81 protein-coding genes, 1 pseudogene and 1 riboswitch are annotated in these 97,530 nt (G+C 72.1%); of the genes and pseudogenes, 32 read left to right on the top strand and 50 right to left on the bottom strand.

What is annotated here, in order from left to right; all coding sequences use genetic code 11:
* The first annotated feature begins 317 nt into the window (after nucleotides 1–317).
* Both AQI88_RS13395 and ptsP read left to right on the top strand, forming a co-directional pair.
* A complete protein-coding gene (locus tag AQI88_RS13395) occupies nucleotides 318–767 on the top strand; it encodes a PTS sugar transporter subunit IIA (RefSeq protein WP_066997124.1) in 450 nt (149 codons plus the stop codon).
* A gap of 78 nt (nucleotides 768–845) precedes the next feature.
* Nucleotides 846–2,516 (top strand): phosphoenolpyruvate--protein phosphotransferase, encoded by a 1,671-nt coding sequence (gene ptsP, locus AQI88_RS13390; protein WP_066997122.1) that lies wholly within the window; start codon nucleotides 846–848, stop codon nucleotides 2,514–2,516.
* A gap of 67 nt (nucleotides 2,517–2,583) precedes the next feature.
* Here ptsP and AQI88_RS13385 read toward each other — a convergent pair whose 3' ends face one another.
* The gene (locus AQI88_RS13385) at nucleotides 2,584–3,477 is read right to left on the bottom strand and encodes a hypothetical protein (RefSeq protein WP_066997119.1); all 894 of its coding nucleotides are present in this window, start codon (nucleotides 3,475–3,477) and stop codon (nucleotides 2,584–2,586) included.
* A gap of 23 nt (nucleotides 3,478–3,500) precedes the next feature.
* Nucleotides 3,501–4,709 carry an MFS transporter gene (locus tag AQI88_RS13380; RefSeq protein WP_066997116.1) on the bottom strand — a complete coding sequence of 403 codons (1,209 nt, stop codon included), beginning with the start codon at nucleotides 4,707–4,709 and terminating at the stop codon, nucleotides 3,501–3,503.
* A 122-nt stretch (nucleotides 4,710–4,831) separates the two neighbouring features.
* Here AQI88_RS13380 and AQI88_RS13375 point away from each other — a divergent pair, with 122 nt between their 5' ends.
* On the top strand, nucleotides 4,832–6,151 hold the full coding sequence (locus AQI88_RS13375; RefSeq protein ID WP_066997112.1) for an aminotransferase class I/II-fold pyridoxal phosphate-dependent enzyme: 1,320 nt from the start codon (nucleotides 4,832–4,834) through the stop codon (nucleotides 6,149–6,151).
* A gap of 12 nt (nucleotides 6,152–6,163) precedes the next feature.
* Here the strand turns inward: AQI88_RS13375 and AQI88_RS13370 are convergent, their stop codons facing one another.
* Nucleotides 6,164–8,131, bottom strand: coding sequence for an acetoacetate--CoA ligase (locus AQI88_RS13370; RefSeq protein ID WP_066997109.1), 1,968 nt, complete (start codon nucleotides 8,129–8,131; stop codon nucleotides 6,164–6,166).
* Between the two features lie 214 nt (nucleotides 8,132–8,345).
* Between AQI88_RS13370 and AQI88_RS13365 the strand changes: the two genes are divergently transcribed.
* Complete coding sequence (locus AQI88_RS13365) at nucleotides 8,346–10,706, top strand: glycoside hydrolase family 31 protein (RefSeq protein WP_079057543.1); 2,361 nt, start codon at nucleotides 8,346–8,348, stop codon at nucleotides 10,704–10,706.
* Nucleotides 10,707–10,716: 10 nt separating this feature from the next.
* Here AQI88_RS13365 and AQI88_RS13360 read toward each other — a convergent pair whose 3' ends face one another.
* Nucleotides 10,717–11,253, bottom strand: a complete 537-nt coding sequence (locus AQI88_RS13360; RefSeq protein WP_066997103.1) for an NUDIX domain-containing protein — start codon at nucleotides 11,251–11,253, stop codon at nucleotides 10,717–10,719.
* Between the two features lie 227 nt (nucleotides 11,254–11,480).
* On the opposite strand from AQI88_RS13360, the gene AQI88_RS13355 reads away from it, so the two are divergent.
* The 5 genes from AQI88_RS13355 (at nucleotide 11,481) to glpK (ending at nucleotide 17,564) form a co-directional block, all read left to right on the top strand.
* Nucleotides 11,481–11,927, top strand: a complete 447-nt coding sequence (locus tag AQI88_RS13355) for a Zn-ribbon domain-containing OB-fold protein (RefSeq protein ID WP_066997100.1) — start codon at nucleotides 11,481–11,483, stop codon at nucleotides 11,925–11,927.
* Nucleotides 11,924–13,114 (top strand): lipid-transfer protein, encoded by a 1,191-nt coding sequence (locus AQI88_RS13350; RefSeq protein ID WP_066997098.1) that lies wholly within the window; start codon nucleotides 11,924–11,926, stop codon nucleotides 13,112–13,114. The genes AQI88_RS13355 and AQI88_RS13350 overlap by 4 nt, the downstream gene beginning before the upstream one ends.
* 134 nt (nucleotides 13,115–13,248) lie before the next feature.
* A complete protein-coding gene (locus AQI88_RS13345) occupies nucleotides 13,249–14,898 on the top strand; it encodes a GGDEF domain-containing protein (protein ID WP_066997096.1) in 1,650 nt (549 codons plus the stop codon).
* Between the two features lie 361 nt (nucleotides 14,899–15,259).
* The gene (locus AQI88_RS13340) at nucleotides 15,260–16,009 is read left to right on the top strand and encodes an MIP/aquaporin family protein (RefSeq protein ID WP_066997093.1); all 750 of its coding nucleotides are present in this window, start codon (nucleotides 15,260–15,262) and stop codon (nucleotides 16,007–16,009) included.
* A 34-nt stretch (nucleotides 16,010–16,043) separates the two neighbouring features.
* A complete protein-coding gene (glpK, locus tag AQI88_RS13335) occupies nucleotides 16,044–17,564 on the top strand; it encodes a glycerol kinase GlpK (RefSeq protein WP_066997090.1) in 1,521 nt (506 codons plus the stop codon).
* Between the two features lie 113 nt (nucleotides 17,565–17,677).
* Here the strand turns inward: glpK and AQI88_RS13330 are convergent, their stop codons facing one another.
* The 5 genes from AQI88_RS13330 to AQI88_RS13310 are packed head-to-tail and all read right to left on the bottom strand — an operon-like array spanning nucleotide 17,678 to nucleotide 25,612.
* Nucleotides 17,678–18,283: a GTP-binding protein gene (locus tag AQI88_RS13330; RefSeq protein WP_066997087.1), complete on the bottom strand. Its 606-nt coding sequence runs from the start codon at nucleotides 18,281–18,283 to the stop codon at nucleotides 17,678–17,680.
* Nucleotides 18,264–21,902, bottom strand: a complete 3,639-nt coding sequence (locus AQI88_RS13325; RefSeq protein WP_066997085.1) for a hydantoinase B/oxoprolinase family protein — start codon at nucleotides 21,900–21,902, stop codon at nucleotides 18,264–18,266. Before AQI88_RS13325 ends, AQI88_RS13330 begins: the two co-directional genes overlap by 20 nt.
* Before the next feature lie 24 nt (nucleotides 21,903–21,926).
* A complete protein-coding gene (locus AQI88_RS13320; protein WP_066997082.1) occupies nucleotides 21,927–22,322 on the bottom strand; it encodes a DUF742 domain-containing protein in 396 nt (131 codons plus the stop codon).
* A gap of 9 nt (nucleotides 22,323–22,331) precedes the next feature.
* Complete coding sequence (locus tag AQI88_RS13315) at nucleotides 22,332–22,766, bottom strand: roadblock/LC7 domain-containing protein (protein ID WP_066997079.1); 435 nt, start codon at nucleotides 22,764–22,766, stop codon at nucleotides 22,332–22,334.
* The gene (locus AQI88_RS13310; RefSeq protein ID WP_066997223.1) at nucleotides 22,763–25,612 is read right to left on the bottom strand and encodes a sensor histidine kinase; all 2,850 of its coding nucleotides are present in this window, start codon (nucleotides 25,610–25,612) and stop codon (nucleotides 22,763–22,765) included. Before AQI88_RS13310 ends, AQI88_RS13315 begins: the two co-directional genes overlap by 4 nt.
* Before the next feature lie 419 nt (nucleotides 25,613–26,031).
* Between AQI88_RS13310 and AQI88_RS13305 the strand changes: the two genes are divergently transcribed.
* Nucleotides 26,032–26,565, top strand: a complete 534-nt coding sequence (locus tag AQI88_RS13305) for a hypothetical protein (RefSeq protein WP_066997220.1) — start codon at nucleotides 26,032–26,034, stop codon at nucleotides 26,563–26,565.
* A 287-nt stretch (nucleotides 26,566–26,852) separates the two neighbouring features.
* Here the strand turns inward: AQI88_RS13305 and AQI88_RS13300 are convergent, their stop codons facing one another.
* The 4 genes from AQI88_RS13300 to AQI88_RS13285 all read right to left on the bottom strand — a co-directional run bounded on the left by AQI88_RS13300 (nucleotide 26,853) and on the right by AQI88_RS13285 (nucleotide 35,030).
* Nucleotides 26,853–31,565 (bottom strand): hypothetical protein, encoded by a 4,713-nt coding sequence (locus tag AQI88_RS13300; RefSeq protein ID WP_066997076.1) that lies wholly within the window; start codon nucleotides 31,563–31,565, stop codon nucleotides 26,853–26,855.
* Nucleotides 31,566–31,605: 40 nt separating this feature from the next.
* Nucleotides 31,606–32,496, bottom strand: coding sequence for a hypothetical protein (locus AQI88_RS13295; protein ID WP_066997217.1), 891 nt, complete (start codon nucleotides 32,494–32,496; stop codon nucleotides 31,606–31,608).
* Nucleotides 32,497–32,629: 133 nt separating this feature from the next.
* Complete coding sequence (locus AQI88_RS13290) at nucleotides 32,630–34,156, bottom strand: hypothetical protein (RefSeq protein ID WP_066997073.1); 1,527 nt, start codon at nucleotides 34,154–34,156, stop codon at nucleotides 32,630–32,632.
* 172 nt (nucleotides 34,157–34,328) lie between these two features.
* Complete coding sequence (locus AQI88_RS13285) at nucleotides 34,329–35,030, bottom strand: GntR family transcriptional regulator (RefSeq protein WP_066997071.1); 702 nt, start codon at nucleotides 35,028–35,030, stop codon at nucleotides 34,329–34,331.
* 148 nt (nucleotides 35,031–35,178) lie between these two features.
* Between AQI88_RS13285 and AQI88_RS13280 the strand changes: the two genes are divergently transcribed.
* From AQI88_RS13280 to AQI88_RS42975, 5 genes are all read left to right on the top strand, one after another.
* The gene (locus tag AQI88_RS13280) at nucleotides 35,179–36,498 is read left to right on the top strand and encodes an MFS transporter (RefSeq protein ID WP_066997068.1); all 1,320 of its coding nucleotides are present in this window, start codon (nucleotides 35,179–35,181) and stop codon (nucleotides 36,496–36,498) included.
* A complete protein-coding gene (locus tag AQI88_RS13275; RefSeq protein ID WP_107118541.1) occupies nucleotides 36,498–37,334 on the top strand; it encodes a putative hydro-lyase in 837 nt (278 codons plus the stop codon). Before AQI88_RS13280 ends, AQI88_RS13275 begins: the two co-directional genes overlap by 1 nt.
* A 48-nt stretch (nucleotides 37,335–37,382) precedes the next feature.
* Nucleotides 37,383–38,141 (top strand): LamB/YcsF family protein, encoded by a 759-nt coding sequence (locus AQI88_RS13270; protein WP_066997065.1) that lies wholly within the window; start codon nucleotides 37,383–37,385, stop codon nucleotides 38,139–38,141.
* The gene (gene pxpB / locus AQI88_RS13265) at nucleotides 38,138–38,755 is read left to right on the top strand and encodes a 5-oxoprolinase subunit PxpB (protein WP_066997062.1); all 618 of its coding nucleotides are present in this window, start codon (nucleotides 38,138–38,140) and stop codon (nucleotides 38,753–38,755) included. The genes AQI88_RS13270 and pxpB overlap by 4 nt, the downstream gene beginning before the upstream one ends.
* 130 nt (nucleotides 38,756–38,885) lie before the next feature.
* Nucleotides 38,886–39,755, top strand: a complete 870-nt coding sequence (locus tag AQI88_RS42975; RefSeq protein ID WP_079057541.1) for a 5-oxoprolinase subunit C family protein — start codon at nucleotides 38,886–38,888, stop codon at nucleotides 39,753–39,755.
* Here the strand turns inward: AQI88_RS42975 and AQI88_RS13260 are convergent.
* The 5 genes from AQI88_RS13260 to AQI88_RS13240 form a co-directional block, all read right to left on the bottom strand.
* A complete protein-coding gene (locus AQI88_RS13260; protein ID WP_079057540.1) occupies nucleotides 39,656–40,603 on the bottom strand; it encodes an SGNH/GDSL hydrolase family protein in 948 nt (315 codons plus the stop codon). The genes AQI88_RS42975 and AQI88_RS13260 overlap by 100 nt on opposite strands.
* Nucleotides 40,600–41,781 (bottom strand): glycosyltransferase, encoded by a 1,182-nt coding sequence (locus AQI88_RS13255; RefSeq protein ID WP_066997060.1) that lies wholly within the window; start codon nucleotides 41,779–41,781, stop codon nucleotides 40,600–40,602. Before AQI88_RS13255 ends, AQI88_RS13260 begins: the two co-directional genes overlap by 4 nt.
* Nucleotides 41,778–42,908, bottom strand: coding sequence for a glycosyltransferase family 4 protein (locus AQI88_RS13250; protein WP_066997057.1), 1,131 nt, complete (start codon nucleotides 42,906–42,908; stop codon nucleotides 41,778–41,780). The genes AQI88_RS13255 and AQI88_RS13250 overlap by 4 nt, the downstream gene beginning before the upstream one ends.
* Nucleotides 42,909–43,104: 196 nt before the next feature.
* Entirely contained in the window at nucleotides 43,105–44,523 is a 1,419-nt protein-coding gene (locus AQI88_RS13245; RefSeq protein ID WP_066997054.1) for a hypothetical protein, read from the bottom strand.
* Nucleotides 44,524–44,822: 299 nt separating this feature from the next.
* On the bottom strand, nucleotides 44,823–45,215 hold the full coding sequence (locus AQI88_RS13240) for an ankyrin repeat domain-containing protein (protein WP_066997051.1): 393 nt from the start codon (nucleotides 45,213–45,215) through the stop codon (nucleotides 44,823–44,825).
* 263 nt (nucleotides 45,216–45,478) lie between these two features.
* Here AQI88_RS13240 and AQI88_RS13235 point away from each other — a divergent pair, with 263 nt between their 5' ends.
* On the top strand, nucleotides 45,479–45,673 hold the full coding sequence (locus AQI88_RS13235; protein WP_066997048.1) for a hypothetical protein: 195 nt from the start codon (nucleotides 45,479–45,481) through the stop codon (nucleotides 45,671–45,673).
* A gap of 40 nt (nucleotides 45,674–45,713) precedes the next feature.
* Nucleotides 45,714–47,306, top strand: coding sequence for a hypothetical protein (locus AQI88_RS13230; RefSeq protein ID WP_066997045.1), 1,593 nt, complete (start codon nucleotides 45,714–45,716; stop codon nucleotides 47,304–47,306).
* A 156-nt stretch (nucleotides 47,307–47,462) separates the two neighbouring features.
* Here the strand turns inward: AQI88_RS13230 and AQI88_RS13225 are convergent, their stop codons facing one another.
* Complete coding sequence (locus AQI88_RS13225; protein WP_066997041.1) at nucleotides 47,463–48,971, bottom strand: SCO1417 family PLP biosynthesis transcription factor; 1,509 nt, start codon at nucleotides 48,969–48,971, stop codon at nucleotides 47,463–47,465.
* Nucleotides 48,972–49,072: 101 nt separating this feature from the next.
* Here AQI88_RS13225 and yczE point away from each other — a divergent pair, with 101 nt between their 5' ends.
* The 4 genes from yczE to AQI88_RS13205 all read left to right on the top strand — a co-directional run bounded on the left by yczE (nucleotide 49,073) and on the right by AQI88_RS13205 (nucleotide 52,539).
* Nucleotides 49,073–49,726, top strand: a complete 654-nt coding sequence (gene yczE / locus AQI88_RS13220) for a membrane protein YczE (RefSeq protein WP_066997038.1) — start codon at nucleotides 49,073–49,075, stop codon at nucleotides 49,724–49,726.
* Nucleotides 49,723–50,490: a glycerophosphodiester phosphodiesterase family protein gene (locus AQI88_RS13215; RefSeq protein WP_066997034.1), complete on the top strand. Its 768-nt coding sequence runs from the start codon at nucleotides 49,723–49,725 to the stop codon at nucleotides 50,488–50,490. The genes yczE and AQI88_RS13215 overlap by 4 nt, the downstream gene beginning before the upstream one ends.
* Nucleotides 50,491–50,550: 60 nt before the next feature.
* Nucleotides 50,551–51,897: an MFS transporter gene (locus AQI88_RS13210; RefSeq protein WP_066997031.1), complete on the top strand. Its 1,347-nt coding sequence runs from the start codon at nucleotides 50,551–50,553 to the stop codon at nucleotides 51,895–51,897.
* Nucleotides 51,898–52,164: 267 nt separating this feature from the next.
* The gene (locus AQI88_RS13205) at nucleotides 52,165–52,539 is read left to right on the top strand and encodes an RNA polymerase-binding protein RbpA (protein ID WP_009187548.1); all 375 of its coding nucleotides are present in this window, start codon (nucleotides 52,165–52,167) and stop codon (nucleotides 52,537–52,539) included.
* Between the two features lie 209 nt (nucleotides 52,540–52,748).
* Here the strand turns inward: AQI88_RS13205 and fxsA are convergent, their stop codons facing one another.
* The 4 genes from fxsA to AQI88_RS13185 form a co-directional block, all read right to left on the bottom strand.
* Entirely contained in the window at nucleotides 52,749–53,306 is a 558-nt protein-coding gene (gene fxsA, locus AQI88_RS13200; RefSeq protein WP_066997028.1) for an FxsA family membrane protein, read from the bottom strand.
* A gap of 81 nt (nucleotides 53,307–53,387) precedes the next feature.
* A complete protein-coding gene (locus tag AQI88_RS13195; RefSeq protein WP_066997025.1) occupies nucleotides 53,388–54,182 on the bottom strand; it encodes a polyprenol monophosphomannose synthase in 795 nt (264 codons plus the stop codon).
* Between the two features lie 534 nt (nucleotides 54,183–54,716).
* Nucleotides 54,717–56,318, bottom strand: a complete 1,602-nt coding sequence (locus AQI88_RS13190; RefSeq protein ID WP_066997212.1) for an amidohydrolase — start codon at nucleotides 56,316–56,318, stop codon at nucleotides 54,717–54,719.
* A 52-nt stretch (nucleotides 56,319–56,370) separates the two neighbouring features.
* A complete protein-coding gene (locus AQI88_RS13185; RefSeq protein ID WP_066997022.1) occupies nucleotides 56,371–56,811 on the bottom strand; it encodes an Lrp/AsnC family transcriptional regulator in 441 nt (146 codons plus the stop codon).
* 292 nt (nucleotides 56,812–57,103) lie between these two features.
* On the opposite strand from AQI88_RS13185, the gene AQI88_RS13180 reads away from it, so the two are divergent.
* Nucleotides 57,104–57,538 carry a hypothetical protein gene (locus AQI88_RS13180; protein ID WP_066997019.1) on the top strand — a complete coding sequence of 145 codons (435 nt, stop codon included), beginning with the start codon at nucleotides 57,104–57,106 and terminating at the stop codon, nucleotides 57,536–57,538.
* 21 nt (nucleotides 57,539–57,559) lie between these two features.
* Here AQI88_RS13180 and AQI88_RS13175 read toward each other — a convergent pair whose 3' ends face one another.
* The 3 genes from AQI88_RS13175 to AQI88_RS13165 form a co-directional block, all read right to left on the bottom strand.
* Nucleotides 57,560–58,654, bottom strand: a complete 1,095-nt coding sequence (locus tag AQI88_RS13175; protein WP_066997017.1) for a phosphotransferase family protein — start codon at nucleotides 58,652–58,654, stop codon at nucleotides 57,560–57,562.
* 11 nt (nucleotides 58,655–58,665) lie between these two features.
* Nucleotides 58,666–59,763 (bottom strand): Rv3169 family protein, encoded by a 1,098-nt coding sequence (locus AQI88_RS13170; protein WP_066997209.1) that lies wholly within the window; start codon nucleotides 59,761–59,763, stop codon nucleotides 58,666–58,668.
* Nucleotides 59,764–60,105: 342 nt separating this feature from the next.
* On the bottom strand, nucleotides 60,106–61,278 hold the full coding sequence (locus tag AQI88_RS13165; RefSeq protein WP_066997014.1) for an acyl-CoA dehydrogenase family protein: 1,173 nt from the start codon (nucleotides 61,276–61,278) through the stop codon (nucleotides 60,106–60,108).
* A gap of 331 nt (nucleotides 61,279–61,609) precedes the next feature.
* Between AQI88_RS13165 and AQI88_RS13160 the strand changes: the two genes are divergently transcribed.
* Nucleotides 61,610–62,845, top strand: coding sequence for a glycoside hydrolase family 18 protein (locus AQI88_RS13160; protein WP_066997011.1), 1,236 nt, complete (start codon nucleotides 61,610–61,612; stop codon nucleotides 62,843–62,845).
* Between the two features lie 54 nt (nucleotides 62,846–62,899).
* Here AQI88_RS13160 and AQI88_RS13155 read toward each other — a convergent pair whose 3' ends face one another.
* The 5 genes from AQI88_RS13155 to AQI88_RS13140 all read right to left on the bottom strand — a co-directional run bounded on the left by AQI88_RS13155 (nucleotide 62,900) and on the right by AQI88_RS13140 (nucleotide 68,137).
* Nucleotides 62,900–63,553 carry a TetR/AcrR family transcriptional regulator gene (locus AQI88_RS13155; protein WP_066997009.1) on the bottom strand — a complete coding sequence of 218 codons (654 nt, stop codon included), beginning with the start codon at nucleotides 63,551–63,553 and terminating at the stop codon, nucleotides 62,900–62,902.
* A 108-nt stretch (nucleotides 63,554–63,661) separates the two neighbouring features.
* The gene (locus AQI88_RS44975; RefSeq protein ID WP_107118539.1) at nucleotides 63,662–63,802 is read right to left on the bottom strand and encodes an SCO1431 family membrane protein; all 141 of its coding nucleotides are present in this window, start codon (nucleotides 63,800–63,802) and stop codon (nucleotides 63,662–63,664) included.
* Between the two features lie 107 nt (nucleotides 63,803–63,909).
* Entirely contained in the window at nucleotides 63,910–65,277 is a 1,368-nt protein-coding gene (locus AQI88_RS13150; protein ID WP_066997006.1) for a peptidase C39 family protein, read from the bottom strand.
* A gap of 314 nt (nucleotides 65,278–65,591) precedes the next feature.
* A complete protein-coding gene (locus tag AQI88_RS13145; protein ID WP_066997003.1) occupies nucleotides 65,592–67,133 on the bottom strand; it encodes an amino acid permease in 1,542 nt (513 codons plus the stop codon).
* Between the two features lie 47 nt (nucleotides 67,134–67,180).
* Nucleotides 67,181–68,137 (bottom strand): hypothetical protein, encoded by a 957-nt coding sequence (locus AQI88_RS13140; protein ID WP_066997000.1) that lies wholly within the window; start codon nucleotides 68,135–68,137, stop codon nucleotides 67,181–67,183.
* 252 nt (nucleotides 68,138–68,389) lie between these two features.
* Between AQI88_RS13140 and AQI88_RS13135 the strand changes: the two genes are divergently transcribed.
* Together AQI88_RS13135 and AQI88_RS13130 are read left to right on the top strand one after the other, a co-directional pair.
* Nucleotides 68,390–69,010, top strand: coding sequence for a uridine kinase family protein (locus AQI88_RS13135; RefSeq protein ID WP_079057538.1), 621 nt, complete (start codon nucleotides 68,390–68,392; stop codon nucleotides 69,008–69,010).
* Between the two features lie 431 nt (nucleotides 69,011–69,441).
* Nucleotides 69,442–71,310: an AAA family ATPase gene (locus AQI88_RS13130; protein ID WP_066996994.1), complete on the top strand. Its 1,869-nt coding sequence runs from the start codon at nucleotides 69,442–69,444 to the stop codon at nucleotides 71,308–71,310.
* Nucleotides 71,311–71,428: 118 nt separating this feature from the next.
* Here AQI88_RS13130 and AQI88_RS13125 read toward each other — a convergent pair whose 3' ends face one another.
* The 9 genes from AQI88_RS13125 to AQI88_RS13085 all read right to left on the bottom strand — a co-directional run bounded on the left by AQI88_RS13125 (nucleotide 71,429) and on the right by AQI88_RS13085 (nucleotide 78,732).
* Complete coding sequence (locus AQI88_RS13125) at nucleotides 71,429–72,514, bottom strand: hemolysin family protein (RefSeq protein WP_066996991.1); 1,086 nt, start codon at nucleotides 72,512–72,514, stop codon at nucleotides 71,429–71,431.
* Nucleotides 72,511–73,845, bottom strand: a complete 1,335-nt coding sequence (locus AQI88_RS13120) for a hemolysin family protein (protein WP_066996988.1) — start codon at nucleotides 73,843–73,845, stop codon at nucleotides 72,511–72,513. The genes AQI88_RS13125 and AQI88_RS13120 overlap by 4 nt, the downstream gene beginning before the upstream one ends.
* A 174-nt stretch (nucleotides 73,846–74,019) precedes the next feature.
* On the bottom strand, nucleotides 74,020–74,472 hold the full coding sequence (locus tag AQI88_RS13115; protein ID WP_066996985.1) for a PH domain-containing protein: 453 nt from the start codon (nucleotides 74,470–74,472) through the stop codon (nucleotides 74,020–74,022).
* A gap of 14 nt (nucleotides 74,473–74,486) precedes the next feature.
* Nucleotides 74,487–75,335 (bottom strand): ATP phosphoribosyltransferase, encoded by an 849-nt coding sequence (hisG, locus tag AQI88_RS13110; protein WP_066996982.1) that lies wholly within the window; start codon nucleotides 75,333–75,335, stop codon nucleotides 74,487–74,489.
* A gap of 51 nt (nucleotides 75,336–75,386) precedes the next feature.
* Nucleotides 75,387–75,659, bottom strand: a complete 273-nt coding sequence (locus AQI88_RS13105) for a phosphoribosyl-ATP diphosphatase (protein ID WP_059248197.1) — start codon at nucleotides 75,657–75,659, stop codon at nucleotides 75,387–75,389.
* A gap of 34 nt (nucleotides 75,660–75,693) precedes the next feature.
* A complete protein-coding gene (ribH, locus tag AQI88_RS13100; RefSeq protein ID WP_066996979.1) occupies nucleotides 75,694–76,179 on the bottom strand; it encodes a 6,7-dimethyl-8-ribityllumazine synthase in 486 nt (161 codons plus the stop codon).
* Nucleotides 76,180–76,202: 23 nt separating this feature from the next.
* The gene (locus tag AQI88_RS13095; RefSeq protein ID WP_066996976.1) at nucleotides 76,203–77,492 is read right to left on the bottom strand and encodes a bifunctional 3,4-dihydroxy-2-butanone-4-phosphate synthase/GTP cyclohydrolase II; all 1,290 of its coding nucleotides are present in this window, start codon (nucleotides 77,490–77,492) and stop codon (nucleotides 76,203–76,205) included.
* Complete coding sequence (locus AQI88_RS13090) at nucleotides 77,489–78,130, bottom strand: nicotinamide mononucleotide transporter family protein (RefSeq protein WP_066996973.1); 642 nt, start codon at nucleotides 78,128–78,130, stop codon at nucleotides 77,489–77,491. Before AQI88_RS13090 ends, AQI88_RS13095 begins: the two co-directional genes overlap by 4 nt.
* Complete coding sequence (locus tag AQI88_RS13085; protein ID WP_066996968.1) at nucleotides 78,127–78,732, bottom strand: riboflavin synthase; 606 nt, start codon at nucleotides 78,730–78,732, stop codon at nucleotides 78,127–78,129. Before AQI88_RS13085 ends, AQI88_RS13090 begins: the two co-directional genes overlap by 4 nt.
* Before the next feature lie 156 nt (nucleotides 78,733–78,888).
* A riboswitch (FMN riboswitch) is annotated at nucleotides 78,889–79,019 on the bottom strand.
* Nucleotides 79,020–79,290: 271 nt separating this feature from the next.
* Between AQI88_RS13085 and AQI88_RS13080 the strand changes: the two genes are divergently transcribed.
* Together AQI88_RS13080 and AQI88_RS13075 are read left to right on the top strand one after the other, a co-directional pair.
* Nucleotides 79,291–80,181 carry an RNA polymerase sigma-70 factor gene (locus tag AQI88_RS13080; protein ID WP_107118538.1) on the top strand — a complete coding sequence of 297 codons (891 nt, stop codon included), beginning with the start codon at nucleotides 79,291–79,293 and terminating at the stop codon, nucleotides 80,179–80,181.
* Nucleotides 80,182–80,285: 104 nt separating this feature from the next.
* A complete protein-coding gene (locus AQI88_RS13075) occupies nucleotides 80,286–81,032 on the top strand; it encodes an SDR family oxidoreductase (RefSeq protein ID WP_066996965.1) in 747 nt (248 codons plus the stop codon).
* 340 nt (nucleotides 81,033–81,372) lie between these two features.
* On the opposite strand, the gene AQI88_RS13070 is transcribed toward AQI88_RS13075, so the two are convergent.
* Nucleotides 81,373–82,596, bottom strand: a complete 1,224-nt coding sequence (locus AQI88_RS13070; RefSeq protein ID WP_066996962.1) for an ROK family transcriptional regulator — start codon at nucleotides 82,594–82,596, stop codon at nucleotides 81,373–81,375.
* A gap of 121 nt (nucleotides 82,597–82,717) precedes the next feature.
* Here AQI88_RS13070 and AQI88_RS13065 point away from each other — a divergent pair, with 121 nt between their 5' ends.
* The gene (locus AQI88_RS13065; RefSeq protein WP_066996960.1) at nucleotides 82,718–83,932 is read left to right on the top strand and encodes an MFS transporter; all 1,215 of its coding nucleotides are present in this window, start codon (nucleotides 82,718–82,720) and stop codon (nucleotides 83,930–83,932) included.
* Here AQI88_RS13065 and AQI88_RS13060 read toward each other — a convergent pair.
* From AQI88_RS13060 to AQI88_RS13040, 4 genes are all read right to left on the bottom strand, one after another.
* Nucleotides 83,892–84,350: an acyl-CoA thioesterase gene (locus tag AQI88_RS13060; RefSeq protein WP_066996957.1), complete on the bottom strand. Its 459-nt coding sequence runs from the start codon at nucleotides 84,348–84,350 to the stop codon at nucleotides 83,892–83,894. The two genes, AQI88_RS13065 and AQI88_RS13060, sit on opposite strands and share 41 nt — an antisense overlap.
* 90 nt (nucleotides 84,351–84,440) lie before the next feature.
* Nucleotides 84,441–88,367 carry a WD40 repeat domain-containing protein gene (locus AQI88_RS13055; RefSeq protein WP_066996954.1) on the bottom strand — a complete coding sequence of 1,309 codons (3,927 nt, stop codon included), beginning with the start codon at nucleotides 88,365–88,367 and terminating at the stop codon, nucleotides 84,441–84,443.
* Between the two features lie 3 nt (nucleotides 88,368–88,370).
* Nucleotides 88,371–88,781, bottom strand: coding sequence for a hypothetical protein (locus AQI88_RS13050; protein WP_317935891.1), 411 nt, complete (start codon nucleotides 88,779–88,781; stop codon nucleotides 88,371–88,373).
* Nucleotides 88,782–89,126: 345 nt separating this feature from the next.
* Nucleotides 89,127–90,236 (bottom strand): glycoside hydrolase family 6 protein, encoded by a 1,110-nt coding sequence (locus AQI88_RS13040; protein ID WP_066996943.1) that lies wholly within the window; start codon nucleotides 90,234–90,236, stop codon nucleotides 89,127–89,129.
* Nucleotides 90,237–90,430: 194 nt separating this feature from the next.
* Here AQI88_RS13040 and AQI88_RS13035 point away from each other — a divergent pair, with 194 nt between their 5' ends.
* Nucleotides 90,431–91,117 (top strand): DUF5995 family protein, encoded by a 687-nt coding sequence (locus AQI88_RS13035; RefSeq protein WP_066996940.1) that lies wholly within the window; start codon nucleotides 90,431–90,433, stop codon nucleotides 91,115–91,117.
* Nucleotides 91,118–91,213: 96 nt separating this feature from the next.
* Nucleotides 91,214–92,143, top strand: coding sequence for an LLM class F420-dependent oxidoreductase (locus AQI88_RS13030; RefSeq protein WP_066996937.1), 930 nt, complete (start codon nucleotides 91,214–91,216; stop codon nucleotides 92,141–92,143).
* 42 nt (nucleotides 92,144–92,185) lie between these two features.
* Here AQI88_RS13030 and AQI88_RS13025 read toward each other — a convergent pair whose 3' ends face one another.
* Together AQI88_RS13025 and AQI88_RS13020 are read right to left on the bottom strand one after the other, a co-directional pair.
* A complete protein-coding gene (locus AQI88_RS13025) occupies nucleotides 92,186–93,883 on the bottom strand; it encodes a flavin monoamine oxidase family protein (RefSeq protein ID WP_066996934.1) in 1,698 nt (565 codons plus the stop codon).
* Between the two features lie 53 nt (nucleotides 93,884–93,936).
* Nucleotides 93,937–94,725, bottom strand: coding sequence for a carbon-nitrogen hydrolase family protein (locus tag AQI88_RS13020; RefSeq protein WP_066996931.1), 789 nt, complete (start codon nucleotides 94,723–94,725; stop codon nucleotides 93,937–93,939).
* 306 nt (nucleotides 94,726–95,031) lie between these two features.
* Here AQI88_RS13020 and AQI88_RS13015 point away from each other — a divergent pair, with 306 nt between their 5' ends.
* Nucleotides 95,032–95,589 carry a Repetin gene (locus AQI88_RS13015; protein WP_066996928.1) on the top strand — a complete coding sequence of 186 codons (558 nt, stop codon included), beginning with the start codon at nucleotides 95,032–95,034 and terminating at the stop codon, nucleotides 95,587–95,589.
* Nucleotides 95,590–95,592: 3 nt separating this feature from the next.
* Here AQI88_RS13015 and AQI88_RS47630 read toward each other — a convergent pair whose 3' ends face one another.
* Nucleotides 95,593–95,964, bottom strand: coding sequence for a zinc-binding dehydrogenase (locus AQI88_RS47630; protein ID WP_066996924.1), 372 nt, complete (start codon nucleotides 95,962–95,964; stop codon nucleotides 95,593–95,595).
* Between AQI88_RS47630 and AQI88_RS47625 the strand changes: the two are divergent.
* Nucleotides 95,900–96,565, top strand: a pseudogene (locus AQI88_RS47625) (MmyB family transcriptional regulator); the annotation flags it as partial. The gene AQI88_RS47630 and the pseudogene AQI88_RS47625 overlap by 65 nt on opposite strands.
* A 53-nt stretch (nucleotides 96,566–96,618) precedes the next feature.
* Here AQI88_RS47625 and AQI88_RS13005 read toward each other — a convergent pair.
* Together AQI88_RS13005 and AQI88_RS13000 are read right to left on the bottom strand one after the other, a co-directional pair.
* Nucleotides 96,619–96,963: a DUF742 domain-containing protein gene (locus tag AQI88_RS13005; protein WP_066997203.1), complete on the bottom strand. Its 345-nt coding sequence runs from the start codon at nucleotides 96,961–96,963 to the stop codon at nucleotides 96,619–96,621.
* Nucleotides 96,964–97,009: 46 nt separating this feature from the next.
* Nucleotides 97,010–97,447 carry a roadblock/LC7 domain-containing protein gene (locus tag AQI88_RS13000; protein ID WP_066996921.1) on the bottom strand — a complete coding sequence of 146 codons (438 nt, stop codon included), beginning with the start codon at nucleotides 97,445–97,447 and terminating at the stop codon, nucleotides 97,010–97,012.
* Nucleotides 97,448–97,530 lie beyond the last annotated feature (83 nt).

Here is a 97,530-nt window from a genome sequence, read left to right as displayed (position 1 = left end):
CGTTCCAAACTCTATCAGGGTTTTTCCGTCCCCCTGACCACTCCCCTGCAGGCATGCAGAAGATGATCCCGGGATAGGATCTGACGAATTTGGTTTCTGCTTAGCGATGCACGCTTTCGCGTTGCTCCGCCTCAAGCAGGAGTACGACTGTACACGGGGCGCTGAAGCGCGTGCAAATCGACCGAGCTGGTGGTCTAGACCACTACCTGGTAGCTTCTATCCGGAACCGCCACTTCACATGACATACGCTGCTGCTCAGTGCCGTCCGGGACAGGCAGTGACGGCCCGCATGCAGCTCCACTCCTGGGAGGCTTCCCATGACCACCGTGACGTCCCCTCTCGCTGGACGTGCCATCGGACTGGCCGCCGTGCCGGATCCGGTCTTCTCCGGGGCCATGGTCGGCCCGGGCACTGCGATCGACCCCGTGCGTGAGCCCTCCGAGGCCGTATCGCCCGTGGACGGCGTCATCGTTTCCCTGCACCCGCACGCCTTCGTCGTGGTCGACGAGAGCGGGCACGGCGTGCTCACCCACCTCGGCATCGACACGGTTCAGCTCAACGGCGAAGGCTTCGAGCTGCTCGTCAACAAGGGCGACACCGTGACGCGCGGGCAGACCATCGTGCGCTGGAACCCCGTCGCCGTCGAGGCCGCCGGCAAGTCGCCGGTGTGCCCCGTCGTGGCACTCGAGGCCACCGCGGAGTCCCTCTCTGACCTGCGTGACAGCGGTGACGTGAAGGCCGGCGACAGCCTCTTCTCCTGGAACTGATGGCAGTGCCGTCGTAGGACGGCGTACAGGACAACCACCGCGGCGGCGGGCCCCGCCGCACTATCGGAGACGGGTGAGATGGAGACAACGCTGCGAGGCGTCGGCGTGAGCCACGGTGTGGCGATCGGCGAGGTTCGGCACATGGGAACGGCGGTGCTCGAGCCGCCGGCCAGGCAGATCCCGGCGGAGGAGGCGGAGCGCGAGCAGGGGCGGGCGCGCCAGGCTGTGGACGCCGTGGCGGCCGATCTGATGGCGCGCGGCAATCTGGCGGGGGGCGAGGCCCAGGCCGTGCTCGAGGCACAGGCCATGATGGCCCAGGATCCCGAGCTGATGGCGGACGTCGAGCGGCGCATCGCCGTCGGCAGCACGGCGGAACGTGCGGTGTACGACGCGTTCGCGGCGTACCGCGAGCTGCTGGCCGCCGCCGGGGAGTACCTCGCCGGGCGCGTGGCCGACCTTGATGACGTGCGGAATCGTATCGTCGCCCGACTGCTCGGGGTGCCCATGCCGGGTGTCCCGGACAGTGACGAGCCCTATGTGCTGGTGGCGCGTGACCTGGCTCCGGCCGACACGGCGCTGCTGGATCCGGCTCTGGTGCTCGGGTTCGTGACCGAGGAGGGCGGGCCGACCAGTCACAGCGCGATCCTGGCGCGGGCGCTGGGCGTTCCGGCCGTCGTGGCGCTGCCGGGCGCCGGTGAGCTGGCCGAGGGTACGATGATCGCCGTCGACGGCAGCACCGGTGACATCTTCGTGAACCCGAGCGACGAGAAGAAGGCGGAGCTGCGGGTCGCTGCCGCCGAGCGCAAGGCCGCGCTGGCCGCCTCGACCGGGCCGGGTGTGACGGCCGACGGTCACAAGGTGCCGCTGCTGGCCAATGTCGGCGGTCCGTCGGACGTGCCGGCCGCGGTGGAGGCCGGGGCCGAGGGCGTCGGTCTGTTCCGTACCGAGTTCCTGTTCCTGGACGACAGCAAGAACGCGCCGTCCGAGCAGAAGCAGGTGGAGGCCTACCGGCAGGTGCTGGAGGCGTTCCCCGAGGGCCGTGTGGTCGTGCGGGTCCTGGACGCGGGTGCGGACAAGCCGCTGGAGTTCCTGACTCCGGCGGACGAGCCGAACCCTGCGCTCGGCGTGCGTGGTCTGCGGACGCTGCTCAACCACCCCGAGATCCTGCGTACGCAGCTGACCGCGCTGGCGACGGCCGCGGAGGGGCTGCCGGTCTACCTCGAGGTCATGGCGCCGATGGTGGCGGACCGTGCGGATGCGAAGGCGTTCGCGGACGCCTGCCGTGAGGCGGGGCTGCGGGCCAAGTTCGGTGCGATGGTGGAGATCCCGTCGGCCGCGCTGCGGGCCCGTTCGATCCTGCAGGAGGTCGAGTTCCTGTCGCTGGGGACCAACGACCTCGCGCAGTACACGTTCGCCGCGGACCGGCAGGTGGGTGCGGTGTCGCGGCTTCAGGACCCGTGGCAGCCCGCGCTGCTCGACCTGGTCGCGCTGTCCGCCGAGGCGGCCAAGGCCGAGGGCAAGAGCTGCGGTGTGTGCGGTGAGGCCGCGTCCGACCCGCTGCTGGCCTGTGTGCTGACGGGTCTGGGTGTCACCTCCCTGTCCATGGGTGCGGCGTCGATTCCTTATGTCCGGGCGACGCTGGCGAAGTACACGCTGGCGCAGTGCGAGCGGGCAGCCGCTGCCGCGCGTGCGTCGGACAGCGCCGAGGAGGCGCGCAGTGCGGCTCGGGCGGTGCTGTCCGGCGAGTAGTCGTGCCGGCGATTTGCTTCCGGTGTTCAGGGGCGCCCCGCCTTCGGGTGGGGCGCCCCTGGCGCGTTCAGTGGCGGTGTCCCGGTGCCGTGCCGTCCTCTCCGAGGTCGGGCGGTACGCAGTAGTCGACGCCTGACTCGGGGGCGATGAGGTCGCCGGATTCGACGTCGGTGCAGTAGGCGTCGAAGACTTCTGCGGCGGTCAGTGGTTCCAGACCGCCTCCGCGCAGCCGCCAGCCGTGGACGCGGTCGGCCGCATCGGGGGCGCTGATGCGCATGACGAGTCCGCCGGGGCTGTTGGTGGCGAGGCCGAGGGCCAGGACGCTGGTGAATTCGAGGGCTTCGGCCTCGTCGAGTTCGATGGCCCCTTCGGTGCCGTCGTCGGCGTGCAGGACGGAGACGAGGGTTTCCGGTGGTCCGGAGACGCTGCAGACGAGGTGCCGGTCGCCGGGTGGAGCGGTGTCGAGGATGCGGACGACGAGGTCGGAGGCGCGGGCGAAGGCCGCGCGGCCGATGTCCTCGCCGCAGGTGGGGCAGGGGCCGAGGCGGGTCAGAAGGGTGGTGGCGTACTCCCAGGTGGCCTGCCGTACGGCCTCGTCGACGAGGGTGGGCAGGAGCACGGCGAGGGGGCGGCCGTCGTAGGGGATGGTGGGGCCGATGGCGGCCAGTTCTGCGGTGAACCGGGTGCGGCTGGCCGGGGCTTCCGGGTCGAGGCCGGTGTCCGCGCAGAATGCGGCGTAGTCCTCGGGGTCGAAGAGGGCCAGTGTGGTGTGGCTGCCCTGGGCCTCGCGGCTCTTGAGGAGGGCTTCCACCTGCTGGAGGTAGGTGGTGTGGTCGTCGAAGGCGAAGCTGCGGTAGCGCCGCATGGCGCGGAAGTCGTGCTCGTCGGTGAGCAGGCCGATGGTGCCGGCGATTTCGCGGCGCAGGACGCGTCGCATGGTCTGGTGGTCGGTGTGCGCCATGTTTCCCCCACATGCACAGTCGATCAATGCTCACTCACAGTAACCGGCGGCACTGACAACGGGCTTCGCTGGAGGCGGTCGCGTACCAGACGATGCTGAATTGCGCAGGTCAGGGCGATGGTGGTGCCGAAGAGGGTCCAGCCGAGGGGGCCGGTGGCGATGGCTGCGGTGACGGCGAGCGGGCCGATGCTGCGCTGGGCGGACTGGGCGAGGCCGTGGACGCCGAGGTAGGCGCCGAGGGCGTTGTCCGGGGCGAGGGCCACGGAGAGTTCCCAGGAGACGGTGGCGTGGAGCATCTCGGCCAGGGTGAAGGTGGCGGCCGAGGCGGTGAGCAGGCAGACGGCCCGCAGGGTGCCGCCGGTGGCGGAGAAGGCCATGGTGATGCCGCCGAGGGCGAAGGCGACGGACAGCGGAAGGAGGAGGTTCCGGGCGGCCGCGGTGGAGGTGCCGTAGCGGGCGAGTGGCACTTGGAGGGCCACCACCATCAGGTTGTTGAGGACGAGCAGCAGGGGTGCGAGGCCGTGGGGCACGCCCTGGCTGTGCGCGATCCACAGAGGCAGGCCGATCTTGAACACGGTGTCGTCGAGGAAGAGGACGGTCTCGGTCGCGACGTAGGCGAGGTAGGTGCGGTCGCGCCAGGGGTTGGCCGGCCTGCCGTTGCGGGGTGCGTCGTCGGCGGTGGCGGCGATGCGGGTGATCGACGGGGGCTCCGCGCAGGGCAGGGTGAGGAGCGCGACCATGACGAAGGAGAGGCCGTCGCCGGCGAGGAGCCAGCAGTAGGCCGTGGTGGTGCCGAGGGTGAGTGCGGCCGCCGCGGCGAGGCCGCCCAGGGCCCAGCCGGCGTTGGAGACGGTGCGGTTGACCGCCTGGTAGCGGACCCGGTCGGCTCCGGCGACGCGGGTGGCGTAGAGCTTGGTGAGGACGCTGGAGGCGCGGTCGCCGAGACTCCCGACCGCGGAGTACGCGAGCAGCAGGGGGTAGTGGTCGGTGGTGAGCAGGGCGAAGGAGGCGAGGGCGCGCAGGACTTGGAGGGCGATCAGGACGCGGGTGAGGGGAAACCGGTCGGCGATACGGCCGCCGAGAGGGGCGCCCGCGATGCCGATGGCGCCGGAGACCGCGGCGAGCGTGCCGACCTGCGCGATGGAGAGGCCTGACACGTAGGTGAAGTAGAGGACGGAGACGGATGCCCACAGGCCGCTGCCGATGCGGTCGAGGAAGGTGATGAGGAGCATCCGGCGTCCGTCGTGGCCTCCGGGTATGCGCGGCGTCCGGCCTGCCGCGCGTGGTTTCGCGTCCACTGTTCCCCCTTGTGCGGAGCTTGTGTTGAGTTATGTATTGGTACATAATTTCCAACGTGGCAACACAATATGAGATCAGTGGTACGACGGCCAAGGGAATTGCCGGCTCCGTCGAACGCGGCGTGACCGAAGGAGCGCTGCCGCCAGGAGCCGCGCTGCCGCCGGTACGACGGCTCGCGGACGAGCTGGGGGTGAGTCCGGGCACGGTCGCGACGGCCTACAAGGAGTTGCGGCGGCGGGGCATCGTCGTCACGCGCGGGCGGGGCGGCACGGTGGTCGCGCCGGCTCCGGCAGTCGCTTCGCGGCGGCCGCCCAAGGTGCCGGAAGGGCTGCGGGACCTGGCCGGCGGGCATCCCGATCCGGCGCTGTTGCCCGCTCTGGTGCCGCCTTCACGGCTCTCTCCCGGCACCCGAGCCCATCGCTCCACTCCCCGGCTCGCGCGGCTCGAGGACGCCGTACGCGACTGGCTCGGGGCGGACGGCATCCCCGTGGAGCACGTGACGTTCGCGCACGGGGCGCTGGACCTGATCGGCCGGGTGCTGTCGGTGGAGTTGCGGCCCGGCGACGGGGTGGCCATGGAGGATCCGGGCTATCACCATCTGCTGGATCTGGTGACGGCGTTGGGGCTGCGGATGGTCCCGGTCGCCGTGGATGACGAGGGGATGCGTCCGGACGCCCTGCGCATGGCGCTGCGGGCCGGTGTGCGGGCGGTGGTGTTCAGTCCGCGGGCGCAGAATCCGTACGGCGGCTGTTTCTCCGCGGCGCGGCGGGACGCGCTGGCCGACTCGCTGCGGGGCGAGTCCGATGTGCTCGTGGTGGAGAACGATCACGCCTCCGAGGTGGCCGACGCCCCCCTGCACACGGTCACCGGTGCGGGACTGGCCCGCTGGGTGCACGTGCGGACCGTGAGCAAGTTCCTGGGGACCGATCTGCGGTGGGCGGCCGCGGCCTGTGACCCGGTCACGCTCGCCCGGCACGACGGACGGCTGCTGCTGACCTCGGGCTGGGTCAGTCACCTGCTGCAGGAAACCGTGCACGGGCTGATGACGGACGAGGGCACGCGTGGGTTGGTCGCACGCGCGCGTGAGACGTACGCACTCCGCCGTACCGCCCTGGCCGGGGAACTGGCCGCACAGGGCATCGCGTCGCACGCCGCGAGCGGGATGAACCTGTGGGTGCCCGTGCGCGACGAGTCGGCGGCGGTGAACGGGCTGCGCTCGTACGGGTGGTGGGTCGCGGCCGGTGCGCGCTTCCGTCTGGCCTCCGCGCCGGGGGTCCGGATCACGGCCGCGGATCTGGAACCGGCCGAGGCCAAGCGGCTGGCCTCGGACTTCGCCACCGTGCTCGGCGAGTCCGAGGCCACCTATGGAGGGTGACGTGGCGGTGGGTCAGGCGCGCTTGCGGGCCAGTTCCTCGTAGAAGCCGATCAGGGCGAGGTTGTCGACGGACCCGGGGTTGACGGCCTTCTCCAGGGGCGTGCCCTGGAGAAGGCGCTTGACCGGGACCTCGATGCGCTTGCCGGTGAGGGTGTGCGGGATGCCGGGGACCTCGATGATCTCGTCGGGCACGTGGCGCGGGGAGAGCTGTTCGCGGATGGTCTGCTTGATGCGGTCCAGCAGCGCTTCGTCCAGGACGGCGCCCGGCGCCAGGTGCACGAACAGTGGCATCCAGTAGCCCCCGTCGGGCAACTCGATGCCGATGACGAGGGACTCCTTGATCTCGGGCAGGCGCTCGACGACCTCGTAGATGTCGGCCGAGCCCATGCGCACGCCCTGCCGGTTGAGCGTGGAGTCGGAGCGGCCGTGGATGATCACGGACCCGCGCGAGGTGACGGTGATCCAGTCGCCGTGGCGCCAGACGCCGGGGTAGGTGTCGAAGTAGCTGTCGTGGTAGCGGCTGCCGTCGGGGTCGTTCCAGAAGCGGATCGGCATCGAGGGCATGGGGTTGGTGACGACCAGCTCGCCCACCTCGTCGACAAGGGGCTTGCCGCTCGGGTCCCAGGACTGCAGGTCGGTGCCGAGGCCCGGCGCCTGGAGTTCCCCGGTGTACACCGGCAGGGTCGGTACGGCTCCGGCGAAGCAGGAGCAGACGTCCGTGCCGCCGCTGACGGAGGCGATCCACAGGTCGTCGCGGACCTCGTCGTGCAGCCAGCGGAAACCGTCGGGGGGCAGGGGCGAGCCGGTGGTGGCGACACACTGCAGCCGGGAGAGGTCGAAGTCACGGGAGGGGTGTACGCCCGCCTTGCGACAGGCCATGACATAGGCGGCCGAGGTGCCGTAGAGGGTCGCGCCGGTGCGTTCGGCGATCCGCCACTGGGCGCCCGTGTCCGGGTAGCCGGGGCTGCCGTCGTACAGGACGATCGTGGTGCCCGTGAGCAGGCCGGAGACGAGGAAGTTCCACATCATCCAGCCGGTCGAGGTGTACCAGAAGAAACGATCCTCGGGGCCGAGATCGCAGTGCAGGCCGAGCTGTTTGAGGTGCTCGACGAGGATGCCGCCCTGGGACTGCACGATCGCCTTGGGCAGGCCGGTCGTACCGGAGGAGTACAGCACCCACAGGGGGTGAGCGAAGGGGACCTGCTCGAACAAGGGCTCGACGTCGGCCGCGGTCAGGGCAGACCACTGGAGCGCGCCCTCGGGTGCTTGCGTGCCGAGGAGCGGAATGTGGACGACGGCACGCAGGGTGGGCAGCTCGCGGCGCAGTTCGGCGACGATCTCGCGGCGGTCGTGCTCCTTGCCGCCGTAGCGGTAGCCGTCGACGGTGAACAGCACGACGGGCTCGACCTGCTGGAAGCGGTCGAGGACGCTGCGGGCGCCGAAGTCGGGTGCGCAGGAGGTCCACACGGCGCCCACGGCGGCCGTGGCGAGGAGGGCGACCACGGCCTCGGGGATGTTCGGGAGGTAGCCGCTGACGCGGTCGCCGGGACGTACACCGAGGGCGCGGAGTTCGGCGGCGAGGGAGCCCACCTGGCGGCGCAGCTCGGACCAGCTGACCGGGAGCGGTTCATGGGTCTCGTCGACGTACAGGAGGGCGGGCTCGGCCGGGCGGTCGGCCGCGGCGCGCAGGGCGTGCTCGGCGTAGTTGAGGGTGGCTCCGGGGAACCACTGGGCGCCCGGCATCGAGCGGTCGCCGAGCACGCGCGCGTAGGGGGTCGAGAACCGTACGTCGAACCACTCGGTGACGGCTTTCCAGAAGGCGTCCAGCTGGTCGACGGACCACCGGTGCAGTGCCGGGTAGCCTCCCTCGGCCGGGGCACCGTGGCGCTCGGCGGCCCAGGCCTGGAACTTGGTGATGCGGGCCTGGGCGATCCGCTCGGGATCGGGCTGCCAGAGCGGCTGGGGGTTCGCGGTCGACATGGGGCGGCTCCCGGACTGTGCGCGTCGTGTGCGTCGGTCCGCGCACGTGCTGGGGTGTGCGCGTGACGCGGCTGACAGGGACGATGCCATGTGATCGACTTCTACACCAGGGTGCGCCCCACATGGTCCGTGTCGTGAAGATGTGGTCCCGGCACGGGTGAACGGAAGTTGAACGACACGCGCGCGTGAGGCGGTCAGTGGCAGGGTGAGCAGCATGGACGGTCGTGACCTGGTGCGTTCGGTGAGTGTGGTCGGTTCGGGGAGGGCGGCTCAGGGGTTGCGTACCGTGCGGGCCGCTTGGCGCAGGCGGCGTATCGACGCCTCCGGGCTACCACCGCGGGGGGCCGAGCGCGCACGGGTCCCGGGGCAGGTGCAGGGCGTCGAGCCGGGCCCGGGGGGCGGTCTGATCCGTTTCGGCCGGTCCGAGCTGCGGATCACCGTCGCGGTCAACGGGGCGGTCTTCTGGGGCTGGGACGGGGCGGGTCCGGAACCGTCGTACGCGCTTGCCGGGGGCTGTCCCGAGCCGGATCCGCGGGCGGTGCTGGAGCCGGACAAGGACGGTGGCTGGCGGGTCGTGGCCGAGCGGGTCACGATCGTCGTCTCCCGGCACGGCGCGGTGCAGGTGTGCACGCCCGGCGGTGTGCTGCTGCGGCGGGATCTGCCGCCGCGGTGGTGGGAGCCGGTCGGCGGGGGCACGGCGCGGTGGATGCAGCGGTCGGAGGTGGCGGCGGACGCCCGGTTCTTCGGCCTGGGCGGGCGCGCCGCGGGGCCTCGGCTGCGGGACGGCACGTACCGGCTGTGGAACACCGATCCGGGCCGGGCGTTCGGGCCTGGCGACGATCCGCTGTACCTGACCATGCCGGTGCAGCTGGTGGTGGCGGACGCCGCGGCCCATCTGGTGTTCCACGACACCACGTGGGACGGCAGGGTGACCCTGCGGGAGGGTGAGGAGGGCGCCGGGTCCGGGCACGACCATGCCGGGCGCTGTGAGGTACGCATGGAAGGCGGTCCGCTGCGCTGCTGGGTGATGGTGGGCACCCCCGCGCGCGTGCTGCACACCTGGGCGTCGCTGACCGGGGCACCCGCGCTGCCGCCCGCCTGGGCGCTCGGCCACCATCACGCGCGGTGGGGATTCGGCAGCGAGCAGGAGGTGCGCCGGATCGTCGCGGGCTATCAGGAGCGCGGTCTGCCGCTGGACGCCGTCCACCTGGACATCGACCACTACGAGGACCACCAGGTGTTCACCGTCGCCCCGGAGCGCTTCCCGAAGCTGCCGGCGCTCGCCGAGGAGCTGCGCCGGGACGGGATCCGGCTGGTGTCGATCGTCGACCCGGCGGTGAAGGCCGTCCCGGGCAACGCCGTGTACGACACAGGGTCGGCCGTGGACGCGTTCGTACGGGACGCCTCGGGGCGCTCGGTGCGGGGCGAGGTGTGGGCCGGCGAGTCGGTGTTCCCGGACTTCACGCACGCGCGCGTGCGCAAGTGGTGGGGCGGGCTCTACGAGGAACGGCTGGAGCAGGGCTTCGCGGGGTTCTGGCACGACATGAACGAGCCGACGTCGTTCAACGCCTTCGGTGAGCCGACGCTGCCGCGTTCGGCCCGGCACGCCCTGGAGGGGCGTGGCGGCGACCACCGGGAGGCGCACAACGTGTACGCGCTCTGCATGGCCAGGGCGGCCTACGAGGGGCTGCGCGAGCTGACGCCCCAGGAGCGGCCGTTCCTGTTCTCGCGGTCCGGCTGGGCGGGCATGCAGCGCTACGGCGGCACGTGGTCGGGGGACGTGGCGACGGGCTGGCCGGGCTTGCGGGCGTCCCTGTCGCTGGTGCTGGGCCTCGGGCTGTGCGGGGTGCCCTACTCGGGGCCGGACGTGGGCGGCTTCGACGGGAGTCCGTCGCCGGAGCTGTATCTGCGATGGTTCCAGCTCGGCGCGTACCTGCCGCTGTTCCGTACGCACGCGAGTCTGCGGGCAGGACGCCGGGAGCCGTGGGAGTTCGGTCCCGAGGTGCTGGAGCACGCGCGCGTGGCGCTGGTCGAACGCCGGCGTCTGCTGCCGTACTTCATGACGCTGGCGCACCTGGCGCGGCGCACCGGCGCGCCCTATGTGCGGCCGCTGTGGTGGGGGGCGCCGGAGGACCGCGCGCTGCGCGACTGCGAGGACGCGTTCCTGCTCGGCGACTGTCTTCTGGTGGCGCCGGTCCTGGACCCGGGGGCCGACCGGCGTGCGGTGCAGCTGCCGCGGGGCCGTTGGTACGACACGGTGACGGAGCAGGCGTACGAGGGTCCGGCGCAGGTTCTCGTGGATGCGCCGCTGTCGCGGATTCCGGTGCTCGCGCGCGCGGGTGCGGTCGTCCCCGTACGTGGCGAGGACGGCGGCCTCGAGCTGGAGGTGTGGGCGCCCGCCCGTGGACGGACCGGGGGCGGGCTGGTCGTGCGGGACGCGGTCGAGGGCCGGGACGAACCGGCGATCGAGCGCTACACCGCACGCCTGCAGGGCCGGCGGGTGATGGTCACCCAGGAGCGGGAGGACGGCGCGGGTGAGCCGCCCTGCCCGGTGCGCATACGGGGTCTCGGCTGAGCGGCCGACCTCAGAGGTAGCGGCCCTCGAACCATCCCCGCACGGCCAGGGTGTGCAGCGGGAAGGCGAGCTCCTCGGGCCTGCGCAGCAGGTGCCAGCCTTCGGTCTCGTCCGTGGCCTCGGAGCGCGGGAGCCCTTCGGCCGGGCGTTCCGGAAGGAGTCCGAACAGCAGCAGATGCCCGTCGGGGGAACTCATGGCGTCCACGAGCCGCACGTCGCGGGCGGACGCGTCGATGCCCGTCTCCTCCTTGAGTTCGCGGACGACGGCCTGCTTCCAGTCCTCCCGGTCGTCGATGTAGCCGCCGGGCAGTGCCGTGCCTCCGCGCGCGGGGGCGACGGTTCGGGTGATGACCACCAGGGCCGTGCCCTTGGTGTCGTACACGGGCTGGAGCGCGATCGCGACCGGCAGCGGGTTGCGGTAGGCGACGGTCCCGCAGGACGGGCACGTGCGCGGCCAGCCGGAGATGCCCTCCCCGTAGGGCGCTCCGCAGCCAGAACAGTGGGAGCCCGGCACGGAGTTGGCAGTTGAGTGCTGATTTTCGGACACGCGCGGACTGTATCCGATCAGGTGAAGGACATGTTCCAGCAACGGCGCACAGAAGAACGGCACGGATGAGGAGGGGTGGCCGGGACCACCCCCGTCGGCCCCGGCCACCCCGCCCTGTTACCACGACGCCGAAACAGGCCGTCCGGTTCGCCGGTACACCCTGCCCATTTCCGGTTGCCCATGGCACACTTCTGACGCTTCGTCAGATCACCTCGCCGGGAGGAACGTTGTCGCGCACACGCACACCCGCGGTCTCCGGCTGGTTCGGCGGCGAGGGGGACCGATTCCGGCTCCTGGGCACCCGCTGCTCGTCCTGCGCCTGCGTCTTCTTCCCGCGCGAGGACAGCCATTGCCGCAACCCGCACTGCGCGGGTGGCACCCTGGAGGAGGTCCCACTGTCACGAAAGGGCCGGATCTGGTCGTACACGGACAGCCGATACCGCCCTCCGTCACCCTATGTGAGCAATCCGGAACTTCCATGGGAGCCGTACGCGTTGATCGCGGTGGAGCTGGAGTCCGAGCGGATCGTGGTGCTGGGACAGGCGGTTCCCGGGGTCACCGTCGCCGATCTGACGGTGGGCATGGAGGTGGAGGTCGTCCCCGGAGTGCTCGACGAGGACGCGGAGACGACCTGGACGACCTGGCACTGGCGGCCGACGGGGGTGACGGCATGACGGCGGAGGTGGCGGTGCTCGGTGTGGGCATGCACCCGTGGGGCAAGTGGGGGCGCAGCTTCACCGAGTACGGGACGGCAGCGGCCCTCGCGGCCCTCATGGACGCCGGCCTCGACTGGCCGGACGTCGGCTCTGTCGTGGGCGCGGACACGGTGCGTGGCGGATATCCGGGGTACGTGGCGGGAGCGACGTTCGCCAGGGCACTGGGCTGGCAGGGAGCCCGGGTCGCCAGCGTCTACGCGGCCTGCGCGTCCGGAGCGCAGGCGATCGCGACCGCACGGGCGCAGATCCTCGCCGGGCTGGCGGACGTCGTCCTCGTGGTGGGGGCGGACGCCGCGCCCAAGGGGTTCTTCCGCCCCGCGGGCGGGGATCGCCCCGACGATCCGGACTGGCTGCGGTTCCGTCTGCTGGGCGCGACGAACCCGGCGTACTTCGGGCTGTACGCGCGCCGGCGGATGGCGGTGCATGGCGACACACTGGAGGACTTCGCCCTGGTCAAGGTGAAGAACGCCGCCCTGGGGGCGCTCAACCCGTACGCGCGCTACCGCAAGCGGGTCACCGCCGAGGAGGTCGCCGCCTCCGCGGTGGTCGCCGATCCGCTGCGACTGCTCGACATCTGCGCGACCTCCGACGGCGGCGCCGCCCTGGTGCTGTGCAGCATGGACTTCGCACGCCGGCACGGGGTGGCGCGGCCGGTGCGGATCCGGGCCGTGTCGACGGTGACACCGCGCTTCCCGAACACGCTGCTGGATCTGCCGGACATCGCCACCGACTCGGCCGCCGCGGTGGAGCCCCCGGGCGAGACCCTCCGGGCGTCCATCGCCCGGACCGCCTACGAGGAGGCGGGCATCGGCCCCGAGGACCTGTCCCTGGCGGAGGTGTACGACCTGTCCACCGCGCTGGAACTGCAGTGGTACGAGGATCTGGGGCTGTGCGGCGAGGGCGAGGGCGCGAAACTCCTGCGGGAGGGGGCAACGGCCCCGGGCGGCCGCATACCCGTCAACACCAGTGGCGGGCTCGCCTCCTTCGGTGAGGCGGTGCCGGCCCAGGCCATCGCCCAGGTCTGCGAGGTGGCCCGGCAGTTGAGGGACGCGGCGGGCGACCGGCAGGTCGCCGGGGCGCGCGTGGGGATCACGGCGAACCAAGGGCTGTTCGGACACGGATCGTCGGTGATCGCGGTGCGGTGAGCGGAGCCCGCCATGGGCGGTGTGCGACAGGAGGGTCTCATGCGGTGGTCCACGCTGCGTGATCACCCCGGAATGCTGCGTGAACGTCTCATGAACTGGGCCTGGGCGTACACGGGCAGCGACATCATGCTCCCGTGCACTCCTGGACGGATACTCTGCGCTTTGCCTTCCAGCCGGTGGTCAACCTGAGGACTGGCGCGGTCGCCGCACTGGAGATACTCGCCCGCCCGGAGACCGGCGACGTCCTGGCCGAAGCCCGCCGAGACCCCGAACTCGATGGCAGGCTGGCCGTGTTGGCCCTCCGTGCAGCCACTCGTAAGGAGACTCTGCTGCCGCTGCATCTCAACGTGTTCGCGGCCACGCTCGCCGACCTCGGCGGCCTCGCCCCGCTGCACGACGCCGTACGCGCGGGGGGACGGATGCCCTGGGAGGTGACCCTCGACGTAGTGCCGCCCTACACCCACGTGCCCCAACGGGCGCTGCTGGAGGCGGTGGCCGCGCTGCGCGACCAGGGGTTCCGGATCAGCGCCGACGGCATCGGGGACGGAGACGTTCCCCTCAGGCTGCTCACCGACCTCTCCCCCGACCTCGTGAAGCTCGACGCCTCGCTGCTGGCCCGGCCGGCCGCGGTCCGGGCGATGCGGACGCTGTGCGAGCAACTGGGCGCCCTGGTGGCGGTGGAGGGCGTGGAGACCGAACTGCAGTGTGCGGCGGCGCTGTCGGCCGGAGCACAACTGGCCCAGGGCGAGCTGTTCGCGCCGCCGGCCCGGATCCCGGCGGCGGACGTATATGTTCCGCCCTGTTCCCCCGGTGCCGTGGCCGTGCCCCGCTCCGGGCCGTCGGTGCGGGAGTTCGTGCGGCCCGCCGCCGTCCTGCCGGTCACCGCTTCGGCAGGGCAGGTACGGGCGCTGCTGACCGGCAAGCCGGACGTCTCCGGGGTGCTGCTCGTGGACCAGGCCGGGGTGCCCGTCAGATCGGTGCACCGGTCGCGCTTTCTGTTGTCGATGTCCGGCCGGTACGGGCACGCCCTGTACGCGGACCGGCCCGCCTTCAAACTGGGCGACGCGCCGCGCACGGTCGGTGTCGACGCCACCGCCTGGGAGGTGCTGGACGTGGTGGCGATCGGCGGCCGCGACCGCACCTCTGATGATGTGGCGGTCGTCGACCACCGCAGCCGGTGCGTGGGCGTCGTACGCCTCGCGGATCTCGTGCGGGCGCTGGCCGAGACGCGGGTGGAGGAGGCGGCCGGCCTCAATCCGCTGACCCGGCTGCCGGGTTCCGATGCGATCACGACTGAGGTGGACCGGCGGATCGCCGACGGGCGGGCGTTCGCGCTCAGTTGGCTGGACATCGACCACTTCAAGCAGGTCAACGACGGTTCCGGGTTTGCGGCCGGCGACGAGCTGATCCGCTCGGTGGGCCGGGCGCTGCAACAGACAGTGGCCGCCCACACGCGCGTGGGTCACATCGGCGGGGACGACTTCCTGGTACTGGCCGAGGAGGAAGTGCTCGATCCGCTGGTCGCCGCCGTGCTCGACGCGCCCTGGGCGGCGGGCGGCCGCCCGGTCACGCTGTCCCTCGCGACCATCGTGTGCGTGCCCGGCAGCGTGTCCGATCACCGGCAGGCCGCCGCCCACCTCGCTCCGCTGAAGAAGACGGCGAAGGCGCTGAGCGGGACGAGCTGGGTACTCGGGCGCGCGGGACTGCCCGGGCATGAGATCCGGCGCGGTTCCGGGGCGGCCCCGGCCCAGGCGAAGTGCGCGGCCGCCGAACCCCTCGGGTGAACGTCCCTGTCGTTTGCGGCCGTTGAACACCCACCTGCGGGAAGGGAGGCGTCGGCTCCCGGTCCCGGGCAACCGCTGTCATCGTTGCCGTCGGCGACCTTGACGGTCCCTCTGAGCCGGTGAACACTTCCCGGTGTCAGCCGACATCGCCGTACATTCACGGCGTAATCAGGCACTGCGCCGTGGGCCTTTCCTGTTCCACGGTCCGTCCTCCTGGGCGATCCGGCTGCGACGGCACGTTCGTCACGGACGCCGGGCGGGGCGCGGGGCCCTCCCTGCCTTCGGCTGAAGTCGCCAAGGGAACCGTTCCTGCACGGAGGGCCGGGGTCGCTCGCCCCGAGCCGGCGCCTAGGGAGCCGCCATGAGCAACGGAGACATTTTCGTCGGCGAAGTCATCGGCACCGCGATCCTGATCCTGTTCGGTGCCGGTGTCTGCGCCGCCGTCACCCTCAGATATTCCAAGGCGCGGGCCTCGGGGTGGGTCGTCATCGCGTTCGGCTGGGGGTTCGGCGTGCTCGCGGGCGCCTACACCGCCGCTCCCCTCTCCGGCGGTCAGCTCAATCCCGCGGTGACCATCGGCATCGCCGTGGACACCGGCAAGTGGGGCAAGGTCTGGGTCTATCTGCTGGGCCAGATCGTGGGCGCGATGCTGGGTGCGGTCCTCGCCTACCTGGTGTATCTCGCGCAGTTCCAGGCCAACGTCCAAAACGAGGACACACCCGAGGGCCCCGACGAAGAACCGGTGCCGACCCTCGGCATCTTCTCGACCGTCCCGGAGATCCGGCACCCGGTCGCGAACCTCATCACCGAGATCATCGCGACGATGGCGCTGGTGCTGCCGATCCTCGCCTTCGGACTGACTAAGGGCCTCGGCGAGTCCGGCACCACGGTGCTGATCGTCTCGCTGCTCGTCGTCGGCATCGGACTCTCCCTCGGCGGGCCCACCGGCTACGCCATCAACCCGGCGCGTGACCTCGGACCGCGCATCGTGCACGCCTTCCTGCCGATCCCGAACAAGGGCACGTCCGACTGGGGTTACGCATGGATCCCGGTGGTCGGCCCGCTGATCGGCGGGGCGCTCGCGGGCCTCGTCTACAACGCGGCCTTCTGACCCAGCGACCCGACCCAGCGACCCAGGGACAGCCATGACGGACACTGCCGAGAAGTACGTCGCCGCCATCGACCAGGGCACCACGTCCAGCCGCTGCATCATCTTCGACCACGGCGGCGCGATCGTCGCCGTGGACCAGCGCGAGCACCGCCAGATCTTCCCCAAGCCGGGCTGGGTGGAGCATGACGCCACCGAGATCTGGTCCAAGGTGCAGGCCGTGGTGGCGGGGGCGCTGGCCAAGGCCGGGCTGCGCGCCGACCAGTTGAGCGCGCTCGGCATCACGAACCAGCGGGAGACCACGGTCCTGTGGGACCGCGCCACGGGCAAGCCCGTGCACAACGCGATCGTCTGGCAGGACACCCGTACCGCGGCCCTGTGTCACGAACTGGGCGGCACCGACGGCCAGGACCGCTTCCGCGAGCAGACCGGACTGCCGCTGGCCAGCTACTTCTCCGGGCCCAAGGCGGCCTGGCTGCTGGACCATGTGCCCGGTCTCAGGGACCGCGCCGAACGCGGCGAGATCGCCTTCGGCACCATCGACTCCTGGCTGATCTGGAACCTCACCGGCGGCACCGACGGCGGCAGGCACGTCACCGACGTGACGAACGCCAGCCGCACCATGCTGATGAACCTGGAAACCCTCCAGTGGGATCCCTCCATCCTCTCCGCGATGAACGTGCCCGAGGCGGTTCTGCCCGAGATCAGGTCGTCCGCCGAGGTCTACGGCACCGCTGTCGGCCAGCTCGGCGGGGTGCCCGTGGCCTCGGCGCTGGGCGACCAGCAGGCGGCCGTGTTCGGGCAGGCCTGCTACGACGTCGGCACCGCGAAGAACACCTACGGCACCGGCAGCTTCCTGCTGCTCAACACCGGAGAGCGGCCGGTGCCGTCCAAGAGCGGGCTGCTGACGACGATGGGCTACAAGATCGGCGGTGAGGCGCCGGTGTACTGCCTGGAGGGGTCCATAGCGATAACGGGCGCGCTGGTCCAGTGGTTCCGCGACCAGCTCGGCATCATCCGCACCGCCGACGAGATCGAGACGCTGGCGGCAAGTGTCGAGGACAACGGCGGTGCCTACATCGTGCCCGCCTTCTCCGGCCTGTTCGCGCCGTACTGGCGCTCCGACGCGCGCGGGGTCGTCACCGGGCTCACCCGGTACGTCACGAAGGCCCACCTCGCGCGCGCGGTTCTGGAGGCGACGAGCTGGCAGACGCGCGAGGTCGTGGACGCCATGTACCAGGACTCGGGGGTGCGGATCACCACCCTGAAGGTCGACGGCGGCATGACCAAGAACAACCTGCTCATGCAGCACCAGGCGGACGTCCTCGGCGTGCCGGTGATCCGGCCCCGGGTGTCCGAGACCACCTGCCTGGGCGCCGCCTACGCGGCCGGTCTGGCGACGGGCGTGTGGAACGACCTCGACGAGCTGAAGTCGCACTGGCGGCAGGACGCCCAGTGGACACCGGCGATGGAGGCACCGGTACGCGACCGCGAGTACCGCAACTGGCGCAGGGCGGTGGAGAAGAGCTTCGGCTGGCTCGAGGACGAGGAAGCCTAGCGTCGGGGCGCCTTCACGCGCGCGTGCCATGTACGTGGGGCACCCGCGCGCGTGCGCCCCACAGAGACCGCGGCCCGTACCCCGGTCGGCGGGGGTACGGGCCGTGCCGTGGCTCAGGTGGCGACGGCCGGGCGGTGGTCGGCCCCGTAGTCCATCGCATGCTGGACGACTCCGATCAGCACCTCCTTGGCCGACTCCCGGTCGCGGGCGTCGCACAGCAGGACGGGCACGTCCTCGTCCAGGTCGAGGGCCTGGCGGATGGCTTCCGCAGGGTAACGGTCGGCTCCTTCGAAGCAGTTGACGCCGACGAGGAAGGGTATGGCGCGCCTCTCGAAGTAGTCGACGGCGGCGAAGCAGTCCTCCAGACGGCGCGTGTCGGCGAGGACCACGGCACCGAGCGCGCCCTCGGACAGCTCGTCCCACATGAACCAGAACCGGTCCTGTCCGGGCGTTCCGAACAGGTACAGCACGAGGTCCTCGCGCAGGGTGATGCGGCCGAAGTCCATGGCCACGGTGGTCGTGTGCTTGCCCTCCACGCCTGTGGTGTCGTCGACCGGGCGGCCGGCCTCGGTGAGCAACTCCTCGGTGCGCAGCGGCCTGATCTCGCTGACCGCGCCGACGAGGGTCGTCTTGCCCACGCCGAAGCCGCCGGCCACCAGGATCTTGAGCGTGACGGGCTCGACCGGGGGCTTGCCGCGTTCAGAACGCCCGAAGATCATCGATCTCTTCTCCTGCTTGATGGTGGTCGGGCGACGGTCGGCCGTAGCCGCCGCCACCGGGGGTTTCGATGACGAGTACGTCGCCGGGAGAGACGTCGGCCGTGCCGCTTCCACCGAGTTCGGTGACCGTGCCGTCGGCCCGCTCCACCCGGTTGGCGCCGAGCGCGCCGGGCTCACCGCCCGCCATGCCGTACGGCGGCACGCGGCGATGCTGGGAGAGCGTGGAGACGGTCATGGCTTCGAGGAAGCGGATGCGTCGCACGCAGCCGTGCCCGCCGCGCCAGTGTCCGGCGCCGCCGCTCCCCCGCCGGACGGCGAACTCCTCGAGCCTGACGGGCAGCCGCCACTCCAGCACTTCGGGATCCGTGAGCCGCGAGTTGGTCATGTGCGTCTGTACGACGTCGGCGCCGGGAAAGCCGTCGCCCGCTCCGGATCCGGAGGCGACGGTCTCGTAGTACTGGTGGCGTTCGTTGCCGAAGGTGACGTTGTTCATGGTTCCGGAGCCCTCGGCCTGGACGCCGAGCGCGGCGTACAGGGCGCCGGTGACGGCCTGGGAGGTCTCCACGTTGCCCGCGACGACGGCGGCGGGCGGCTCGGGGGCGAGCATCGAGCCGGGAGGTACGACGATGTCCAGGGGGCGCAGGCAGCCGTCGTTGAGCGGGATGTCGTCGGCGACCAGGGTGCGGAAGACGTACAGGACCGCCGCGTTGACGACCGAGAAGGGGGCGTTGAAGTTGGTGGCGAGCTGCGCGGAGGTGCCCGTGAAGTCGATGGTCGCGCGTCGTTCGGCACGATCGACGTGCACGCGGACGCGGATGACGGCGCCCGAGTCCGTCTCGTAGGCGTACTCCCCGTCGTCCAGGGCGTCGATGACGCGGCGGACCGCTTCCTCGGCGTTGTCCTGGACGTGCCGCATGTAGGCCTGGACCACGTCGAGGCCGAATTCGCCGATCATGCGGCGGACTTCGTCGACGCCTTTCTGGTTGGCGGCGATCTGGGCGCGCAGGTCGGCGAGGTTCGTGCGGATGTTGCGGGAGGGGTGGGGCGCCTCGGCGAGCAGACGGCGGGTTTCCCCCTCCCGGAAACGGCCGTTCTCGGCGAGCAGCCAGTTGTCGAAGAGGACGCCCTCCTCCTCGATGGTCCTGCTGTGGGCGGGCATGGAGCCCGGGGCGATGCCGCCGATCTCGGCGTGGTGGCCGCGGGAGGCGACGTAGAAGAGGATCTTCGGCTCACTCTCCGTGTCCGTCGCGGAGTCGCTGTCGAAGACCGGGGTGATCACGGTGACGTCGGGCAGGTGGGTGCCGCCGTGGTACGGGTCGTTGACGGCGTAGGTGTCGCCGGGTCGCATCGCAGTGCCGCGGCGGCGGATGACCTCTTTGACGCTGGTGCCCATGGAGCCGAGGTGGACGGGGATGTGGGGGGCGTTGGCCACCAGGTTTCCGTCCGGGTCGAAGAGGGCGCAGGAGAAGTCCAGGCGTTCCTTGATGTTGACGGACTGGGCCGTGGACTCCAGCCGAGCGCCCATCTGCTCGGCGATCGACATGAAGAGGTTGTTGAAGACCTCGAGCAGAACCGGGTCGGCTTTTGTGTCGAGATCGGAACTCTGCGTAATCGCCGCGCGTTCCATGACCAGATGCCCGTCGTCGGTCGCCTCGGCCCGCCAGCCGTCGTCGACGACGGTCGTGGCGCCGGCCTCGGTGATGACCGCGGGGCCGGTGACGGTGTCGCCGGGCGGAAGGGCCTCCCGGCGGTGGAGGGGTACGTCGCGCCAGGCGCCGCCGGTGTGGAGGCGGACGGTTTCGGGAGCGGCGGGCCGGCCCTCGTAAGGGGCGAGGGCGGAGAGATCGGGGGGTGCAGTGATGCCGGTGGCTTCGACGGAGAGGGCTTCGACGACGATCGGTCGGTCGAGGGTGAAGGAGTACGTGGCGCGATGACGTTCTTCGAAGGCGTGCTTCATGGTGTCGGGCTCGGTCAGCTCGACGGTGAGGGTGGTGTCGGTGCCGTCGTAGCGCAGTTGGGCGCGGTGGGTGATCTCGATGCGGTTCTCCGGAACGTCCTCGGCGAGGAGTTCGGCGCGCGCGGCGGCCTCCAGGTCGTCGGCCGTCTTGCGGATGCCGGGCATCGAGGCGGCTTCCAGAGGTGCCTCGACGGACTGTTCGCGCATGGCCGTGGTGTCGGCGAGTCCGATGCCGAGCGCGGACAGGACACCGGCCATGGGGGGTACGAGGACGGTGCGGATACCGAGGGAGTCGGCGACCCTGCACGCATGCTGGCCGCCCGCTCCGCCGAAGGTGGTGAGGGCGTAGCGGGTGACGTCGTGGCCCTTCTGGACGGAGATCCGCTTCACGGCGTTGGCGATGTTGGCGACCGCGATCTGCAGGTAGCCCTCGGCAACCTGCTCCGGGGTGCGGTCGTCGCCGGTGCGCTCGCGGATCTCGCGCGCGAGGGCGGCGAAGCGGTCGCGGACCAGGGCGGCGTCCAGCGGCTGGTCCCCGTCCGGGCCGAACACCGCGGGGAAGTGGTCGGGGTGGATTCGGCCGAGCATGACGTTGGCGTCGGTGACGGTGAGCGGGCCGCCGGCCCGGTAGCTGGCGGGTCCGGGGTCGGCGCCGGCCGAGTCGGGGCCGACGCGGTAGCGGGAGCCGTCAAAGTGGAGCACCGAGCCGCCGCCTGCGGCGACGGTGTGGATGTCCAGCATGGGGGCGCGCAGCCGGACGCCCGCGATCCGGGTGGTGAAGACGCGCTCGTACTCACCGGCGAAGTGCGAAACGTCGGTGGAGGTGCCGCCCATGTCGAAGCCGATGACGCGATCGAAGCCGGCACGCTGCGACATGCGGGCCATGCCGACGATCCCGCCGGCCGGCCCGGAGAGGATGGCGTCCTTGCCGCGGAACTGCCCCGCCTCGGTGAGTCCCCCGTTGGACTGCATGAACATCAGCCGCACGTCCCGCAGTTCGTCGGCGACGTGCCGCACGTAGCGGCGCAGCACGGGCGAGAGGTAGGCGTCCACGACGGCGGTGTCCCCGCGCGGGACAAGCTTCATCAGTGGGCTGACCTCGCTGGAGAGCGAGATCTGCGGGAAGCCGATATCGGCCGCGAGATCGCCGATCGCACGCTCGTGGGCGGGGTGAAGATGGCTGTGCAGACAGACGACGGCCACCGCGCGGATCCCGTCGTCGTACGCCTGCCGGAGCGGGCCCGCGAGGGCGTCCAGGTCGGGGGCTTGCAGGACGGTGCCGTCGGCGGTGATGCGTTCGTCGGCCTCGATCACCCGCTCGTACAGCAGCTCGGGCAGTTCGATGCGACGGGCGAAGATGCTGGGGCGGTTCTGGTAGGCGATGCGCAGGGCGTCGCGGAAACCGCGGGTGATCACCAGGAGGGTGCGTTCGCCCTTGCGTTCCAGCAGGGCGTTGGTGGCGACCGTCGTGCCCATCCGGACGGCGTCGACACGCTCCCCGGAACCGCCGAGCAGTTCTCGCACGCCGGCGACGGCCGCGTCGGCGTACCGGGCGGCGTTGTCGGACAGCAGTTTGTGCGTGAGCAGGCGGCCGTCCGGGCGACGCGCGACGATGTCGGTGAAGGTGCCGCCTCGGTCGACCCAGAACTGCCAGCCTGTCACGTCACTACTCCGCTTCCGCGCCGGTCACAGCGCCCGGAGGCCGTTGATCACGTCGCGCAGAATACTCTCGTCCGGCAGCTCGGCCGGGGGTACCGGCCGCGTCACATGGACGAGTTCCGCGTGCACGAGATCTCCGATGAGAACGCGCACCACTCCGATGGGCAGGTCGAGTTCCGCGGCGAGTTCGGCGACCGACTGCGGTGCGTCACGGCACAGTCCGACGATCTCCACGTGCTCCGGGGCGAGCGTCGGGTCGCCATCCGGATCCCCCGCGCCGGGTTCGGTGCCGACCACCGCTATCAGATCGAGGCGGTGCTGTGCCGGACTCGTGGTGCGGCCGCGCGTCATGGCGTAGGGACGGACGACCGGCCCGGCCTCGTCGTCGAACCAGTGGCTTCTTCCCTGACCGTCTCCGCTCATGTCATCCCACTACCCGCCTGCGGGCAGATCGGTGCGCGGAGCGGTGCCCAGATGTACGCCGACCCGCTTGACCAGGAGTGTCATCTCGTACGCGACCTGCCCGACGTCGGAGTCGGCGTCCGAGAGGACAGCGAGGCAGCTGCCGTCCCCGGCGGCGGTCACGAACAGGAAGGCATCGTCGAGCTCGACCACGGTCTGCCGGACACTGCCCGCTTCGAAGTGGCGGCCCACCCCCTTGGCGAGGCTGTGGAAGCCGGACGCGACGGCGGCCAGGTGCTCGCTGTCCTCCCTGGTCAGGTCCTTGGACGCCCCCGTGGGCAGGCCGTCGCCGGAGAGCACGACGGCCTTGCGGATGCTGGCGACCCGGTCCACGAGGTCGTCCAGGAGCCAGTTCAGCTCCACCTTGTTCGTCTCCGTTGGGCCGGTGGCCTTCGGTGCGGTCATCGACCGTCCCCCTTAGTCGTTCCTGGTGCTGTGCCGTTCTGGGCGCCCTCGCCCGCGGCGTTCTCCTCACGGCCGCGCTGCCAGCCGCGCTGGAGCGAGGCCATCCGGCTGCGGACCTCGTCGGCGTCGCGGTCGGCGGGCTGCGCCGCGGGTTCGGGGCGCCGTTCGGGTTCCTGCTTCAGCTGCGGGGCCAGATTGGCCTGCCGTATGCGCCGGGGCAGGGGCCCTGTGCCGGGCCCGGGCTCCGGAGCCGCATCGCCGGGGGGCGGGGCCGCATCGCCCGGGCCGTCACCGGAAGCCGCCGCCGATGGCCGGGGCCGTCTGGGCAGAGCCGGGGCCTTGGAGATCTCGTCCGCGCTGCCCGCCGGAAGCGCCGTGCGCTCGTCGTCGGGGCCGGCGAGCCCGGTGGATCGCCGGGCCGCCTCGCCTCGCCGACGGGCCGGCAACGGGGCCAGTCCGCCCGTGTCGGGGCGGCGCCGGCCGGCAGCGGGCTGCTCGTCCGGGCCGCCGCGCCGGGAGCGCTGCTCGATGACAGGCTTGCCGTGCGAGCTGACCAGCTTGGGCGTCTGCCGCCGGGGCAGCGGTACAGGTCCGCCGGAGCGCTCACCGGCCGCCCTGTTGTCGGCGTTGCCGTCGTCGGCCCGCGGGGAGGCCGGCTGATGGGGCTCACCCAGCCCGGAGGCGGCCGGGTCGTCGGCGCTGCCGCGGGAGCGGCGCGGGCGGAACAGCCCGCCACGCTCGCTCTCCTCGTCCGTCAATGCCCCCGGGAAGTCGTCGATGGCGTCCAGGTCCACAGGGGCTTCCAGCTCGACCGGGCCGTCCAGCAGGGAGGTCGGCAGGCCGGGCAGTTGCGCCGGCGCGTGCGACCGGGCGGGGGTGAGGCTCGCCGCCTGCCCGGCTTCCTTCGAGGGGCGGTCCCGGTCGAGGCGGAAGCCGATGCCGTTGGTGTCCGGGACGTCGTCGGTGAGCAGCGCGTCGGGGATGAAGACGACGGCAGTGGTGCCGCCGTAGGGAGACGGCTGAAGGGAGACCCGGACGTTCTGGCGCTGGGCGAGGCGGCTGACCACGAACAGGCCGAGCCGGTCCGTGTCGGAGAGTTCGAACTCGGGCGTCTCGGCGAGCCGGAGGTTGGCGTCCAGCAGTGCCTCGGCCGCCATGCCCAGACCCCGGTCGTGGATCTCCAGGGTGAAGCCGTTGGCGACCCGCTCGCCGAGCACCTGGACGGCGGTGTGCGGCGGCGAGAAGACCGTCGCGTTCTCGAGGAGTTCGGCCACCAGATGGGTCAGGTCGGCGACGGCCGGGCCGGTGACGGCGACGCGCGGCAGGCGCCGGACCTCGATGCGCTCGTAGTCCTCGACCTCGGCGACGGCGGCGCGGACGATGTCCATCAACTGCACGGGACGGCGCCACTGCCGCGACGGTGCGGCGCCGGAAAGGATCACCAGGCCCTCGGCGTGCCGGCGCATACGGGTGGTGAGGTGGTCCAGGCGGAAGAGGTCGGCGAGTTCGTCGGTGTCCTCGGTCCTGCGTTCCATGGTGTCCAGCAGGGTGAGCTGTTTGTGCAGCAGCACCTGGCTGCGGCGGGCGAGGTTGACGAAGACCTCGGAGACACCGGCCCGCAGTTCGGCCTGCTTGACGGCGGCCTCGACGGCGGCGCGCTGGAGGGTGTTGAGGGCCTGGCCGACCTCGCCGATCTCGTTCTTGTCGTACTCCAGCCGGGGCACCTCGGTCTCGACGTCGACCTGTTCACCGGCGGACAGACGGCGCATCACGCTGGGCAGCCGCACTCCGGACGCCTCATGCGCCTCCAGGCGCAGCTGGCGCAGGTCGCGGATCAGGCTGCGGCCGACGCGCACGGACAGGACGATGGAGAACAGCAGGGCGACGAGGCCGAGGACGCCCGCGACGGCCGCGTGCACGATCACTCCGATGGCCACGGGGCGCATCCGGTCCTGGAAGCGGTCGCCGGCCTGGTCGTCGAGGGTGCCGAGTTCGTCGAGGACGTCGGCCGCGGCGGAGTCCCAGCTCTGGGCGGTGACGCCGCGCGGGGTTCCGGCATCGGTGCCGACGACGGTCTCTTCAGCCACGCGCAGCGGGGCGGTGGTGGCGTTCTTCCAGAAGCGTTCGTACCGTTCGCGCTCCCCGGCGGGCAGCAGCGGCAGGCTGGTGTCGTACAGGACGGTGCGCTGGGCGATGAGGTCGGAGATGTCGCGGGTCTCGTCGTGGGAGAGTCTGCCGACCACCAGCGCGGAGCCGAGCAGGGCGTCCTCGCGGGAGAGCAGCTCGCGGGCGCGGCTGATGTTGACCAGGGCCTGGCCCTGCTTTGCGATCTCGATGTCATCGATGCCGTCGAGGGCGGAGAGCAGGGAGTAGCAGGGGTCTATGAGCCGGTTGTAGAGGGTGAGAGCCTGGGCGCGGCTGACCGTGCGCTCCTCCACGCTGCGGCGCAGGGAGTCGAGGCCGTCGAAAGCGTCCAGGACGGTGGTGAGGCGCTCGATGCCGTCCGCGTCCATGCCGTCGAGGACATCGTGGTCCTTGGCGTTCTTGCGGATCTTGGCGACGGCCCGGTCGGTGGCGGCACGCGTGCGGTGCAGCGCCGAGAGGGCGTCGGCCGCCCGCGGATCGGCAAGGTATACGAGGGTCTGGCGGCGTTCCTGCTGCAAGACCCGGACCGTGTCGTCGGCGGGATAGCCGATGTTCTGCACGACGTCGGACACACGGAAGAGCCGGGTGACTTCACGCCCTGTGAGTACCGTGGCGAAGCCCCAGATGGCGGTCAGGGACACCAGCGGCACGAGAAGCAGCGCCACGATCTTCCGGCGGATCGACTTCCCGCGAAAGCGCATGGCCTCCCCCAGCTCGACCCCCACTGGCCGGGGGTACACATGTACGTCAACAAACGGCGCGAGCCTACTACCGCCCCACAGCTAACTCGAAGGCATGTCCGGAGGATGAACTTCCGCTCTGACGACGAGAGATGGCGAGTTGTCCGGGTATTGCGGGAGATTGCGCCCGGGATGTGCGTGCCCGCGCCGCGACCGGCCGAAGCAGTACGGACAGCCAGTTGGCTGGAATTTTTCGCAAGTAGGGAATCTTTGCGGGCCGTTGTTCGTCCTTCTCTATGGGAGATGGGGGCGGAATCGGCCACAGGAGCCGCATCCCGCGCCCCGGCGGCGTAAAACAGCGCAAGCCGGGCAGCCACTGGGGAGTCGGGGTCTTCGGGCACCGGGGCGACGGTCTGCTGGCGGTGGGGAGTGACACGGTGATGGGGACGGCGGAGCGGCGCAAGGCGCCCGAGGAGAGCGTGGCGGAGCGCTCGGCGGAGCGGTGGCGCCATCAGGCGCCGGATCGCGACATTCCGGTGCGTGAGCGTGCCGGGGAGTCCGCCGGCGGGCAGCAGGAGCTGTATCACCGGCCGTTGTGGGTCGAAGAGCCCGCGCGGCGGCGCCGGATGCCGGACCCGGTCCGTACGGCGGCGGTGCGGGCGGTGCTGATCATCGCGGTGACGCTGATCCAGGCCATGGTGGCGTTCCTGTGCACACTGGCCGGCTCCTGGCTGGCGTTCCCGATGGTGATCAGCAGCGTGGCCAGCACGGTAGTGGCCACCTGGTCCGTGGTCGACGTGTGGGTGACCCGCCAGGTGTGGAGCCAGCGGTACGGGGTGGTCTCCGAGCCGAGCAGCACGGCCCGCTCGCTGCGCCGCGAGCGCCGCGCCCGTCGACGCCAGGAGCGGACAGCCCTGCGGGAGCAGGAGCGGATACGCCGGCGGGGCGGCACCGGGCAGCTGTCGCACCCCTGACCCTTCAGGTGGGCCGGTTCCGGTGATCTCGGGCGCCCGGCGTCGGCCGTGGCCTCGTGCGGCTGGTGCCGGCCGCGGTCGGCAGGCCGGGCACTCCGCTCAGCGCTGGTCCTCACCCGTCCTCACAGTGCAGCCGGCCCCACCCGCTTCTTCGGCCCGCCCGAGTTCTCGCCGGGCCCGCGTGAAGGGGCGGGGCAGTCCGCGAAGAGTACGGCGACCGTGCGGCCGTCCCGTTCGTAGCGCGTGAGGGAGCCGCCCTCGCCCGGGCCGCCGTCGGTGCCTGACGGCTAGGCCGGCCGCTTGTACATCCGTGTCGCCGTGATCTCGCTGCGCACCGCTTCTCCGGCCTGCGCCTGCTGCGGCAGTCCTGGCCGGAGGTGTTCCTCCACGCTGATGTACTTCAGGCCCGCCCTGAGGTCGGCGTCGTTGCGCAGCCGGATGACCAGCGGGAACTCGGCCAGCGCGGTCGTGTCGAACAGGCCGGTGGTGTACAGCAGCTGCACGCCCAACGCGTCGGAGACGGCCCGCTGGAGCTCCAGCAGGTACGTCGCGTTGGCGCGGCCGATCGGGTTGTCGAGGAAGAGCGTGCCGGCGTGCCGGTGCTTGTCCCGCCCCCGGTCGTTCGACCGGAGCGCGGCCATCGTGCAGTACAGCGCGATGGCGGCGGTGAGCAGCTGACCGCCCGAGAACACGTCGCCCATCTGCCCGACGGGCACACGCTCGGCGCGCAGTACAGCGTCGGGCTTGAGGATCTCGACGGCCACACCCTTCGGCTGGAGTGCTGCCGCGACTCCCCGAAGCAGCAGGGACATCCCGTCGCGACGCAGGTCGGAGTTCTTCTTCACGGCCGCACGCGTGGCGTCGTCGATGACCTCGCCGAGCCGTTCGGTGAGGGTCGCCTGGTCGGGCTCCTCGAAGCGGATGCGCAGGAACTCCTGCCCCGACCACTCGCCGAGGCCTTCCGGGAGGCGGGAGAGCCGCTGGGCCGAGCGCAGGGTGGCGAGGGCCGACTCGACGAGTCCCCTGAGCCGGTCCACGATCGAGTCCCGGTTGCGCTCCAGCTGCGCCAGCTCGTCGGTGAGGACGCGCAGGCGGGGCGCGAAGGCATCCGCCCACTTCTGGGCGTGCTCGGGCAGGGCGGAGGCGGGCAGTTCGCGGATCTGCTGCCGGGCGGGGGTACGGACCTGCTCGTAGCGCGTGGAGTTGGCGTGCCGGACGAGCACGTCGCTCGCCTCGCGCACGGCCGACTCGGCGGCGGAGAGGTCGGCGGCGCAGCCGCGCAGCGAGCGGCGGGCCTCGGCGGCCGAGTGCCGGGCCTCCTCCAGGCTGCCCGGGTACGGCTCCGGCTCCTCCTGCTCCTCCTCGGGGGCGTGCTCGCGCAGCAGGTCGCGGAGCATCGCGGCGATCTCGTCGAAGCCGCCGGCCGCGTCCTCGGCGGCCCGGTGGGCCTCCAGCAGCTCGGCGTGCGCCTCCCGGGCCTCGGCCAGCGCCTCGGTGCGGGCGGCGAGTTCGGTCGCGGCAGTGCGCAGCAGGGCCTGGGCGTGCTCGGCGTCGCGCGGCACGAGTTCCTCGGGCAGCTCGGTGTGTGCCGCGCCGTCCTCGGGGGCGTGCCGCTCGGCCTCGCCGCGCAGCCGTCCGAGCTGCTCGCTCGCGGTGGACATCCGGGTCTCCAGGAGCTGCACCAGCTCCTCCGCGCGCGCGGCGGCGGCCTGCCGGGAAGGGCCGTCCGAGCCGTCCGGCGACTGCAGCAGTTGCTCGGCGCGGGTGCGGACCTTGTTGCTGAGCCGGTCGAGTTCGGCGCGGGCCGCGCTCTCGTCGCTCTCCGCGCGGGCCTGCTCGGCGCGCAGGTCGGCGCCGACGCCGACCTTCTCGTAGACCTGGGAGGCGGCCCGGTAGGCCTCGCGCAGGGCGGGCAGGGAGACCTTCTGGGCGTCCTCGCCGTCCTCCGGTACGTCGTCGGGGGCGCCGGCGATCTCGGCGCGCTCGGCGCGCAGCGCACGCGCGGTGCGGCGGGCGTCGTCGGCGGCGCGCTGGGCGGCACGGCGGTCCTCGTCGGCGGCACGGGCGCGCTCCAGGCAGGCCTGGGCGCGGGCCTCCGACTCGGTGGCGTCGTCGGCGAGTTCGCGCAGTTTCACCTGCCAGCCGGCGCGCTCGCGCAGCCGGAAGGCGAGCCCGGCGAGGGCATCGGCGGCGCGCCGGGCCTTCTGCGCCGTCTCCTGCCGCTCGTCGCGGACCTGAACGGCCTCGGCGGCGGCCTCGTCGGCCTCGGCCCGCGCGGTGCGCGCCTCGGCCAGTTCGGCCTCGGTCTCCTCGGCGAACGCGCGGGCGTCCCGGGCGGCCTCGGCGAGTTCGGTGAGCCGGCCGGCCGGGCAGCCGGTGCGCCAGGAGGCGAGGCGTGCGGCCAGCTCACGGTCCTTGCCGAGCCGGGTGGCCAGGGCGCGGATCTCCTCGTCGCGCGCGGTGGCCCGCGCGCGTAGCGCCTGCCGTTCCTCGTCGGCGGCGAGTTCGTCGTGCATGGCCGGGTTCGGCGGGACCAGGAAGACGTCACCGGGGGTCGCGTCCGGGGCCGGGGTGGGGGCGAGCAGCGCGGCGGCCGTGCCGACGGCCACGGCGGAGCGGGGCAGCAGGGCGGCGTCGCCGAGCGCCTCACGGGCACGTGCGTGTGTGTCCGGGTCGGTGATGATCACGCCGTCGACCAGTTCGGGGCGAGCGGCGAGCACGCGCGCGTGGTCGGCGGGGTCGACGGCCTGCGCCAGGTAGCGCCAGCCGGGCAGCGCGGGGATGCCCTGCTCGCCCAGGAACTCCACGGTGGCGAGTACGTCGGGGCCGGGCGGCAGCAGCCCGCCGTCGCCGAGGGCGCCGAGGATACGGGCGTCGTCGGCGGCGGCGGTGCGCAGGTCGAAGAGGTGCCGTTCGGCGGTCGACACGGCGTCGTCGAGCAGCTCGCGCAGCTCGTCGGCGAAGCGGTCGAGTTCCTCGGGGGTGAAGGGGCCTTCGGCCGAGGGGTGGGCCACACCGGACGCTTCGGCGTCTGCGGCCCCGGTACGCGTACCCGAGGCGCCCTGGCCGTCGGCCGTCGGGCCGGTCCGGCCGTCCGATGCGTCGTCGGCTCCCGACCGGGGTCCGGGCACACCGGCCCGCACCGCTGCGACGGCGCCCGGCAGGCTCAGCAGTTCCGCCAGCCGTTCCTCTGTCGCGAGGGCCTCGGCGAGGCGCTGCTCGGCCTCGTGGGCCCGCCCGGCCGCGGTCGCCGCGTCCGCCGCGCGAGCCGCGGTCAGCTCCGCGCGGGACTCGGCGGAGGCCGCCTCGCGGGCCTGCTCCGTCGTCTTGCGGGCAGCCTCACGGGCCGCGTCCCAGGCGGCCACGGCGGTCTTCTCGGCGTCGCTGGCGGCGAGCGCGGCGCGGGCCGGGTCGGCGTCCGGGGTGCTGTCGTCGAGCCAGCCCGCGCGGACCGCCTCGGCGGTCTCCTGCTCGACCTCGGCGAGGCGCTGGCGCAGGTGACCGGCCTCGCTGCGGGCGCGCTGCGCCTCGGTGGCGGCGGCGGTGGAGTTCCGGTAGGCGCTGTCGCTGACCTCCTGGAGGGCGGTGGAGCGCTCCTCCTCCTCGTTGGCGAGGGCCTCGGCGCTCTCGGCGGCCGATTGCAGGGCCCGTACGAGGTCCACGGCGGCCTTGGCGCGGGCGGCGAGCGCGGGCGCGGCGTCCCGCTCGGCCTCCTGGATGGCGGCGGACACGCGCGCGACCCGGTCGGCGGCGGCGCGGTGGCGCAGCACGGCCTCGGCGGCCTGCCAGGCGGAGTGCAGGGTGCGCGCGTCGGCCAGCTCGCGCTTCTGCGCGGCGGCGGACTTCTCGGAGGCGGCGAGCGCCAGGGAGGCGTGCCGGTAGGCGAGTTCGGCGGCGATCAGGGCGCTGCGCTCGCGCGCGCCCTCGGAGTGCGTGACCGCGTAGGCGGCGGCCGTGACGCGTTGTGCGAGGTCGGCGGCCCGCACCCGCTCCTGCACGGCCCGCGCGGACAGCCGCCGGGCCAGCGTGCGGGTACGGCGCTCGGCGCCTCCGTGGACGTCACGCGCGCGTGAGCGTGCCTCGGCGGCCTCCACGATCCGTCCGAGCAGGTCGGCCGAACCAGCGGTGAAGTCCCGTTCGGCGATCAGCTCGGTGCGCCGGCCCAGCTTGTTGCCGAAGCCGCTGACGAGGTCGGCGAGGCCGTCGGTGTCGCGGGTGTCGGTGACGGCACGCAGCAGCAGGTCGGTGAAGTCGGAGTCCTTCTTGACCGCGAAGAGACCGGCCGCCTCGCCCTCGTCGGCGTTCATCTCCCGCTGGTAGCGGAAGAGTTCGGGGTCGAGGCCGAGGTCGCCGAGGTGCTCGATCCAGCGGTCGTGGATCTCCTCCCAGTACACCTCCAGGTGCGGGTAGGCCTTGCCCGCTTCCATGAGGGCGTCGCGGAAGCCCTTCATGGTGCGGCGGCGTCCCTGGGCGCCCGAGGAGCCCTCGACGGGCGGCCGTACGGCGGTGGACTCGGCGACGGGCAGGTTGTCCAGGCTCAGACCGGGGCCGGGCCGGAAGGAGTACCAGGCCTCGGCGAACTTGCGCGGGTCGTTGGAGACCTGACGCCCGCGCCACTCGCTGACCTTGCCGACGACGACGCACTCACCGGTCTGCACATGCTGCCACTCCAGCGCCACGTGCCCGCAGTCGTCGGCGAGCAGGAACTTGCGCAGCACTCCGGAGCTGGCGCCGCCGAGGGTGTTGCGGTGGCCCGGCAGCATCACCGAGAAGATCAGCTTGAGCAGTACGGACTTGCCGCCGCCGTTCTCCAGGAACAGCACGCCCGCGGGCGCGGGACGGCGCGGCGGGCCGGACGGCTCCTCCTCGAAGAACTCCGCCTGTGTGGGCGCGGGGTCGGGCACGGGCTCGCCCACGCCCCGCAGGTCAAGCACGGTGTCGGCGTAGCGCGCACCGGCGGGCCCGATGGAGTAGAGGCGGACCCGGGACAGCTCGTACATGGCGGACTCTCGTCAGTCTTCTGGCAGATCAGGGAGGATTTCAGGAGTGCGAAGGCGCGTGGAACGGCAGCCCTGCGTCGGCCACCAGGTCCAGGTCGTCGGTCTCCTCGGCGGGCAGCAGGCTGGCCGTGCCGTCGGTGACCGGGACGACGCCCAGCTCCAGCAGTTCGGCCAGCGCGGCGCTGCCGGCCATGTCGCGCACCTGGAGCTGGTAGCGCGCAGTGGTCCGGTAGGTGCCGCCGTGCTCGTCTCCGGTGCGCTGCAGGAACCCCGAGTCGGTGAGGAAGCCCACGGCCTTGGCCACGATGCCCGTGGTGGAAGCAGCCGGCCGACGCGCGTCCTTGGTGGCGCCGGTCGCGCTGCGTCTGGCCCAGATCCGCCAGGCCGCCTCCAGTGAGGGCGCGTCGGTCGCCGGGTCGGTGTTCTCGCCCTGCTCCTCGGCGCGCTCCTCCAGGCGGCGGCAGGCCTGCCGGACGAAGGCGTCGACCCCGTTGACGGTGACCCGGCCGATGTAGGAGTCGTCGGCCAGGTCCTCCGGGCGCGGGAACGCCAGCGCGGCGACGGCGAGATGGGCCAGCCCGTGCAGGAACCGGTCCCCGGAGTCGGCGGCGGTGCGACGCGCGTAGTCGCCCATGCGGACGGCGAACACCGAGTCCTCGGCGGCCGTCACGGCCATCCCCGCGCGCGGGGACACCTCGAGCACGACGAGTCCGAGACCGGCGGCGACGGCGTCCGCGAGCCGCGCGAAGGCCGGGTCGTCGCGGTAGCGGCGCAGCAGCTCCGTGTACTCCTGGTCGCGCGCGGGCTGCAGCTTGGGCTGTAGCCCGAAGGCGACGAGCCGCGCCGCGTCGGCGGCGTCGGCAGGGGTGACGGCGGCGGTCGCCGGCGCGGCGGGGGTCTCCGCCTCACTCCACTCGACGTGCTCGCTCACGGACACAACTCCTTGCTCTTGAAACTGAGGGAGGGTGCAACTCCCCAAGGGACGCGGGGCGGCATCCATGTGCGGCTTCGCCGCGGGGCGCGACCAGCCACGACGGACCCGCGTCCGCCCACCGGCGGAACCATCACGCGGCCTCCGTCCGGTCCGCCGCCATCCCCGCCGCATCCAGCAACGCGGTCCCCACGATCAGATCGGCCCCGCCGAACTCGGGATCCTCCAGCTCGGTCCCGTCGTCCACGGCGAACAACAGCTTCTCCTCGCCCTGTCGATACGCGGTACCGACCGCCGGGCTGGCCGCATGCACAGCCAGCAACGCGACCAGGTACGGCAGATCGGGATCCTGCCTCCGCGCCTCCGTCAGCAGCCCCGACAGCCTCCGTGGCGCGTCGGCCGGCAGATCCAGCAGCTCCATCGCCGCGGCCAGCTGTTCTTCGCTGAACCGGCTGTCGTCGGGCGTCGCGATGAGGTCGGGTTCGGGCATCTCCGCGCCCAGATGCTCCCGCTCCACCGGCGGCGTCAGCAGTATGTCGACCAGGTCGCCCACCCGTACGGACACCGGCGTACGCAGCCCCGTGCCGTGCGCGAAGAAGGCAGCTGTGACCCGGATCGCCTGCTCCAGGGGCAGCGGCAGCACCGGCGCGAGCAGGTGGCCGTAGAGGTCTGTCCCGGACGTGGTCGTGGGTGTGGCGAAGGCCTGCCGGTCCTGTTCGGCACGGAACAGGGGGCCGGCCTCCAGCAGGCGCGACTGGAGCTGGGTGTGGCGCCGGATGCAGTCCTTGACGATGTCGACCAGCTCGGCGGCGCGGCGCTTGTGCTCGGGCTCCTCGGTCTCGTCGCGGGCCTTGCGGATGTTGGTGAGGATCGCGTTCTCGTGCCGGTAGCGGTCGGCCACGTGGTCCAGGGCCTCGGTGATCATGTCGGGCACGGCGTTGAGCCAGTCCACCGCGCGGACGTTGCGCCGGGTGGCCTCCAGGGCGCGGCGCAGGGTCTCCGAGTACTGCACGGTGCGGTAGCGGGCCTGCTCGGCGGCGAGCTGGGCGTCGGCGAGGCGGCCGCGGTTGATCAGCACCTCCAGCTTGACCTCGGCGGCGATCTGGGCGCTGGTGACATCGGTGTCCAGGGCTCCGACCAGGACGTTGACCGCCTCGTCCGTCGTGCGCAGGTAGACCGTGCCGCCCGGGCCGGGGACCTCCTCGATCAGCTTGAAGTCGTAGTCACGGCGGACATAGGTGCCGTCCTGCGCGAAAGTGCCGTACACGGCGCGGAAGCCGCGGTCCACGCTGCCGACGTTGATCAGGTTCTCCAGGACCCAGCGGGCCACGCGCTCGTGCTCGGCGGTGGGCCGGTGCGGGGCCTGGGCGGCGATGCGCGGGATGAGCCGGGCCACGATCTGCTCGTGGTCGGCGCCCGTGTCGAAGTCCATGTTCAGCGTGACCAGGTCGATGGCGGCCAGGGCCACCTCGGCCATGCCGTACAGCGAGTACTCCCCGGCCAGGTTCGCCTTGCGCGCGTCGAGGTCGTGCAGCGGCGCGGTGCAGGCGAGCGCACGCAGCCGACGCGCCAGCCCCTCGTCGGCGGCCGGCCCCGGTGCTGGGCGCGGCCCCGCGCTGAGCTGGGGCGGAACACGGTCCGTCGATGCAGGCGAAGTCACGGTGCACAGACTAGGTCCTCGGTCTGACAACAACCCAAACGACGCAGAGCGGCTCCGCCGGGGGGGCCGGGGTAGTGCGGGTCGTTCTTCGGGGGCGAGCGGTCTGTGGCTGGTCGCGCCCCGCGGCGAAGCCGCACAGGGATGCGGCCCCGCGCCCCTGTGGGGCGCGCACCTACGGGGCGCTTTCCTCCCCCACACGCCGTCGGTACACCTCCACGACCCGTTCCAGCGAGTCCGTGAGGTAGGTCTCCAGCAGACGCTCCGCCTCGCGCCGGTCCCCGGCCTGCAGCGCCTGGAGGATCCGGCGGTTGCGGGCGAGGTACGGCTCGTGCAGCCGGCGCGGGTCGTCCACGACATGGAAGGCGAGCCGCAGCTCGGCGAAGACGCTGCGCATCAGCTCGTCGGTGCGTTCGCTGCCGGCCAGCGCGACCAGTTCCCGGTGGAAGTGGATATTGGCCGTACCCAGTGCTTTCCAGTCATTCTCGTGGGTGGCCAGCTGCCCCTCGGTGACGGCGGCGGCCAGGCCGTCGAGGCCGTACGGCGGCTCGCCGAGGCCGCGGACGACAGCGCACTCGACCAGGGCCCGGGTGCGGTAGATGTCCTCGACGTCCTCCACGGTCAGGACCCGGACGAAGACGCCGCGGTTGAGTTCGTGGACAAGCAGGCGCTCGTGGGTGAGCAGCCGGAACGCCTCGCGCAGGGTGTTGCGGGAGACCCCGAGCGCGCCGCCGATGGCGTCCTCGGACAGACGGGTGCCTGGCGGGAAATAGCCCTCGGCGATGCGGCTCCTGAGGATGTCGGAGACCCGTTCGGCGGTGCTGGTGCGCCCCAGGAGGGCACGGTCGTCGGCCAGTCCCGTCAGCTGCTCTGCCATGCCCGGAATTCAATCGCAGACCCAGGAACGAAACAACGCAGGTATTGAAGGATCGTTGAACGATCCTCTACGGTGCTCCGCACGGTACAGCTTCCGCACGGCACTGCTCAGTTCCCCGCACCCTCCATCCCCTCTCTGCGAGGTGCCCATGAGCACGACCCCTCCGCCACGCTCCGCGATCTCCCGCATACGACCGGCGCAAGGCGAACGCACCGCTGAGGACGGCGCGTTCGGCTGGCTGCGCGCCCTCGGCCCGCACGGTCGACAGGCCTTCGCCGGTGCTTTCGGCGGATATGCCCTGGATTCCTACGACTACTTCACGCTGCCGCTGAGCATGGTGGCGCTCTCGGCGTACTTCGGCCTGGACAGCGGCCAGACCGGTCTGTTCACCACCGTCACGCTGGTGGTCTCCGCGATCGGCGGCGCCGTGGCGGGCGTGGTGGCGGACCGGGTCGGCCGGGTCCGGGCGCTGATGATCACAGTGATCACGTACGCCGTCTTCACCGTGGCCTGCGGCTTCGCGCCCGACTACGAGACGCTGCTGGTCTTCCGCGCCCTGCAGGGCCTCGGCTTCGGCGGCGAGTGGGCCGTCGGGGCGATTCTGGTCGCCGAGTACGCGAGCGCGCGGCACCGGGGCCGCACCCTCGGCGCGATCCAGAGTTCCTGGGCGGTCGGCTGGGCACTGGCCGCGATCGTCTACACGCTGGTCTTCTCCTTCGCCGGCGACGACCTGGCCTGGCGCATCATGTTCTGGACCGGAGCCCTGCCCGCACTCCTCGTGGTGTGGCTGCGCCGCCGGGTGCACGACGCGCCCGAGGCCACGGCGGCCCGCGAGCAGAGCCCGCAGCGCGGGTCGTTCGCGGCGATCTTCCGCCCCGCTGCGGACGGCGAGCCGGGCCTGCTGCGTACGACGGTCTTCGCGGGCCTGCTGTCCACGGGCGTGCAGGGCGGCTACTACACGCTGGCGACCTGGGTTCCGACGTACCTGAAGACCGAGCGCGGCCTGTCCGTCGTCGGCACCGGCGGCTATCTGACGTTCCTGATCTCCGGCGCCTTCCTCGGCTATCTGACCGGCGGCTACCTGACCGACCGGCTTGGCCGGCGCCGCAACATCTGGCTGTTCGCGCTGCTGTCGGCGGTCTGCGTCCTCGCGTACGCGAACATCCCGCACGGCGCCGACACCCTGCTGCTGGTGCTCGGTTTCCCGCTCGGCTTCTGCATGTCGGCGATCTTCAGCGGCTTCGGCTCCTATCTGAGCGAGCTGTACCCGACGGCGGTGCGCGGCACCGGGCAGGGCTTCACGTACAACACGGGCCGCGCGGTGGGCGCGGTCTTCCCGACCCTGGTGGGTTTTCTGGCCGACAGTTGGGGCGTGGGCGGTGCGCTGGTCTTCGGCGCGATCGGCTACGGGCTCGCGGCGCTGGCGCTGCTCGGGCTGCCCGAGACGCGCGGGAAGGAACTCGCGTGATGCGGGTGGACGGTACCGGGGACCGGCCCGTGACCCTCGTCGACGCGCACGCGCACGCGTGGAGCCCGAAAACCGCGCGGGCCCGCTTCCGGGAGGGCCTCGCGGGCCCCACGGCGGGCGTCGCGGCGGGCCACACCCAGGCCAACCTGATCTCGGTTCCGGCCGACTGGGCGTACGACATGCTGCTGTTCTGCCAGCGCAATCCGCAGCCCTGTCCGGTGCTCGACGTCACGGACGCCGGTTCGCCCACGACCGTGCTCGCGGACGGCGCCGACCTGCGCACCGACCTGCCGCGCTACCGGGTGTGGCACGACGGCGAGCTGGTCGAGGAGCCCACGGACGTGCGGGCGCGCTGGCGGGACGACCTGGTGTCGTTCCTGCTCGGGTGCAGCTTCACCTTCGAGTGGGCGCTGGCCGCGGCAGGCGTCCCGATCCGGCACCTGGAGCAGGGCCGCAACGTGCCGATGTACACGACCGGCCGTCCGTGCCGTCCGGCGGGCCGACTGCGCGGCCCCATGGTGGTGTCGATGCGCCCGGTGCCGCCCGAGCACCTGCGCACCGCGATCCGGGAGAGCAGCCTGCTGCCGGCCGTCCACGGCGGCCCGGTGCACTGCGGCGATCCCGGGGCCCTCGGCATCGAGGACCTCGGCCGGCCCGACTTCGGCGACCCGGTGGACGCCGCACCCGAGGACATCCCGGTGTTCTGGGCGTGCGGGGTGACCCCGCAGGCGGCGGTGATGGCCTCCCGGCCGCCGTTCGCCCTCACCCACGCGCCGGGCCGGATGTTCCTGACCGACGCCCGCGACGAGCAGTACCGGGTGGCCGGCGTCGACTGACACCGGCACGCAGCACAGACGACACGAGGACCGGAGACACGGAAGACCATGACCGCGATCGATCTGAATGCCGACCTGGGCGAGGGCTTCGGCCGCTGGCGGCTGACCGACGACGAACAGCTGCTGTCCGTCGTCACCAGTGCCAACGTGGCCTGCGGGTTCCACGCCGGGGACGCGGCCACCATGCGCCGGGTGTGCGAGCTGGCCGCCGAGCGAGGCGTGACGATCGGCGCGCAGGTCTCCTACCGGGACCTCGCCGGGTTCGGGCGGCGCGCGATGGACGTGCCGCCCGCCGAGCTGACGGCCGAAGTGGCCTATCAGATCGGCGCCCTGGAGGTGTTCGCCCGGGCGGCCGGCGCGCGCGTGGCGTACGTCAAGCCGCACGGCGCGCTCTACAACCGGGTCGTGCACGACGAGGAACAGGCGCGCGCGGTGGTCGACGGAGTGCTCCTGGCGGACGCCTCGCTGCCGGTGCTGGGCCTGCCCGGCTCCCGCCTGCTGGAACTGGCCCGGAAAGCGGGTCTGCCGGCCGTCACCGAGGCGTTCGCGGACCGCGCGTACACCGACGAGGGCACGCTGGTGCCGCGCGGCAGGGACGGCGCCGTGGTGACCGACGCGGACACGGTCGTGGAGCGCTCGGTGAGCCTCGCGCGCTTCGGCGCGGTCGTCGCGCACTCCGGCACACGCATCGGGATGCGCGCCCGCTCCCTGTGTCTGCACGGCGACACGCCCGGCGCGGTGGAGCTGGCCCGCCGGGTGCGCGAGCAGTTGGTGGCGGCGGGTGTGCGGGTGGAGGCCTTCGCATGAGGGCGCTGCCGGTCGGCGAGGACGCATTGCTCGTGGAGGTCTCCTCGGGCGAGCAGGCGCAGGCCCTGCACGCGGAGTTGCTGCGCCTTCGCGCGGAGGGCTCGCTGGCCGTCCGTGAGATCGTTCCGGCGGCCCGTACGGTCCTGCTCGACGGCCTGGACGACCCGGCCCGCCGGGCATCCGAACTGACCTCTTCCGACGTACCTCCCTCTCCCCCACGCACGCGTGAGCTGATCGAGCTGCCCGTGCGCTACGACGGTCCGGACCTCGCCGAGGTCGCCGCCCACTGGCAGGTGTCCGAGCCCGAGGTGGCCCGGATCCACGCGGGCACCGAGTTCACGGTGGCCTTCTGCGGCTTCGCGCCCGGCTTCGGCTACCTCACCGGGCTGCCCGCCCGCTACGACGTCCCGCGCCGGGCCACTCCGCGCACGGCGGTCCCGGCCGGTGCCGTGGCGCTGGCAGGGCCGTACACGGGCGTGTACCCGCGTTCCTCTCCGGGTGGCTGGCAGCTGATCGGCACGACGGAGGCGGTGCTGTGGGACCACGCGCGCGTACCGGCCGCGCTGCTGGCACCGGGCACACGGGTGCGCTTCGTGCCAGTGGAGGGCACATGACAAGCCGTCCCGCGCGTGCCTCGTCCCCATGGACGCGACGCCGGGCCGGCCGCGCGTACTCGCCCCGCGTCATCCGTGGAGGACGCATGACCGACCGCGCGTGCTCGCGCCGCGTTCCCCGGGAGGACGCATGACCGACCGTGCGCTCGTCGTCGTGCGGGCCGGGGCGCTGACCACCGTGCAGGACCGCGGGCGGCCCGGGTACGCGCACCTCGGTGTGCCCCGCTCCGGGGCGCTCGACCCGCACGCGGCGGCCCTCGTCAACCGGCTGGCCGGCAATCCGCCGGACGCGGCCGTCCTGGAGACCACGCTCAACGGCTGTGCGCTGCGCCCCCGTTCGAGGGTGACCGTGGCGGTAGGGGGCGCGCCGTGCCCGGTGACGGTGGGCGGCCGCCCAGCGGCGTGGGGCGCCCCGCTGGTCGTACCGGCCGGTGAACTGCTGGAGGTGGGGACGGCCGTGGCCGGTGTGCGCGCCTACGTGGCCGTCTCCGGCGGCATAGCCGTGGAGCCGGTCCTCGGCAGCCGCGCCACCGACCTGCTGTCCGGCCTCGGCCCGGCGCCGCTCGCGGACGGCATGGTGCTGCCGCTCGGCACCCCGGCGGGCCCTCCCGCGCGCGTGGACGCCGCCCCGCAGCCGCGTCCGCCGGCCGAACTGGTGCTCCGGGTGACCCTGGGACCGCGGGACGAGTGGTTCACGGCGCGCGCGGTCCGGGATCTCACCACGCGCGCGTACCGGGTGTCCTCGGCGAGCAACCGGATAGGCCTGCGTACCGAGGGACCCGCCCTTCAGCGGGCCCGGCCCGGTGAACTCCCCAGCGAGGGCATGGTGCTCGGTGCGGTCCAGGTCCCACCGGACGGCCGTCCGGTGGTGTTCCTGGCCGACCATCCGACCACCGGGGGCTACCCGGTGATCGCCGTGGTCCGCGCAGCCGACCTGTCCGCGGCCGCACAGGCGGTACCGGGCACCCCGGTACGGTTCGTGGCGGTACGGCGCCGCTGAGCCTCGGCGCCGGCGGTCGTCGACAGGGCGGCCAGCGCCTCGGACACGGCGGCGGACGCGCGCAGGTCGAGGCGGGCGCTGGTGCCGCGCGCGCGGTGCCGGATCTCGTCGGCTGCCAGCCGCAGCAGCTGGGGCAGCAGATCGGAGCACCGCCGGACCACCCAGCCGGTACCGGCGGTGGCGAGCCACCACAGGCTCGCCGACCGGGTCGGGGAGGGGAACTCCGGTTCGGGTGACGGCGGCGCCCCGGTGGCACGGCCCAGCTCCATCAGCAGGGCGTGGGAGCGGACCGCGAGCTGCCGGTGGCCGCGTTCGCCCGGGTGCAGCCGGTCCGCGCTCCACAGGGCGCGGTCGGTGAGCCAGGCGCCCTCCGAGGCATGCAGATGGACGGCTCCGTACCGGTCGGACAGCGCGTGGACGACCGCGTTGACCGCCCGCTGCCGACGCGCGAGCGGGCGGGCGAGGGCGCCCGGGAGGCGCAGCATCGCGCCGGGGTCGGGCAGACACGCGGTGAGCAGGGTGGCGCCCTGCCCGGCGAAGGCCGCGTACACCTGGTCGAGGCGTTCGGCCACCGCGTGGATGTCGAAAGTGCAGCGCAGCGTGTCGTTGACGCCGATGACCACGGCCACCAGGTCCGGGCGCAGTGCGAGACCGGCCGGGGTCTGCCGTTCGAGCACGTCGCGCGTCTGGGCCCCGCTCACGGCGAGGTTGGTGAACTCCACCTGCCCGGCGTCCTCGGCGAGTGAGCCGGCGAGCAGCGCGGCCCAGCCCCGCCAGCCGTCCCCGACGGGGTCGCCCACGCCCTCGGTCAGCGAGTCACCGAGGGCCACGAAACGGACGGTTCTCATGCCACACCTTCCCGGGCGGCGGGCCGGGCCGGGGCGTCGTCGCGCCTGAGCACCTCCGCGTCGTGGGCCGCCATGAAGGCCTCCACGGCCGTTGCCCACCCGAAGCACTCCGCACGCGCGCGTGCCGCCTCCCGCCGCTCGGGTTCGGAGCGCGACAGGAGCAGCTCCACGGCGTCCGCGAACGCCTCCCCGCAGTCGGCCGCCGTCGCCCCCGCGGATCCGATCACCTCGGGCAGCGCCGACGACGCGCTCGCCACCACGGGCGTCCCGCACGCCATGGCCTCCAGTGCGGCCAGGCCGAAGGTCTCGGCCGGCCCGGGCGCCAGGCACACGTCGGCCGATGCCTGGAGGGCGCCGAGGAGGGGGCGGTCGGAGACGTGCCCCAGGAAGGTCACCGGCAGCCCGCGCTCGCGCGCACGCTGCTCCAGGCGCACCCGCAGCGGCCCGTCCCCGGCCACCACCAGCACGACCCGCCGCCCGCGCCGCAGCAGGGCCTCCACAGCGTCCAGGGCCGTGCCGGGCCGCTTCTCCACGGACAGCCGGGAGCACATCACGAGCAATGCCTCGGGCACGCGCGCGTGCAGTGCGCGCAACCGTGGGTCGCGCAGCGCGGGGTGCCGCTCCATCAGGTCGACCCCCAGGGGGGCGCGTACGACGTTGCGCGCACCGATGCGTATGAACTCGCGCTCGGCGAACTCCGTGGTGCACACGACCCGCGAGTAGACGTGTGCGGTACGGGTGTTGAGGGCATCGGCGGCCCGGCGGGACAGGTTCTCGGACAGGCCCCAGGTGCGCAGCACGCCGTCGGCGGTCTCGTGGGAGACCATCACGGCGGGCACCCGCGCGCGGCGGGCCCAGCGGCCGGTCCAGCGCAGGGTCGTGCGGTCGGAGACCTCCAGGCGGTCCGGGGCCAGTTCCTCCAGGAGCGCGGCCACGCGCCGCTTGTCGGTCAGGACGCGGTAGCCGCCGGTGCCGGGCAACAGCGGTCCGGGCAAAGTGATGACCCGGCCCTGCTCGGTGTCGCGGTCGGTGTGCCGCTCGCCCGGCACGATCAGCACCGGCTCGTGACCCGCGGCCCGGAAGCCCCTGCCCAGTTCGCGCAGGGCCGTGCGCAGGCCGCCGGAGGAGGGGGCGACGAAGTTGGCGAGCCGCACGATGCGCAGGGGCGTGCCGGTCATGCCGCCACCGCCGTCCTGCGTGCCGCGAGCACGTCTTCGTAGTGCGCGATCAGCTGGTCGCCGATGGCGGCCCAGGTGCGGCCCTCGACCGTGGCCCGTCCGGCGGCGCCGTATGCGGCCCGCAGGCCGGGGTCGGCGGCCAGGGTGCGTACGGCATCGCGTACCGCGTCCGCGTCGCGTGGCGGGACGAGCAGTCCGGTGCGGCCGTGGTCGACCAGGTCGAGCGGGCCGCCGGCGGCGGGGGCGACCACCGGCACTCCGCTGGCCATGGCCTCCTGGACGGTCTGGCAGAAGGTCTCGAAGGGGCCGGTGTGCACGAACAGGTCCAGTGAAGCGAAGATGCGGGCGAGGTCGTCGCCGGTGCGGCGGCCCAGGAAGACCGCGCCGGGCAGGGCATCGGTGAGCTGGACGTGGCTGGGCCCGTCGCCCACGACCACGACCCGTACGCCGTCCAGGCCGCAGACTCCGGCGAGGAGTTCGATCTGCTTCTCGGGGGCGAGCCGGCCGACGTAGCCGACGATCAGCTCGCCGTTCGGGGCGAGCTCGCGGCGCAGCGCCTCGTTGCGGTGGTCCGGCCGGAAACGGACGGTGTCCACGCCCCGCTGCCACAGCCGTACCCGGGGCACGCCGTGCGCCTCCAGGTCGTTCAGGGCCGCGCTGGACGGTGCCAGGGTGCGGTCGGCGGCGGAGTGCACGGAGCGGATCCGGCGCCAGGCGGCCGCCTCGCCGGCGCCCATGTACGTACGGGCGTAGCCGGCCAGGTCGGTCTGGTAGACGGCGACGGCGGGGATGCCGAGCCGGGCGGCGGCGGCCATGCCGCGGACGCCGAGGACGAAGGGACTGGCCAGGTGGACCACGTCGGCGCGGTGCTCGGTGAGCGCCGCGGCCAGGCGCCGGCTGGGGAGGGCGACGCGGACCTGGGGGTAGCCGGGGAGCGGGAGGGAGGGGACACGGACGACGGGGCACGGCGCCTCGAGGGCGTCGGCCTTGGTGCCGGGCGCGGTGGCCGGCGCGACGACGAGCGGGAGGTGGCCGCGATCCACGAGGTGCCGGGCGGTCTGGAGCGCGCAGTGGGCAACGCCGTTCACATCGGGGGGAAAGGATTCGGTCACGATGACGACACGCATACGGGTGTTGTCGCCGCGCCGGACGTGGCCGCGTCAACGTCGATCTTTCCGGACGGGGAACGTCCCATGAGCGTTGGTCTGCACACCCGAGCAGGTCAGACGGCCGCCATGCCCGCCTGACCTCCGGGTCACCCCGTGTTCACCCGGCGGGCGGTCTCCCGCCCGTCCCGGCCGCGTACGACGGCGCCCGGTGGGGTCACATGGCTTGCGCGTCCGGCCCGAAGCGGCTGCGGACCGCCGTCTGTACCTCGTCCTCCTCGGCCGGGTCGGCGGCCAGGCGGCGCAGTCGCTCGACGACCCGGGCGTCACCGGTCTCGGCGTGCCGGGCGGCGATCTCCCGGGTGGTCTCCTCGCAGTCCCACAGGCATTCGACGGCGAAGCCGGCGGCGAAGGAGGGGTCGGTGGCGGCCAGGGCGCGGGCGGCGCGGCCGCGGAGATGGGAGGAGGCCGTCTCCCGGTAGATGTGGCGCAGCACGGGGGCGGCGCAGGCGATGCCGAGCCGTCCGGTGCCGTCGACCAGGGTCCACAGGGTGGGCGCGTCGGGGCCTTCGCCGCGTACGGCCTCGCGCAGGGCGCCGAGGACGAGGTCGCTGTCCTGGGCTCCGCCGCGGCAGGCCAGCATGCGTCCGGCGGCGGCGCCGAGGACGTCGGGGCGCTGGGCCCAGCCGCGCGCGCGGTCGACGGCGGCGATGCTGCGCATCCGTTCGAAGGCGTCGACGGCGGCCTCCACGACGACCGCCGGTCCGTCGGCGACGGCGGCCTCGATCAGGTCGAGGGCGGCGGGGTCGTTGCTGTCGGCGAGGTAGCGCAGTGCTGTGCAGCGGGCGCCGTCGGTGCCGTTCCTGGCGGCCTGGAGGATCTCCCCCCGGTCCTCGGGGCCGGCCACGGCGGCCAGGCAGCGGGCGGCCGGCACATGGAGGGCGGCGCCGCGTTCGATGCCCTGCTGGGCCCACTCGAAGACGGCTCGCACGCTCCATCCGGGCCGGGGCCCGGTGGGCCGCATCTGGCGCTGCCAGCGGTCGAAACAGCCGGTTTCCTGGGCGGCACGCACACGCGTGGCGATGGATTCGCGCGGATCCTCGGCCCACAGCCGCCAGGGCCTCGGCTCGAAGGCGTCGCGCACGGCGACGGCCAGCTCGGCCTCGCCCTCGGGATCGGTGGCGAAGCGGGCCAGGACGGGGGCGGCGAGGGCGCGCAGGCCCGCGTCGTCGTCCCTCAGGGCCAGCTCGTCCAGGGCCCAGGCCCAGTTGGAGCCGTGGGCGGCGTACCTGCGCAGCAGTTCGAGGGCGTCCCACCTGCCGTAGGAGGCGAGGTGCCCGAGGACGGCCAGCGCGAGGCCGGTGCGGGACTCGTCGGTGTCGAGGACGTCCTCGGAGTCGAAGAGGTGCGCCTCGACGGCGTCCAGCTCGCCGTTCAGGTCGAGGTAGAGCCGGGCGTAGTACAGGGAGCGGTTCTCCACCTGCCAGTCGTGGCGGGGGTCGCGGAGCACACAGTGGTTCAGGGCCGCGAGCGCTTCCGCGCGCGGGGCGGTGAGCGCGTGCAGCGTGCCGTCGCCGCGGCCGCGCTGGAGCAGGCCGAGCAGCGTACCGCTGGGCGCTATGACCGGATCGAACATGGGAAACAGCCTCACATCAAGCGTCGACGCAACCGGAAAACACGCATTACCTGGCCGCGTGACACAACGTCGGAGCGCCCGCCGTCTCTTGCTTGCTGTAGACCATTTCTCTCTGCCTCTCGTCGGTGGCCCATGCGGACCGCATCACGGTCCGCGCGGTGCGGCAACACCTGCCCAGCCATCGCGTCCGTGAATCACGTCGTCATGATGACCCGCGGTGTGTGCTGCCGCGACCGTATTTCCGGCGGCCCTTTACCGCCTCCCCCGTTTTCTGTGCGTACCTGGTCAGGACGTGCGCGTCAGTGTGCGCCGAACAGCTCCAGGAGTTCCGTCTTGCCGAACATGCGCGCCGTGTCGACGGCCGAGGGAGTTCCCGCGGCAGGGTCGGCGCCACCCTCCAGGAGGGCCCTGATCACTTCTTTCTCCCCCTTGAAGACGGCCCCCGCGAGCGGGGTCTGTCCTCGGTCGTTGATCCGGTTCGCCTCCGCGCCCCGGGCGAGCAGGACACGTACCGCGTCGGCGTGACCGTGGTAGGCGGCGAGCATGACGAGGGAGTCCCCGCGGTCGTTGGTGAGGCTGGCCGGAACACCCGCGTCGACGTACGCCACGAGCTCCTCGGTCTGCCCCTGCCGCGCCAGATCGAAGATCTTGGTCGCCAGCTCCACGACCTCGGGGTCGGGGGCTTCGCTCATTGACCGGACCGCCTCTCATTACAACCGTTCAGGTGAATCGCAAGAGTACTGGCTCGCGCCTCACATGACCCGATGTGCCCGAGGTAAAGATCACTGCAGAGCCCGCCGGATGCAAGCGCCCTGCTCAACCGGCCATGGACGGCTCCACCACCCGGGGGAAATGCTCACGATTTCACCCAGTTGCACCTTTTATCGTATAGATACATCCTGTGATCCTGGAAGTACTCATGGTGACTGTCCCCTCTCGACACCAGGAGACTCGAATGATCCTCTCCATCTCAGGCGTCATGCTGCTCGGCGTCGTCGTCTTCCTCTTCTTCCGCAAGGACGGCCTGAAGGGTTCGCACGCGTTCACCTCGGCCCTGTTCGGCTTCTACCTGGCCAGCACGGGCATCGCTCCCAGTATCAAGGCGGGCGGCGAGAGCCTGGCGAGCCTCCTCGGCGGCATCAAGTTCTGACGCCGCCCGTCCAGCCCGTACGCACCAACAGGAGACAACAGTGGCCCGGCGCCCTCTCCCCCGCATTCTGAGCAAAGACAGCGCGCAGATCGCCCGGATGCAGATCGCCCGGAGCCGGGAGCTGGCCCGGACGGCGGCCGACAGCGCCACCGACGTCCTCCACCCGCTGATCACCATCTCGCGCGGGCTGCGCCTGCTGGCCTCGGCCGGGCGGCGCAAGTGGGCCGGGACACCCAAGGACAAGCGCGGTCCGCTGCTGTTCGTGGCGGCCTCCGTGGTCCTGGTCGTGGCGCTGGTGCCGTACGGGCCACTGCTCGCCGCCATCACCCTGATGGCGGCAGCGGCCTGGCAGGGCCGCGATCGCACCCCACGGGCGCCCGAAGGGCCGGACGAGTCGCAGACCGAGCGGCTCCGGTCCCTGTACGAGGCCCTGGTTCCGCACTTCTCCGCCGCCGAGGATCCAGCGCCGCTGTACGCGCACGGCGGGGAGTGGGAAAAGGCCTTCGCCGCACACGAGTTCAGCGACGGCGGGCGCGTCGGCCACCTCGTGATCCGCTACCCCGCGTACTTCCCGGACGGCGAGCCCGAGGCCCGCGCGCGGATCGAACAGCTGCTCACCGCGAAGGCCGGGCGGGGCCGCGAGTACCACTTCGCCTGGGACGAGGAGGGCAACCGGCTGACGGTGACCGCCCTCGCCCCGCTGCCCACCGACATCGCCGCCCAGCGCTTCGTCACCGCGCCCGGCGAGACGGTCCTCGGCTTCACCGACCCGAGCGAAGTGCGGCGTACGCTCCCCCTCTCCTACGGAGAGGAACAGCGCGACGTCCCGCCGGTCGTCTGGCGCACCGGCCTGCGCTCCACCGAGCCGCACCTGCTGGCCATGGGCCACCCCGGCAGCGGCACCTCCACCCTGCTGCGCTCGATCGCCCTGCAGGCCCTCCAGTACGGCGACGTACTGATCGTCGACGGCGGCGGCACCGGCGAGTACGCCTGCCTGATCGGCCGGGACGGCGTACTGGCCGTGGAGTGTGCACCGGCCGGGGCACTGGCCAGCCTGGAGTGGGCCGCACAAGAGACCGAGCGGCGACTGATCGCCGTCAACCGGGCGCGGCAGGCGGGCGACCTGCCGCCCGAGGACACCCGGCGTCCGCTGTGGATCCTCCTGGACCGTCCGACCGTCTTCACCCACCTCGCCACGACGGACGGCCGCAAGGATCCGCAGGCGCTGCTCCAGGTGCCGCTGCGGCACGGCCGTGCGGCGAACGTGACCGTGGCCGTGGCCGAGCAGTTCGACAGTGCCGGGTCATTGAGCGAGGCGGTACGGCAGCACACCCGGGCGCGTGTCGTGCTGGGACCTGCGGCGCCCGAGCAGGTGGCGGCGGCGCTCGGGATGCCGCCGCACACGACGCCACCGGCGCACGTGCCGCCGGGGCGGGGGTACGCGCGGCTGGGGTCCGGGCCGGTGCATCGGCTTCAGGTGCCTTCGACTCCGGACCCGTACGACGAGGCGACCAGCGAGGCCGACCGGCAGGCGGTGCTGGGGTTGCTGCCGACGCGAACGACTCCCGTCGAGGCCGCGCCGGTGGAGACGGAACCGTTGGCCGCGAAGGCTGTGGCTGCCGAGAGTTCGTAGGCGGCCGTCGGCTGGGGATGAGCGGGGGAATTTCGCTTGCCCGCGCTTGCGGGGCGCCGCTGCGAGCGCCCTGAAGGGGCGCAGGGAACTGCGCGACCAGCCCCCACGCACCCGCACCCGCACCCGCACCCGAAGGACAGACGGCAGCCGGCGCGGCTACGCCACGAACGTGCGCGGCGGCTCCGTGCCCCCCGTCGCCCCGGTCTCCACCAGCCGCGCCGCCGCCGCCAGCCGCGCCGCCGCCTCCTCCGCCACCGCTCCCCCGACCGTGAACGGGAGGCGTACGTAGCCCTCGAAGGCGCCGTCCACGCCGAAGCGGGGGCCCGAGGGGACGCGGACACCGACCCGCTCCCCCGCCTCGGCCAGCCTCGATCCCGAAAGGCCGCCGGCGCGGACCCACAGGGTCAGACCACCCTGGGGGATCTCGAACTCCCAGTCGGGCAGTTCGCGGCGCACCGCGGCCACCAAGGCATCCCGGTTCTCCCGGGCCTGAACGCGGCGCACGTCCACGGCCTGCTCCCAACCCCCCGTGCTGAACAGCCAGTTCACGGCCAGCTGCTCCAGAACGGGGGTGCCCAGGTCGGCGTACGCACGCGCAGCGACCAGGCTGCGGATCACGTCCGGTGCCGCCCGCACCCAGCCGATCCGCATGCCGGCCCAGAACGCCTTGCTCGCCGAGCCGACCGTGATGACGGTCGAGCCGGCCGGGTCGAAGCCGCAGACCGGACGCGGCATCCCGCCGCCCTTGAACCCGTCGTCGAGCCACAACTCGCTCATCGTCTCGTCGGCGACGAGGACGGTCCCGGCCGAGCGGGCCGCATCCACCAGCCGGCGCCGCTGGTCCTCGTCGGCGAGCGCGCCGGTCGGGTTGTGGAAGTCGGCGACGACGTAGGCGAGCCGGGGCGCGGCCTCGCGCAGGACCTGGCGCCAGCGGTCCAGGTCCCAGCCGGTCAGCCCCTCGGCCATCGCGACCGGCACGAGCCGCGCGCCCGCCTCCCGCATCAGCTGGAGGATGTTGGCGTAGGACGGCGACTCGACGGCGATGCGTTCGCCGCGGCCCGCGAAGAGGTGACAGATCGCGTCGATGGCGCCCATCGCCCCGGTCGTCACCATGATCTGCTCGGGCATGGTGGGGATCCCGCGCGCGGTGTAGCGCTCGGCGATCATCGAGCGCAGGGCCGGCAGTCCGGCCGGGTAGTCGCCGTGCGTGTGGGCGTAAGGGGGCAGTTCCTCCAGCGCGCCCTGGACCGCACGGGTGAGCCACGGCTCGGGAGCCGGGAGCGAGGCACAGCCCAGGTCGATGACCGAGCCGAGGGCCTCCGGGGGCAGGGGTTCCAGGCCCCGCGCGGGAAGCGGGTTGCCCGCCGGCACGGCGGTCCAGCTGCCCGCGCCGCGCCGGGACTCCAGGAAGCCCTCGGTGCGCAGCGCCTCGTAGGAGGCGGCGACCGTGGTGCGGCTGACCGAGAGGGCGAGGGCGAGTTCGCGCTCGGCGGGAAGGCGGGCCGCCACGGGGACGCGCCCTTCGAGCACCAGTAGCCGGATGCCGTCGGCGAGGGCGCGGTAGGCGGGCGGACGGCGCGTGCCGGGGCCGGCCGGGCGGTCCTGCTGGGAGTTGAGGAGCCGGGCGAGCTGGGCGGCTCCCACCGCTGAGGTCCACTGCGCCATGAGATCAGTCCACCTTCCCCGAATTGGCCATGGATGGGTTTCCATCCCAAGCCACAGAGTGTCATGCATCAGGCCACCGCCACCACCCAGGGGGGTATGTCGTGTCCACTCACAGTCGGCTCGGACGCCGTCTGTTCCAGCTGTATGCCGGTCTTGCGCTGTACGGCGCGAGTGCCGCTCTCATCGTGAGGGCGGATCTCGGGCTCGAGCCCTGGAACGTGCTGCACCAGGGTCTCGCCGAACTCACCGGGCTCAGCATGGGTCTGGCGCTGACCCTGGTGGGGGCGGCCGTCCTGCTGCTGTGGATCCCGCTGCGGCAGCGCCCGGGGCTCGGCACCGTCTCCAATGTCCTGGTGATCGGCTTCGTGATGGACGCCACGCTGGCCGCGGTCCCGGAGGCGCACTCCCTGGCGGTCCGGGCTTCCCTTCTCGTCGCGGGCGTCGTGCTCAACGGCGTGGCGACCGGCCTCTACATCTCCGCCGACTTCGGGCCGGGCCCGCGCGACGGCCTGATGACCGGGCTGCACCGGCGCACGGGCCGCTCGATCCGGCTGATCCGCACCGCCGTCGAGGTCACCGTCGTCGCGACCGGCTTCGCCCTCGGCGGCACCGTCGGCGTCGGCACCGTGCTCTACGCGCTGTCCATCGGCCCGCTCGCCCAGTTCTTCCTGCGCGTGTTCGCCGCCCCTCCGGCACCGGAGCGCAGCACGGTCGTTGCCACCGGGCAACCGGAAGGGGCCATACTGCGTCCGTGACCACCGCGATACGCCACCCCTATCTCGATCATCCCGGCCCCATCGCCTTCGCCCACCGCGGCGGGGCGGCGGACGGGCTGGAGAACACAGCGGCGCAGTTCCGGCGCGCGGTAGAGCTGGGCTACCGGTACATCGAGACCGATGTGCACGCGACGGCGGACGGCAGGCTCGTCGCCTTCCACGACTCGACGCTGGACCGGGTCACCGACGGGGCCGGCCGCATCGCCGACCTGCCGTGGGAGGACGTACGGCACGCGCGCGTGGGAGGGCAGGAACCGGTCCCCCTCTTCGAGGAACTGCTGGAGACCTTCCCAGAGGTCCGCTGGAACGTGGACGTCAAGGCGGAGCCGGCCCTGCGGCCGCTGCTGGAGCTGATCGAGCGGACGGAGGCCTGGGACCGGGTCTGCGTGGGCTCCTTCTCCGAGGCGCGGGTGCTGCGGGCCCAGCGGCTGGCCGGGCCGCGGCTGGCCACCTCCTTCGGCACGCGCGGGGTGCTCAACCTGCGGCTGCGCTCCTGGGGGCTGCCGGCCGCGGTGCGCCGGTCCGCCGTCGCCGCGCAGGTGCCCGAGGCCCAGTCGGGCGTCCCGGTGGTCGACCACCGCTTCGTGCGGGCCGCCCACGCGCTCGGGCTGCAGGTGCACGTGTGGACCATCAACGAACCGGAGCGGATGCACCGGCTCCTGGACCTGGGCGTCGATGGCATCATGACCGATCACATCGACATGTTGCGCAAGGTCATGGAGGACCGCGGCGTCTGGGTCTGACACCCGGACCACCCGGACCGCGCCTTCGCACGGCACTTCAGCGGGGAAGCGAGGGCACGGGTGGGCACCGACACCGTGCGGGCACAGGCGGCCGACGAGGCCGCCGGACTGCGGCGCGAACAGCGCGGCTGGTACTTCTACGACTGGGCGTGCTCGGTCTATTCGACGAGCGTCCTGACCGTGTTCCTCGGCCCGTACCTCACCTCGGTCGCCGAGAAGGCGGCGGACGCCGACGGCTATGTGCATCCGCTGGGCATCCCGGTGCGGGCGGGCTCCTTCTTCGCCTACTCGGTGTCCCTGTCGGTGATCCTGGCGGTCGTCGTCATGCCCCTGGTGGGCAGCGCGGCCGACCGCACGGGCCGCAAGAAGCCGCTGCTCGGGGCGGCGGCGTACACCGGGGCGGCCGCGACGACGGGCATGTTCTTCCTGGACGGCGACCGTTACCTGCTCGGCGGGGTGCTCCTCGTCGTGGCCAACGCGGCGCAGTCGGTCGGGATGATGCTCTACAACTCCTACCTGCCGCAGATCGCCCCGCCCGATCAGCGCGACGCGATCTCCTCCCGGGGCTGGGCCTTCGGCTACGCGGCGGGCTCCCTGGTGCTCGTGGCCAACCTCGTCCTGTACTCGGCGCACGACTCCTTCGGCCTCTCCGAGACGGCCGCGGTCCGCGTCTGCCTGGCCTCGGCCGGACTGTGGTGGGGCGCCTTCACGCTGGTGCCGCTGCGGCAGCTGCGTGACCGGCACGCGCGCGTGGAGCGCGCCACTTCGAACGGGCTGCGACAGCTCGCGGCGACCGTCCGGGACATGCGCCGCCATCCGCTGACGCTCGCCTTCCTGCTGGCGTACCTCGTCTACAACGACGGCATCCAGACGGTGATCACCCAGGCCTCGGTCTACGGCTCCGAGGAACTGGGCCTCAGCCAGTCGACGCTCATCGGGGCGGTGCTGCTGGTGCAGGTGCTGGCCGTGGTGGGTGCCCTGAGCATGGGGCGGCTGGCCCGCACCTACGGGGCGAAGCGGACGATCCTCGGCTCGCTGGTGGCCTGGACGGTCACGCTGGGCGCCGGGTACTTCCTGCCCGCCGGGGCGCCGGTGTGGTTCTTCGTGCTGGCCTCCGGGATCGGACTGGTCCTCGGCGGCAGTCAGGCCCTGTCCCGGTCGCTGTTCTCGCATCTGGTGCCGCCGGGCAAGGAGGCCGAGTACTTCTCCGCGTACGAGATGAGCGACCGCGGGATGAGCTGGCTCGGCCCGCTGCTGTTCGGAGTGACCTACCAGCTGACCGGGAGCTACCGCTCCGCGATCATCTCGCTGGTGGCCTTCTTCGTCATCGGCTTCGTCCTGCTCGCCCGGGTTCCGGTGCGGCGGGCGATCAGCGAGGCGGGCAACCCGGTTCCGGACAGGATTTAGCACTCAGAGCGAAAGGGCGGTAGTGTACGCGTTTGGCCTGCCAGGCGGACCGTTACTGCGCGTCAAAGATGCCGAAACGCTGGGTGACATCTGCTAGCAGATGTGACAAACCGGGCGCCTGTGGGTAGAACAAGGGGCGGCTACGACGGCGACGCATGACCCGGAACGGGACTCGGAACGGGAATCTTTACCGCCGACCGGACGTTGACCGGATGACGACGACAGCGACACCTGTCCTGTGGGCGACAAGCCCGGGAGGCACGATTCATGAGTGAGCGAGCTCTTCGCGGTACGCGCCTCGTAGTGACCAGCTACGAGACGGACCGCGGCATCGACCTGGCTCCGCGCCAGGCCGTGGAGTACGCATGTGAGAAGGGGCACCGCTTCGAGATGCCCTTCTCGGTCGAGGCGGAGATCCCGCCGGAGTGGGAGTGCAAGGTCTGTGGGGCCCCGGCACTCCTGGTGGACGGCGACGGCCCTGAAGAGAAGAAGGCCAAGCCCGCGCGTACCCATTGGGACATGCTGATGGAGCGGCGCACCCGTGAGGAGCTCGAAGAGGTCCTCGAGGAGCGCCTGGCGGTTCTGCGCTCTGGGGCGATGAACATCGCGGTTCACCCCAGGGACAGCCGCAAGTCCGCGTAGTCCCTGCGGGGCTGGGCCGGAGATACAGCGCACGTTGACAACCGCGGGCGCCGTACGTGAGTAGACGTACGGCGCCCGCGGTTTCGTGTGTTCGGGGGTGGATGTGTGCGTGTGAGTCTGTGGAAGATGGCCGGCCCTGGGCGGCGGCCCCAGACCCCCGCATCGGCCCGAAAGGCCTCGTCCTCGAACGCCGGACGGGCTGGTTTCCCCTACCGAGTCAACGGCGGCCACTGCTCCCCCGGCGCGGGGCTGTCGTCCCTGATCACCTCGCCCTGGACGACCTTCCCGTCGGGGCGGTGGATGCGGGCCTGCTGGAAGGCGTCGCCGAAGCTGCCCGGGGCGGCCCGGCGCAGCCTCTTGTCCAGGGCGCTCTCCGCGGAGCGGCTCACGGCCTTCTGGATCGGCGGGAGCAGCAGAAGGAGGCCCGCCACGTCGGAGATCAGGCCGGGGATGATCAGCAGCAGGCCGCCGAGCATCATCAGGCCGTTGCCGCCGCCCCCGTTCCCGGACGGGGAGCCGCCTCGTTGCAGTGCCTCGTTCAGATTCTGGAAGGCGCGGCGGCCCGCCCGCTTGATGACCACGGAGCCGGCGACGAAGCCCGCCACCAGGAGCAGGAACACGCTCAGGCCGCCCGCCGCGCCCGCGACCTGGGTCAGCAGCCAGATCTCCAGCACCAGCCACGCGGCGATCCCCAGCGGCAGATACCTGCGCAGCGGGGAGCGCCGGGGCCGGGCGGTGGACGGAGAGGTGGGTGCGCCAGTCGTCATGCCCCCAGTGTGCCTGGACGCGGCTCAGCGCGGGATAAGGGGGCGATCAGCCGTGGCCGTGGAAGCGGGGCTAGGGCAGGGCTAGGCCTGCTTGCCCTTGCCCTTGAGCTTGCCGACGCGGTCCCCGACGCCCCAGGCGGTGACCCGCCACAGCGCCTCGACGAGGATGTCCTTGCTCATCTTGGAGTCGCCGAGTTCGCGCTCGACGAAAGTGATGGGGACCTCCACCACGTGGTAGCCGGCCTTGACCGCGCGGCGGGCCAGGTCGACCTGGAAGCAGTAGCCCTGCGAGGAGACCTCGCCCAGGCCGAGGCCCTCCAGGGTCTCGCGGCGGAAGGCGCGGTAGCCGCCGGTGATGTCGCGCAGCGGCAGGTCGAGGGCGAGGCGGGAGTAGAGACTGCCGCCGCGGGAGATGAACTCGCGGGACTTGGGCCAGTTGACCACCCGGCCGCCGGGCACCCAGCGGGAGCCGAGCACCAGGTCGGCGCCCTTGAGGGCGGTCAGCAGCCGGGGCAGCTCCTCGGGCTGGTGGGAGCCGTCGGCGTCCATCTCGACCAGCACGCCGTAGCCGTGCTCCAGGCCCCAGCGGAAGCCCGCCAGATAGGCGGCGCCCAGGCCCTCCTTGCCCTTGCGGTGCAGTACCTGGACGTGGTCGTCCTCGGCGGCCAGCTCGTCGGCGAGCTTGCCGGTGCCGTCCGGGCTGTTGTCGTCCGCCACCAGTACGTGCGCCTCGGGGACGGCCTTGCGTACCCGGCCGACAATGGTCTTGATGTTCTCCGCCTCGTTGTAGGTCGGAATGATCACCAAGGCCGTGCCGAGCGGACCGAACTGCCTCCCCTGGGCCTTGGCCGCGAGGGTCCCGTCGCCGTCGTTCACTGCTGCCCCTTCATGTCGTACGCAGGCGTCCCACCTTAGTGGCCGCGGCCTGCGATGACGTCCGTGCACGTTCGTACGGTGGTGTCTATTCCACAAGAGTGGGGTAAGAACGTGCTTTTCGGCACCTTCCTCCGCGGCGGATGGGGGCCCGGCGCCCTTCGGGCCGACCTGGGACCCGCTGGCTGCGGATCCCGAGAGCCGTTGTCTACTGAGCGCCCGGGCCCCACCCGGGTCACACCTTGCCGACCGGCCTGAACGTTCCCTCGCCGGCGCGGGCGCTGAGCCTGGCTCCCAGTGACGGTGCCCCGGTGCGGCACACCGTCCCTGACCCAGCGGCGCTGCGACGAGTTGCACGAACGCTCCCCGGTCGGGCGTCCGGTGGTGGACTCGGCCGAACCTACCGGCCCCCGGCCGTCGACTGTCAACAGCCTCCTGACCTGTGCAAACATGCTGCCGAGAGGGGTGAGACCGGAGGATGCGCAGGTCGGGCGACGCGGCGGCCGGGAACGATCACCGGCGCGCCACCCCGGGAGATCACTCGCCCGGGCGTACGAACACCGTCCGTCCGCCCACCACGGTGCGCAGGCAGAGCGGCAGGTCGCGGCCGGGGGTCAGGTCGGGCAGGCCGGGGGTGCCGGAGCGCGGGTCGGTCGACCAGCGGGCGACGCGGTCGTCGGGGGCCTGCACGATCAGCTCGTCGGTTCGCCAGACGGCGTAGTCGGCGGGCGCGCCGGGCACCAGGACGCCCGCGTCGTCACGGCCGATGGCCCGCCAGCCGCCACGCGTGTGCGCGGTGAACGCGGCGCGCACGGAGACCCGGTGCTCGGGGGTGTGGTGGAAGGCGGCGGCGCGGACCGTGCCCCAGGGGTCGAGCGGGGTGACCGGGCTGTCGGAGCCGAAGGCGAGGGGCACGCCGGCCCGCAGCAGGGCGGCGAAGGGGTTGAGGGTGCGGGCCCGCTCGGCGCCGAGACGCCGGGCGTACATGCCGTCCGCGCCGCCCCAGAGCGCGTCGAAGGCGGGCTGGACCGAGGCGATCAGGCCCAGTTCGGCGAAGGCGGCGACGGTCTCGGGGGTGAGCATCTCGGCGTGCTCGACGCGGTGCCGGGCGGCCCGGACGCGGGCGAGGCCGACCTTCTCGGCGGCGGCGCGCACGCCCGCCACGACCGCGCCCACGGCGGCGTCGCCGATGGCGTGGAAGCCTGCCTGGAGCCCTACCTCGGTGCAGGCGACGACGTGGGTGGCGACGGCGTCGGCATCGAGGTAGGCGGTGCCCGTGTGGCCGGCGTCGGCGTACGGCTGGTGCAGGCAGGCGGTGTGCGAGCCGAGGGCGCCGTCCACGAAGAGGTCGCCGGCGGCTCCGTGCGCGCCCAGTTCGCGGGCCTTCTGCACGTTCTGCTCGGCCCAGTAGCCGATCACGCGCGGCCCCGGCACCTGGGCGGAGAGCTTCAGCAGGTCCGTGAAGTCGTCTTCAAAGGAGATCTTCGGCCCGCCGCACTCGTGCACGGAGCCGATGCCGAGGGAGGCGGCGTGGCCGAGGGCGGTGCGCTGGGCCTCGGCGCGCTGGGCGGGGGTGATGGCGTCGAGGGCGGCCGCGCGTACGGCGTGGTGGTCGTCGGCGGTCAGCGGGCCGTCCACCGGGCCGAGACCGGGCACCAGGTCCAGCAGGGCCGTGGTGACGACCGCCGAGTGGACGTCGATGCGGGAGAGGTACAGCGGGCGGCCGCCGGTGGCCGCGTCGAGTTCGGCCCGCGTCGGCGGGCGGCCGCCGGGCCAGCGGGCGGCGTCCCAGCCGTGGCCCAGCAGGACGCGGTCGTCCGGGCGGGCGGCGGCGAAGTCGCGCACGAGGGCGAGGGCCGTCTCCAGGGACGGGGCATCCGACAGGTCGAGGCCGGTGAGGGCGAGGCCCGTGGCGGTGGTGTGCACATGGGCGTCGGTGAAGGCCGGGGTGACCAGGGCGCCGTCGAGGTCGACGACCTCGTCCACGCCGTCGGCGAAGGCGTCGGCGGCGCCCTCGGAACCGACCCAGGCGACCTGGCCGCGCTCCACCACCATCGCGGTGGCGAAGGGGTCGGCGGGGCTGTGGACCTCTCCGCGGCGCAGGAGGACGGTCGTGGGGTCGGCGGACTGCTCACTCATGCCCGACAGTCTCTCGCGTTCGCGCGGGACGCCGGGCATCGGGGCGGCCGGTTCAGATCTTCGGGGGGCGTGCCTCGTAGGGGGTCGACAGCACGACGGTGGTCCGTGTGGAGACCCCGGCCAGGGAGCGCAGCCGGGCGAGCAGTTCCTCCAGTTCGTGCGGGGTGGCCACGCGCACCTTGAGGATGTAGTTCTCGTCGCCGGCGACGCTGTGGCAGGCCTCGATCTCGGGCACGCCGGCCAGGCGGTCCGCGATGTCGTCGGGGGCGCTGGGGTCGAACGGCTTCACCGAGATGAACGCGGTCATCGGCAGCCCGACGGCCTCGGGGTCGACCACCGCGGCGTAGCCGCGGATCACGCCACGCTGTTCGAGCCGGCGCACCCGCTGGTGCACGGCCGACGTGGACAGGCCCGTGGCCTTGCCCAGGTCTGTGTAACTCATCCGCCCGTCCTTGACGAGCAGCTGCACGATCTGACGGTCCAGCTCCTCCATGGCGCCAAAACCTACAGGGCGCTTGATCTCCTCGGATACCTCGGCAACGCAGGTCATGCCCGGTTTGTGATGTGCCCATGAGCAGGCTGTGCGCCGCCGGGGGGACAAAGGGGCGGCGTGGCACGGGACAAAGAGCACCGCACCGGGCACCTGCACACGGCATGTGACGAACGCCACAGCGCCCGAACGGGCTCCGTGATGTTCTCGTGATTACCGCCGAGAGCGGACGGGAAGTGCTTGCTGTGGTCGAGGCCGCAGTGCCTTCACGGCCCAGCCTTAGGGGGAGAATCCCATGCAGAGTCTCAAGCGCCCTGGTCGTTCCGCGTCCACGCGCCAGCAGCCGGTCGCCGAGCCCGAGCCGGAGGGCGTCGAACCCGACGCCTGCGAGGTCGAAGAACTCGACGCCTACGACACCTTCGAGATGTACCGGGTGATCTGCCCGGACTGCGCGCAGCCGATCGCGCTGCTGGCGGACGAAGAGATCCTTCCGGAGCACGCGCTGTGCGCCTCGCCGTGGAATCCGTTCGGGCTCACGGTCTGTGCGGGCACGGGCCGCACGGCGGCCGAGGCCCGGCCCGCGGACGAGTCCTTCACACCGCAGGAGCAGGACACCGCCCTGCTGCTCACGCTCCCCCAGGGTCTGAACTGGCGGACGCAGCCCTTCTCGCACGTCGGCGGCCCGGGCTCGCGCCCGATGCGCGTACCGGCGAGCCGCCAGGCCGCCTGAGTCCCTGAAGACCGGCCGGGCTCAGTCCCAGTAGCTGCCCTGCACCATGGCGCGCAGGCTGTCGTGGTGCAGGATCAGTGCGTCCGGGTCCGCGGGAACGGCGACTTCACCGAAGTACGCCTGGCGGTAGGCGATGCGCAGCATGACGATCGCGTGCCGCAGGGCGGCGTAGAGGGTGTAGAAGTCCATGTCCTGCGGGGTGTGGCCGGTCAGGCGTGCATAGCGGTGCTCGACGCGGTCGCGGCGCAGGAAGTCCGGCAGTCCGCGCTGTCCGGAGGCGACCGTGAGGTCGTGGAAGAAGCGGTGCAGATACACGGTCCAGCCGAGGTCCACCTCGCGCGGGGCCGGGGCGGCCATCTCCCAGTCGAGGACGGCGACGGGGTCGAAGCCGTCGTAGACGACGTTCCCGATGCGCGCGTCTCCCCAGGTCAGGACGGGTGCGCCGGGCTCGTGCGGCCACAGCTGCTCCAGGCGGTCGAACGCGGCCTCGATCAGCGGTGAGCGGGCGAGCCCGTCGATCACCCAGGAGTAGTAGGCCCGTTGGGCCGTCACGTGCCGGCGCAGGGCCTCGCCTTCGCCCGGCAGCGCCAGGAACTCGGCCTCCCTCGGCGGGACTTGGTCGTGCAGCCGGGCGAGCAGGGCGACCGTGGCGGCTTCCAGGCGCTCGCGCTCCGCGCCGCTCGCCGCGTGCAGCCAACTGCCCTCGTACGTGTACGGCATGACATCGGGAGGTACGCGTCCGGCGACCCTCTCCATGACGAAGAACGGCGCCCCGAGCGGTTGCGGGTCCTCCTCCAGCCACAGCACCCGGGGCACCGGAAGGTCGGTGCGGTCGGCCACGAGCCGCAGGGTGCGGTACTGGCGGGCCATGTCGTACTCCGGGAAGACGGGGTACGCCGCCGGGTCCGCCGCGAGCCGCAACGCGCAGGAGCGCACCGGCGGTTCGGGGTGCTCGATGTCGAACAGCAGGGTCTCGCTGGACATGCCGTTGGTGGCCGGGACGGTGACACCGACGGCCTTGGCCCCGGGCAGCCGGGTGCCGAGCCAGGCGGTGAGGCGCCGGGCGAGGTCCTCGGGGTCTCGGGTGCCGGTGCGCGGACGCGGTGCCGTGGCCATCTCGTCCTCCCTCAGGGTGCGACCGAGTCGAAGCCCGTGAAGCCGCTCGGGTCGTGCCGGCCGAACGATCCGTGCTCGAAGATGCCGTAGCCCGTCTGTCCGTCCATCCGGAAGCGGGCGGAGTGGTCGGTGACGCCATAGGCGGCGAGGGGGTGCGGCGCTGCCATGTCGTACGTACGACGGTCGACCCACCCCCGGCCCTGCCACGTGCCGTGCTGCCAGTCGTCGGCCGGCGGATAGCCCGCGCCGACCGCGAGCGGTGAGGAGGCGAGGATCTCCACCTCCAGCTCCTGCGGTTTGCGCGGGTCGCCCAGGTGGATGACGGCGCGCTCGGGGTGGCGGGTGCCCGGCCGGTACGTGATCTCGGCCTGGGGCCAGCCCAGTTGGCGGTCGCGGTGGCCGGGGCGGACCAGGGTTGCGTCGTTCAGGGAGCGGTGGCCGTCGGCGTCCTCCTGGGTGATGACCATCAGGAAGCGGTCCTCGAAGCGGACCGGACACCAGATCCAGTGGAACCCCTCGGTCGGGTGCTCCGCGGCGAGCCGGCCGCCGTCCTCGCCCGGAACCGGCCGCACGCCCCAGCTGCGGTCCCGGGTGCCGGTCCAGTGCTCCGAGGAGACGTCGAACTCCGCGCCGCCCGCCCGGATCACCCCCTCCACCGTGCCCGCCTGGACGAACCGGCACCCCTCCAGGGTGAGCCTCTCGCCCCGGCGCTGGAGGTGGTGCGGCTCCCACAGGGCCGGGAAGGCGGCGGTCCAGGTGAGGTCGTACGACAGCTCGTCCTCGCAGACCAGACGCAGCTGCCGCAGCGGCTCTCGGACCTCGATGCGCAGCGGGCCGACCTCAAGGCGCATCCGGTCTTCGCCCAGCGCGTCCGAGGTGCGGACGGCGTGCAGGGTGTCCCCGGTGCGCAGGGTCGCGTAGGCGTCGATCACTCCCAGGTTGGGGTAGGCCCCGAGGCCGAGGATGAGCAGGGCGCGGCCGGCGTGGTCGAAGACGTGGAAGATGCAGCGGTCGTAGGCGTTCCGGTCCCCGGTCGCCACCTGCTTCATGGACAGCGGCACCTGGTGCACGGGGTACTCGTCGAGCGGTACGGGACGGTCGTCGGCCACGGACACCCCCTGGAAGACGGTTCGCTGACGGTACGTCAGACAGTCGCGGGAGGCCAGAGCGGGAACAGGACGTCCCTGGACTCACGCTCGATTCAGCGGAGCGGTGACCTGCCCGGGACCTTCCGCGTTGTCCGGGTATGACCCCCACGTACTGGGCAACCGGGCGTCAGCGCCTCATCTTCGCGCCGCGCCCCGCAGAATCGGTTCCGCCGCCTTTGCCGCAGGACCCGCCCATCTACCGTGACCTGATGCGCACCTGGGCCGACCGGGGCCGCACGCTGCCGGGCCGCCACGACCCGGAGTGGATCAGGCTGGCGGCCCCGACGGTCCTCAGGGGGCAGTTCAGCGACCCTCCGGTCCTGCCACGTGACGGGCGATGACCATCCGCTGGATCTGGTTGGTGCCCTCGACGATCTGCAGGACCTTGGCCTCGCGCATATAGCGCTCGGCCGGGAAGTCGGCGGTGTAGCCGTAGCCGCCGAGGATCTGCACGGCGTCCGTGGTGACCTTCATGGCCGCGTCGGTGCAGTGCAGCTTGGCCATCGCGGCCTGCTTGGCGAACGGCTTGCCCGCATCGCGCAGCCGGGCGGCCGCGAGGTACAGCGCCCGGCCGGCCTCGATCTGGGTCGCCATGTCGGCGATCATGAAGCGCAGGCCCTGGAAGTCGGCGATGGGGTGGCCGAACTGCCGGCGCTGGGTGGCGTAGGCGACCGCCTCGTCCAGCGCCGCCTGGGCCAGGCCGATGGCGCAGGCCGCGATGCCGAGCCGTCCGGAGTCGAGCGCGGACAGGGCGATGGAGAAGCCCTGGCCCTCCTCGCCTATGCGACGGCCGTCGGGGACGCGCACGCCGTCGAAGTGGACCTGGGCGGTCGGGCTGCCCTTCATGCCCATCTTCTTCTCGGGCGCCGCACCGCTCAGCCCCTCGGCGTCGCCCGGCACCAGGAAGGCGGTGATCCCGCGCGGGCCGTCCTCGCCGGTGCGGGCCATCACGGTGTAGAAGTCGGCGATCCCGCCGTGCGTGATCCAGGCCTTGGTGCCGGTGATCACCCAGTCGTCACCGTCCCGGACGGCCTTGGTGCGCAGGGAGGCCGCGTCCGAGCCGGAGGACGGCTCGGACAGGCAGTAGGCGCCGAGCAGGCCACCGCCGAGCATCGCGGGCAGGTGCTCGACCTGCTGCTGCTTGGTGCCGTAGGCGGCGAGGGCGTAGGAGGCGAGCGTGTGCACGCTGACACCGAGGCCGACGGTGAGGCGGGCCGCGGCCAGCTCCTCCAGGACCTGGAGGTAGACCTCGTACGGCTGGTCGCCGCCGCCGTACTCGGAGTCGTACGGCAGGCCCAGCAGCCCTGATTCGGACAGCAGGGTGAAGATCTCTCGCGGGAAGCGTCCGGCGTCCTCTTCCTCGGCCGCCTTCGGCGCGATCTCGCGCTGTGCGATCTCACGGACGAGCGCGAGCAGATCTCTCGCCTCTTCCGTGGGCAGCTGACGCTCCACCGGCTGCGGTTCGCGGTCGGACATGGCGTCGGTCTCCTCCCTGTCGGGCAGCGGCGGTCTGGCCCGCGGGTGGGGGCGGCTCCGCCTGATCGTCCAAGTGGGCCGAAGGCGCCCGCTTCCGGGTCTCGGAGGCGGCTGACCAGCGGCTCTGTGCCGTGAGTATGCCCGATCGGCGACCTCACGTCACCAGTTAACGACCGCTTACTTCAAGAATCCAGCGGGAACTTCCGGCGCTCCCGAAATTGGTCCGAACCATTGACCAAGTGGTCTAGTCCTCCTACTGTGCATGACCAACGCCTTACCGCGTTCATGCCAATCGGCGCGCGTTCCCCTCTCCCCCACGAGGAGCCACCCGATGCACACTCCCCACCGCCCCCGCGCCCGGTTCCGGGCGCTTCTCGCCGCCGCCTGTTCCGCCGCCCTCGGCGCCGCACTGCTGGCCGGCGCGGACACCGCGACCGCGGCCGCCCCCACGGCCCCGCAGCTCAAGGCCTCGAAGGTCGTCGGCTACTTCACCGAATGGGGCACCTACGACCGCAAGTACTACGTCAAGAACATCGAGACCTCGGGCTCCGCGGCCAAGCTGACCCACATCAACTACGCCTTCGGCAACGTCACCGGCGGCAAGTGCGCACTGGGCGACTCCTACGCGGCCACCGACCGCGCCTACACGGCGGCCGAGTCCGTCGACGGCGTCGCCGACACCTGGGACCAGCCGCTGCGCGGCAACTTCAACCAGCTGCTGAAGCTGAAGAAGAAGCATTCCGGCCTGAAGGTCCTGTGGTCCTTCGGCGGCTGGACCTGGTCCAGCGGCTTCGGCGAGGCGGCGAAGAACCCGGCCGCCTTCGCCCAGTCCTGCTACGACCTGGTGAAGAACTCCAAGTGGGCGGGCGTCTTCGACGGCATCGACATCGACTGGGAGTACCCGAACGCCTGCGGCAACACCTGCGACACCAGCGGCCGGGAGGCCTTCAAGAACGTCATGGCCGCGCTGCGGTCGAAGTTCGGCTCCGGGAACCTGGTCACGGCGGCGATCACGGCCGACGGCACCAGCGGCGGCAAGATCGACGCGGCCGACTACGCGGGCGCGGCCCCGTACGTGGACTGGTACAACCCCATGACCTACGACTACTTCGGCGCCTGGGACCCGGCCGGCCCGACCGCTCCGCACTCCCCGCTGAACTCGTACTCGGGCATCCCGAAGGCGAACTACTACACCTCGGCGACCATCGCCAAGCTCAAGGGCCTCGGCATCCCGGCCGGCAAGCTGCTGCTCGGCATCGGCTTCTACGGGCGCGGCTGGACCGGCGTCACACAGGCGGCACCGGGCGGCACGGCGACCGGCCCGGCGGCGGGGACGTACGAGCAGGGCATCGACGACTACAAGGTGCTCAGGACCAAGTGCCCGGCGACCGGCACAGTGGGCGGCACGGCCTACGCCAAGTGCGGCAACGACTGGTGGAGTTACGACACCCCGGCGACCGTCGCCACGAAGATGACGTACAAGAACCAGCAGGGCCTCGCAGGCACCTTCTTCTGGGAGCTGAGCGGCGACACGGCCAACGGTGAGCTGATCAGGGCGATCAACTGACCCCACAGCGGGGGGACCTGGGAGCGGAGGACCACGAGCCTCCGCTCCCGGCCGTCAGCCCTCGCGGCGGGCCGGCGGCGGGGCCGTATAGGACGGCTCCAGTTCCTCGACGGCGCGCAGGGCTCCGCCGAGCGTCTTCACGAGCAGGTCGCGCATGGTGTCGCGGGAGAGTCCGGGGCGGTCGATCCAGTCGAGGGTGGCCCCCTCGACGCTGCACACCCAGGAGAGCAGGCCCATGCGGGCCAGCGGAGCGATGTCGCTGCGGCCGTAGGCGCCTTCCGCGATGGTGGCGATGATCGCCTCGCGCACCCCGTCCCGGATGGCGTGCACCTCGGTGTCGAAGCCGACTCCGCCGCTGACAATGGTGCGGTAGGCGGCCTGGTGGTGCTCGGCGAAGCGCAGGTAGCTGTCGATGGTGCGATGGACGCGGTCCACGGCGGGCAGTTCGAGGCCGCTCGCGGCGAAGGTGACCAGATCGGCGACGGAGTCCTGGATGATCGCCAGGTAGTAGCCGCGCTTGGACTGGAAGTAGTAGTAGATCAGCCCCTTGGCGACATGCGCCTGCCGGGCGATGTCATCCATGGACAGCGCGTCGTAGGACGTGTCGGCGAACAACTTCCGCCCGATGGCGATGAGTTCGGCGCGACGCGCCACAGAACGCTCGGTGCCGCGCACCCGGGGACGGACGGCGGCACGCTGTTGACGCATATTCAATTTCGACCCTGGTCTAGGCGGTCGGCGGGACCTTCGCAGTATGTCAGAACAACTGGGGCCGGTCGGGTGAAGCGTCGGTGCGCAGCCGCGCGGGCCGTCGGCTCAGAGCAGACCCAGCTGGGTCACGAGCATCGCGATCACCGCGACGAGAACCCAGCCCATGACGTGCTCGAGGATCTTCGGGCCGTCTTCCTGGGGGCCGCCGGTGCGGACACGGGTGGCGGTGGCCGGGTGTGCGGTCATGGTTTCTCGCAGAGGTCGGACGTACGGAGTGGAGTCCCCCCACCCATTTGTCCACCTTGCCACCCGCGACGGTGTTTGCGGCAGAGATGTTGCTCACACAGGTCGGATCAGCGCACGCCCACCGCCGCGAGCGCCTTGCGCTGCCGCGGGTTCGGGTGGGTCGGGAAGTAGAGATAGCAGACCCCTCCGGTGCCGGAGACGACCTTGCCGGAGGCGTTGTACCGCTTGGTCCGCAGCCAGATGTTCTCCCACTCCCGCCGCAGATAGACCCGCCGTACCGCCTCGTCGCCCGGCGAGGCCGGGTCGTTGGCGATCACGTCGCCGTCGGCCGTGAAGCCGATCACCGTCATCAGGTGACCCGAGGTGCCGTAGCCGGCGCCGGTCAGCTCGGTCCTGAGGAAGGACTGGGACGTTATGGCCGGGATGCCGGCCGCGATCAGCGTCTCCAGGTCGGTGAGCGAGTCGAGCCGGGTCACCACGCCCTGGAGGTGCCTGAACGTGGCCGCGTAGGCGGCGTTGAACGGCCAGTTGCCGCAGCCCTGGTACTGGTAGTCGTAGGTGAAGCGGGCCGCGTGGTCCACCTGCGGGTCGGCGTAGGACGGGTCGACCCAGGACAGCTGCTCAGGGGTGAGCCGGCCGCCCCAGTACTCGACGATCATCTGCGAGGAGGTCGGGCTGCACCAGGCCTCGCCGCCGTTGTCGTACTCCGGGTACTGGCCCTTGTGGATCTCCTGCGAGTAGCGCGGGACGCTCAGCTCCTGGGCGAGGCCGGGGGTGGAGGGCGGGACGGTGAAGCGGTCGGGGATGTCGGAGCCCATGGCACCGAGCCGCCACACGATGGGGGTGAGGCGGGTGCCCGGCCTGCGGTAGAGGGTGAGGCGCAGCCGGTACGAGGCAAGGCGCAGGCCGGTGCTCGCGTCGTCGATGGCGAAGGTATCGGTCCAGACGGCGCTCTTGCCGTCCTTCTGGCCGTCCACCGAGGTCCGCTTGATGTCCTGGTCGCCTGCCGCCCAGCGGCCCATCACGTACCAGGGCGTGGCGGTGCCGTCGGAGTAGGTGCCCTGGAGCTCGACCTGGAGCCAGGTGCCGTCCGGGGTGTGGGCGTTCCAGGAGGCGACGACCTCGGTCGCGGGCACGTCGAGCCGGTGCACCGGGGCGGTCCAGGTGGCGTACTCCCAGGTGGCGGTGGTTCCGGTGTGCGGGTCGGTGTAGTCGGTGGAGCCCTCGGGGGCGCCGATCACGACACCGGGGCGGGGGCCGTGGACGGCGCGGACGCCCTGGGCGGTGCCGCAGCGCCAGTCGCGGTACGTCGTCCAGGCGTGGTAGTCGACGGGGCGGGCCACGGCCTGGCCGGGGTCGTCGGCGTCGGGCGCCGGTGCGGTGGCGGCGGCCGCGGGTACGGCTCCTGAGGAGACCGCCGCGGCCACGGCGGCGGCGAGGACGGTTCTGCGCGAGGGCTGCTGGGCTCTGCTCATGGGCGCGGTTACCCCCAGGGGTCCGGGTCGGGGCGGGGCCGGTGCACGGTTGTGCGCCAACTATGGAGCAGGCGGCATGCCCCTGCCAGCACTTCGGCGCATGCCACGCCACGAATATTGGTCTGGGCCACTGGAGGGGCGCCCGTGAGCGTGCCGACCGGGGGCGGGTGTCGCTCACCGGCGCTGGCGGGGTGCCGCTGCGAGCGCCCCATAGGGGCGCGGGGCTGTGTCGATGTGCGGCTCCGCCGCGTGGGCGCGACCAGCCCCCACGCACCCGCACCCGCACCCGCACCCGCACCCGGTGCACACCTCGGTCAGATCAGGTCCATCGCGGCGACCTCGTCGGGGCGGCCGTAGCTGACCGGTCCCTGGAAGCGGCGGCGGGCGGTGGCGAACCACCAGACCGTGGCCACGAGCAGCACGGCGGCCAGCGCGATCGGCGCGTAGTTGAAGGAGTCGACGGTGATCGGCGAGGCCTGCGGCAGCATGAACAGGACGCTGCTGAGCAGGATCCAGGTCACCGCGAGCCAGCCGATCGGCTTGCCCCAGCGCCCCAGGTGCCAGGGCCCGGCCTCGAACTCGTCGCCGAGCCGCAGCCGCAGGAAGATCGGCACGGCGTAGGCGAGGAAGAGCCCGACCACGTTGACGCTGACGATGGCGGTGAACGCCGTGTGCGACCACCAGCCCGGCACCACCAGGGCGAGCGAGCAGCCCACCGCCAGCCACACCGCCTTGACCGGGGTGCGGGTGCGCAGCGAGACCGAGTGCCACCAGCGGGAGCCGGGCATGGCGCCGTCCCGGGAGAAGGCGAAGATCTGCCGGGTGTTGCTGGTGAGGTTGGCGAGACCGCAGAAGAGCATCGCGCCGATCACGATGAGGAGCATCACCTTGGCAGTGCCGAGGCCGAGGCCGTCGATGAGAATCTGGACGGGTGGGGCGGAGGAGCTCGCCACCTTGTTGTAGTCACTAATGCTGTAGACCAGTGCCAGCATCAGGATGAGACCGGTGATCGCCGAATAGCCGACGGCGCGGGTGATCCCCTTGGGGGCGTTGACCGTCGCGCGGACCGTTTCCTCGGACATGTGGAAGCTGCCGTCGAACCCGGTGAAGGTCCAGCTGGTGACCAGCAGACCGAGCATGCCGCCGTAAAGGCCGCTCGTGAAGCCGGTGTTGTTCTCGAAATGCGTCACGAAGGAAGCCGACTGATGATGATCGGGCATCACTATGAGTGTGCTCACGATCACCACGAGTCCGATCAGCAGCCACCACACGGAAATCCGGTTCAGTACCGCGACCAGCTGGACGGTGTAGGTGTTGGCAAGGCCTTGCAGCACGATGATCACGGCCGTGATCAGGACCGTCTGGTGCGCGGTCGCCCGGTACGAGGGCCACTGCAGGGCGATGAAAGCCTGGACGAAGGTCGCGGCCGCATAGCCGGTCGCCGCGGTGCCGCCGATCTGTCCCACGAAGTTCAGCCAGCCGGTGAACCACGACCAGGCGCCCTTGTGCCGCTTGGCGAGTTTACCGGCGGAAAAATACAGCGCACCGCTCGTCGGATAGGCGGAGGCGACTTCCGCCATGGCCGCGGCGATGAACAGCACCATGACGGAGACGCCTATCCAGCCGAACACCAGAATACGGGGGCCGCCCGCGTTCATACCGTATCCGAAGGACGAGAAAATACCCGAAAGGATATTGATGATGGTGAAGGAGATCGCGAAATTGTCGAACGCCTGGAAGCGCCGGGTGAGTTTCCGCGGATAGCCCATCGCATGCAGGGTCGCGTCGTCGTCGAGGGCGGCCGGGTCTTCTCCCCCGCGGGCCTTCGCCCGTGGAGCCGATATCCGTTCCGACACTGATCGACCTTTCTCTTGGTGGGGGGGCAGAGCAGGTGCGGGGGGGGTCAGGCAGGTCCCGGGACAGGCAGGCCGCAGGCGCGGCGGGCCCGGGAGAGCTGCTCGGCGGGGTCGCCGAAGGCGCTCCAGGGCATGCGCGAGGCGTACGGGCCCATCGCCGCGAAGACCGCCCGGGCCTCGAACTCGCGCTGGCCCATGACCAGCGCATGCGCGAGGTAGGCCAGGTCGAGCACCGGGGTGAAGCGGTAATCGGCCACCGCGGGCAGCCAGTTGTGGTAGATCGCCAGTGCGGTGGAGCGCCACTGAGGTTGTTCCCAGACGCGGTCGGCGAGCAGTTGGGTGGGGTTGTAGCTCTCCACCAGGGCCACCAGCGGCAGCAGCCTGAGGGCGGAGTCGGCGGGCGCCCGCTGGCTGAGGAAGGCGGCCACGTCCCAGGCGGCGTTGACCGAGCCGCCGTAGCGGGTGAAGAAGCACGACAGGAAGCGGTGGTGGCCTTCGCGGTGCCACGGGTCCAGGGACAGGACGTGCGCGAACAGCCGCCAGGGGCCGCGCGGTGCGGTGAGCAGCCCCTGCGGGGCGGGGTCGCGCAGCCGGTGCAGCCGGGCCATGGCGAGCTTCGCGACCCAGGGGGTGGGGTCCTCGGGGGCCGTGGCGGCGGCCCGGTCGCAGGCGGCCAGCGCGATCCGCTCCAGTGCCTCGGCCCGCTCGTCGCGCGCGTCGGCGGCGCGGATCGCCCGCTGCACCGCCACCCGGGCCCACATCAGCGCCGCCTCGGGCGTCGGCTCCTCGGCCAGCCAGCGCTCGACGAGGTCCGTCCCGGCCGCCTCGGAGGCCAGCACCAGCGAGCGGTGGGCGCGCAGGGCGAAGTCGGAACGGGTCTCGGCGAGGGCTTCGCAGGCGCTCAGATAACGCCCGGCGCGCACATCGACGCATACGCTCGCCAGGCCACGGTCGTCGGCCGCCGGATGCCATACATAGTGCCCTTCGAATAACCCCGCGGCCATGTTCCCCTGTCCGTCCCCGTATGGCGCATCGCAGTTGCGCAGGAGGCACCTTACTCACCAGTCGGCTCACCGGGAACAGCCGGGTTTCACATATCGGTCAACCGATTCGGCGGATTAATCCGTTTGATTGACCGGCCGACAGCCAGTGGTTCAAGAAGTGACGTTTCCCGGCCCACTGGTCCAGTCACTATGGGCCACTACTAGACTGTTTCCGGAAAACACCCCACACGGCACCACACCTCAGGAATCGCCATTCACGACCTCGCCGCCCGGCTGCGCGGGCTTCCCCCCTCCCTGGGAGCGGTCCGGCTCGTCGCTGTCGACGGGCACGCCGGCTCCGGAAAGTCCACCTTCGCCGGGCGCCTGGCCGCCGCGCTGGACGGGGCACCGGTGCTGCACCTGGACGACATCGCCAGCCACGAGCAGCTCTTCGACTGGACCGAGCGGCTCCTGTCCCAGGTGATCGGCCCGCTCTCCCGCGGCGAGACCGCGCATTACACCCCCTATGACTGGCGCGCCCGCGCGTTCGGCGCACCGCGCCCGTTGCCGCCCGCTCCCGTGGTCGTGATCGAGGGGGTCGGCGCCGGACGCCGGGCACTGCGCCCGTATCTGGCGCGGCTGCTGTGGATGGAGCTGCCCCACGAGGAGTCCTGGGCACGCGGACGGCAGCGGGACGGTGCGGAGCAGCGGGAGTTCTGGTCCGGGTGGGTCGCGGCGGAGCGCGCGCACTTCACCGCCGACCCTTCGCGCCCCCATGCCGATCTTCTGGTACTCCAGACACCGGAGGGGTACGAGGTGCTGCCGGGGCCTGCGACGACGGTTGGACCGGACCACGAGGTCACCCACCGTGATGGACCGTCCGCAGTGTGCTGAACTCGTGAAGACCCTTGCGGGGGAACTTCTTTGAGTGCCTCGACGCCGCTTGACCCGGGGGCCGTACAGGTCTTACGTTCTCAATGTGCGGCCATTCGGAGCCGCCCCACAGACGCGAAGCCCCCGGTTGTTCCCCCGTGATCGGGGGCTTCGTTCTGCCCTGAGCCTGTTTTCCGGGCGCCCCGCGCACCGATTCGCTCACCCTCGGTCACCGGCGCGTGTGCGCCCCGTCTGCTCCCACCTCGTCAAACGGCCCGTGCGGCACCCTTCGGCGGGCGGTCGTCCCACGGGTACGATGCCCTCGGTGCGACCTTCGAGCGGCTGCCTCGCGCACCTGCAACTCCGGTCCGCGGCACAGCGGTTCGACCGCGGCGGCCGCCGGGCGACTGCCCGGTGGTGAACCAACGGGGGCACGGTCTGTGGGGGACGTGATGGACTTCGGCACGCAGGGCCCCGAGGCCCCCGCCGACCTCGCCTGGCTGCGAGGCGTGGACGCCTACACGATGGGTGCCTATCCGCAGGCGGAGGAGGAGTTCCGCGCCGCGGTACGGATGGATCCGGGGATGGCGGACGCCTGGCTCGGGCTGCACGCGCTGCGGGTCGACACGACGACCGCACTGCTGAGGATGTTCCGGCACCGGGACCGCTTCGGGGAACAGCGCACCCGGCACCGCCGGAGCCTCAACTCCTGGTACTGGCTGGGCTGGTGGGTGCAGCCGGTGCTGGAGAGCCCGCGCGATCTGCTGCTGGCGCACGCCTCGCACTGGCTGGACGGGCGGCACGTCCCGGAGCTGGACCGGGCGCTGGCCGGGCTGCCCCCGGTGGACACCGATCCGCAGGTGCGCTTCCTGCACGCCTGCCGCGCCTATCTGGTCAAGGACTGGGACCAGCTGGTCCGGCACACCGACCCGCTGCTGGACGATCCCATGCTCGGCATCGAGGCGGGTCTGTTCGGCGGCATGGCCCGGGTGCGGCTGGAGACGTACGGGCAGGCGGAGCCGCTGCTGTCGGCGGCCCTGATGCGCTGCCGCAGCGAGCAGCCGCAGCGCAAGGAGCTGCGGTACTGGCTGGCGCGGGCGCACGAGGGCACGGGGCGCAGTGCCGCGGCGCTGCCGCTGTACCGGGCCGTGCACCGGGTGGATCCCGCCTTCATGGACACCACGGCCCGGCTCGCCGCCATCGCCGAGGGCGACGGGTACGACGATGCGGCCGACTTCGCGGCGATCACGCTGACCGGCGCCGGGCAGGACACGGTGGACGGGCCGGACACGCTCGATCCGCTCTTCGGCGGGGAGGGGCGGGACCTGCGGCTGCCGGAGCCCGACCTGCCGACCGGGCCCCTCCCGTCGGTCTCCGATCCGGCGGTGCGGGTGAAGAGCGGTGTGCCGTCGCCGTCCTCACCCCTTCCGGCCGGCCCGACCGACCCCGCGCTGCTCGAGGAGGCGCTTGCCGAGCTGGAGCGGATGGTGGGTCTTGAGCCGGTCAAGCGCCAGGTCAAGGCGTTGTCCGCACAGTTGAACATGGCCCGGCTGCGGGCCGGGCAGGGCCTGCCCGTGCAGCCGCCGAAACGGCACTTCGTCTTCTCCGGTCCCTCGGGCACCGGGAAGACCACGGTCGCGCGGATCCTGGGCCGGGTCTTCTACGCGCTGGGACTGCTCGGCGGCGACCACCTCGTGGAGGCCCAGCGGGCCGATCTGGTCGGCGAGTATCTGGGGCAGACGGCCGTGAAGGCCAACGAGCTGATCGACTCCGCGATCGGCGGGGTGCTGTTCGTGGACGAGGCGTACTCGCTGTCCAACTCCGGGTACGGCAAGGGGGACGCGTACGGCGACGAGGCGTTGCAGGTGCTGCTGAAGCGGGCCGAGGACAACCGGGACCACCTGGTGGTGATCCTGGCCGGCTATCCGGAGGGCATGGACCGGCTGCTCGCCGCCAACCCCGGGCTCTCCTCCCGGTTCACCTCGCGGGTGGACTTCCCCTCCTACCGGCCGCTGGAACTCACCGAGATCGGCAAGGTGCTGGCGGCGGAGAACGGGGATCTGTGGGACGAGGAGGCGCTGGAGGAGCTGCGGTCCATCGCCGGGCACGTGGTGGATCAGGGGTGGATCGACGAGTTGGGCAACGGGCGGTTTCTGCGGACGCTGTACGAGAAGAGCTGTGCGTACCGGGATCTGCGGTTGTCGACGTATCCCGGGGTGCTGTCCCGACAGGACCTGGCCACGCTGCGTCTGCCGGACCTGATGCAGGCGTACGGGGAAGTGCTGTCGGGGCGGGGGCCGCAGGATCCGTCGGCCATGTAAGTGCTGTGCGCCGGGGCTGGGCTTCGCTCGCCCGCGCCGGCGGGGTGCCGATGCGCCCCCTGAGGGGCGCGGGGAACTGCGCGATCAGCCCCCGCGCGCCCCGCAGACGGGGACGGCGCTAAGTGGCCAGTGCCCCCTCCGGTTCTCCGCTTGCCCTCGGCTCGGAGAGCTTCGGCTCCGGCGTCGGCCTGTGCGCCGGGTCCCGTACCTCACCCACCAGCAGCTCGAGTACGTCCTCCAGGGCCACCAACCCCAGCACCTTGCCGGAGGCATCCGCGACCTGGGCCAGGTGGGTGGCTGCCCGGCGCATGACCGTCAGGGCGTCGTCCAGCGGGAGTTCCGCGCGCAGGGTCGTCATCGGACGCCAGACGTGCTGGGGGACGGCACGCTCGGAGTCCTCCAGGTCCAGGACGTCCTTGACGTGGACGTATCCCATGAAGGCGCCCGTCTGGACCGCCACCGGGAAGCGGGAGTAGCCCGTGCGGGCCGTCAGCCGGACGATCTCTCCCGGTGTGACCGACGGAGCCACCGTCACCAGGGACTCGCGCCGCAGCAGGACGTCCGTCACCGGGCGCGAGCCCAGTTCCAGCGCGTCCTCCAGCCGCTCCTGCTCCTCGGGGTCGAGGAGGCCCGCCTGGCCGGAGTCCTCCAGCAGCCGGTTCAGCTGCTCGCTGGTGACGACCGCCTCGACCTCGTCCTTGGGCTCGACGCGGAAGAGCCGCAGGATGCCCTGGGCGCAGGCGCCGAGGGCCACGGTGATCGGCCTGCACAGCCGGGCGAAGTACACCAGGCCGGGGCTGAGCCACAGCGCGGCCTTCTCCGGGGCCGCCATCGCGAGGTTCTTCGGGACCATCTCGCCGATCACCAGGTGGAAGAAGACCACGCCGGCGAGCGCGATCACGTACCCCAGCGGGTGGATCACGCCGTCCGGGAGGTGCATCGCCTCGAACACCGGTTCCAGCAGATGGGCCACGGTCGGCTCGGCCACCGCGCCGAGCGTCAGGGAGCAGACGGTGATGCCGAACTGCGCGGCGGCCATCATCTGCGGCAGCCGCTCGAGGCCGTACAGCACCTGGCGGGCCCGGGCGGTGCCGAGCGGTTCGATCTGGCTGCGGCGGACGGAGACGAGCGCGAACTCGGCGCCGACGAAGAAGCCGTTGGCGAGCACGAGCAGCGCGGCGAAGACCAGTTGGAGGACGCTCATCGGACGGCCTCCATGACGTTCACCGCCGGGACCGTCCTGACCAGGCGGACCCGTTCGGCGCGGTAGTGACCGACCTGGCGGACGGACAGCCGCCAGCCGGGCAGTTCCGCCCGGTCGCCGGGGGCCGGGATGCGGCCGAGCAGGTCGGCCACCAGGCCGGCGACGGTCTCGTACGGCCCCTCGGGCACGTCGAGACCTATGCGCAGGAGGATGTCGACGCGGCAGCTGCCGTCCACGTCCCAGGCGGGCCTGCCGTCCTCGGGGGGTGCGGCGGCCAGTTCGGGCACGTCGTGGCCGTCGTGCTCGTCACGGACCTCGCCGACGAGTTCCTCGACGATGTCCTCCAGCGTGACCACGCCGGCCGTGCCGCCGTACTCGTCCACGACGACCGCGATGGGCTGCTCGCTGCGCAGCCGGGCGAGCAGGGGCTGGACCGGCAGGGTCTCGGGGACCAGCAGCGCCTTGCGGGCGATCCGGCCGACCGGGGTGCGCAGCCGGTCGTACGGGGGGATCGCCAGCGCGTCCTTGAGGTGGGCCATGCCGACGATCTCGTCGATCTTCTCCCGGTAGACGGGGAAGCGGGACAGGCCGGTGGCCCGGGTGAGGTTGACCACGTCCTCGGCGGTCGCCGAGTCCTGGAGGGCGCTGACCTTCACGCGCGGGGTCATGACGTGCTGCGCGGTCAGGTCGCCCAGGGACAGGGTGCGGACGAACAGGTCGGCCGTGTCCTGCTCCAGGGCGCCGGCCCGGGCCGAGTGCCGGGCGAGGGAGACCAGTTCGCCCGGGGTGCGGGCGGAGGCCAGTTCCTCGGCGGGCTCGACGCCGAGCGCGCGCACCAGCCGGTTGGCGACCGTGTTGAGCGCGGCGATCACCGGGCGGAACAGGCGGGCGAAGTGGTGCTGCGGCCCGGCCACGAACCGGGCGACCTGCAAGGGCTTGGACACCGCCCAGTTCTTGGGCACGAGTTCGCCGATCACCATCTGGATCGCGGAGGCGAGCAGCATGCCGACGACCACGGCGACACCGGAGGCGGCACCGTCCGGGATGCCGAGCGCGACGAACGGGCCGCGCAGCAGCCCGGCGAGTGCCGGTTCGGCGAGCATGCCGACGACGAGGGAGGTGATGGTGATGCCGAGCTGGGTGCCGGAGAGCTGGAAGGAGAGTTCCTTCAGCGACTCGACGACCGTACGGGCGCGTTTGTCGCCGTCGGCGGCCGCCTTCTCGGCGTCCGGGCGCTCGACCGTCACCAGGCCGAACTCCGCCGCCACGAAGAAGCCGTTGGCGAGGATCAGCAAAAACGCGGCTCCGAGGAGCAGCAGGGGGATGGTCATGCCGCCGCCTCGGTATGTCGGGAGGGGGCGGCGCAGGTACTACAGGACGATCCGTCCATCGCTGGAGGGAGTCACTCCTCGGGTAGCAGGGGGCCTCTGAGGACCGGGTGGCACATCAGTGGCGGAGGCGCTCCGAAAACGCCTCCGCCAACAGATTAATCAAGACATGGCCCTCTACGGCAGATCCGCCGTCGAGTGGACCTCGGCGAGCGCCCGGAGAGCCTTCGCGTCGGCGATGGCGCGCTGCTTGGCGATGCCCGGCTGGATGCCGAGCGCGGGCAGGCTGGTGCCGTCGCTGAGGTTGAGAAACACCCAGGGGTCGCCCGGCCGGAGGTTCACCTGGAGGATCTCCGCCCAGGCCAGGCGCCGCTTGCTGGCGATGTTGACGACGGTGACACCGGAGTCGTCGGCGACGACCTTCACCCGGGCCAGCTGGGCCAGCACCCAGAAGATGAGCCCGCCGGTGATGATGAAGCTGAGCCGCTCCCCCGGGCCGAGCTGCTCCAGCAGCATCGCGATCCCGGAGATCACCAGGAAGATCGCGGCACCGGCGGTGAGCAGGATCGCCCGGGTGTGGCCCGGCCGGAAGGTGACGGGAAGGCCGGGCAGGGGGGTCTGGTCGGACATGGTCGTACGGCCCCTCAGAGGCGGCAGGCGTGGATGGCCGTGGTCAGGATGGCCCGGGCGCCGATCTCGTACAGGTCGTCCATGATCCGCTGCGCCTCCTTGGCCGGAACCATGGCACGGACAGCGACCCAGCCCTCGTTGTGCAGCGGGGAGACGGTCGGCGACTCCAGGCCCGGGGTCAGGGCGACGGCCTTCTCCAGCTGCTCGACCCGGCAGTCGTAGTCCATCATCACGTACGTCCGCGCGACCAGGACGCCCTGGAGGCGGCGCAGGAACTGCTGGACCTTCGGCTCCTCGCCGTCGGCGCCGGTGCGGCGGATGACGACGGCCTCGGACTTCATGATCGGCTCGCCGAAGACCTCCAGGCCCGCGTTGCGCAGCGAGGTGCCGGTCTCGACCACGTCGGCGATGACCTCGGCGACGCCCAGCTCGATCGCGGTCTCGACGGCGCCGTCGAGGTGGACGACGGAGGCGTCGACGCCGCTGTCGGCGAGGTGCCCGGCGACGATGCCCTCGTAGGAGGTGGCGACCGTCCTGCCCTTCAGGTCCTCGACGCCGTTCGCGGTGCCCGGCTTGGCGGCGAAGCGGAAGGTGGAGCGGGCGAAGCCGAGCGGCAGGATCTCCTCGGCGTCGGCTCCGGAGTCGACCAGGAGGTCGCGGCCGGTGACGCCGATGTCGAGGCGGCCGGAGGAGACGTAGATGGCGATGTCGCGGGGGCGGAGGTAGAAGAACTCGACCTCGTTCGCCGGGTCCACGATCCGCAGCTCTTTGGACTCGCGGCGCTGCTGGTAGCCGGCCTCATGCAGCATCTCCGCCGCAGGGCCGGACAGTGAACCCTTGTTGGGGACGGCGATGCGCAGCATGAGGTCGGCTTCCTTCGCGTTCGGGGGACGTGGTTCTGCAGAGGGTGGGGTTTACAGGTGGGCGTAGACGTCGTCCAGGGAGATCCCGCGGGCGACCATCATCACCTGGACGTGGTAGAGCAGCTGCGAGATCTCCTCGGCGGCCGCCTCCTTGCCCTCGTACTCGGCGGCCATCCAGACCTCGGCGGCCTCCTCGACGACCTTCTTGCCGATGGCATGGACGCCCTTGCCGACCAGCTCTGCGGTGCGGGACGTGGCGGGATCGCCGTGGGCGGCCTTGTGCTGCAGCTCGGTGAAGAGCTGCTCGAACGTCTTCTTGGACATGGTGAGCCCCACCCTACGCGCTCCGTGTGTTACCTCAGTGCCAGGGTTCAGATACTGAGCGGAGCGTGGCTGCCGTCGCCACCGCTGCCGTCACGGCCTCGTGCCCCTTGTCCTCGTCGGAGCCCTCCAGACCGGCGCGGTCCAGCGCCTGCTCCTCGGTGTCGCAGGTGAGCACGCCGAAGCCGACGGGAACCCCGGTTTCGATGGAGACCTGGGTGAGGCCCTGGGTGACGCCCTGGCACACGTAGTCGAAGTGGGGGGTGCCGCCGCGGATGACGACACCGAGGGCGACCACCGCGTCGTAGCCGCGGCCCGCGAGGACCTTGGCGGCGACCGGCAGCTCGAAGCTGCCGGGGACCCGGATGAGGGTCGGCTCGTCGATTCCCAGGTCGTGCAGGGCGCGCAGGGCGCCGTTCACCAGACCGTCCATCACCTTCTCGTGCCACTGCGCCGCGATGACGGCGACCCTGAGGTCGCTCGCGTTGCGTACGGACAGTTCCGGTGCACCCTTGCCGCTCACGTCTCTCCTAAGTGCCTTCTTGCTTACTGGTTGCCGCAGGTGGACACGGTGGGCGTGTCCAGCCAGGGCAGGTCGTGCCCCATCCGGTCCCGCTTGGTGCGCAGGTAGCGGAGGTTGTGCTCGCCGGCCTGGACGGGCATCGGCTCGCGGCCGGTGACCTTCAGGCCGTGGCGCAGCAGCGCGTCGGTCTTGTCGGGGTTGTTGGTCATCAGGCGGACGCTGCGTACGCCGAGGTCGGCGAGGATCCGGGCGCCCGCGCCGTAGTCGCGGGCGTCGGCGGGCAGGCCGAGTTCGAGGTTCGCGTCCAGGGTGTCGCGGCCCTGCTCCTGAAGCTCGTAGGCGCGCAGCTTGGACAGCAGGCCGATGCCGCGTCCCTCGTGTCCGCGCAGGTAGACGACGATTCCGCGACCCTCCTCCTGGATGCGCTCCAGGGCGGTGTCCAGCTGGGGACCGCAGTCGCAGCGCAGGGAGGCGAAGACGTCGCCGGTGAGGCACTCGGAGTGGACGCGGACCAGGACGTCCTCGCCGTCGCCGATCCGGCCGTGGACGAGGGCGACGTGCTCGACGCCGTCGACGGTGGACCGGTAGCCGTAGGCGGTGAAGGTGCCGTGCGCGGTGGGCAGGCGGGTCTCGGCCTCGCGGCGGACGGTGGGCTCGCTGCTGCGGCGGTAGGCGATCAGGTCCTCGATGGAGATGATCGTCAGGCCGTGCTTGCGGGCGAACGGGATCAGTTCGGGCAGGCGCAGCATCCGGCCGTCCTCGCCGGCGATCTCCACGATGGCACCGGCCGGGCGCAGGCCCGCGAGCCGGGCGAGGTCGACGGCGGCCTCGGTGTGGCCGTTGCGGACCAGGACGCCGCCGGGCTTGGCACGCAGCGGGAAGATGTGGCCGGGGCGGACGAAGTCGGATGCCTCGCAGGTGCCGCCCGCGAGCAGCTGAAGCGTCGTCGCGCGGTCGGCGGCCGAGATTCCGGTGCTCACGCCGTGTGCGGCGGAGGCGTCCACGGAGACGGTGAACGCGGTCTTCATGGACTCGGTGTTGTCCTCGACCATCTGCGGCAGCCGCAGCCGGTCCAGCTCGTCGCCCTCCATGGGGGCGCAGATCAGGCCCCGGCACTCGCTCATCATGAAGGCGACGAGCTCGGGGGTCGCCTTCTCGGCGGCGATGACGAGGTCGCCCTCGTTCTCCCGGTCCTCGTCGTCGACGACCACGACCGGCCGGCCGGCCGCGATGTCGGCGATGGCCTGTTCGACGGGGTCGAGCCTGAAGTCCTCGATGCGGTCGGTGCCGTGGAGCAGGGATGCCGAGATCATGCCGGCGCTCCTTCCAGAACGGGCTGCGGGCTCTTGCTCGAGCGCAGCCACCAGTCGCGCATGCCCCACAGGACGAGTGCGCCGTAGATGACGTAGACGAAACCGGAGAAGGCGTAGCCGTTGGCGAAGTTGAGGGGTACGCCGACGAGGTCGACGAGCAGCCAGGCGAACCAGAACTCGACCATGCCCTTGGCCTGGGCGTACATGGCGACGATGGTGCCGACGAAGATGTAGGCGTCCGGCCAGGGGTCCCAGGACAGGGTCGGGTAGGCCTTGAAGAGCAGGGCCACGGCGACAGTGCCCGCCGCGGCGGCCGCGACCATGGCCGCGCGCTCGCGCCAGGTGGCGAACCGGGGGGCGATGTGGCCGTCCTCGGACCGGCCCTTGGTGCGCTGCCACTGCCACCAGCCGTACAGCGCGACGGCCATGACGACGGCCTGCTTGCCGGCGCTGCCGGCCAGATGGCCGTAGAAGGCGGAGAAGAGGACGAGACCGGAGAGGAACTGGACCGGCCAGGTCAGCAGGGAACGGCGCCAGCCGAGGGCCAGCGTGATGAGGCCGAGGATGTTGCCCACCATGTCGGACCAGATGATGTGCTGGCCGAACAGGGTGAAGGCCTGGGAGTTGAGCCAGTTCACCGGCCGGCCCCCTGACCGGCCGCGAGCAGCCGCTCCACGTACTTGGCGATGACGTCGACCTCGAGGTTGACCGGGTCGCCGGGCTGCTTGTGGCCGAGCGTGGTCAGGTCGAGGGTGGTCGGGATGAGGCTGACGGTGAAGTGGTCCGGGCCGGCCTCGACGACGGTGAGGCTGATGCCGTCGACGGTGATGGAGCCCTTCTCGACGACGTAGCGGGCGAGGTCCGCGGGCAGCGAGATCTTGACGATCTCCCAGTTCTCGGACGGCGTGCGCGCCAGCACCTGCCCGGTGCCGTCGACGTGCCCCTGCACGATGTGCCCGCCGAGGCGCGCGCCCACGGCGGTGGGGCGCTCCAGGTTGACGCGGGAGCCGACGGCGAGCGCGCCCAGGCTGGAGCGGTTCAGGGTCTCGGCCATGACATCGGCGGTGAACTCGTCGCCCTCGTGGTCCACGACGGTGAGACAGACCCCGTTCACGGCGATGGAGTCGCCGTGCTGCGCGCCCTCGGTCACGACGGGGCCGCGAAGCCGGAAGCGGGAGGCGTCGCCGAGGTTCTCGACGGCGGTGACTTCACCCAGCTCTTCGACGATTCCGGTGAACACTTCCCGGGTCCTCCTGCCTCATGGGGGCACGGACTCCGGGGCCTGTCGATGACGACAGAATGAACGGGTGAACACACCGGTGGCGACGCCGAAAAGGACCCGTCCGTATACGGACGAGCCCAGAGTCGGCGGCGCGCATGAGTGCATGCTCGCCCGCCGCGCACTGCCTCCCATCCGGACTTTAACCGTCGGTCCAGGAATTTCACCTGGTCAACCGGCCGCTGGAAGCGACCGGGTCGCGGACTGTAACCGCCGGTTCGGACTTTCACCGACCCCGGAGTGCGCTGCTTCTGGTACAGGGCCAGTGTGCCACGCCGGGTGGCCGTCCAGACAGGCGAAGTGTGTGGGCTCCCTCACAGTGCATGCCGCTGGACTTGCGTGGAGGTACCGCGCCTGTCAACTGCCGCGTGAAGAGCATGGGTTGACCTTGGTCCGGACCCATTGACCATGCTGGTCTAGTCCTTTTAGGGTGCGGGCGGGCCCGGTGGCGGTGACGACGGCCCTTGCCCGCCGCCGGGTCTCGTCAGGGCTCTGACAGGGCTCTGACAAGGTGAGCCCATGACGATGCCGACGCTCGCCGACGAGTTCGAGTCCCACCGCCCCCGGCTGTTCGGCCTGGCCTACCGCCTGCTCGGCTCCGCACAGGAGGCGGAGGATGCGGTGCAGGACGCGTATCTGCGGTTCAGCGGCGCCGACCGCGCGGCCATCGAGCACCCGGCGGCGTGGCTCGCCAAGGCCGTCACCAACCTCTGCCTGAACCGGCTGACCTCGGCCCGGGCACGCCGCGAGGAGTACGTCGGGACCTGGCTGCCGGAGCCGGTGGTCACCTCCGACGGCGCGCTCGGGCCGCTGGAGTCCGCTCAGCGGCGGGAGCAGGTCTCGCTCGCGGTGCTGGTCCTGCTGGAGCGGCTGACGCCCACCGAGCGGGCGGTGTACGTGCTGCGCGAGGCGTTCGGGTACGGCCACCGGGAGATCGCGGACGTCCTGGACCTGAGCGAGGCCAACTGCCGTCAGCTGTACCGGCGGGCGGCGCAGCGGGTGGCCGTGACGGAGTCCCGGTTCGAGCCCGCTCCCGAGCGGCGGGAGGAACTGGTCACGTCGTTCATCACGGCGGCCCGGGAGGGTGATCTCGCCGGCCTGGAGAAGCTGCTTGCAGCGGACGTGACCTGGTGGGGCGACGGCGGCGGCAAGGTCTCGGCGGCCCGGCGGCCGATCGAGGGCCGGGAGAAGGTCGTCCGCTTCCTGGTGGGCGGCAGCCGGCGGTTCGGCGCGGGGCTGGAGTACACGGTGGTGGAGATCAACGGCGCGAGCGGACTGGCCGCGTGGGCGGACGGCACGCTGGTCGGGGTCGCCGAAATCGAGCTGCGGGACGGGCGGATCGCCCAGGTGCGGGCCGTGACGAACCCGGACAAGCTGGAATACGTACGCCGGCAGCTCACCCGCCCGTAGCCGGGCCGGGCGGGGCTTGTCACATTTCACGGGGCTGCGTGGTCTCAACTGACGAAGGGTGCTCCGGTCCGGGGCTCCCCGGAGTCCGGAGGGACGGAAACAGCATGACCACGATCCTGGTGACCGGCGGGACCGGCACGCTCGGCAGGCTCGTCACCGAGCGGCTGCGGGCGGACGGGCACGAGGTGCGGGTGCTCAGCCGGCACGCCCAGCCGTACGCCGTCGACCTGCGCGAGGGCGGGGCCGGGCTCGACGCGGCCCTCGCGGGCGTGGCGACGGTCGTGCACTGCGCGAGCAGTCCGCGGGGCGGCGACGAACAGGCGGCGCAGCACCTGCTCGCGGCGGCGCGGCGGGCCGGGGTGGGCCACCTGGCGTACATCTCCATCGTCGGCGTCGACCGGGTGCCGTTCGGGTACTACCGGTCCAAGCTCGCGGTGGAGCGGCTGATCGAGCAGTCGGGGCTCGGCTGGACCGTGCTGCGCGCGACCCAGTTCCACGACCTGCTGGCGATGTTCTTCCAGGGCCTGTCCAGGCCACCCGTCATGCTGGTCCCGGCCGGGGTGCCGGACCAGCCGGTGGAGGTGGCCGAAGTCGCGGGCCGCCTGGCCGAGTTGGCCGCGGGGGCACCGGCCGGCCGGGTGCCGGACATGGGCGGACCGGAGGTACGGTCGTTCGACTCGCTGGCCCGCGCCTACCTACGGGCGACCGGCCGCCGCCGGGCCGTGGCGAACGTACCGCTCCTCGGGAAGACCTACCGCGCCTTCCGCACGGGCGGCCACCTGGCACCGGACCAGGCGGTGGGCAAGGGGACCTTCGAGGAGTACCTGACGCGGAGGTTCGGACAGGGCTGAGTGCGGGGCGGGGTGGAGTCGCTCGCCGGATGCGGCCGCTCCGGCGCCGGGTTCCGGCGCGCCCCGGCGGATCCTCGCCCGGCGGGGCGCGCCGGGCGGCGGTGCGGTACTGCCCGATCGGGCCCCGCCCCGCTGGTCCGCCCGGCCGCGGTCGGCACCAACTCGCCGTCCCACACGCGGCTTTCCGTTCGGCGAGCCAGTGCGCGACCGGCTTGGCCGCTTCCCCACTCTCGGCTCGCTCGAGCGGGGGGAACCCCCTGCGCGGGGGCACCCCCTGACCCCGCTCACCGGCGCCGATCAGGCACCGCGCATTTCCTCCGGCCCGATCCGCCGGACAGGCCTAGCGCTCGGGCGGCGCGAAGAGCTCGTCCTGTGCTCGCTCCCGGGCCGTCAGGAGGGCTCCGCGCAGCACGGCGGTGCCGCCGAGGCTGCTCGGCCGTACCTCGGTGGGCAGGGGCGACATACGGCACAGCCGCTCCGCCACGAGCTCTGCGAGTACCGCTCCCCCGGCCTGGCCGACCTCCCCGCCGAGCACCACGCATCCGGGGTCCAGGACGGCCACTGCGGAGGCGACCCCGACGGCGACCCGGTCGGCCAGGGCCCGGAGGAAGCGGTGGGCGGGGGGAGGCGCTGCCGGCGGAATGATCGGAACCGGCTGCCGCGACACCTCCGCCACAGCGGCCCGCACCACCTCAGCCGCCCCCGGCCCGTCCGTCGTGGCCGGGACCGGCAGGCCGCACTCCGCCGCCAGGGAAACGATCGCCGCCGCCCCCGCCAGTGAGTGGAAGCCGCCGTCGCAGTCTCTCGCCGAGGGCAGTGAGCCGGTTCCCGGGACCGGCAGGAAGCCGATCTCACCCGTGCCGCCCGAGGCGCCGCGACGGAGCGTGCCGTCGAGGACGACGGCGGCGCCGACGCCGTGGCCCAGCCAGAGCAGGACGAAGGTGTCCCGGTCGCGGGCGGCGCCCTCGCGCTGCTCGGCCACCGCGGCCAGGTTGGTCTCGTTCTCCACGGTGATCCGGGCCTCGGGCAGCCGTTCCTGCAGGGCCGCGGCCAGGCGGCGGTGCCAGGCGGGCAGGCCACCGGAGTCGCGGAGGTCGCCGGTGGCCGGGTCGATGAGGCCCGGCGCTCCGATGCCGACGGTGTGCAGCCGGTCCGCGCCGGCCTCCTTCGCCGTCCGCTCCACCGCCGTCACGACCTGCTCCACGGCGGGCCCGGTCCCGGTGTCCCCGCCGATCGGCACGGACGCCTCGGCGAGCACCCGCCCGACGAGGTCCGAGACCAGTACGAAGACACCCTCGGTGCGTACGTCGAGCGCGGCCAGGTGGGCGCGGTCGGCGACGATGCCGTACAGCCGGGCGTTCGGGCCCCGGCGCAGCTCGCCGGACTCCCCGACCACCGTGATCAGGCCGGAGGCGGTGAGCCGGTCGACGAGGTCCGCGACGGTCGGCCGGGACAGTCCGGTCAGCTGCTTCAACTGCCCTGCCGTCAGCGGGCCCTCCTGCTGCAGCAACCGCAGGGCGAGCCGGTCGTTGATGGCCCGGGCGGTGCTCGGTGATGCGGGCATGACGGGAATCCTCCCAGATGCGGGCGGCGGTCATACTCCCTATCTATCAGGCAGGGTCCCTGATAGTTTACGGCGGTGCCGCGAGGGCGCGGTTGTGGAACGTCCGGGGAGGGGCTGGAACATGAGCGACGTGGGCTGCTCGCGCGACGAAGCCAGGCGCGCCCGGTACGCCGTGGCGGCCGTGTTCGCCGTGCACGGCGCTGTGACGGGCTCCTTCGCGACCCGTGTGCCATGGATCCAGGACCACGCCTCGCTCGGCGCGGGGCAGCTCGGGTTCGCCCTGGCGTTCACGGCCTTCGGCGCCTCGTGCGCGATGCCGCTGGCGGGCCGGATCAGTCACCGCTTCGGCAGCCGTACGGCCCTGCGCGGGCTGATCACGCTGTGGACGCTGTCGCTGATCCTGCCGTCCCTCGCGCCGAACCTGTACACGCTGTGCCTGGCGATGTTCGCCTACGGCGCGACCGCCGGCATGGCCGACGTCGCGATGAACGCGCTGGGGGTCGAGGTCGAGCGGCGGCTCGAAAAGTCGGTCATGTCGGGCCTGCACGGCATGTGGAGCGCGGGCGCGCTCATCGGCTCGGCGGCAGGCACCCTCGCCGCACACCTCGGCTCGGACGCGCGCGTGCACCACGCGTTCGCCGCGGCGACCCTCACCCTGCTCGGCCTGCTGGCCTGCACCTGGGTGCTCGATGTGCAGCCCGCCGAGGACGAGGAGCCCCCGCCGCGGTTCGCACTGCCGCCCCGCTCGGCGCTGCTGATCGGCGCGGTCGGCTTCTGCGCGGTGTTCGCGGAGGGAGCGAGCCTCGACTGGTCCGCGGTGTTCCTGCGGGACCGGCTGGACGGCTCGGCCGGTCTGGCGGCGGCGTCGACGACCGGGTTCATGCTGACCATGGCAGCGGCCCGGATCGGCGGCGACGCGGTGGTGAACCGCTACGGCGCCGTCCGCACCGTCCGGGCCGGCGGTGCACTCGCCGTGCTGGGCGGCCTGCTGGTGGTCGTCGCAGGGCATCCGGCGGTGGCGATGGCCGGTTTCGCGCTGATGGGGCTCGGGATCGCCGTGGTCGTACCGCTGTGCTTCGCGGCGGCCGGACACGCCGGACCCAACCCCAGTCAGGCCATCGCGGGCGTGGCGACGATCACCTACACCTCGGGACTGATCGCGCCCGGTCTGATCGGCGGGGTGGCGCAGGCGACCAGCCTGGTGGTCTCGTTCTGCGTGGTGACCGCGCTGGCGTGCGGGCTCGTCCTGTTCGCGGGCGTGCTGCGCACCGCCGGGCGCGGCGGCCGGACGCAGGTCAGTCCGCAGGCCTCAGCAGTTTCCGACCCACGGCCCTGAAGGCGTCGCTCCACGGCGCGGGGCGCATGGTCGTCGCGTCCAGCCGGACCAGGACCCGGGCGCCCTGCGCGTAGGTCTGCGTCCCGTCGGCCGAGCAGAACCGGAAGCCGTAGGTCAGGCCGGTGGTGCCGAGCCGTTCCAGCCAGAGGTGGACGGCGTAGGCGCCCGGGCGGGTCACCGGCGCCTCGTAGCCGATGCGCAGTTCGCGGACGGCGTTGCAGGCGTCGCCGGCGGCCACCCAGTCGCCGTCGAAGCGGACACCGTGCTCGTTCCACAGCTCGGTCCAGGCGCGCTCCACCATCAACGGGTAGCGGGCGTTGTGAAGCAGCCCGAGCGCGTCCAGGTCGTCGAAGTGGACGGTGACGGGTATCAGCCGGCCGTAGGCGACGGCGGGGGCGATCGGGGCTTCGGCGGTCACGGGAGGGGCTCCTGAACGGCGGGGTACGGGGCGGCGGGGACACCCCATACTAAGCGACCGCTCAGGAGGTCTGATCGGGAAGCCCCCTGGTCAGGCACAGGGCGGGCGGTAGGCCAGAGCGTCGCCCACGTAGCGTCGCCACTGCTGGGCGGTGAGCGTGTTCCTGGTGGTGGCGCAGATCCTGTCGATGGCCTCGGCGGCATGGGTTCCCCACAGCCGAACCGAGAAGTCCCCGCCGCCGGAGGCGAGTGTCCGGCCGTCCGGACTGAACGCCACCGACCAGACACCGCCGTTGTGGCCGATCAGCTGTCCGCCCAGGGGTGAGGGCCGGTCCGGATCCGACACGTTCCACAGCCGTACCGACTGGTCGAAGCTCCCGGTGGCGAGTGTCCGGCCGTCCGGGCTGAACGCGACCGACCAGACCGCGCTGGTATGGCCCTTCAGCGGCTTGCCGCGCAGCGTGGGCCGGTTCGGGACCGAGACGTTCCACAGCCGCGCTGTGAAGCCGTAGCTGCCCGTGGCCAAGGTGTGTCCGTCCGGGCTGAACGCCACCGACGAGACGCCGTACGAGTCGGGAGCGAGGGGCCGCACGCGCAGAGCGGGCCGGGCGGGATCCGACACGTCCCACAACCGCACCGTGGCATCGGCACTCCCCGTGGCGAGCGTGCGGCCGTCCGGACTGAACGCCACCGAGTTGACGGCGCCCGTGTGGCCGGTCAGGGGTGCGCCCAGGCGCAGGGGACGGGCGGGATCCGACACGTCCCACAACCGCACCGTGGCATCGGCACTCCCCGTGGCGAGCGTACGGCCGTCCGGACCGAACGCCACCGAGTTGACGGCGCCCGTGTGGCTGGTCAGGGATGCGCCCAGGCGCACGGGCCGGGCGGGATCCGACACGTCCCACAACCACACCGTGGCATCGGCACTCCCCGTGGCGAGCGTACGGCCGACCGGACCGAACGCCACCGAGGACACCGGCCCGGCCTGACCCGTCAACGGCTTCCCCAGGAGCTGCGGGCGGGCTGGATCCGACACGTCCCACAACCGCGCCGTCCTGTCGTAACTGCCGGTGGCCAGCAGGTGCCCGTGCCGGCTGAACGCCGCGGAGAGGACGGAGTTGGCGGGGCCGATGAGCCAGGTGGCGGGGATGTTCCACAGGCGGACCGAGCCGTCGTAGCTGCCGGTGGCCAGGGTGTGCCCGTCCGGGGCGAACGCCACCGCGGCGACCAGGTTGGTGTGACCGGTCAGGGTCCGGCCGATGAGTTTGGGGCTCGCCGGATTGGACACGTTCCACAGCCGCACCACCGAGGCACCGCTGCCGACGGCGAGGATCCGGCTGTCCGGGCTGAACGCCACCCGCGTCATGACGTTCCTGTCCTTGCGCAGCGGTCCGCCGCCGGATTTGGGGTGGGCCGGGTCGGACACGTCCCACAGACGTACCGAGGAATCGCCTTGGCTGGTCGCGGCCAGCAGGTGCCCGTCCGGGCTGAACGCCACCGACGAGACGATGCCGGAGTGGCCCTTCAGCGGCTTCCCCAGGGGCACGGGCCGAGCCGGGTCCGACACGTTCCACAACCGGATCGTATTGTCGGCGCTCCCCATGGCCAGGGTCCGGCCGTCCGGACTGAAGGCGACCGACCAGACACCTCCCTCGGGTCCTGTCAGCGGCTCGCCCAGGAGAGTGGGCCGGGCAGGATCCGCCATGCTCCACAGGCGCACCGTCCGGTCGTAGCCGCCGGTGCCCAGGAGTCGGCCGTCGGGGCTGAACGCCACCTGGGAGACCCCGGCGGCGTGGGCTTTCCAGGGCGTGCCGAGGGGGGCGGGGCGGGCCGGGTCCGAGACGTTCCAGAGCCGTAGCCGCGCATCGGCACCCGCAGCCACCAGCGTGTGCCCGTCCGGGCTGAACGTCACGTCGTTGGCGACGGCGTCGCCCACGAGCGGCGCGCCCAGGGGTCTGGGCCGAGTCGGGTCCGAGACGTTCCACAGGCGTACGGTCTTGTCGTAACTGCCGGTGGCCAGGACGCGGCCGTCGGGGCTGTACGCCACCGAGGTGACGCGGTCGCTGTGACCGCTCAAGGGGGTGGACAGCGGATCGTCCGCGGTGGTGATCAGCCTGGTGTAGGTCTCGTCGTCCGGTCTCATCCGGTAGGCGACGAGGTTGAGTTGGGCGGACAGGGACAGATCGGTGTCGTGCAGCTGGTCCGCCTCGGCGAGCAGGCGGTTGTAGACGGCGAGGTCGCGCTGGTCCAGCGCCTCGCCTCGCTGCTGGAAGGCGAACGCGGCGGCGGCCGAGGCGATCAGTCCGAGCGCCGCGAGAACGGCGATCACCGTCCTGCGGATCCGCGTGGTGCGGCGTCGTGCCCGTGAGCAGGCGGCCAGGAAGTCCTGGGCGAGCGTGCTCAGGGTGCCGGGCGGGGCGGTGGCCGCCCATGTGCCCGCCACTTCCAGGCGACTGCCCCGGTAGAGCAGGGACGTGTCGCGATGATCGCGTTCCCAGGCCGCCGCCGTCTCCTCCAGGTTCTGGTGGGTCAGTCGGCCGGCGCGGTCGGCGTCGATCCACTCGCGCAGCCGCGGCCAGCTGTGCAGGAGGGCTTCGTGGGTGATCTCGACGGTGTCCCGCCGGCGCGTGAGCAGCCGTGCTCGGGTGAACTCGTCCACGACCGCGTCGACGGCCGTGTCGACACCGGCCAACTCGGCGCGGGCGAGCCGCCGTCGAGTGTCCTCGCCCCCCTCCCGGACCTTGACCAGCCGAAGGAACAGCGACTGCGTGATGCGCTGCCCTTCGGCGTCGAGACGGGCGAAGACCCCTTCCGCGGTGGTCGCGATGGCGCGCTGGATGCCTCCGGTGGCCTGATAGCCCTGCACGGTGAGCGTGGCACCGTGCCGCTGCTGCCAACTGACGCGCAGGGCGTGCGCCAGCAGTGGCAACCGCCCCGCCTCGTAGCCGGCCTCATCGTGTGCCTCCTGGGATTCCTCCTGGGATTCCTCCTGTGCTCTCTGTGCCCTCTGTGCTGTCTGTGCTCCAGGTGATTCCTTTGCTCCCCCTGCCCGCTCCGTGGGGGATCCCAGATCTCGCAGGAGGAGTTCGACGAGTCCGGGCTCAAGATCGAGGCCCACGTTCCGGGCGGGAAAGCGAATCGCCTCGCGCAGCTCCAGATCCGACATCGAGCCCACGACCAGCGGGGCGTCCTCCAACGCGGTGCGCAGCTGGGGAAAGTCGACGCAGGAGGCGTAGAAGTCCGCGCGGATTCCGAGAACGACCAGACCCACGGGGTGGGGCCCGGCCGGCTTGGCCGCCGCCTCGTCGTCCGCTCGGCCGCCTGCTGTCCGGCTCAGCAGGTCGACGAACGTGCGCCGCTGCCGGTCGTCGGAGCAGAGCGTGAAGATCTCCTCGAACTGGTCCACCACCAGCACGACCCGTGCGGGGTTTTCCCCGCCGCCGCAGTGGTGGTGCCCCAGCGCCCGTCGCAGCAGCGGAACGCACTGGTGCGGGTCTGCGGTGAGGGTCGCCGTCAGCGCGGCCGGGTCGGTACCGGTCAGCGTGGCGAGCTGGGTGGCCAGGGCGCGCAGGGGTTCGGCGGTGGGCGTGAACAGCATCTTCGGCCAGCGGTCGGACCCCGGCAGAGCGGCCTGGTCGAGTCCGGCCAGCAGACCGGCCCGCAGCAGCGACGACTTCCCCGCACCGGACGGCGCCACCACCACCTGGGCTCGCCCGGTGCGCAGGCGCTGGTCGAGGCGGGCCATCAGGTCCGCGAGCAGCCGGTCCCGTCCGAAGAACCACTGTGCCTGCCCCTGCTCGAACGGGGCCAGACCCGGGTAGGGACACTCGGCCCCGGACACGGGAGCACCGGGTGCGATCCGGCGCTGCTCGTGCGCGCCGTCGGTGTAGTGGACGTGCTGGTCCCGGCCTGCCTGGAGGATGGTGGCGTGGTCGGTGGCGCGTGCCTGGAGGTGGATCCCGTCGCCCGCTGGCTGCGGGGGATCCGATGCGGGGGGTGTCTGCTCGTCGGGGCCCATCGATCACCTCTCCGTGATGTGCTGGTCCCGTCCCGCCTGGTAGATACGGCCGCTGTCCTTGGCCACCGCCGTCATGGTGACCGTGGTGCCCTGCTGTGCGGTCCGGGCCAGGGCCGGCGCCAGTTCGTCAGCGAGCAGTCGGCGCAGTTCGGCGGCGACTGCCGGGTGTGCTGTCAGCAGCGCGGCCAGCCGGCCCTCCCACTCACCGACCAGCTCCCGTTCGGCCTGCCCGTCTTCGCCGTCCCGGGCGGTGAGCACCCGGGAGCGGGACTCCTCCAGTGCTGCGCGCACCGCGTCCGCCCGCTCCGGCTGCACCTGCCGCCACAGCCTGCCCACCGCGGCCCGTGCCTGCTCCCAGCCCGCCGTTGCCAGCAACTGCACCACCGTCGTGGCCGCCGCAGACGCCAGCGCCACCAACTCAGGATCCATCCCGTGCCCCCGTCTTACCGATGACCCGTCAACTTCCCGACGACACCACCTCATTACCGGTTCCAGCAGCCCCTGCGCTACCCCTTGGAGGTACGGTCGTCGTCGCTCGGCGTATCCGCTGCAGGGCGTTCCGGACCATGCTGCCGATGCGGGAGTTCGCGCGGGCAGCCGGGGCCGTACAGATCGCCGGCACACAGGAGGTGGGACGTCGGTCCGCCACCGCGGGCCGGGACGAACAGGGTGAGTGCGATGGTGGTGGCGGTGTCGAGTGGCCCCTCGCGCAGCGGCCGCAGATCCGCCACCGCGTCCAGTCCGGGCCGATGGATGCGGTCAGCGTGCCAGGTCGTAGGCGTAGGAGGGGGTGAACGTGCCGGCCGCGCCCTTGCAGCCGTCCGACTCCCCCGGCAGCTTCACCCACAGGTAGGCGTCGACACCGGCCTCACCCGTGGTCATGGTCGGCGCCCTGCCGATCCTCCGGCCGGCCGGGTCGCACCACTGGCCGTCGGGCGGGGCGCCGTTGCCGTTGCGGCTGGTGTCGATCACCGCGCCGAGGGACTCCGGCCCGCCGAGGGCGTCGAGCACCTGCCGGTCGTAGGCGATCTCGTCGGCCGTGGTGCGGAAGTTGGAGACGTTGCTGAAGATGCCGTCGGAGGCGAGGGCTCCCGCCTGTTCCAGGAGGGCGGCCTGCTTGGCGGGCGGGTTCCAGCCGGAATGGCCCGCGTCGTAGTAGACCCGCGCGCGGGGGTTCGCCGCCTTCAGGGTCCGGCCCGCGCGGGCGAGCGAGGCGAAGCGGGCCGCGCGGTCGGCATCCGAGAGGCAGTCGGACTGGGCGATCGAGTCCGGCTCCAGGATCACGATCACCTCGCCGGAGCCCAGCCCTCGGGCGAAGGCGTCGATCCAGGCGTCGTAGGCCGCGAGGTCCGGCGCCCCGCCCCGGGAGGCGCCGCCGCAGTCGCGGTCGGGAATCGCGTACGGCACGAGCACCGGGACCCGGTCCTCGGCCGCCGCACCCGCGGTGACCGCGCGCACCCGGGCGGCGATGGTGTCCGGGCTGTAGTCGGCGAACCACACCGCGGCCGGCTGGTCGGCGATCCGGGACTCGATGAGGGCGGTGCGCGGGTCGGCGGGGTGGGCGCGGACCCAGTCCAGCACCTCGGAGTCGGGGTGGCGGTACAGAAGGGACGTCACGGGGGTGGTCCGCTGCTTCCTCTCCGTGCGGGCCGGGGTGGGGGTGGGGAGCCGGTGCTTCGGCGTTGCCGTGGGAGTTCGCGTGGCCCTCGAAAGGGAAGGCGACGGCGAGGGGATGGCCGGCAGCGGCGCGAGACTCGGTGTGCGGGTCGCCGCGGGCCGGGCCTGGTCAAAGCCCCGGCCGTTTTCCAGCGCGGAGATCATTCCGGTCACGGTGCCGACGACGGTGACCACCGAGGCCGCCGCGACCATCGCCGCGCGCCGCAGGGCCCGCCTGCGCTCGGCGCGGCGCGCGGCAAGGCGCCGGGTACGTAAGCCTGACACAGTGTCGCTCCCCCTCATCCCGCACTGTGCCGCTCCCGCCCGCCCTCCCTGCGTTCCCCCGTTCCGGCGAAGCGCCGGGCCCGTCGGCACGCGGGTCAGCCTAGGGCTGGGACCCTTCCCTCATGGCGCAGTTGGAACACTTCACCCCGCCCGTCGACGCCGTCCTCGCGCGGATGCGCGCCCTCGACGCGGAGTTGTCCGAGCGGGACGGGGTGGCCGTGTTCAACCGTGTCTACCTCGCGGTCACCGAGGAGGTCGACCGGCACCTGGACGCCGGGAAGTTCCCGGACCCGCGGGCGGCGACCGCGCTGGATGTCCGGTTCGCCGAGCGGTACCTGACGGCCGTCGACACGGTGACCCGGGGCCGCCGTCCGCCCGCCTGCTGGCGGCCCCTGTTCCAGTTCCGCCGCCATCCCGGCGTACGGCCGATGCAGTTCGCGCTGGCGGGCATCAACGCGCACATCGGGCACGATCTGGCGCTCGCCGTGGTGGACACCTGTCGTACGCTCGACTGCGAACCGGCCGACCTTGAGGACGAGTTCGACCGCGTGGGCGATCTCCTCGTCTCGCTGGAGGAGCGCATCCGCGAGGATCTGATGCCGGGTCCCGACCTGCTCCAGATCGCCGACCCGCTCACGCATCTGCTGGGCTCCTGGAGCCTGGAACGGGCGCGGGACGCGACCTGGGCGGCGGCCAGGGCCCTGTGGGTACTGCGCCGCTGCGAGGACGTCGCCGAGGAGTTCACCGAACGCCTGGACGCGGCGGTGGGCTTCGCGGGCCGCATGCTGCTCACGCCGCTGCCCGACTGAGCCGGCCTGATCCTGCCGGCGCGCGAGCCTTTCCGGAACTCCTGTGTGATCGCTGTACGTTGACCGGAAGGCACCCGATTGCGAAGGAGCACCGGTATGGCGACCCGGCTCGGTCTGAGTCTTCCCCAGATGCGGCAGTACTCCATCGGCAAGGACGTACCCGACGTGGCACGCACCGCCGAGCAGATCGGCTACGACAGCCTGTGGGTCTTCGAGCGGGCCCTGTTCCCGGAGCCCGCCACCCAGGGCCTGTACGGCGTCGAGGGCCTTCCCTGGCCCGACCAGTACCGGAGCGTGGCGGACCCGCTGATCACGCTCACCCTCGCCGCCGCGGCCACCGAGCGGGCCCGGCTGGGCTCCAGCGTGCTGGTCGCGCCGCTGCACCAGCCGTTCCAGCTGGCGAAGGCGCTCGCCTCGCTGGACGCGGCGAGCGGCGGCCGGGTGCTCGCGGGCTTCGGCACCGGCTGGTCCGTGGACGAGTACGCGGCCGCGGGGATCCGGCCGATCGAGGAGCGCGGCCAGGTGCTGGACGAGATCATCGGGGTGTGCCGGGCGGTGTGGGGCCCGGATCCCGTCGTCTACGACGGCAGCATCACGAAGATCGCGTCCGCCGTGGTCGGTCCGAAGCCCGCCCGGCCGATCCCGATCCTGCTGGCGGCGATGAACAAGAAGGCGCAGCGGCGCCTGGTCGACCACGCCGACGGCTGGCTGCCGGTAGGCATGGGTGCGGAGCAGGTCGCCGCGCAGTGGCAGGCCCTGCAGGAGCTGGCCGAGGAGCGCGGCCGCAAGGAACCGATCCAGACGGTGCTGCGGGTGAACACGATCCGCCTGCCGAAGGCGTACGACGGCGCCGACCGCCAGCCCTTCCAGGGCAACGTCGACCAGATCGTCGAGGATCTGGCCGCCCACGCGCAGATCGGCCTGGAGGAGATCCTCCTCGACCTCCAGGGCACCGCGCGCGATGCGCAGGAGCTCAAGGACGTCGCCGCCGAGGTGTTTGAGAAGGCGCGGGCAGCCGGAGTCTGAGTCCGGCCGCCCGCGCCTCGGCACAGGGGGTGTGGATCCCGGTCAGTCCTCGGGCAGTTCCACCGGGGCGATCTCGTCGTAGACGTCGCCCGGGCCGGGGTTGACCGGGTCGGTCTCGCCGCCGAAGTGGTGCATGACGCCCCAGACCGCGTTCAGCGCGGTCTGGATCGCGCCCTCGGCCCAGCCGGCCGTCCAGGAGATGTCGTCGCCGGCCAGGAAGATGCCCCGCTTGTCCTCGGGCAGCCGGTCCTGCATGAAGTGCGTGAACAGGCGGCGCTGGTAGCGGTAGTGGCCGGGCAGGTTGGCCTTGAACGCGCCCATGAAGTAGGGCTCGTTCTCCCAGGAGACGGTCACCGGGTTGCCGATGATGTGCTTCCTGATGTCGACCTTCGGGTAGATCTCGCCGAGCGACTTCAGCATGACCTCCATCCGCTCGTTCGCGGACAGCGGCAGCCACTTCAGGCTGTCGTCGCACCAGGTGTAGGACAGGCAGATCACGGCGGGCTTGTCCGGGCCGTCGTCCAGCAGGTAGGTGCCACGGGTCATGCGGTCGGTGAGCGTCATCGACATGACGTCCCGGCCGGTCTCCTCGTCCTTGTCCAGCCAGAACGGCCGGTCCACGGGCACGAACAGCTTGCTGGACTCCATGTAGTGGGTCCGCTCGATGGCCGTCCAGTGGTCGATCGGGAAGAGCGAGTCGTCACAGGCGATCTTGGACAGCAGCATCCAGGACTGGGCGGTGAAGACAGCCGCCTTGAAGGTGCGGATGTCGCCGTTCGCGTCCGTCACGGTGATCTGGTTGCCCGCGGTGCGGTGCAGCCGCGTCACGGCCGGGCGCGGCTCGCCGTCCACGTGCAGGGACTTCAGCGAGGTGCCGTAGGGCCAGTGGACGATCTTCTCCGGCTCACGCTCCCACAGGCGCAGCGGCAGCTGCTGAGAGCCGCCGACGATGCCGCGGTGGTGGTCGTCGGCCTCGGTGTAGACGACCCGCAGGATCTCCAGGATGGAGTTCGGGAAGTCGGTGTCCCAGCCGCCGGTGCCGAAGCCGACCTGGCCGAAGATCTCGCGGTGCCGGAAGGACTTGAAGGCCTCGGAGTCGCAAAGGAAGCCGTAGAAGGTCTGGTTGTCGAGCCTCTCGACCAGCTTCGCCCAGATCTCGCGGATGCGCGGCACGTCCCGCTCGCGCATGGCGCGGTTCATGTCGGAGAAGTCGGCGCCCTCGTCGAGGCACTTGTTCCAGGCCTCGGCGACGTCCCGGTACACCTGGGGCAGGTCGGCGATCGTCTCGGCGTAGTGCGACTCGCCCTTGAGGTCCACGACGGTGGACGGGGTGGCCTCGGCCAGCGGGTTCGGGAAGGGACTGGTCTCCAGGCCCACCATGTCGATGTAGTGCTGGAGCGCGGTGGAGGACGGCGGGAAGCGCATCGCGCCCATCTCGGCGGTGAGGGACGGGTCGCAGCCGTCGAAGCCCACGGTCCGCAGGCGCCCGCCGATCTGGTCGGCCTCGTAGACGACGGGCTTGAGGCCCATCTTCATCAGCTCGTAGGCGGCCACGATGCCGGACAGACCGCCGCCGATGACGGCGACCTCGCTGCCGTGCTCGGTCGCGGGGATCTGGCCGAGGCCCGCCGGGTGGGCGAGGAAGTCGTCGTAGGCGTAGGGGAAGTCCGGGCCGAACATGGTGATCGGCGGCTGCTGCTCGTCGGCGTGCTCGACGGCGTTGGGCACCGTGGACGTCATGGGGTACGGACTCCTTGCGCGGGGGTGATACGGGGAGGGAAGCTCGGGGGGGGTCAGACCAGGGACCCGTACAGGCCGGGGCGGCGGTCGTTCAGGTACGGGTTCGCCTCACGGGAGGCGGCCAGGAAGGCGGGGTCGGCGTCGGCGAACACCAGCTCCTCGCCGCGGCCGGCGCGGGTGCGGGCGATGCCGTCGGGGCCGGCGAGGACGGACAGTCCGACGAACTCGAACTCGCCCTCGGGGCCGACCCGGTTGACGTACGCGACGTACATCTGGTTCTCCCACGCCCGCACCGGCACGAGGGACTCGGCGACGAACTGGAAGGGGTGCATCTGCGCCGTCGGCACGATCAGCAGGTCGGTGCCGGCCAGCGCGTGGGCGCGCACGTTCTCCGGGAACTCGACGTCGTAGCAGATCATCAGGCCGACGGTCAGGCCGTTCAGCTCGGCCTGGACGACCGGCTGCTCGCCCGGCGTGAACTGGTCGCGCTCGAAGCAGCCGAAGAGGTGGGTCTTGCGGTAGTTCGCGAGCCGGGTGCCGTCGGCGGAGATCAGCTGGGCGGAGTTGTAGACGGTCTCGCCGTCGCGCTCCGGGTAGCCGTAGGCGATGGCCAGGCCGTGCCGGGTGGCGATCTCGGCGATCGCGTCGGCGGAGTCGCCGTCGGCGGGCTCGGCGAGGCGGGCGACGTCGTCGCCGATCGCGTACCCGGTGAGGAACATCTCCGGCGCGGCCAGCAGCGCGGCGCCCGCGGCGGCGGCCCGGCCCGCGGCCTCGTCGAGGACCTTGAGGTTCTCGACGACGGAGCCGGGGCGGCCGGAGCTCTGGAGCAGGGCGGTGCGCATGCGGGATCCTCACCGGAAAGGGGGGTTTTGGGGGCCAGTTAGAAGGTACGGTCGGCGCGCTCGGCCGGACAAGCAGGAGCCGTTGCGCGCCGGTGCACGGTTCGTTGCGTGGAGAGGGGGTCGGGCGGCGATTCGTTGCGTGCCCCCCGGAACGGTTCCCGTCCTCCCTGAGACGCAGGTCACGGCCGGGTTTCCCCGCCGGACGGGGGAGGCGAGGTGCCGCCCGCGGGGCGATGTGCGTGCGGCCCGCCGCCGGGAGAGTGGTGAGCGTTCAGTTCACGCGCTTGACCTGCGGAAAGGACCGTCATGCAGCGCCGTACGAAGATCGCCGCCGTCACCTTGGCCACCGCCCTGCTGATCATCACCGGGGCGGAGGGCGCGGCGATGGCCTCGGGGGGCGGGGTGCACCAGCACCAGCACGTGCGCGAGGCCGCCTCGCTCACCGGCAAGGCCAAGCTCTACCGGTCGGCCGGGGACGACACCACGTTCTCCTTCGACGCGCATCTGGCGGCGAAGGACAACATGAACCCGCAGAAGGCCACCGGCACCTTCACCTTCAGTCACTACCTGCACGGCGACGGCGCCTGGGCCAAGGCGAAGGTGGACTGCCTGGTCACCGGAGGGAAGGTCGCCGTCGTCTCCGGCGTGATCACGGCCTCGGACCTGCCGGGGGCCAAGGGCAAGCGGGTCGGCGTCACCGTCGACGACCTCGGCCGGCACGACCGGCTGGGCTACAGCTGGGCCGGGGTCGGCAGCCCCACGGACACCAAGGACCTGCCGCCGTGCGTGTCGTCGGCGCCCTTCGAGAAGGTGAAGCAGGGCACGGGTGACTTCGAGGTCGTCCCGTGGAACCCGGCGCTCTGAGGGTCACCCGACGCTGATGACCACCTTTCCGAGCGGGCTCGCCGACTCGTAGTACCGGTAGGCCTGCGCGGCCTCCTCGAACGGGAAGACCCGGTCGACCACCGGTCGCAGCCGGTGCGCGGTGATGGCGTCGTTCATGGCCGTGAACTGGGCGCGGCTGCCCACGGCCACCGCCCGGACGGTGGCGGCGGCACCGAACAGCAGCCGGGCGTCGATCGGGGGCCAGTCGCCGGAGACGGCCCCGACGAGGGCGACATGCCCGTCGACGGCGACCGATCTCAGTGACTGGTCCAGTGTCCCGGCGGTGTCGATGACGCGGTCGACGCCCCGCCCGCCGGTCAGGTCCCGGGCGGCGCGGTGCCGGTCGATGATCATCCGGCTCGCCGAATCCCTGGAGGTGCCGAGGCGCGAGCGCAATGAGCTGCTGCTCGCGGCCGGATGCGCACCGGCGTACCCGCAGACCCGCCTGGACGACCCGCGGCTCGAACCGGTGCGCACCGCGCTCGAGCGGATCCTGGACGGCCATCTGCCGTACCCGGCGGTGGTCGTCGACCGGCACGGCGACCTCGTCCCGGCCAACGCCGCCTTCCATGCGCTCACCGCCGGCGTGGCCCCGCACCTGCTCGTCCCGCCCGTGAGCGTTCCCCGGGTGCTGCTGCATCCGCAGGGCCTGGCGCCCCGCATAGTCAATCTTGAAGAGTGGGCGTGGCACATCATCGACCGGGTGGGGGCCGAGAGCCTGCGCAACCCGGACGACCGGCTGCGGCGGCTTGCGGCCGAACTCGCCGAGCCGGCACCGGCGCGGCCGCGCGAGTCACCGGACCACCTGGGCTTCGCCGTACCGCTGCGGCTGCGGGCACCCGGTCGTGACGACGACCGGGAGCTGACGCTGATCACGACGCTCACGCACTTCGGCACGGCCACCGACGTCACGATCGCCGAGCTGCGGCTCGAGGCGTTCCTGCCGGTGGACCAGGCGACCGCCGCCCCTGCTGGTCGAACTCGTCCAGGGCCGGTCCGGCGCCCTGGCTACAGCTCCTTCAGCCGCTCCACGATCTCCCGCAGCAGCCCCGGATCGGCAGCCGGACCGGTGACCGGCAGGCGCCGGGGCGCGTCGATGCGGACCAGCCCCGCCTCGGCCAGGTCGCCGAGCAGGACCCGGACGACGGTCAGGGGCAGGTCCGCGTCCGCGGCCAGCTCGGCCACGGGGCGCGCGCCGCGGCGGATCAGATCGAGCAGCGAGGCGCGGGCGTGGTCGAGGTCCGGGTGCGCCACGCCGTCCGGCTCCAGGGCGGTGACCCGGGACATCAGATCGAGGGCGTGCCCCTCCGAGGGCCGGGTGCGGCCCCGGGTCACGGTGTAGGGACGGACCATCGACCCGGTCTCGTCCTCGTACCAGTGCTCGTCGCTCACCGCGGGATCAGGGGGCCGAGCGGGTGGCGGCGTCCAGGTGGCGGCCGAGGCGGCGGACGAGCAGGGCCATCTCATGGGCGAGCTGTCCGACGTCGGTGCGCGCCTCGCTCAGCACGGCGAGGCGGCTGCCGTGGCCGGCCGGGGTGATGAAGAGGTAGGCGTCCTCCAGCATGACCATGGTCTGCCGCACCTCTCCCGCCTCGAACCGCTCCCCCGCCGAGCGGGCCAGGCCGTGGAAGCCGGAGCAGACGGCGGCCAGGTGCTCGATGTCCCGGCGGCGCATGCCCTCCGAGGAGCTCAGCGGAAGGCCGTCGGCGGTGAGCAGCACGGCTTGGCGCACATGGTCGGTGCGGGCCACGAGGTCGTCGAGCAGCCAGCCGAGATCCGTACCGGGCGCTCCGGCGGGCGGACCCGGGTTCTCGGGGTTCTGGTCGTCACCGTGCATCGTCGGTGTCCGTCCCTTCGTCGGCGTGGGCGGTGGCGTCGTCGGGCGCGGGGGTGGGGTGATCGGGGGTGGGGGGCAGGTGG

The organism is Streptomyces cellostaticus (genome assembly GCF_001513965.1).
Classification (GTDB): Bacteria; Actinomycetota; Actinomycetes; order Streptomycetales; family Streptomycetaceae; genus Streptomyces; species Streptomyces cellostaticus.
This window is presented reverse-complemented; position numbering and strand designations above follow the sequence as displayed.

Coding starts and splice junctions, on each gene's coding strand:
- AQI88_RS13395 (WP_066997124.1), top strand. CDS start 318: ATGACCACCGTGACGTCCCCTCTCGCTGGACGTGCCATCGGACTGGCC.
- ptsP (WP_066997122.1), top strand. CDS start 846: ATGGAGACAACGCTGCGAGGCGTCGGCGTGAGCCACGGTGTGGCGATC.
- AQI88_RS13385 (WP_066997119.1), bottom strand. CDS start 3,477: ATGGCGCACACCGACCACCAGACCATGCGACGCGTCCTGCGCCGCGAA.
- AQI88_RS13380 (WP_066997116.1), bottom strand. CDS start 4,709: ATGCTCCTCATCACCTTCCTCGACCGCATCGGCAGCGGCCTGTGGGCA.
- AQI88_RS13370 (WP_066997109.1), bottom strand. CDS start 8,131: ATGTCGACCGCGAACCCCCAGCCGCTCTGGCAGCCCGATCCCGAGCGG.
- AQI88_RS13365 (WP_079057543.1), top strand. CDS start 8,346: ATGGACGGTCGTGACCTGGTGCGTTCGGTGAGTGTGGTCGGTTCGGGG.
- AQI88_RS13350 (WP_066997098.1), top strand. CDS start 11,924: ATGACGGCGGAGGTGGCGGTGCTCGGTGTGGGCATGCACCCGTGGGGC.
- AQI88_RS13340 (WP_066997093.1), top strand. CDS start 15,260: ATGAGCAACGGAGACATTTTCGTCGGCGAAGTCATCGGCACCGCGATC.
- glpK (WP_066997090.1), top strand. CDS start 16,044: ATGACGGACACTGCCGAGAAGTACGTCGCCGCCATCGACCAGGGCACC.
- AQI88_RS13330 (WP_066997087.1), bottom strand. CDS start 18,283: ATGATCTTCGGGCGTTCTGAACGCGGCAAGCCCCCGGTCGAGCCCGTC.
- AQI88_RS13320 (WP_066997082.1), bottom strand. CDS start 22,322: ATGAGCGGAGACGGTCAGGGAAGAAGCCACTGGTTCGACGACGAGGCC.
- AQI88_RS13315 (WP_066997079.1), bottom strand. CDS start 22,766: ATGACCGCACCGAAGGCCACCGGCCCAACGGAGACGAACAAGGTGGAG.
- AQI88_RS13310 (WP_066997223.1), bottom strand. CDS start 25,612: ATGCGCTTTCGCGGGAAGTCGATCCGCCGGAAGATCGTGGCGCTGCTT.
- AQI88_RS13305 (WP_066997220.1), top strand. CDS start 26,032: ATGGGGACGGCGGAGCGGCGCAAGGCGCCCGAGGAGAGCGTGGCGGAG.
- AQI88_RS13300 (WP_066997076.1), bottom strand. CDS start 31,565: ATGTACGAGCTGTCCCGGGTCCGCCTCTACTCCATCGGGCCCGCCGGT.
- AQI88_RS13285 (WP_066997071.1), bottom strand. CDS start 35,030: ATGGCAGAGCAGCTGACGGGACTGGCCGACGACCGTGCCCTCCTGGGG.
- AQI88_RS13280 (WP_066997068.1), top strand. CDS start 35,179: ATGAGCACGACCCCTCCGCCACGCTCCGCGATCTCCCGCATACGACCG.
- AQI88_RS13275 (WP_107118541.1), top strand. CDS start 36,498: ATGCGGGTGGACGGTACCGGGGACCGGCCCGTGACCCTCGTCGACGCG.
- AQI88_RS13270 (WP_066997065.1), top strand. CDS start 37,383: ATGACCGCGATCGATCTGAATGCCGACCTGGGCGAGGGCTTCGGCCGC.
- pxpB (WP_066997062.1), top strand. CDS start 38,138: ATGAGGGCGCTGCCGGTCGGCGAGGACGCATTGCTCGTGGAGGTCTCC.
- AQI88_RS42975 (WP_079057541.1), top strand. CDS start 38,886: ATGACCGACCGTGCGCTCGTCGTCGTGCGGGCCGGGGCGCTGACCACC.
- AQI88_RS13260 (WP_079057540.1), bottom strand. CDS start 40,603: ATGAGAACCGTCCGTTTCGTGGCCCTCGGTGACTCGCTGACCGAGGGC.
- AQI88_RS13255 (WP_066997060.1), bottom strand. CDS start 41,781: ATGACCGGCACGCCCCTGCGCATCGTGCGGCTCGCCAACTTCGTCGCC.
- AQI88_RS13250 (WP_066997057.1), bottom strand. CDS start 42,908: ATGCGTGTCGTCATCGTGACCGAATCCTTTCCCCCCGATGTGAACGGC.
- AQI88_RS13245 (WP_066997054.1), bottom strand. CDS start 44,523: ATGTTCGATCCGGTCATAGCGCCCAGCGGTACGCTGCTCGGCCTGCTC.
- AQI88_RS13240 (WP_066997051.1), bottom strand. CDS start 45,215: ATGAGCGAAGCCCCCGACCCCGAGGTCGTGGAGCTGGCGACCAAGATC.
- AQI88_RS13235 (WP_066997048.1), top strand. CDS start 45,479: ATGATCCTCTCCATCTCAGGCGTCATGCTGCTCGGCGTCGTCGTCTTC.
- AQI88_RS13225 (WP_066997041.1), bottom strand. CDS start 48,971: ATGGCGCAGTGGACCTCAGCGGTGGGAGCCGCCCAGCTCGCCCGGCTC.
- AQI88_RS13205 (WP_009187548.1), top strand. CDS start 52,165: ATGAGTGAGCGAGCTCTTCGCGGTACGCGCCTCGTAGTGACCAGCTAC.
- fxsA (WP_066997028.1), bottom strand. CDS start 53,306: ATGACGACTGGCGCACCCACCTCTCCGTCCACCGCCCGGCCCCGGCGC.
- AQI88_RS13190 (WP_066997212.1), bottom strand. CDS start 56,318: ATGAGTGAGCAGTCCGCCGACCCCACGACCGTCCTCCTGCGCCGCGGA.
- AQI88_RS13185 (WP_066997022.1), bottom strand. CDS start 56,811: ATGGAGGAGCTGGACCGTCAGATCGTGCAGCTGCTCGTCAAGGACGGG.
- AQI88_RS13180 (WP_066997019.1), top strand. CDS start 57,104: ATGCAGAGTCTCAAGCGCCCTGGTCGTTCCGCGTCCACGCGCCAGCAG.
- AQI88_RS13175 (WP_066997017.1), bottom strand. CDS start 58,654: ATGGCCACGGCACCGCGTCCGCGCACCGGCACCCGAGACCCCGAGGAC.
- AQI88_RS13165 (WP_066997014.1), bottom strand. CDS start 61,278: ATGTCCGACCGCGAACCGCAGCCGGTGGAGCGTCAGCTGCCCACGGAA.
- AQI88_RS13160 (WP_066997011.1), top strand. CDS start 61,610: ATGCACACTCCCCACCGCCCCCGCGCCCGGTTCCGGGCGCTTCTCGCC.
- AQI88_RS13155 (WP_066997009.1), bottom strand. CDS start 63,553: ATGCGTCAACAGCGTGCCGCCGTCCGTCCCCGGGTGCGCGGCACCGAG.
- AQI88_RS44975 (WP_107118539.1), bottom strand. CDS start 63,802: ATGACCGCACACCCGGCCACCGCCACCCGTGTCCGCACCGGCGGCCCC.
- AQI88_RS13150 (WP_066997006.1), bottom strand. CDS start 65,277: ATGAGCAGAGCCCAGCAGCCCTCGCGCAGAACCGTCCTCGCCGCCGCC.
- AQI88_RS13140 (WP_066997000.1), bottom strand. CDS start 68,137: ATGGCCGCGGGGTTATTCGAAGGGCACTATGTATGGCATCCGGCGGCC.
- AQI88_RS13130 (WP_066996994.1), top strand. CDS start 69,442: ATGGACTTCGGCACGCAGGGCCCCGAGGCCCCCGCCGACCTCGCCTGG.
- AQI88_RS13125 (WP_066996991.1), bottom strand. CDS start 72,514: ATGAGCGTCCTCCAACTGGTCTTCGCCGCGCTGCTCGTGCTCGCCAAC.
- AQI88_RS13120 (WP_066996988.1), bottom strand. CDS start 73,845: ATGACCATCCCCCTGCTGCTCCTCGGAGCCGCGTTTTTGCTGATCCTC.
- AQI88_RS13115 (WP_066996985.1), bottom strand. CDS start 74,472: ATGTCCGACCAGACCCCCCTGCCCGGCCTTCCCGTCACCTTCCGGCCG.
- hisG (WP_066996982.1), bottom strand. CDS start 75,335: ATGCTGCGCATCGCCGTCCCCAACAAGGGTTCACTGTCCGGCCCTGCG.
- AQI88_RS13105 (WP_059248197.1), bottom strand. CDS start 75,659: ATGTCCAAGAAGACGTTCGAGCAGCTCTTCACCGAGCTGCAGCACAAG.
- AQI88_RS13095 (WP_066996976.1), bottom strand. CDS start 77,492: ATGATCTCGGCATCCCTGCTCCACGGCACCGACCGCATCGAGGACTTC.
- AQI88_RS13080 (WP_107118538.1), top strand. CDS start 79,291: ATGACGATGCCGACGCTCGCCGACGAGTTCGAGTCCCACCGCCCCCGG.
- AQI88_RS13075 (WP_066996965.1), top strand. CDS start 80,286: ATGACCACGATCCTGGTGACCGGCGGGACCGGCACGCTCGGCAGGCTC.
- AQI88_RS13070 (WP_066996962.1), bottom strand. CDS start 82,596: ATGCCCGCATCACCGAGCACCGCCCGGGCCATCAACGACCGGCTCGCC.
- AQI88_RS13065 (WP_066996960.1), top strand. CDS start 82,718: ATGAGCGACGTGGGCTGCTCGCGCGACGAAGCCAGGCGCGCCCGGTAC.
- AQI88_RS13055 (WP_066996954.1), bottom strand. CDS start 88,367: ATGGGCCCCGACGAGCAGACACCCCCCGCATCGGATCCCCCGCAGCCA.
- AQI88_RS13040 (WP_066996943.1), bottom strand. CDS start 90,236: ATGGTCGCGGCGGCCTCGGTGGTCACCGTCGTCGGCACCGTGACCGGA.
- AQI88_RS13035 (WP_066996940.1), top strand. CDS start 90,431: ATGGCGCAGTTGGAACACTTCACCCCGCCCGTCGACGCCGTCCTCGCG.
- AQI88_RS13030 (WP_066996937.1), top strand. CDS start 91,214: ATGGCGACCCGGCTCGGTCTGAGTCTTCCCCAGATGCGGCAGTACTCC.
- AQI88_RS13025 (WP_066996934.1), bottom strand. CDS start 93,883: ATGACGTCCACGGTGCCCAACGCCGTCGAGCACGCCGACGAGCAGCAG.
- AQI88_RS13020 (WP_066996931.1), bottom strand. CDS start 94,725: ATGCGCACCGCCCTGCTCCAGAGCTCCGGCCGCCCCGGCTCCGTCGTC.
- AQI88_RS13015 (WP_066996928.1), top strand. CDS start 95,032: ATGCAGCGCCGTACGAAGATCGCCGCCGTCACCTTGGCCACCGCCCTG.
- AQI88_RS47630 (WP_066996924.1), bottom strand. CDS start 95,964: ATGATCATCGACCGGCACCGCGCCGCCCGGGACCTGACCGGCGGGCGG.
- AQI88_RS13005 (WP_066997203.1), bottom strand. CDS start 96,963: ATGGTCCGTCCCTACACCGTGACCCGGGGCCGCACCCGGCCCTCGGAG.
- AQI88_RS13000 (WP_066996921.1), bottom strand. CDS start 97,447: ATGCACGGTGACGACCAGAACCCCGAGAACCCGGGTCCGCCCGCCGGA.